Origin of the sequence: Methylobacillus caricis (assembly GCF_020532705.1) — a bacterium.
Lineage (GTDB): Bacteria > Pseudomonadota > Gammaproteobacteria > Burkholderiales > Methylophilaceae > Methylobacillus > Methylobacillus caricis.
The window spans coordinates 631,655-746,997 of record NZ_JAJAVD010000004.1 but is presented as its reverse complement, the minus strand read 5'-3'; the positions used below and the strand labels follow the sequence as shown (position 1 = coordinate 746,997).

At 53.2% G+C, this 115,343-nt stretch carries 100 protein-coding genes and 1 tRNA gene (2 of these 101 running past the window's edge); 69 read left to right on the top strand and 32 right to left on the bottom strand.

Going from position 1 to position 115,343, the window contains the following annotated elements:
* Together LG200_RS13820 and LG200_RS13815 are read left to right on the top strand one after the other, a co-directional pair.
* Window positions 1–708, top strand: partial view of a uroporphyrinogen-III C-methyltransferase gene (locus LG200_RS13820; protein WP_226758206.1) — the 3' portion only. It extends 402 nt beyond the left edge of the window; 708 of the gene's 1,110 nt are visible here — the last part of the coding sequence; its start codon lies off the left edge, out of view; the stop codon is at window positions 706–708.
* Window positions 708–1,889 (top strand): heme biosynthesis HemY N-terminal domain-containing protein, encoded by a 1,182-nt coding sequence (locus tag LG200_RS13815; RefSeq protein WP_226758205.1) that lies wholly within the window; start codon window positions 708–710, stop codon window positions 1,887–1,889. The genes LG200_RS13820 and LG200_RS13815 overlap by 1 nt, the downstream gene beginning before the upstream one ends.
* Before the next feature lie 26 nt (window positions 1,890–1,915).
* Here the strand turns inward: LG200_RS13815 and LG200_RS13810 are convergent, their stop codons facing one another.
* Both LG200_RS13810 and LG200_RS13805 read right to left on the bottom strand, forming a co-directional pair.
* A complete protein-coding gene (locus tag LG200_RS13810; RefSeq protein WP_226758204.1) occupies window positions 1,916–2,947 on the bottom strand; it encodes a CDP-6-deoxy-delta-3,4-glucoseen reductase in 1,032 nt (343 codons plus the stop codon).
* A gap of 76 nt (window positions 2,948–3,023) precedes the next feature.
* Window positions 3,024–3,470, bottom strand: a complete 447-nt coding sequence (locus tag LG200_RS13805; protein WP_226758203.1) for an FxsA family protein — start codon at window positions 3,468–3,470, stop codon at window positions 3,024–3,026.
* On the opposite strand from LG200_RS13805, the gene cutA reads away from it, so the two are divergent.
* The 9 genes from cutA to pqqA all read left to right on the top strand — a co-directional run bounded on the left by cutA (window position 3,469) and on the right by pqqA (window position 10,792).
* Entirely contained in the window at window positions 3,469–3,816 is a 348-nt protein-coding gene (cutA, locus tag LG200_RS13800; RefSeq protein WP_226758202.1) for a divalent-cation tolerance protein CutA, read from the top strand. The two genes, LG200_RS13805 and cutA, sit on opposite strands and share 2 nt — an antisense overlap.
* The gene (gene dsbD, locus LG200_RS13795; protein ID WP_226758201.1) at window positions 3,813–5,660 is read left to right on the top strand and encodes a protein-disulfide reductase DsbD; all 1,848 of its coding nucleotides are present in this window, start codon (window positions 3,813–3,815) and stop codon (window positions 5,658–5,660) included. Before cutA ends, dsbD begins: the two co-directional genes overlap by 4 nt.
* Window positions 5,653–6,219, top strand: a complete 567-nt coding sequence (locus LG200_RS13790) for a TlpA family protein disulfide reductase (RefSeq protein ID WP_226758200.1) — start codon at window positions 5,653–5,655, stop codon at window positions 6,217–6,219. Before dsbD ends, LG200_RS13790 begins: the two co-directional genes overlap by 8 nt.
* Before the next feature lie 113 nt (window positions 6,220–6,332).
* The gene (aroQ, locus tag LG200_RS13785; protein ID WP_226758199.1) at window positions 6,333–6,791 is read left to right on the top strand and encodes a type II 3-dehydroquinate dehydratase; all 459 of its coding nucleotides are present in this window, start codon (window positions 6,333–6,335) and stop codon (window positions 6,789–6,791) included.
* A 28-nt stretch (window positions 6,792–6,819) separates the two neighbouring features.
* Window positions 6,820–7,266 (top strand): acetyl-CoA carboxylase biotin carboxyl carrier protein, encoded by a 447-nt coding sequence (gene accB, locus LG200_RS13780; RefSeq protein ID WP_226758198.1) that lies wholly within the window; start codon window positions 6,820–6,822, stop codon window positions 7,264–7,266.
* Window positions 7,267–7,274: 8 nt separating this feature from the next.
* Window positions 7,275–8,624 (top strand): acetyl-CoA carboxylase biotin carboxylase subunit, encoded by a 1,350-nt coding sequence (accC, locus tag LG200_RS13775; protein ID WP_226758197.1) that lies wholly within the window; start codon window positions 7,275–7,277, stop codon window positions 8,622–8,624.
* Entirely contained in the window at window positions 8,624–9,511 is an 888-nt protein-coding gene (gene prmA / locus LG200_RS13770; RefSeq protein ID WP_226758196.1) for a 50S ribosomal protein L11 methyltransferase, read from the top strand. Before accC ends, prmA begins: the two co-directional genes overlap by 1 nt.
* Window positions 9,512–9,528: 17 nt before the next feature.
* Window positions 9,529–10,506: a zinc-ribbon and DUF3426 domain-containing protein gene (locus tag LG200_RS13765; RefSeq protein WP_319004573.1), complete on the top strand. Its 978-nt coding sequence runs from the start codon at window positions 9,529–9,531 to the stop codon at window positions 10,504–10,506.
* A gap of 214 nt (window positions 10,507–10,720) precedes the next feature.
* Window positions 10,721–10,792 (top strand): pyrroloquinoline quinone precursor peptide PqqA, encoded by a 72-nt coding sequence (pqqA, locus tag LG200_RS13760; RefSeq protein WP_081774944.1) that lies wholly within the window; start codon window positions 10,721–10,723, stop codon window positions 10,790–10,792.
* Window positions 10,793–10,870: 78 nt separating this feature from the next.
* Here the strand turns inward: pqqA and LG200_RS13755 are convergent, their stop codons facing one another.
* Window positions 10,871–11,773: a hydrogen peroxide-inducible genes activator gene (locus LG200_RS13755; RefSeq protein ID WP_226758194.1), complete on the bottom strand. Its 903-nt coding sequence runs from the start codon at window positions 11,771–11,773 to the stop codon at window positions 10,871–10,873.
* A gap of 146 nt (window positions 11,774–11,919) precedes the next feature.
* On the opposite strand from LG200_RS13755, the gene LG200_RS13750 reads away from it, so the two are divergent.
* Window positions 11,920–13,107, top strand: a complete 1,188-nt coding sequence (locus tag LG200_RS13750; RefSeq protein WP_226758193.1) for an HPP family protein — start codon at window positions 11,920–11,922, stop codon at window positions 13,105–13,107.
* A gap of 1 nt (window position 13,108) precedes the next feature.
* Here the strand turns inward: LG200_RS13750 and LG200_RS13745 are convergent, their stop codons facing one another.
* Window positions 13,109–14,353, bottom strand: a complete 1,245-nt coding sequence (locus LG200_RS13745) for a mechanosensitive ion channel family protein (RefSeq protein WP_226758192.1) — start codon at window positions 14,351–14,353, stop codon at window positions 13,109–13,111.
* 474 nt (window positions 14,354–14,827) lie between these two features.
* Between LG200_RS13745 and LG200_RS13740 the strand changes: the two genes are divergently transcribed.
* Both LG200_RS13740 and LG200_RS13735 read left to right on the top strand, forming a co-directional pair.
* Window positions 14,828–14,974 (top strand): DUF3096 domain-containing protein, encoded by a 147-nt coding sequence (locus LG200_RS13740; protein ID WP_226758191.1) that lies wholly within the window; start codon window positions 14,828–14,830, stop codon window positions 14,972–14,974.
* Between the two features lie 212 nt (window positions 14,975–15,186).
* The gene (locus LG200_RS13735) at window positions 15,187–15,459 is read left to right on the top strand and encodes an HU family DNA-binding protein (RefSeq protein ID WP_226758190.1); all 273 of its coding nucleotides are present in this window, start codon (window positions 15,187–15,189) and stop codon (window positions 15,457–15,459) included.
* Between the two features lie 82 nt (window positions 15,460–15,541).
* Here LG200_RS13735 and LG200_RS13730 read toward each other — a convergent pair whose 3' ends face one another.
* A complete protein-coding gene (locus LG200_RS13730) occupies window positions 15,542–15,955 on the bottom strand; it encodes a GNAT family N-acetyltransferase (protein WP_226758189.1) in 414 nt (137 codons plus the stop codon).
* A gap of 40 nt (window positions 15,956–15,995) precedes the next feature.
* A complete protein-coding gene (locus LG200_RS13725) occupies window positions 15,996–16,361 on the bottom strand; it encodes a hypothetical protein (RefSeq protein WP_226758188.1) in 366 nt (121 codons plus the stop codon).
* Between the two features lie 99 nt (window positions 16,362–16,460).
* Here LG200_RS13725 and msrB point away from each other — a divergent pair, with 99 nt between their 5' ends.
* The 4 genes from msrB to LG200_RS13705 all read left to right on the top strand — a co-directional run bounded on the left by msrB (window position 16,461) and on the right by LG200_RS13705 (window position 19,767).
* Complete coding sequence (msrB, locus tag LG200_RS13720) at window positions 16,461–16,853, top strand: peptide-methionine (R)-S-oxide reductase MsrB (protein ID WP_226758187.1); 393 nt, start codon at window positions 16,461–16,463, stop codon at window positions 16,851–16,853.
* Between the two features lie 3 nt (window positions 16,854–16,856).
* Complete coding sequence (locus LG200_RS13715) at window positions 16,857–17,207, top strand: DUF4186 domain-containing protein (protein WP_226758186.1); 351 nt, start codon at window positions 16,857–16,859, stop codon at window positions 17,205–17,207.
* An 81-nt stretch (window positions 17,208–17,288) separates the two neighbouring features.
* Entirely contained in the window at window positions 17,289–18,770 is a 1,482-nt protein-coding gene (gene mqo / locus LG200_RS13710) for a malate dehydrogenase (quinone) (protein WP_226758185.1), read from the top strand.
* 688 nt (window positions 18,771–19,458) lie between these two features.
* Window positions 19,459–19,767 (top strand): BON domain-containing protein, encoded by a 309-nt coding sequence (locus LG200_RS13705; protein WP_226758184.1) that lies wholly within the window; start codon window positions 19,459–19,461, stop codon window positions 19,765–19,767.
* 71 nt (window positions 19,768–19,838) lie between these two features.
* Here LG200_RS13705 and LG200_RS13700 read toward each other — a convergent pair whose 3' ends face one another.
* On the bottom strand, window positions 19,839–20,726 hold the full coding sequence (locus LG200_RS13700; protein WP_226758183.1) for an alpha/beta hydrolase family protein: 888 nt from the start codon (window positions 20,724–20,726) through the stop codon (window positions 19,839–19,841).
* A gap of 80 nt (window positions 20,727–20,806) precedes the next feature.
* Window positions 20,807–20,882 (bottom strand) — tRNA-Glu (locus LG200_RS13695).
* A 124-nt stretch (window positions 20,883–21,006) separates the two neighbouring features.
* Here LG200_RS13695 and dinB point away from each other — a divergent pair.
* On the top strand, window positions 21,007–22,158 hold the full coding sequence (dinB, locus tag LG200_RS13690) for a DNA polymerase IV (RefSeq protein ID WP_226758182.1): 1,152 nt from the start codon (window positions 21,007–21,009) through the stop codon (window positions 22,156–22,158).
* A 13-nt stretch (window positions 22,159–22,171) separates the two neighbouring features.
* Here the strand turns inward: dinB and LG200_RS13685 are convergent, their stop codons facing one another.
* Window positions 22,172–23,101 (bottom strand): LysR family transcriptional regulator, encoded by a 930-nt coding sequence (locus LG200_RS13685; protein WP_226758181.1) that lies wholly within the window; start codon window positions 23,099–23,101, stop codon window positions 22,172–22,174.
* A gap of 145 nt (window positions 23,102–23,246) precedes the next feature.
* Here LG200_RS13685 and LG200_RS13680 point away from each other — a divergent pair, with 145 nt between their 5' ends.
* The 4 genes from LG200_RS13680 (at window position 23,247) to LG200_RS13665 (ending at window position 27,027) form a co-directional block, all read left to right on the top strand.
* On the top strand, window positions 23,247–23,513 hold the full coding sequence (locus tag LG200_RS13680) for a DUF2798 domain-containing protein (protein WP_226758180.1): 267 nt from the start codon (window positions 23,247–23,249) through the stop codon (window positions 23,511–23,513).
* Between the two features lie 180 nt (window positions 23,514–23,693).
* A complete protein-coding gene (locus LG200_RS13675; protein WP_226758179.1) occupies window positions 23,694–24,176 on the top strand; it encodes an SRPBCC family protein in 483 nt (160 codons plus the stop codon).
* 175 nt (window positions 24,177–24,351) lie between these two features.
* Entirely contained in the window at window positions 24,352–26,571 is a 2,220-nt protein-coding gene (locus LG200_RS13670) for a glycoside hydrolase family 2 protein (protein WP_226758178.1), read from the top strand.
* A 111-nt stretch (window positions 26,572–26,682) separates the two neighbouring features.
* The gene (locus tag LG200_RS13665) at window positions 26,683–27,027 is read left to right on the top strand and encodes a hypothetical protein (protein WP_226758177.1); all 345 of its coding nucleotides are present in this window, start codon (window positions 26,683–26,685) and stop codon (window positions 27,025–27,027) included.
* 124 nt (window positions 27,028–27,151) lie between these two features.
* On the opposite strand, the gene LG200_RS13660 is transcribed toward LG200_RS13665, so the two are convergent.
* The 7 genes from LG200_RS13660 to dnaA form a co-directional block, all read right to left on the bottom strand.
* The gene (locus LG200_RS13660) at window positions 27,152–29,608 is read right to left on the bottom strand and encodes an EAL domain-containing protein (RefSeq protein ID WP_226758176.1); all 2,457 of its coding nucleotides are present in this window, start codon (window positions 29,606–29,608) and stop codon (window positions 27,152–27,154) included.
* A complete protein-coding gene (locus tag LG200_RS13655; protein WP_226758175.1) occupies window positions 29,605–30,054 on the bottom strand; it encodes a response regulator in 450 nt (149 codons plus the stop codon). The genes LG200_RS13660 and LG200_RS13655 overlap by 4 nt, the downstream gene beginning before the upstream one ends.
* Window positions 30,051–32,819, bottom strand: a complete 2,769-nt coding sequence (locus LG200_RS13650) for a sensor histidine kinase (protein WP_226758174.1) — start codon at window positions 32,817–32,819, stop codon at window positions 30,051–30,053. The genes LG200_RS13655 and LG200_RS13650 overlap by 4 nt, the downstream gene beginning before the upstream one ends.
* Window positions 32,820–32,839: 20 nt before the next feature.
* On the bottom strand, window positions 32,840–32,965 hold the full coding sequence (locus LG200_RS14095; protein WP_264193904.1) for a hypothetical protein: 126 nt from the start codon (window positions 32,963–32,965) through the stop codon (window positions 32,840–32,842).
* 282 nt (window positions 32,966–33,247) lie between these two features.
* Window positions 33,248–35,644 (bottom strand): DNA topoisomerase (ATP-hydrolyzing) subunit B, encoded by a 2,397-nt coding sequence (gyrB, locus tag LG200_RS13645; protein ID WP_226758173.1) that lies wholly within the window; start codon window positions 35,642–35,644, stop codon window positions 33,248–33,250.
* A gap of 51 nt (window positions 35,645–35,695) precedes the next feature.
* On the bottom strand, window positions 35,696–36,799 hold the full coding sequence (gene dnaN, locus LG200_RS13640; protein WP_226758265.1) for a DNA polymerase III subunit beta: 1,104 nt from the start codon (window positions 36,797–36,799) through the stop codon (window positions 35,696–35,698).
* A gap of 222 nt (window positions 36,800–37,021) precedes the next feature.
* The gene (dnaA, locus tag LG200_RS13635) at window positions 37,022–38,443 is read right to left on the bottom strand and encodes a chromosomal replication initiator protein DnaA (RefSeq protein WP_226758172.1); all 1,422 of its coding nucleotides are present in this window, start codon (window positions 38,441–38,443) and stop codon (window positions 37,022–37,024) included.
* Between the two features lie 276 nt (window positions 38,444–38,719).
* Here dnaA and rpmH point away from each other — a divergent pair, with 276 nt between their 5' ends.
* Genes rpmH through mnmE form a run of 5 tightly spaced genes read left to right on the top strand, consistent with a single transcriptional unit; the run spans window position 38,720 to window position 42,496 of the window.
* Window positions 38,720–38,854, top strand: a complete 135-nt coding sequence (rpmH, locus tag LG200_RS13630) for a 50S ribosomal protein L34 (protein WP_045751845.1) — start codon at window positions 38,720–38,722, stop codon at window positions 38,852–38,854.
* A gap of 34 nt (window positions 38,855–38,888) precedes the next feature.
* The gene (rnpA, locus tag LG200_RS13625; RefSeq protein ID WP_226758171.1) at window positions 38,889–39,278 is read left to right on the top strand and encodes a ribonuclease P protein component; all 390 of its coding nucleotides are present in this window, start codon (window positions 38,889–38,891) and stop codon (window positions 39,276–39,278) included.
* Window positions 39,262–39,480: a membrane protein insertion efficiency factor YidD gene (gene yidD, locus LG200_RS13620; RefSeq protein WP_226758170.1), complete on the top strand. Its 219-nt coding sequence runs from the start codon at window positions 39,262–39,264 to the stop codon at window positions 39,478–39,480. The genes rnpA and yidD overlap by 17 nt, the downstream gene beginning before the upstream one ends.
* Before the next feature lie 33 nt (window positions 39,481–39,513).
* Complete coding sequence (gene yidC, locus LG200_RS13615) at window positions 39,514–41,169, top strand: membrane protein insertase YidC (protein ID WP_226758169.1); 1,656 nt, start codon at window positions 39,514–39,516, stop codon at window positions 41,167–41,169.
* Window positions 41,156–42,496: a tRNA uridine-5-carboxymethylaminomethyl(34) synthesis GTPase MnmE gene (mnmE, locus tag LG200_RS13610; RefSeq protein WP_226758168.1), complete on the top strand. Its 1,341-nt coding sequence runs from the start codon at window positions 41,156–41,158 to the stop codon at window positions 42,494–42,496. Before yidC ends, mnmE begins: the two co-directional genes overlap by 14 nt.
* An 85-nt stretch (window positions 42,497–42,581) precedes the next feature.
* Here mnmE and LG200_RS13605 read toward each other — a convergent pair whose 3' ends face one another.
* On the bottom strand, window positions 42,582–43,604 hold the full coding sequence (locus LG200_RS13605) for a choice-of-anchor A family protein (RefSeq protein WP_226758167.1): 1,023 nt from the start codon (window positions 43,602–43,604) through the stop codon (window positions 42,582–42,584).
* A gap of 301 nt (window positions 43,605–43,905) precedes the next feature.
* Here LG200_RS13605 and mnmG point away from each other — a divergent pair, with 301 nt between their 5' ends.
* The 15 genes from mnmG (at window position 43,906) to glmS (ending at window position 58,502) form a co-directional block, all read left to right on the top strand.
* Complete coding sequence (mnmG, locus tag LG200_RS13600; protein ID WP_226758166.1) at window positions 43,906–45,810, top strand: tRNA uridine-5-carboxymethylaminomethyl(34) synthesis enzyme MnmG; 1,905 nt, start codon at window positions 43,906–43,908, stop codon at window positions 45,808–45,810.
* Complete coding sequence (gene rsmG, locus LG200_RS13595; RefSeq protein WP_226758165.1) at window positions 45,807–46,442, top strand: 16S rRNA (guanine(527)-N(7))-methyltransferase RsmG; 636 nt, start codon at window positions 45,807–45,809, stop codon at window positions 46,440–46,442. Before mnmG ends, rsmG begins: the two co-directional genes overlap by 4 nt.
* 18 nt (window positions 46,443–46,460) lie before the next feature.
* Window positions 46,461–47,249: a ParA family protein gene (locus LG200_RS13590; RefSeq protein WP_264193903.1), complete on the top strand. Its 789-nt coding sequence runs from the start codon at window positions 46,461–46,463 to the stop codon at window positions 47,247–47,249.
* Window positions 47,250–47,257: 8 nt separating this feature from the next.
* Window positions 47,258–48,112, top strand: coding sequence for a ParB/RepB/Spo0J family partition protein (locus LG200_RS13585; RefSeq protein ID WP_226758164.1), 855 nt, complete (start codon window positions 47,258–47,260; stop codon window positions 48,110–48,112).
* Between the two features lie 114 nt (window positions 48,113–48,226).
* Entirely contained in the window at window positions 48,227–48,598 is a 372-nt protein-coding gene (locus LG200_RS13580; protein ID WP_226758163.1) for an ATP synthase subunit I, read from the top strand.
* Window positions 48,599–48,609: 11 nt separating this feature from the next.
* Window positions 48,610–49,413: a F0F1 ATP synthase subunit A gene (atpB, locus tag LG200_RS13575; RefSeq protein WP_226758162.1), complete on the top strand. Its 804-nt coding sequence runs from the start codon at window positions 48,610–48,612 to the stop codon at window positions 49,411–49,413.
* Between the two features lie 44 nt (window positions 49,414–49,457).
* Window positions 49,458–49,736: a F0F1 ATP synthase subunit C gene (gene atpE, locus LG200_RS13570; RefSeq protein WP_226758161.1), complete on the top strand. Its 279-nt coding sequence runs from the start codon at window positions 49,458–49,460 to the stop codon at window positions 49,734–49,736.
* Between the two features lie 65 nt (window positions 49,737–49,801).
* Complete coding sequence (locus LG200_RS13565) at window positions 49,802–50,272, top strand: F0F1 ATP synthase subunit B (RefSeq protein ID WP_226758160.1); 471 nt, start codon at window positions 49,802–49,804, stop codon at window positions 50,270–50,272.
* 19 nt (window positions 50,273–50,291) lie between these two features.
* Window positions 50,292–50,828: a F0F1 ATP synthase subunit delta gene (locus tag LG200_RS13560; protein WP_226758159.1), complete on the top strand. Its 537-nt coding sequence runs from the start codon at window positions 50,292–50,294 to the stop codon at window positions 50,826–50,828.
* Window positions 50,829–50,837: 9 nt separating this feature from the next.
* The gene (atpA, locus tag LG200_RS13555; RefSeq protein WP_226758158.1) at window positions 50,838–52,379 is read left to right on the top strand and encodes a F0F1 ATP synthase subunit alpha; all 1,542 of its coding nucleotides are present in this window, start codon (window positions 50,838–50,840) and stop codon (window positions 52,377–52,379) included.
* 31 nt (window positions 52,380–52,410) lie between these two features.
* Complete coding sequence (atpG, locus tag LG200_RS13550) at window positions 52,411–53,286, top strand: F0F1 ATP synthase subunit gamma (protein WP_226758157.1); 876 nt, start codon at window positions 52,411–52,413, stop codon at window positions 53,284–53,286.
* Window positions 53,287–53,348: 62 nt separating this feature from the next.
* Window positions 53,349–54,746 (top strand): F0F1 ATP synthase subunit beta, encoded by a 1,398-nt coding sequence (gene atpD, locus LG200_RS13545; protein ID WP_226758156.1) that lies wholly within the window; start codon window positions 53,349–53,351, stop codon window positions 54,744–54,746.
* A gap of 28 nt (window positions 54,747–54,774) precedes the next feature.
* Window positions 54,775–55,200 (top strand): F0F1 ATP synthase subunit epsilon, encoded by a 426-nt coding sequence (locus tag LG200_RS13540; protein WP_226758155.1) that lies wholly within the window; start codon window positions 54,775–54,777, stop codon window positions 55,198–55,200.
* 157 nt (window positions 55,201–55,357) lie between these two features.
* Window positions 55,358–56,671 carry a bifunctional UDP-N-acetylglucosamine diphosphorylase/glucosamine-1-phosphate N-acetyltransferase GlmU gene (gene glmU / locus LG200_RS13535; RefSeq protein ID WP_404809814.1) on the top strand — a complete coding sequence of 438 codons (1,314 nt, stop codon included), beginning with the start codon at window positions 55,358–55,360 and terminating at the stop codon, window positions 56,669–56,671.
* A gap of 1 nt (window position 56,672) precedes the next feature.
* Window positions 56,673–58,502 carry a glutamine--fructose-6-phosphate transaminase (isomerizing) gene (gene glmS / locus LG200_RS13530; RefSeq protein ID WP_226758153.1) on the top strand — a complete coding sequence of 610 codons (1,830 nt, stop codon included), beginning with the start codon at window positions 56,673–56,675 and terminating at the stop codon, window positions 58,500–58,502.
* A gap of 283 nt (window positions 58,503–58,785) precedes the next feature.
* On the opposite strand, the gene LG200_RS13525 is transcribed toward glmS, so the two are convergent.
* The gene (locus LG200_RS13525) at window positions 58,786–59,034 is read right to left on the bottom strand and encodes a hypothetical protein (protein WP_226758152.1); all 249 of its coding nucleotides are present in this window, start codon (window positions 59,032–59,034) and stop codon (window positions 58,786–58,788) included.
* 224 nt (window positions 59,035–59,258) lie between these two features.
* Here LG200_RS13525 and LG200_RS13520 point away from each other — a divergent pair, with 224 nt between their 5' ends.
* Window positions 59,259–59,450 (top strand): hypothetical protein, encoded by a 192-nt coding sequence (locus LG200_RS13520; RefSeq protein WP_226758151.1) that lies wholly within the window; start codon window positions 59,259–59,261, stop codon window positions 59,448–59,450.
* 152 nt (window positions 59,451–59,602) lie between these two features.
* On the opposite strand, the gene LG200_RS13515 is transcribed toward LG200_RS13520, so the two are convergent.
* Window positions 59,603–59,815 carry a heavy-metal-associated domain-containing protein gene (locus tag LG200_RS13515; RefSeq protein WP_226758150.1) on the bottom strand — a complete coding sequence of 71 codons (213 nt, stop codon included), beginning with the start codon at window positions 59,813–59,815 and terminating at the stop codon, window positions 59,603–59,605.
* A gap of 39 nt (window positions 59,816–59,854) precedes the next feature.
* Between LG200_RS13515 and LG200_RS13510 the strand changes: the two genes are divergently transcribed.
* The 23 genes from LG200_RS13510 (at window position 59,855) to LG200_RS13400 (ending at window position 92,928) form a co-directional block, all read left to right on the top strand.
* Window positions 59,855–60,091, top strand: coding sequence for a hypothetical protein (locus LG200_RS13510; protein WP_226758149.1), 237 nt, complete (start codon window positions 59,855–59,857; stop codon window positions 60,089–60,091).
* Between the two features lie 659 nt (window positions 60,092–60,750).
* Window positions 60,751–61,473: a response regulator gene (locus LG200_RS13505; protein ID WP_226758148.1), complete on the top strand. Its 723-nt coding sequence runs from the start codon at window positions 60,751–60,753 to the stop codon at window positions 61,471–61,473.
* Entirely contained in the window at window positions 61,470–62,855 is a 1,386-nt protein-coding gene (locus tag LG200_RS13500) for an ATP-binding protein (protein WP_226758147.1), read from the top strand. Before LG200_RS13505 ends, LG200_RS13500 begins: the two co-directional genes overlap by 4 nt.
* A 101-nt stretch (window positions 62,856–62,956) precedes the next feature.
* Window positions 62,957–65,818, top strand: a complete 2,862-nt coding sequence (locus LG200_RS13495) for a bifunctional diguanylate cyclase/phosphodiesterase (RefSeq protein ID WP_226758146.1) — start codon at window positions 62,957–62,959, stop codon at window positions 65,816–65,818.
* Between the two features lie 72 nt (window positions 65,819–65,890).
* Window positions 65,891–66,427: a sigma-70 family RNA polymerase sigma factor gene (locus LG200_RS13490; protein ID WP_226758145.1), complete on the top strand. Its 537-nt coding sequence runs from the start codon at window positions 65,891–65,893 to the stop codon at window positions 66,425–66,427.
* A complete protein-coding gene (locus LG200_RS13485) occupies window positions 66,427–67,407 on the top strand; it encodes a FecR domain-containing protein (protein WP_226758144.1) in 981 nt (326 codons plus the stop codon). The genes LG200_RS13490 and LG200_RS13485 overlap by 1 nt, the downstream gene beginning before the upstream one ends.
* Window positions 67,408–67,525: 118 nt before the next feature.
* Window positions 67,526–69,985: a TonB-dependent siderophore receptor gene (locus LG200_RS13480; protein WP_226758143.1), complete on the top strand. Its 2,460-nt coding sequence runs from the start codon at window positions 67,526–67,528 to the stop codon at window positions 69,983–69,985.
* A gap of 633 nt (window positions 69,986–70,618) precedes the next feature.
* Window positions 70,619–76,132: a glutamate synthase-related protein gene (locus LG200_RS13475; RefSeq protein WP_226758142.1), complete on the top strand. Its 5,514-nt coding sequence runs from the start codon at window positions 70,619–70,621 to the stop codon at window positions 76,130–76,132.
* A 62-nt stretch (window positions 76,133–76,194) separates the two neighbouring features.
* Window positions 76,195–77,946, top strand: a complete 1,752-nt coding sequence (locus LG200_RS13470) for a sulfite reductase subunit alpha (RefSeq protein ID WP_226758141.1) — start codon at window positions 76,195–76,197, stop codon at window positions 77,944–77,946.
* Window positions 77,947–78,073: 127 nt separating this feature from the next.
* The gene (locus LG200_RS13465; RefSeq protein WP_226758140.1) at window positions 78,074–78,757 is read left to right on the top strand and encodes a hypothetical protein; all 684 of its coding nucleotides are present in this window, start codon (window positions 78,074–78,076) and stop codon (window positions 78,755–78,757) included.
* A complete protein-coding gene (locus LG200_RS13460; RefSeq protein WP_226758139.1) occupies window positions 78,758–79,918 on the top strand; it encodes an efflux RND transporter periplasmic adaptor subunit in 1,161 nt (386 codons plus the stop codon). It begins immediately after the preceding gene.
* Window positions 79,915–81,861, top strand: coding sequence for a MacB family efflux pump subunit (locus LG200_RS13455; protein WP_226758138.1), 1,947 nt, complete (start codon window positions 79,915–79,917; stop codon window positions 81,859–81,861). Before LG200_RS13460 ends, LG200_RS13455 begins: the two co-directional genes overlap by 4 nt.
* On the top strand, window positions 81,830–83,254 hold the full coding sequence (locus LG200_RS13450) for an efflux transporter outer membrane subunit (RefSeq protein WP_226758137.1): 1,425 nt from the start codon (window positions 81,830–81,832) through the stop codon (window positions 83,252–83,254). The genes LG200_RS13455 and LG200_RS13450 overlap by 32 nt, the downstream gene beginning before the upstream one ends.
* A gap of 119 nt (window positions 83,255–83,373) precedes the next feature.
* Complete coding sequence (locus tag LG200_RS13445; protein ID WP_226758136.1) at window positions 83,374–84,291, top strand: tetratricopeptide repeat protein; 918 nt, start codon at window positions 83,374–83,376, stop codon at window positions 84,289–84,291.
* 163 nt (window positions 84,292–84,454) lie between these two features.
* Window positions 84,455–84,751, top strand: coding sequence for a TonB-dependent receptor domain-containing protein (locus LG200_RS13440; RefSeq protein ID WP_226758135.1), 297 nt, complete (start codon window positions 84,455–84,457; stop codon window positions 84,749–84,751).
* A 450-nt stretch (window positions 84,752–85,201) separates the two neighbouring features.
* Complete coding sequence (locus tag LG200_RS13435) at window positions 85,202–85,732, top strand: sigma-70 family RNA polymerase sigma factor (protein ID WP_226758134.1); 531 nt, start codon at window positions 85,202–85,204, stop codon at window positions 85,730–85,732.
* 5 nt (window positions 85,733–85,737) lie between these two features.
* Window positions 85,738–86,706: a FecR family protein gene (locus LG200_RS13430; protein WP_226758133.1), complete on the top strand. Its 969-nt coding sequence runs from the start codon at window positions 85,738–85,740 to the stop codon at window positions 86,704–86,706.
* 80 nt (window positions 86,707–86,786) lie between these two features.
* A complete protein-coding gene (locus tag LG200_RS13425; protein ID WP_226758132.1) occupies window positions 86,787–89,195 on the top strand; it encodes a TonB-dependent siderophore receptor in 2,409 nt (802 codons plus the stop codon).
* Between the two features lie 349 nt (window positions 89,196–89,544).
* Entirely contained in the window at window positions 89,545–91,143 is a 1,599-nt protein-coding gene (locus tag LG200_RS13420; protein WP_226758131.1) for a PepSY-associated TM helix domain-containing protein, read from the top strand.
* Complete coding sequence (locus LG200_RS14225) at window positions 91,140–91,430, top strand: DUF3649 domain-containing protein (protein WP_404809813.1); 291 nt, start codon at window positions 91,140–91,142, stop codon at window positions 91,428–91,430. Before LG200_RS13420 ends, LG200_RS14225 begins: the two co-directional genes overlap by 4 nt.
* Window positions 91,427–92,230: a DUF3325 domain-containing protein gene (locus LG200_RS13410; protein ID WP_226758130.1), complete on the top strand. Its 804-nt coding sequence runs from the start codon at window positions 91,427–91,429 to the stop codon at window positions 92,228–92,230. The genes LG200_RS14225 and LG200_RS13410 overlap by 4 nt, the downstream gene beginning before the upstream one ends.
* 1 nt (window position 92,231) lies before the next feature.
* Window positions 92,232–92,567: a hypothetical protein gene (locus LG200_RS13405; RefSeq protein ID WP_226758129.1), complete on the top strand. Its 336-nt coding sequence runs from the start codon at window positions 92,232–92,234 to the stop codon at window positions 92,565–92,567.
* Window positions 92,568–92,679: 112 nt separating this feature from the next.
* Complete coding sequence (locus LG200_RS13400) at window positions 92,680–92,928, top strand: DUF2789 domain-containing protein (protein ID WP_226758128.1); 249 nt, start codon at window positions 92,680–92,682, stop codon at window positions 92,926–92,928.
* Window positions 92,929–93,278: 350 nt separating this feature from the next.
* Here LG200_RS13400 and LG200_RS13395 read toward each other — a convergent pair whose 3' ends face one another.
* From LG200_RS13395 to argS, 5 genes are all read right to left on the bottom strand, one after another.
* Window positions 93,279–94,853, bottom strand: a complete 1,575-nt coding sequence (locus LG200_RS13395) for a methyl-accepting chemotaxis protein (protein WP_226758127.1) — start codon at window positions 94,851–94,853, stop codon at window positions 93,279–93,281.
* 274 nt (window positions 94,854–95,127) lie between these two features.
* Window positions 95,128–95,928, bottom strand: a complete 801-nt coding sequence (locus LG200_RS13390) for an SDR family oxidoreductase (RefSeq protein WP_226758126.1) — start codon at window positions 95,926–95,928, stop codon at window positions 95,128–95,130.
* A gap of 23 nt (window positions 95,929–95,951) precedes the next feature.
* Entirely contained in the window at window positions 95,952–96,590 is a 639-nt protein-coding gene (locus LG200_RS13385) for a thiol:disulfide interchange protein DsbA/DsbL (RefSeq protein WP_226758125.1), read from the bottom strand.
* An 84-nt stretch (window positions 96,591–96,674) separates the two neighbouring features.
* Complete coding sequence (locus tag LG200_RS13380; RefSeq protein WP_226758124.1) at window positions 96,675–97,286, bottom strand: SPOR domain-containing protein; 612 nt, start codon at window positions 97,284–97,286, stop codon at window positions 96,675–96,677.
* 95 nt (window positions 97,287–97,381) lie between these two features.
* Window positions 97,382–99,040 (bottom strand): arginine--tRNA ligase, encoded by a 1,659-nt coding sequence (gene argS, locus LG200_RS13375; RefSeq protein WP_226758123.1) that lies wholly within the window; start codon window positions 99,038–99,040, stop codon window positions 97,382–97,384.
* 95 nt (window positions 99,041–99,135) lie between these two features.
* On the opposite strand from argS, the gene LG200_RS13370 reads away from it, so the two are divergent.
* Window positions 99,136–101,343 (top strand): primosomal protein N', encoded by a 2,208-nt coding sequence (locus tag LG200_RS13370; protein WP_226758122.1) that lies wholly within the window; start codon window positions 99,136–99,138, stop codon window positions 101,341–101,343.
* 29 nt (window positions 101,344–101,372) lie between these two features.
* On the opposite strand, the gene LG200_RS13365 is transcribed toward LG200_RS13370, so the two are convergent.
* The 8 genes from LG200_RS13365 to thiD form a co-directional block, all read right to left on the bottom strand.
* Window positions 101,373–101,660, bottom strand: a complete 288-nt coding sequence (locus LG200_RS13365) for a DUF5666 domain-containing protein (RefSeq protein ID WP_226758121.1) — start codon at window positions 101,658–101,660, stop codon at window positions 101,373–101,375.
* 180 nt (window positions 101,661–101,840) lie between these two features.
* Complete coding sequence (locus LG200_RS13360) at window positions 101,841–102,095, bottom strand: hypothetical protein (RefSeq protein WP_226758120.1); 255 nt, start codon at window positions 102,093–102,095, stop codon at window positions 101,841–101,843.
* Between the two features lie 228 nt (window positions 102,096–102,323).
* Window positions 102,324–103,388, bottom strand: coding sequence for a uroporphyrinogen decarboxylase (hemE, locus tag LG200_RS13355; protein WP_226758119.1), 1,065 nt, complete (start codon window positions 103,386–103,388; stop codon window positions 102,324–102,326).
* 117 nt (window positions 103,389–103,505) lie between these two features.
* Entirely contained in the window at window positions 103,506–104,933 is a 1,428-nt protein-coding gene (locus LG200_RS13350; RefSeq protein ID WP_226758118.1) for a glutamate synthase subunit beta, read from the bottom strand.
* Window positions 104,934–109,592, bottom strand: a complete 4,659-nt coding sequence (locus tag LG200_RS13345; protein ID WP_226758117.1) for a glutamate synthase-related protein — start codon at window positions 109,590–109,592, stop codon at window positions 104,934–104,936. It lies immediately after the preceding gene.
* A gap of 187 nt (window positions 109,593–109,779) precedes the next feature.
* Window positions 109,780–111,069 carry a glutamate-1-semialdehyde 2,1-aminomutase gene (hemL, locus tag LG200_RS13340; RefSeq protein WP_226758116.1) on the bottom strand — a complete coding sequence of 430 codons (1,290 nt, stop codon included), beginning with the start codon at window positions 111,067–111,069 and terminating at the stop codon, window positions 109,780–109,782.
* Window positions 111,066–111,710, bottom strand: a complete 645-nt coding sequence (gene thiE / locus LG200_RS13335; protein WP_226758115.1) for a thiamine phosphate synthase — start codon at window positions 111,708–111,710, stop codon at window positions 111,066–111,068. Before thiE ends, hemL begins: the two co-directional genes overlap by 4 nt.
* Entirely contained in the window at window positions 111,697–112,524 is an 828-nt protein-coding gene (gene thiD, locus LG200_RS13330) for a bifunctional hydroxymethylpyrimidine kinase/phosphomethylpyrimidine kinase (RefSeq protein WP_226758262.1), read from the bottom strand. The genes thiE and thiD overlap by 14 nt, the downstream gene beginning before the upstream one ends.
* 270 nt (window positions 112,525–112,794) lie before the next feature.
* Between thiD and LG200_RS13325 the strand changes: the two genes are divergently transcribed.
* Window positions 112,795–115,343, top strand: the 5' portion of a protein-coding gene (locus LG200_RS13325) for a cation-transporting P-type ATPase (protein ID WP_226758114.1). 169 nt of this gene lie beyond the right edge of the window; the window shows 2,549 of its 2,718 coding nt (coding positions 1–2,549); the start codon lies at window positions 112,795–112,797; its stop codon lies beyond the right edge, outside the window.

The window sequence follows — 115,343 nt, the reverse complement described above, 5'->3', positions numbered from 1 at the left end:
CTGCTCACTATCGCCAATCAGCAACTGCAATTGGCAGCCAACATCAAGCCGGCATTGCTGGCATTACAAACCGCGGATTCCCGCCTTCAACATATAAACTCCCCTTTGGCCATACAGTTGCGCAAGGCCATTGCCAAGGATATCCAGCGCTTACAGGAGCTGCCACAGGTTGATGTCATCGGCATGAGCCTCAAGCTGGAAAACCTGACTGAAAGCATTGATACCCTGCCACTGGTCAGTGACCGCCACCCCAAACCCTTGCAACCTGAGGTCAGGCTGGATGAGGAAAACCAGATACGCAAACTGGCTCGGGAAATCTGGGAAGACCTGAAGCAAATGATTCGGCTGGAACGGATTGACCGTGCCGAACCACCCCTGCTGGCTCCTGACCAGACATTCTTCTTGCGCGAGAATATCAAACTTCACCTGCTGACCGCGCGCATTGCGCTGCTGCAGCATGATGAAAATACCTATCGCGCCGACTTGGACGCCGCTGACAAATGGATCAGGGGACATTTTGACGTGCGTGAAAACGCCACCACAACCGCGCTCACAACGCTGAAACAACTGTCTGCGAGCAATATCGTGATTCAGGTGCCTGATATCAGCGAAACGCTGGGGCTGGTCAGTAAGTACAAACTGACACTTGAACGCTCCAATAACTCGGAACGCGTTTCTGATCGCGTCAATGCAGAGCGGGGCCAATAGTGCGTTTATTGATCTGGATCCTGTTTATTCTGGCCATGGCCATAGGGGTATCGCTGCTTGCAGGCAGCAATGAGGGTTATGTCCTCATTGTGCGTCCGCCTTACCGGCTTGAGCTGTCCCTAAACCTGCTGCTGATACTGGTCATACTGGCATTTGTTTCCATGCACCTGCTGCTGCGTTTCATCAACTACGCACGTGACCTGCCCGCGAATGTACGCATTTACAAGGAAAACCGGCGTATCCGCCAAGGCCATGCTGCCTTGCTTGAATCGCTGCATGCCATTGGCGAAGGTCGTTACCAGGCGGCACAGAAAGCAGCCTCAAAAGCACTGGACCTGGGCGAGGATGCCAGCCTGACTGCGCTGATTGCAGCCCGCGCATCACACAAGCTCAAGCAGAAAGGCCAACGCGACTACTATCTGGCAGAGGCAGAAAGACTGGCGCCAGATGCAGCCGTGGCACGGCTGCTGCTCAATGCCGAACTGCTGCTGGATGACAGGCAATACAGCCAGGCCCTGAACGTATTGAACAAAATAGAAAAAATTGAGCCCAAGTTCGCCCCCGCCTTGCGCCTGGAACTAAAGGTCCAGCTGCGCTTGAACAACTGGGAGCAAGTCCTGATCATTCTGCAGCATCTGGAAAAGCGTGACGGCATGGAGTCCTGGCAAGCGCGCGAAATTCGTCATCAGGCTCATCAACACCTGATCGAGCGCAATGCTGGCGACCTGAATAGCCTGATGGCCTACTGGAAAAAAGTCCCGGAAGAGGATCGCCTGAACTCCCGCATTGCTGCCATGGCAGCAGAAGCATTCATTGCGCTCAACGCCGGCAACCAAGCGGCCGAAATATTGGAAATGAGCCTGACCAAGCACTGGGATAGCACCCTTGCTGGGCTGCTGGGCGAATGTGCAACCACCAACCCCCACAAACAACTGCAACAGGCGGAACACTGGCTACTCCACCATGAAGGGGATGCCAAGCTATTGCTGGCGCTAGGCAAGATGTGCATACGCCTCAACCTGTGGGGCAAGGCCCAGAGCTATCTAGAAGCCAGCCTTAGTGTTGAACCCCATGCGAATACCCATTTAACGCTTGCTCGCTTGCTCGAGAGCCGCGGCGAAACAGAAGCTGCCAACCGCCACTACCGTCTTAGCGTGCAATTCTGCCAGGAAGACAAGTAACGGCAAACCGCGCAATGCCGTGTCGTTTAAGGCGTTGCCGCCTTGGCAACAGGATTGGAGAAGGTGAAAGCATCGGAGAAGAACTCATGCTCCGGCAGGCCATGCTCTTGAAAATCCTGGTGTGCAACTTCCACCATCTGCGGGGCACCACAACAATAAACCTGATAAGCGCTAAGATCGGCATGATCTTCCAGCACCGCATGATGCACAAGCCCGGTCCTGCCTTGCCAGCCATCCTCGGGGGCTGGGTCTGACAGGACCGGTATGTAATCAAATAACGGATGCTCTGCCTCCCATTGCAATGGCAGTGCATGCATATAAAGATCTTCTTTAGTACGCGCGCCCCAATACAAGATCATCTTGCGCTGTACCCCATGATGCAGTGCATGCTCGATGATGGCCTTGACTGGCGCAAAGCCAGTACCGCCTGCCACAAAAATCAATGGCCGCTCGCTATCCTCGCGCAAATAGAAAGTGCCAAACGGCCCTTCCAGCCGCAGTATGGTTTTTTCCTGCATCTCGCTGAATACATAATGCGTGAACTGGCCCCCAGGCACCAATCGCATATGCAGCTCCAGGAACCGATCATGATAAGGCGCATTGGCCAGTGAAAAAGCCCTGCGCCTGCCATCTTTCAGCAGAAACTCGATGTATTGCCCAGCCATGAACTGCATACGTTCATTGCTGGGTAGCTTGAGTGTCATGCACATGACGTCATGTGAGAGTTTTTCCAGTTTTTCCACCCGCACAGGCATGATGCGCGGAGGAATACCCTCACCCGCCACTTCCCGGCACTCAATCACCAGATCGGACAAAGGCTGGGCGGAACAGAACAAGGCCTTGCCGGTCTTCTTCTCGTCCTCGCTCAAGGCGCTTTCAAAATAATCACCATAACTCACATCTCCCGCCAATACTTGCCCCTTGCACGCTCCGCAAGTGCCATTACGACAGCCATACGGCAGATTGATACCAGCATCAATAGCCGCATCCAGCACTGTATCGCCAGTTTCTACCGTCAGCACTCGGTCGCTGGGCTTGATGATGACTTGATAAGACATGAAATATTCCTAATGCAAACAGGCACTGATTTCAAAGGGCAATAGTCTAGCATAGCGTAGCCATGCCCCTTGCGGCTTACTCTTCGCGACGGTATTCCCCTTCGATCACATCACCGCCATGGTTGCTTGTACCACCTCCGGCGTCTTGCTGTCGTGTTTCACGTGAAACGAAGTCGGGCTCGTTTGCAGCATCAGCAGGCACTTTGGGACCAGCAGGAATCAATAACAGAATGACCGCAATCGCATCACTGATCACGCCGGGCAATATCAACAAGATACCTGCAATCAGGTTCTTTGCACTCCCGAACAAGGCTTTGATCGGCGTGCCACCGGCCTGGATGGTTTGCGCCATACGGCCCAGCATCAGCAGCTTTTCATCTTGTATTAAGCGCCATCCCAGCACCCCGACCAACACCAGGTAAGCCAGCACCAGCCAGCCATAACGCGCAGCAAGCTCGATCAACACCCATATCTCAGCAATAGGGAAAGCGAGTAAAATCAACAAAAGGAACAGAAAACGCATGAAACCTCAATCTCCATCATTAGAAGCAACCGATACACTCCTGGTGCTGACCAATCTGCCAGACCGTGAAAGTGCTGAAAAAATTGCAGAACACCTGGTTACGCACAAGCTGGCAGCCTGCGTCAACGTGCTTGCACCCTGCACCTCCATCTACCATTGGCAGGGGAAAATCGAACATGCTCAGGAGATACCCCTGATCATCAAAACCACTACCCGCAACTATCCAGCAGTTGAACAGGCAATCCAGGCACTACATCCTTACGAACTTCCGGAAATCATCCATGTCCCAGTCACAGGCGGATTGCCAGCCTATCTCACATGGCTACACCAGGAAACCAAAGCTTGATCTCGGCATTACACCGTTTTTTTCTGCTACCAGTGCTATTGCTGGCCGGACTGCTCCCCGCCATTGCATTTCCGCAACCTGGCTCCAGCCAGCTCAGTGACTTTATCAATAAAGGACGCAGTGTCTTCGTAGGCAACAATGAAGATAATATTCTGCCTCCAGAGCAAGCTTTCAAGCTTTCGGTCGAATTTATTAATGCCGATACCCTGCAGGCGGACTTCCAGGTTGCGCCTGGGCACTATCTCTACAAAGACAAAATCAAGTTCAAGATTGAGCCGGATAACCACAAGATAGGGCCTCCGACCCTGCCTTCAGGCGACTGGAAGCAGGACCCGACCTTCGGAAAAAGCGAAGTGTTCCACCAAGACTTTGCCGCTTCAGTCAAGCTGGCCTTGGCCAAACAGGCGGATGACAAACCAAACCACGGGATCAAGATCACCGCCACCTATCAGGGCTGCAGTGAAAAAGGCCTATGCTATCCACCAATCAACAAGACGTTTGAACTTGACGCTGCACATCCGACCGCTGGCATTCCCATAGGTTCGCCAACGGAACAGGATGGATCCGCCCAGTTGCTTGCCAGCGGCAACACTTGGCTGATCATTCTGGGATTTTTCGGTTTTGGGCTACTGCTTTCTCTGACACCCTGCGTGCTTCCCATGATCCCCATCCTGTCCGCCATTATTGTCGGGAGCAAAAAAACTGGGCGGCTGCATAGTTTCAACCTTTCTCTCGCTTACACACTGGGCATGGCAGCCAGCTATACCGTTGCTGGCGTGGCTGCTGGCCTTTCCGGGCAATTGCTGAGCGCCACCTTGCAGAATGCCTGGGTACTTGGCACAAGTGCATTGATTTTTATCTTATTGGCACTTTCCATGTTCGGCTTTTATGAGATCAAATTGCCTGCGGGGTTCGAAACCCGCATGTTGAATACCAGCCAACGATTCAAGGCTGGGCACTTTCTCGGCGTGTTTGCAATGGGTGTGCTTGGAGCCCTGGTCATGAGCCCTTGTGTGGCGGCCCCACTGGCCGGAGCATTGGTATATATAGGCCAGACTCAGGATATTGTTCTGGGGGGCACGGCCCTGTTTGCCCTTTCGATCGGCATGGGAGTTCCACTACTGCTGATAGGCGCATCTGCTGGCGCTATCCTGCCCAAGGCCGGACCATGGATGAATGCGGTCAGACAGTTCTTTGGTGTCGTCATGCTGGCAGTAGCGGTATGGATTATTTCCCCATTGATCCCCACCAGTCTGCAACTATTGCTATGGGCGGCATTGCTGATAGTGCCTGCCATTTTCATGCGGGCACTGGACCGTTTGCCAGAAACTGCAAGCCGTTGGCCCAGGTTCTGGAAAGGCATTGGCATCATCATGCTGTTGCTGGGTGCCACCCTTGTGGTAGGTGCTGCCTCGGGCGCAAAATCACCATTGCGCCCCCTAGAAGGCTTGGGTGGCTTTAACCACTGGACAACTTCCCTGCCATTTCAGCGCATCAAGGATATTGCTGAATTGGATCATCAATTACAGCAAAACCAAGACAAACTGGTCATGCTGGATTTCTATGCCGACTGGTGTGTGGCCTGCAAGGAAATGGAGCAGTTCACTTTCAGTGATCCCAAGATACGCACACGCATGGAAAATATCGTCTTGTTACAGGCAGACGTCACCAAAAACGATGCCAGCGACCTGGCACTACTCAAGCGCTTTGGCCTGTATGGCCCGCCCGGCATCATTTTCTTCAATGGCAAAGGTCAGGAAATACCCAATTCCAGAGTCATTGGCTACCAGGATGCAGGCCGATTCGAACAAACTTTAATGAAAGCTCACAATAGCAATGACTAAGCGCCTTGATAGGAAACACTTCGTTTATCTCGCCCTAGGGCTGATGGCAGCAGGTTTACTGATACAGAATTTTGCCACCAAGCCAAGCCTGGCACCGCCAGTTACAGTCTATGCCTCTACCAATACATTTTTCCAGAGCAGTTTTACCGATCTTGAGCAGGCTCAACAAGCTGCCAGCCAATGGCAAGGCAAGCTTCTGGTGGTGAATTTCTGGGCAACCTGGTGCGCCCCTTGCCGTGAGGAAATGCCTGAACTTTCAGAGCTCCATGCCCAATACCAGGCCCAAGGCGTGGAAGTACTTGGCATATCCTTGGATAATACGGAAAAAATGCGTGGATTTGCTGCCAATACCCCGGTAAATTACCCATTGCTTGCAGCAGACAGCGAAGGCATGGCAATCAGCGCATCACTAGGTAATGATAAAGGCGTAGTACCCTATACCGTCATCATCGGCACTGATGGTAAAATCGTGAAAAGTTATTTCGGGCGTATCAGCAAGGCTCTGCTGGAAGAAACATTACAGCCCTTGCTCAGCAAAACACCCACATCTCCCGGCTAGCTACAACTAAACGCCAAATTCCGTAAATTTCGTCAATCCGCTAGACAAAATACCCCAAATTACGGCAAACTTGCAGCCATCAAAGTTACACTGGCTATCAAAAGCCCCCTTCAATGGCTGATCATTCTTCCAATTCCGTTCTTGTACTGCACGGCCCCAACCTGAACCTGCTGGGTCTGCGCGAACCAGAGCACTATGGCAGAGCCACTTTGGAAACTATTGATGCGTCCCTGAAACAGCAGGCGCAAAAATCCGGCATCCTGCTGGAAACTTTTCAAAGCAACCATGAAGCCGAATTAATCGGGAAAATTCATGCATTGGCGAAACATCCAGTAGATTTCCTGATCATCAACCCTGCAGCCTTTACCCATACTTCAGTGGCCCTGCGCGATGCAGTGTCAGCCGTGAAGGTTCCCTTTATTGAGGTCCATCTTTCGAATATCTACACACGCGAGACCTTTCGCCACCATTCATATTTTTCTGACATCGCTGTCGGTGTGATCAGTGGCTTGGGCGCTCAAGGATATTCATTGGCGCTCGACTACGCCATCAACACTATTACCCGCGCATAAGCGGGCAAACTATCTTTAGAGGTTAAACATGGATTTACGCAAACTGAAAAAACTGATCGACCTGGTTGAGGAATCCGGCATCTCCGAGCTGGAACTGACCGAAGGCGAAGAAAAAGTACGCATTTCACGTCACCTTGCACAGGCCCCAGTTCAATTTGCCCAGCCTTATCTTGCTGCCGCTCCTGTTGCACAGGCCGCGGCGCCAGTAGTTGCTGCCGAGCCTGTGGCGGCTGCGATTGAAGGCCATGTCGTGAAATCACCCATGGTAGGAACCTTCTACCGTGCGCCATCACCAGATGCCAAGTCTTTTGTCGATGTAGGCAGCAGTGTCAGTGCAGGTGATACCCTTTGTATCATTGAAGCCATGAAGCTGCTAAACGAGATTGAAGCCGACAAGTCCGGCGTGATCAAGGCTATTCTGGTCGAGAACGGCCAACCCGTCGAATACGGCGAACCGCTGTTCATCATAGGCTAGGGGTTTACATGTTCGATAAAGTCCTCATTGCAAACCGTGGGGAAATCGCCCTGCGTATCCAGCGCGCCTGCCGCGAACTGGGTATCAAGACTGTTGCCGTACATTCCGAAGCTGACCGCGAAGCAAAATACGTCAAGCTCGCGGATGAGTCTGTATGTATAGGCCCCGCCCCGTCCGGTCAAAGCTATCTCAACATTCCTGCTGTCATCAGTGCCGCAGAAGTCACCGATGCTGAGGCCATCCACCCTGGCTATGGTTTCCTCTCGGAAAACGCCGATTTTGCCGAACGTGTGGAACAAAGTGGTTTTGCATTCATCGGCCCACGCGCCGAGACCATTCGCCTCATGGGCGACAAGGTCAGTGCCAAAGACACCATGAAAGCAGCTGGCGTACCTTGCGTACCCGGTTCAGAAGGTGCACTGCCTGAAGACCCGGATGAAGTCTTGCGTATCGCCAAGGCCATCGGCTACCCGGTAATCATCAAGGCCGCAGGCGGCGGCGGTGGCCGGGGCATGCGTGTCGTGCATACCGAGGCTGCGCTATTGGCCTCTGTCAGCATGACCAAGGCTGAAGCCCAGGCTGCTTTTGGCAATCCCGTGGTATACATGGAGAAATTCCTGGAGCAGCCACGCCATATTGAAATCCAGGTACTGGCTGACCAGCAGGGTAATGCTGTCTATCTTGGTGAGCGCGACTGCTCGATGCAAAGACGCCACCAGAAGGTATTGGAAGAGGCGCCGGCTTTCGGCATCACCCCAAAAATGCGTGAAAAGATCGGCACCGCATGTGCCGAGGCCTGCAAACGCATCAATTATCGTGGCGCCGGTACTTTCGAGTTCCTCTATGAAAACGGTGAGTTCTACTTCATTGAAATGAATACCCGTGTTCAGGTGGAACATCCTGTGACTGAGATGATCACTGGTATTGATATCGTGCAACAGCAGATACTGATTGCAGCCAACCAGAAATTGAGCTTCAGCCAGAAAGACATCAAGCTCTCTGGACACTCAATCGAGTGCCGCATCAACGCGGAAGACCCGTTCAATTTTGTGCCATCGCCAGGTCGCATCACCACGTTCCACATGCCTGGCGGCCCTGGTATCCGGGTTGATACTCATGCCTACCAAGGTTACATGGTGCCGCCCAATTATGACTCCATGATAGGCAAGCTGATCGCCTACGGTGATACCCGCCAACAAGCGATCGCCCGCATGCAGATTGCACTGTCTGAAATGGTCATTGAAGGCATCAAGACCAATGTCGCCCTGCACAAGGAACTGCTGGCAGATGCCGCATTCCACCAAGGCGGGACCAGTATTCATTATCTGGAACACAAGCTCGGTATAGCGACCAAGTAATGGCGTGGATCTCACTTAAAATCGAGGCACATGACAATAATGCCGACCAGCTAAGTGATGCCTTGATGGAACTCGGTGCGCTTTCTGCCATTATCGAGGATGCCAATGCTGAAACACCCGATGAACAGCCGATTTTTGGTGAGCCGGGTGATCCACCACCGGGCATCTGGCAGCAAAACGTTGTCAGCGCGCTGTTTGATGAGAATGCAGATATTGCAGCTGTGCTGGAAGTCTTGCGCGGAGCTATCGGCTTACGGGACCTGAGCTATACCACGGAAAAGATTGAGGAGCAGGACTGGGTACGTGCCACGCAATCACAATTCGAGCCTATCCGCATCCGCGACGACCTGTGGATTGTCCCCTCCTGGCATGATGCTCCCAACGCCGAAGCGCTTAATATCGTGCTGGACCCAGGCCTGGCCTTCGGCACCGGTAGCCATCCCACCACTCACCTATGTCTGGCTTGGCTCGCCGATACCATACAATCTGGTGAGACCGTGCTCGACTACGGTTGCGGCTCAGGCATCCTGGCCATTGCCGCCAGCAAGCTGGGCGCAGCTAAAGTGATAGGCGTCGATATTGACGCACAGGCTATACAGTCCAGTGACTACAATGCCTCACAGAATAATGTCAGCGCTGATTTCTTTATGGCTGACAAATTGCCATCCGGACAGTTTGACGTGGTGGTAGCCAATATTCTTTCCAGCGCCTTATCCGTGCTTGCTCCTGCCTTGGCAAGTGCAAGCAGGCAAGGTGGCAGGATTGCACTTTCCGGCATCTTGCGTGAGCAGACTGAACAGGTTTCGGCCATCTATGCCGAATGGTTCAACATGAACCCACCTGTTTTCATGGATAGCTGGGTACTACTCACCGGGACGCGGAAGTAAGGCAGCATATGCGGCTAGTGACATCCTGCCCAGCGTGCGATACCAGATTTCACGTCAAGCCGGAACAACTGGCCATACATCATGGCTTGGTGCGCTGTGGGCAATGCCAGCATGTATTCACTACTGATGGCAGGCTCTATGAGCTGCTGGAAAATGCCCCTGCCAGCCCCTCCTTCTCACCAGATACTATCGAAGCACCTATCGTTCATGAATATGGCGATTCATCGGAAGACCCTGCGGCCCATCTAGAAGATGCTGCATACCATACAGACCCAAACGATCTCCAGTTTGGGCAATATGCATCTCCATATTCCATTCCCGAAGAGCTCATACCATCTGAGGAAACCGCTCCTTCTCAACAGGATGAATTCCACGTACCAGAAACAGACGATTCTGTAGAAGCACCTTTGCCAGCTGAAGATATCCTCATCAGCCCGCACCCAATTCATCAGCCCCAGCCTGCTGCTATGCCAGATACGTTTCTAAGGGAAAAGAAATCCGGTAAAGCCTCCAAATTAAAAATCCCGCTATGGCTGACTATTCCTCTCTGCATACTCTTGCTGCTGACTGCAGCAGGCCAGGCCATGTATTTCTTCCGTACCGAGCTTGCCAGTCTTTGGCCAGCATCCAAACCCTTCCTGGTTTCAAGCTGTGAATTTCTGGGCTGCGAAATCCCGCTGTCAAAAAATCCCGAACTTCTGGCCTTGGATGACTCAGACTTGCAGGAAGATATAGAACATCCTGAAGTGATCCAGCTTTCAACTACACTGATCAACAACGCCACCTTTGTCCAGGCTTACCCCATGCTGGAGCTTACCCTGACGGACGATGATGACAAACCCAAACTGCGCCGTATTTTCAAGCCCAGCGAATACTTGCCTTCTGAAACCGACATTGAAGCCGGCATCCCTGCCAATGAGGAAATCCAGATCAAGCTTTCGCTGTCCACCAGCGGGGAGACCGTTTCTGGCTACCGTGTCTTCGTAACCTATTAAGCCGCTCCGCAAACCTTCACATACCAGCCGCTGACCATCCTGCTGGCTAATCACCCATAGAATTATCCTTTCCATCTAATGAAAATCATTAGGTCCAGATCATGATGCTGCGCATGGCGTTCAATCGATGGTTCTATATGATGTAAGTCATGGATTGTGTAGATGGATAAAGCCACTACATGATTTTTTCACTAAAACTTAAAGGAGACATATCATGTGGACCAAGCCAGAAGTGACTGAAATGCGTTTCGGTTTTGAAGTAACCATGTACGTTTGCAACCGTTAAGTTTTTGTACCGTACATAAAAAAACAGGGGCCATTGGCCCCTGTTTTTATCACAGGATATGCCATTGATAACCCTGCTTCATGCCAATTTCTGCAGACAAGGAGATTGCACGCTCCTGATTGCGGATAGCATGCACTCGATCGCCTGCTCCCTGCTGTAGCCCTTGCGCCAGGCAAGCGCCATGCGCCTGGTAGGCACAGGCTCAGCAAAAGGGATTACCTTGATTAAGGGATTGCGATACCTCTCAACAGCAGCACTGCAAGGCAATACCGTAATGCCCAGGTTGGAAGCTACCATGTTGCGTATGGTTTCCAGCGAATTACCTTGCAGCACTTCCCCATGACGTGACAACTCCGGACACGCCAGCACCACTTGGTTGCTGAAACAGTGGCCGCTATTCAGCAGCAATACCTTTTCATCTGCCAGTTCCTCGGCAAGGATAGACTTACGGCTGGCCCATGGATGAATGTCCGGAACGGCCACCACAAAACTTTCATCATAGAGCGGTTCATAACATACTCCCGGCACATCAAACGGCAGGGCAATAATGGCGGCGTCCAGCACACGGTTGCGCAACTGCGTTTCAAGATTGGCTGTCAGGTTCTCCTCTACCTCAAGCGGCATTTCAGGAGCCAGCTGCCTTAAGGCGGGAATGATCTCTGGTAACAAATAAGGACCGGTGGAGTAAATGACACCAAGCTTGAAGGCCCCCGCCAGCTGGTTATTACCCTGTCGAGCAATTTCCTTGACGCGGTTTGCCTCCTCCAGCGTCCTGGTTGCCTGTTGCACAATCTGCTCGCCAATAGGCGTCATTGCAACATCTTTATGACTACGTTCGAAAATAGTCACTCCCAGCTCTTCTTCCAACTTTTTCACGGCAAGGCTCAATGCCGGCTGGCTGACAAATGTTTTTTCCGCAGCGCGCCGGAAATTGCGCTCTTTCGCCACTGCAACGATAAATCTCAACTCACTCAATGTCATGTTAGTCTCTTGCCCATCGATAAATAATGCATATCAAAGTTTACCAATTAATAATCTGCAAATATAGGTTATCAAAAAAACCCATGACTTCATCTGCACCAGATTTGTGCGATAAATGGTAAATTGCCGGATTGTTTTTTCAGGACATGCGTGTGGATGCTGTTTTACACTGGCTGAAAGGCTTTACGCCCCAACAAACCTCGGTCAACCACAGGGAAAAGGCACGAGCGTGTCTGGGCGGCCTGCTTGGTATTTTATGCACAGGATACATGAGCTATTGGCTACTGGGCCCTCATAGCCTGCCATTCCTCATTGCTCCCATGGGAGCCTCTGCCGTTTTACTATATGCCGTCCCCGCAAGCCCATTGGCACAACCTTGGTCCATTGTTGGCGGAAATATCGTCTCCGCGATTGTTGGCCTGATATGCAGCCACTGGATTGCCGACCCTGTCGTCGCCTGCGCGCTGGCAATTGCTGGTGCAATCGGCCTGATGTTTGCCCTGCGCTGCCTGCACCCGCCTGGCGGCGCTGTCGCATTAACCGCCATCCTGGCTGGCCCCGTTATTCAAGATCATAGCGCCTACTTTTTACTGCTGGTCACTGTAAACTCAGTCATCCTCCTGTTGGTGGCCTTGTTCTTCAATAATGCCACCCGCCGCCATTACCCCCATCAGCCCAATCCTGACCACAGCAATCGCGCTCATCTGACCAATGACCTGCGCCCAAGTGACCGTATAGGATTCACTGCCAGCGACCTTGATGCTGTACTTAAGCAATACAACCAAGTGTTGGACGTGGCCCGGGACGACCTTGAGAACCTCTTCCTGCAAACAGAAATGCAGGCCTACAAACGCCGCTTTGGTGCTATCACCTGTGGCGACATCATGTCGCGCGATGTGATCACTGTAGAGTACGGCACCCTCCTGGAGGAAGCCTGGCCCTTGCTCTTGAAACACCATATCAAGGCGTTGCCTGTGCTAGACCGTGCACGGCGCGTTATCGGCATACTCACACGCTTTGATTTCATGAAGCATGCCAATCTTGAGGTGTATCAGGGATTTGACGAAAAACTCCGGCAATTTGTCCGCCGTACCCTGCTGGTGGAAACCGACAAACCCGAGGTTGCCGGCCAGATCATGACCAGCAAGGTACTCACTACCACGGTGGATACCCATATTGTGCACTTGGTGCCATTGCTCTCAGAACATGGCATCCATCACGTGCCAGTGCTTGATCACGAACGCCGCCTGGTCGGCATTGTGACGCAATCTGACTTGATTGCCGCCCTATATCGCGGACGGCTTGAGGAAACCAGCACATCGAGTGCCGATTAAATCATTGTGGCTTTGCTGCCGGTGGTCGCAAGGCCTGGAAATCAACACCGCTAGGGTTCTGGAACACGCGCAAACCAAACTCAGGCAGGATTGCCAGCAAATGATCAAAGATATCTGACTGAATGGCTTCGTACTGTACCCATACCGTGGTATTGGTAAAGCACCATATTTCGAGCGGAATACCTTCAGCAGAAAGATTCTGCTGACGCACAACCATCGTCATTTTCTGGTTCACGCGCGGGTGATTTTTCAGATATTGCTCCACATAGGCACGGAACGTCCCGATATTAGTCACCCTGCGTGCATTGATAGGCTTTTGACCATTACTGATCAACTTCTTGTTCCATTCCTCCAGCTCCTCATGCTTTTTCTTCAGGTAATCGTCGAGCAAACTGAAGTCCTGTAAATGCTCCAGCTCTTCCGGTGTAAGAAAATGGATGCTGTTCTGGTCGATAAAGATACTACGCTTGATCCGGCGACCACCGGACTCAAACATTCCGCGCCAGTTCTTGAAAGAGTCTGTGATAAAACGCTTGGTGGGAATGGTAGTAATGGTTTTGTCCCAGTTCTGGATCTTGACCGTATGCAATGCGATATCAATCACATCACCATCAGCATTGAGCTGCGGCATCTCCACCCAGTCGCCGACACGGATAATGTCGTTGGAGGTGATCTGCACACTAGCCACCAGTGACAACAGGGTATCCTGGAAAATCAGCATCAGCACAGCGGCCATTGCACCAATACCGGAAAGCAGGATCAATGGGGAACGGTCAATCAGGGTAGCCACCACCAGAATGGTCGCGATGATGTAGATGGCGAGCTTGACCACCTGCACATAGCCCTTGATGGGCCGGCGATGCGCATCTGGCCGTAATTGCCATACCTCATTGACGATATCGAGCACAGCCGCAATCGCGAGGCCAATGGTCAGCACGATAAAGCCATGGGCCACATTCCTCACTACTGCGACCAAAGCTTCCGGCAGGTCCGGGATCCATGCAATACCAATAGAAATAATCAATGCGGGCACGATATTGGCAAGCCGTGACACAGCACGGCTTCTGGCAATAGCCTGTCCGAAGGAAGCGGAGCGCAGCATCTTGTGCAAACCACGTACCAGAATATGCTTGACCAGCCAATTGGCCACCCATGCACAGAACATCAGCAGTAATACGCACAACAAGCTGAATACTTCCTCATGGCCTTGCAACCACCCTATTAATTGATTCCAGTCTTCTGTCATTATTCTCTTTCCCGCCTGTTACAACACATGTGACTAGTACGTAGCTAGTCATTTCGGATATTCCCAACACACCGAAGCAAAACACCGGAAGCCCTGGCAATCAGGCATCTGTGACATATTGATGAGTTTGGGAGCAGCCTGTTAGTACCCGGCAGGCTGGATAGGTTCATAAAAACCCATTATCAAAATCTCGCAATTCATGGAGCACCTCATTGCCATGATTGGGCTGGGCCCTAGAGGTTGTCTGGAATTGTCCTACATCAGGATCAGCATCAGCCTGATGCAATATAGTGCTGGTTTTGGCTATGATGGACCTTCAATTTTGAAGGAGAAATATAATGAAATTCCTGATCAAAGCCGCTGTATTGACTTATGTAGTGAAAAGAATCGCCAAATCCTATATCAACAAGGATTAAGCCTTTCAGGGAGCAGATGCTCCCTTTTTCTTGACCCCACTCCCGCTAAGGAAAACTTATGAACCTTCATTTAAGCTTGGCACCCTTGGTCTCATTGATTGCAGGCATTCTCATTTTGGTGATGCCTCGCTTGTTGAATTACATTGTTGCGATCTATCTCATCATCATTGGCATAATCGGCTTGGCAGGAGTCAATCACCTTTAACCACGTATAAAAAGTGGTCAAATTTGTCTCTAAACAGCGTCAATACAGGCTTTTATTAGAAAAATTTGCTGGGTTCTTGCCAAAAAGGGGTTTATTTGAGCGCAGGTTGTGATATTTTCTCCCCTGTTACTATTCATTCTGGTAACGGGGCGAAATATCCGCCTTACCAAAATTGCTTGATAACCCAATAAACACAAGGACTGGACATACATATGAACAAGACAGAACTGATCGAAGAAATCGCCAAGGAAGCTGGTATTTCCAAAGCTGCTGCTGGTAAAGCTGTTGATGCATTCACTGCATCCGTTACTACAGCCCTGAAGGGTGGCGATACAGTGACACTGATCGGCTTCGGTACTTTTGGCGTTTCCGCACGTGCTGCCCGCACTGGCCGCAACCCTCAAACTGGCAAGGAAATCAAGATTGCCGCCCGCAAGGCTCCTAGTTTCAAGGCCGGTAAGGCACTTAAGGATGCTTTGAACTAAGAATCTGCAAGAGAATGGTTCAATCAAACGCCAGCATCAAGCTGGCGTTTTTATTTGCAATGCCCGCAGGCAATAGGCAACTCTAGCCCAGGGATTTCTCAAAGCAGCGGCTGACAGGATTACCGATATAAGGGCCAAATGGCGCAATCTCGCGATATGCCATGCGTAAATAAAGTGCGATGGCGGCCGGTTGCAGCTTGCCAGTTTCCACCAGCATGCGCGTATAGCCTTTTGCTATTGCATGCTCCTCAATGGCAAGCAGCAAATGGCGGGCAATACCACGTTCCCTGGCAGAGGGTATGACATAGAGGCGCTTGATCTCGGCCTCCTGCGGGGAGTAGCCCTGCATGGCAACACATCCGAGGAGCCTGCCATTGAGCTCTGCCACCAGCATGGATGGCTGCCACAATTCAGTGGCTGCCGGCATGTCCGGATAAATCTGCAACAGCTCATGGTCCAGCCGGGCTATCAACTGTTGTACCAGAGGGTCATGCATTTCCCTTGGGGTAATATTGAGCCTGGCCCTGTTAAGGAATTTACTCCTCATCTTGGTCTGGGGAATGGTACTCAATGTCCTCGTAGACTGATTCAGCTATCGGCAACAGTTCAGCATGCAAAGCCTGCTCGGTGAGTGCACTGTATTGATTTTTTGCTGTCAGAACCTGATCTGGCTCAAGTGCCTGCAGCAGGGTTTCATAATCATCGCCTGACACGGAAAAATGGTCATCTACCTGCACAGGCCTGCTATAACTGATGGAATAGAGCTTCTGATACAACTCTATATCGAATCTGATATTAAAATGTAACGCTGCGCCGCTGTCTTCGCGAGATTCGCCGTAATCCATATCCACGATGACAGCGTTAATGCCCTGAATGCTGATCGCTTTACCATGTTGCGTCACTGGATGTTCCTTGATGGCTGAAGAACGCCATTTTACTAGGTTTGCATGCGGCTGGCATTCTATAAAAATAGTGATTTTAAAAAGGAAAAGGAGAAGGAAATGGCCAAGTTTTTCAAGACGGATGAAGAGTGGCAACAACAGCTCACTCCTTTGCAATATGAAGTAACCAGGCACGCCGCGACCGAACGCGCCGGGACGGGCGAATACGCCTATCACTTTGAGCATGGCATCTATCACTGTGTATGCTGCGATACCCCACTCTTTGAATCCGACACCAAGTTTGATGCCGGATGCGGCTGGCCTAGCTATTTCAGGGCCCTCGACCCGGATAATGTACGTGAAGAGGTGGATACCTCTCATGGCATGATACGTACAGAAGTGATCTGCAATGTTTGTGACGCCCATCTGGGCCATGTATTCCCGGATGGTCCCGCACCTACTGGCCTGAGGTACTGTATCAATTCAGCCTCACTCAGTTTTGAGCCCCTTTAAGATATGCGCGAGCTGGATGAACTGTTCTCGGCGCTGGCCAGGTCAAAATTCCGCAGTTCGTTCAAACTTGCCAGCAAAGATAGGGACTACCTGCACGCCAAAGGCCTGCCCGTGGTCTCGGACCATGCACGCGACTTTATTGCCAAAAGACTGGCGCCTGCAGAAATTCCAAACGATGGCAAGCAGACTCCCTTTCGCGGTCATCCAGTATTTGTGGCCCAGCATGCCACGGCCTGCTGTTGCCGCGGGTGCCTGGAAAAATGGCACCAGATTTCCCAGGGACGTGCACTCAATGCCATCGAACAGGAATATATCGTGAACGTCATCACACACTGGCTGGAACGCACTTATTAATCCTGATACTGCCTGGATTTTACAGAATCCCGCGGTATGCATATCATGGCGTCCCAAGCGGAAGATTAATTAGACCAGACCATGACCCAAGCTCTTCAGACCGATATATTGCTAATAGGTGGCGGCATCATGAGCGCCACGCTGGGCACCATGCTACAGAAGCTGGATCCATCACTCAAGATCGTCATGGTCGAACAGCTGGACAAGGTAGCCAGTGAAAGCAGCGATGGCTGGAACAATGCCGGGACTGGCCATGCCGGCTATTGTGAGCTCAACTACACCCCTGAATCAGGTAGCAGCATCCAGATCAACCGGGCCCTGAACATCAATGCGGCGTTTGAGGAGTCCTTGCAGTTCTGGTCCTGGCTGGTAGAACAAAAAGCCCTGCCTTCACCAGAAAATTTCATTAATGCCACTCCTCACGCCAGCTTTGTCTGGGGCGAAAAGGATGTCGCCTTCCTTCGCAAGCGCCACCAGGCCCTGAGTGCCCACCACCTGTTTGCCGACATGGAATACAGCGAAGACAAGGCAACCTTGGCTGAATGGATGCCCCTGGTCATGCAACATAGAGACAATCAATCCCCCGTTGCGGCGACTCGGGTAAGATATGGCACAGACGTCGATTTTGGCGCGCTCACGCGGTTATTGATAGATAACCTGCAACAAGGTACCAACTTCACATTGCACACGCGTCAGGCGGCCTGTGGCCTCAAACAGCAGAAAAACAAACGCTGGCAGGTGGAAGTCCGCGATAAAACTAGCGGACGCAGGAAAATCATTGATGCCGGATTTGTGTTCCTGGGTGCAGGTGGAGGGGCATTATCCCTGTTACAAAAAGCCGGTATCGCCGAGAGCAGAGGATATGGCGGCTTCCCGGTAAGTGGTCAATGGCTGGTATGCAACAACCGGAAAGTGGTAGAACAGCATTATGCGAAAGTGTATGGCAAAGCTCCTATCGGTGCCCCGCCAATGTCCGTCCCCCATCTGGATACCCGCATTATTGATGGCAAACCAGCCCTGCTTTTCGGGCCTTATGCGGGCTTTACCACCAAATTCCTCAAACAAGGCTCATTTCTTGACCTGTTGCGCTCGGTCAAACGCAGCAACTTGAGATCCATGCTGGGAGCAGGCGGCAACAACCTTGATCTCACTCGCTACCTGATAGGCGAAGTATTCCAGACTCATAAGCAACGTATGGCAGCGTTGCGTAAATTCTTCCCGGATGCCAAGGAAAGTGAATGGTCGCTATCCTATGCAGGCCAACGGGTTCAAATCATCAAGCAATGCGATGAAAAAGGCGGAAAACTGGAATTTGGTACAGAGATCGTTGCAGCCGAGGATGGCAGTCTGGCTGCGCTCCTGGGTGCGTCGCCTGGGGCTTCCACCTCGGTGCCAGCCATGATCCAGGTATTGGAGCGCTGCTTTAGTGCCCAATTGAAGACCAAGGACTGGCAAGAGAACATGCAAGAAATGGTGAGTTCCTATGGCCTGTCCCTAGTGGAAGATGCCGCCCTGTTACGCCGAGTCAGAACAAGAACCCTGCGTACCTTGAAGCTTGTCTGAACCCCATTGAACAGGCACTTATGAGGGAAGCATTTGCAACGATCCTATTCGGTCCAGATCTGCCTGGGATTTCCGCTTGTCCTACAAGCAAATCGGATTTTTCCAGATAAACATTCCTTCTCCAATCGCTTACATTAGCCCCACTGTCTTTTCTACAAAAGGAATAACATCATGAATGCGCTGATGAATCTTATGCTGGTCACCGTCATGTTTGGCCCGATTGCCTTGGGCTTCTTCTTCGGTTAGCAATAAGCAAGACCTGTGGCCAGATCGCAAGTATGGGTTGTAGTGGTGGCTTATAGCCATCTGGCTACAGGTTTTATTGATTTTCTATGTCCCGCGGTTTTCCCTATAGAAAAAAGTAATTGATTACACAATTTTCTACTCACATCGTCAGCATCCCAGCTTGTTCTAAGTAACTGCTCCAAGCACTCTTATCGCCCAACCCTGCCCTTACACGACATAAAGAACCGTGGGCCACATTCCTCTCTTTCCCGTTATTTGTGCGAGCCTCCGCTCGAATAATTTTCTACTCCGCGAGATATTTGAGCTAGCTCGGCAATGTATGGGCAGTGGTAAGCTGATTCCTACAGCTGATTCAGCGACATACCGATTAAGGTTTCACCATAGGCTGCTTAGAATGGACTCGTCTTTTAGATCAATACTAAATACAACGAAGGAGTCATACATGAAAGCCAATTTTAAAAGCCTAGTTCTGATCAGCGCCTTGTTAATGCCTGTTGCCACTTTTGCTGCAGATGGCGACCCTATCGAAACCAAGCTGAGCGATTCCGTGGTGACCACCAAGGTGAAAGCCGCCTTTGCAAAGGACAAGCTGGTTAGTGCCACTGATATCAAGGTTGAAACTGACAGCGCTGGCCTGGTCCAGCTCTCAGGCACAGCCAAGAGCAAGAAAGAGGCTGAACATGCCGTTAAGCTGGCAAAGGGCATCAAGGGCGTGACTGCTGTCAAAGATGACATCGTAGTGGCCGAATAATTGATCAATTTTTCGCCAAGATAAAAAATGGGGCATTTATGCCCCATTTTTTATGCCCTGTTTTGCCCCAGCTAGCTGGTTTTCAAATTGACGTTCAAGTAAACCAGTACTTCCATTTTCAGCTGGTCATGAAATTTTTCGCGGTCAAATCCATCAGGATCTGCGGTTGGTAATGATCCGCCATTTTTGATCTTGGCTGGAAAGGGGCTCAGGAAAGAAAAATGCCCAGCATTTTTCACCTCACGGAATGTCACTTTGTTTGCATCAGCTACACCATTGAGCACGATATCGGCATGCCAGCGCGGCGTATAAGGGTCATGCTCAGCAGTGAGCATGAGTATGGGAACGCCCACCCGCTTCAGCGACCCCTCCGGCATGTACCAGGCTGTAGCAGGCGCCAGCAATACCAGGACGCGCACCCTCGCATCATGCTCTACTTCCACACGTTGCGCCGTATGCAATTGCTCGTGCTGCAATTGTTCTGGCGGATACCAGGGCTGCCCGCCAGCAATGGCCAGCGCCGTGTACCCTCCCATTGAATGTCCAATCACCGCCATATTCTCATGTTGAACATGACGATTGAAGCCGGGCTCGGCCAAGATAGCGTCTATCGTCAATTTGACATGCCGCGGCCGATATTGCAGGTTTTCAATCAGTCCCTTGAATTGATTGTCCAGCCGGTTATTGCCAGCATGCTCAAGCATAGCCACCACATAACCATTCCTGGCCAGGTGCATGGTGATGCTGCGATATAACAGATGCGACCCGCCACTGCCGTGAGACACGATTACCAAGGGATAAGAACCTTGGGCCACAGGTGAATCTGGGCTCACATCCATGAGATATGGCCCGAAAGCGGTTGAAACAGGAGATTGCTGCGTGGGGTACATCACAAGAACGGGGAACGAAATTCCTGCCTGCTGATCAATGATCTGTAAATACCGGGTACCAACGAACATCACTATCCTCTTTTATCAAGGACTTAACATTCAAAAGACAAAATAAAAGCAGAGCACCTAAGTGTCTGCTTTTATAAAATTGGCGTCCCCACGGGGATTCGAACCCCGGTTACCGCCGTGAAAGGGCGATGTCCTAGGCCTCTAGACGATGGGGACAAAGAAACTTAACGTTTCTAGAGGGTGCGAATTCTAACTAAAAACATTGAATTGCGCCAGCAAATTTTTAAATTTCTACAGGAAATTGATAGGATAGCTACCCGACATCCTTGAATCATGCGCCTTGAATCCATTTTCTTCCCGCCGTATCGCCCATCTGGACATGGACATGTTCTTTGCCGGCGTAGAGTTATTACGTTATCCAGAACTACGTGGACAACCCGTAGTGGTCGGCGGCCGTTCAGCCCATCAACCGCAAAAATTGCCGGATGGCAGCCATCGATTTTTTAAACTGAGAGATTATAGCGGTCGTGGCGTGGTCACCACATCCACCTATGAGGCAAGGGTATTAGGCGTATTTTCTGCCATGGGCCTGATGAAATCAGCCCAGCTTGCGCCGGATGCCATCCTGCTGCCTACCGATTTTGAGTCTTATCGTCATTTTTCCCGCCTGTTCAAGCAAGCAGTGGCTGATATTGCCCCACTGATAGAAAATCGCGGCATTGACGAGATTTATATTGATCTCACTGACCATGCCGAAGACACTCGCACCCTGGCCCAGCGTATCAAGCATGCGGTTAGTGCCGCCACTGGCCTTTCATGCTCTATCGGCATAGCCCCCAACAAATTGTTGGCAAAAATCGCCTCGGATCTTGATAAGCCCAATGGGCTGACCATTATTGATAGCGAGAGTTTTGTTGAGCGCATCTGGCCACTCAAGGCCAGCAAGATCAATGGCATAGGTCCCAAGGCTGCCAAAAAGCTGGTATCCCTCAACATCAACACCATCGCAGACCTTGCGCAAGCAGATGCATCAATGCTGCAGGCAAACTTTGGCTTGAGTTATGCCAACTGGCTGGTGGAAGTAGCCAATGGCCGTGACGACCGCCCAGTGGTGACATTTTCCATTCCTAAGTCAATGAGCCGGGAAACCACATTTGAACGCGACATGCATGCGCGCAACGACAGGGCCAGGCTGACAGAAGCTTTTTCCTCACTATGCGCACGGGTAGCGGAAGATTTACAGCAAAAAGGCTATATAGGGCGCACGGTGAGCATCAAGATCAAATACCACGACTTCCGTATCGCAACGCGTGACCTGTCATTGCCGGATTATACCAACGACAGCACAGCCATACGTCGCGCGGCTGGCGAATGCCTGAAACGAGTGTCGCTGAATGAGAAATTCCGTCTGCTTGGAGTAAAAGTCAGCAACCTGGTCCGCGAAGAGGATGCAGCGGCAGGTCAGCCCTTGCAAGCCACCTTGTTTAACTGATCAATACGCCATGTCAGACGCGCCACGCCGACGGCACATTGGCCACCAGATAATCCAGAAACAACCTCACCTTGCCACCAGCTGAAGGCCGGTCACGGTAACAGGCATAGAAGTCCAGCGGCTCAATATCCGCTGTTGCACTGTGGTTGATATTGCCATTTGACAAGAACAAGGGCTGGAGCTTGCCCTGTTCAATCAGCTCATCAGAAAGGAAGGCTCCAATCCGCGCGATCCCGGCGCCCTCCACTGCCAGCTTGGCAAGCGAGTCTATGTCATTACTAATAATGACTGGATTGAGCTCGGCCTCAAACCTCACACCTGCCCGCACAAACACCCAACCCAGCAACCTGCCGTCATAAGGCAAACGAAACACCAAGCATTGGTGTTCACGCAACTGGTCAGGATCTTGCGGCATGCCATATTTCTGCAAGTAGGCCGGTGATGCACAAAATCTCAACGGAACCTGGGCAATCTTGCGTGCCACCAGCCCCGGTTCCAGCTGTTGGGGAAAGCGGATACTGATATCGATATCCTCCCTGACGTGGTCCACGTTATGATCAGTAAGGATCAGCTCTACCGCCACCCTGGGATAATGTCGGGCAAAAGCAGGCACCAGAGGGGAAAGGACATGGCGCCCAAATGCACCCGATGACGCAATACGCAATTTTCCCTGCGGTTGACCATGCAACTCACCAACCTCGGCTTTGGCCTGCTCCAGATCCCTGGTCACCTGCTTGACTCGCTGGTAATAAACCTGCCCGCTCTCCGTCAAGGCTATGCTGCGTGTTGTACGGGTCAGTAAGCGTGTATCCAGCTGTTGTTCCAGCCTGGCGATATTCTGGCTTGCCGCCGCGGCAGAAATCCCCAGCCTGCGGGCTCCCGCGGCGATGCTGCCCTCCTCCACCGCCCTGACAAAACTCTCCACACCTTTGAGGGTACCCATCGCTCGTTCCGGCAGTTCAAAAAATTAATGAATCAGCAAATTCAATCGTAAGTTTATCTTGAATATGTACTTAGTGGTAGCCAGCTACACTGGCGCATGCAAGACACTTAAAGTGATGGCTCATTCATCATTTTTGAAGCCAATCATGAACAATCGCCAATGTCCCGATTTCCACTATTCCAATTTACGCATCCCATCCCGCTATGCTCCCGTGGTATTTGCCTTTTTCATGTCGACCATCATGGCCATGCTGATGTGCATTGTGATTGTCGGCGCCAACAGCGGAATCAGTACAGGATATGTGAGCCGGGTATTATTGGCCTACAAGCTGGCGATGCCTGTTGCATTTATCTGTGTGATGGCTGTCCGGCCTGTTGTCATGAAATTGGTGGCTATCTCTGTCAGGCCCTGAGCAGGTTTGCATTCACTTTGTCCGACAGCCATATAGGATGCCTGCTGATGTAGGGCGATCTACTCAAATGATAGGATTTCCAACAGGTAGCGCTGTTGTTGCATGTCTGAAAAATCACTTTCAGATATCTCTCCAGCGGAACTGTTATGACAAATCAGTATCCATTCAAAGGAGGACTAAATGTCAGTCATAGAGAAATCGATAGAAGTGAATGTGCCGACCAATATTGCCTATAATCAATGGACCCAGTTTGAGGACTTCCCTCAATTCATGGAAGGAGTCACTGAGGTGACTCAGTTGGATGATACGCATCTCCACTGGTGTGCCAATGTAGCTGGCAAACGCAAGGAATGGGATGCGGAAATCACCGAGCAAATCCCGGACAAGCGCATTGCCTGGCACAGCCTCTCTGGTGCGAGGAATGCAGGAGTCGTGACATTCCACTACATTGATGACGCGAAAACCCGCATCATGTTGCAGATGGATTATGCTACCGAGGGCGTAGTGGAAACCACCGGCGATGCATTGGGCATACTCACTCATCGGGTAGAAGGCGACCTCAAGCGCTTCAAGGGCTTTCTTGAGTCTCGTGGCAGGGAAACCGGTGCATGGCGAGGCAAGGTCGAGCAGGGTTCGCAAAATTCTCGCAATTCCAACCATTAACTGAACGGAGCATCCTCATGAAACTACTGCTTAAAACCCTGATCGCAGGCTATATCGCCAAGCGCATTACGCACTATCTGCTGAATAGCAACAAAAAACCTGCTCAGCAGAATTAGGAAACAGGCCGGGTAATTACCCGGCCTATTTTTGTCTACACTCATGACAGGTTGTTACATTGTTCCGTCCCTTGCCTATTCTCAAGCTCATATTCATGCTCGGCCTGCTTTGCAGCGCCATTAATGTCTATGCCCAATCCCGCGCTGGATCCAACCTTGTGCTAGGCGGTTCCTGGCAGTTCCTGCCCACGGAACGTGTGCCGGTCACCCCCCAACTTCAGCCTCCTGCCAAAGGCTGGCAAAGTATCAAGGTTCCGGGCAACTGGTATCGCCAGGGGAAAGATATCAGTGGGCAAGCCTGGTACCAGAAAGAGTTCATGCTTGATCGCAGGCAATCGGGACGCCATGCACAGCTGGTATTCAATGGCGTGGATTACAAAGCGGATGTCTGGCTGAACGGACACTACCTGGGCCAACATATTGGCTATTTTCAGGTATTTGAGTTTGATGTGTCTAAACACCTGGTTGAAGGCAAGAACACCCTCACGGTATTAGTGGATAGCCCTTTGGAAGCCCCCCAGGACTGGTCGTTACATAAGCGCCTGATCAAGGGCATCTTCAGCCACCACGATACCCGGCCAGGTGGCGCATGGTCAGAACGAGGGCAAGAACAGAACACTGGAGGCATATGGGCGCCAGTCGCCATTGAATTTTCAGATGACGCCGCCCTGAGAGAGTTCACAGTCACTCCACGCAAAAGCAAGGGCAGCAAGCTTGCTGAACAATGGAATATCCAGGCTATTGGCACTGTCAGCAGCGATGTTCCACATGAAACATCCGTGACTGTAGAAGCAGAAATCACTCCGGAAAACTTCAAGGGCAAGGCCTACAAGTTCAAACAAACCCAGAAGCTACAACCAGGCCAGAACAGCCTGGCAATTAGCCTACCTGTAGACAAACCAGAGCTGTGGTGGCCCGCAGAATACGGTAAGCCCAACCTATACCGCCTGCAACTCACCCTGAAGGATGAGGCTAAAACCAGCCGTGTCCTGGACCAACAGGACAAGGTGTTTGGTATTCGTGAAGTGCACGTGGATGATCGCCTGCAATGGTTTATCAATGGGCACCGCATATTCTTGCGCGGCACCAATTATATTGCCAGCCAATGGTTGGCGGAAATGTCGCCGGAACGGTTCAAGCAAGACCTGACCATGATGCGGAAGGCCAATATCAACGCCATCCGTGTGCATGCCCATGTCAGCGCCCCTGCGTTTTACGATCTATGTGACCGGATGGGCATCCTGCTGACGCAGGACTTCCCCTTGCTCTGGGGATATAGCGATGATGCGTCATTCAGCATAGAGGCCAGGTCACAAGCCAAGGACATGGTACAAGGCCTCAACCACCATCCTTCCATCATTTCCTGGACCATGCACAACGAACCGCCATGGGATTCTCCCTGGATGGCGCAGAAATACCCCGCCTACACCCCTGATATCAATCGGAAACTGGATGAACTGCTCTATGCCGATGTGAAACAGCTGGACGACTTGCGCGTAGTGCGCAAGGAATCCGGGATCAAGGAACATGAATGGATGGGCTGGTATTTTGACTCATGGCACTCGTTTGCACGCCCTGCCCCCAATCCTTGGAGCACCGAGTTTGGTGCCCAGGCATTGCCCGGCCTGAACAGCCTCAAGCGCATGTTCAGTCCCGATGAACTATGGCCGGATACCGAGGAAAAATGGAAGAAATGGGAATTCCACAACTTCCAGCGCAAGGAAACCTTTGAGTTGGCGCATGTACCACAGGGTAAAAACATAGAAGAATTCATCCACAACACCCAGCATTACCAGGCCAGGCTGATCCAGTTTGCCGTGGAAAACTATAGGCGCCAACGCTATGCACCAATTTCTGCCGTGTTCCAGTTCATGTTCGTAGAAAACTGGCCGTCCATCAACTGGGGTGTCGTCGACTACTGGCGCCAGCCCAAGGCAGGTTATGAAGCACTGCGTATTGCCTACCAGCCCATCCTCCCCAGCCTGGAATGGAAGCAGGACGAATACAAGGCCGGCGATACTCCAAATATAGGCCTCTGGGCCATCAACGATACCTGGCAAGGCCATGAGCACGCCACATATACCGTCACTCTCCACAAGGACGGCAAACAGATAGACCAGCTCAAACTGCCGCTGGAAATGCTGCCCGACTCGGGTCATAAGCTGCGCGATTATCCTTTGGCACCCCTGCAGCCCGGCCAATATGAACTCAAGGCGCAAATTGCGGATCACAATGGCAAGCTGATGGGAAGCAATAGCTACCGGTTTGAGGCTAAATAAACAATTCCTTGTTCTAGTGAGCAATACAAAAGTGCGGGGATCAATCGGGGAGAACTAAGCCGGCTTAATCCCACTCATTACCGTATAAGGTTCCGCAGGAGCAGCAAGCGTATGACAACGAACTGGAATGTTTACAAGATTTCCCCGATCGACCACGGCTGGCCCTATCTCAAAACCGTGAGCGAAACAGCCCGCATGATAGGCGGCAACTGGGCAGAGGCAGAAATCAATAGCCTGGTAGCGGACCAGCCAAGCGTAGAAGAATTCCTGGAGTCATACCATGTTGCCCTTGAAGCCGCCGTTGCCGCTGGCTACGATGGCATCAAACGCAACGATCCGGTGGTGTTCTGGCTGCCCGATACACTTATGTTCAGCTATGGTTTTGTGTTCAAGTCGGACCATGGCGGCGTGACCTACGTAGTGACGCCCAATTCCTTGCCCTGGCTGAATGCGTAGGTACAAAAGGAATAAACCCTTGAGTTTTTCCAGCACAGCTATCCGGGAACATGGCTGTGCAAAGCCGGTCAATTCCAGCATCCTGGTGGTTGGCACAACTGCAACAAGACAGTGAATCCAGCATTCAAGCCAGTTGCTTGCCGCTGTACAACATCGTCTCGAATTCCTCTGCAGCTGCGGGTCGGCTGAAGTAATATCCCTGGATCTCGTCGCAGTGGTTCAATCGCAAAAAATGGCAATCCTGCTCGGTTTCAACACCTTCGGCAATTACCTTGAACCCGAGATTGTGGGCAAGGGAGATGATCGCCAGCACAATCGTCGCATCTTCCATCTCGGCCAGCATGTTATGCACGAAGGACCTGTCTATCTTCAAGGTATCCACGCGGAAACGTTTCAGGTAGCTAAGGCTTGAATATCCAGTCCCGAAATCATCGATGGACAGCTTCACGCCGATATCCTTGAGCTGGTGGATGGTGTCAGTCACTTTCTCAATATCCTGGGCAATCAGGCTCTCGGTCAGCTCAAGTTCCAGCCACTCTGGCGGTAAGCCTGCCTCCTGCAGCGTGCGCCGTACCCAGGCCACCACATCCTGCTGCAGGAATTGGCGTACGGAGAGGTTCACCGCAACGCAGACTGGCGGCAAGCCGGCATCCATCCAGCGCCTTGCCTGCGCACACGCGTTGCGCAACACCCAGTCGCCGATCGGCACGATCAGGCCTGAGTCTTCTGCGATCGGGATAAAATCGCAAGGAGATACAATACCCAGTTCAGGATGGTGCCAGCGCAACAGCGCTTCGCAACCGATGATGCGGCCATTCTCCAGGTTCACCTTGGGCTGGTATACGAGATGCAATTGCCCTGCCGCAGCCGCACCCCGCAGCTTGGTTTCGAGGTCGACGCGGTGCTGCGTTTCCCGGCTCATCTCACGAGTAAAGAATTGGTAGGTGTTGCGGCCAAGTTCCTTGGCCCGGTACATGGCCATGTCGGCATTGTCGATCAAGACATCGGCAGTTTCTCCGTCATGGGGAAACATGCTTATGCCAATGCTGCCGGAGAGGTAAATTTCTCGGCCCTCTACCATAATCGGGCAATCCAGGCTCTCGACTATCTTGCGGGCCACAATATCGGCATCAGCTGGCTGGTCCAAATCGGCCAGCAGGATCAGGAACTCGTCGCCGCCAAGACGGGCTACGGTATCCTCTTCGCGCACCAGCTTGACCAGGCGCTCACCGGAAATCTTCAATACCGCATCGCCGAACAAGTGGCCGTAGCCATCATTGACGACCTTGAAACGATCCAGGTCGAGGTAAAGCAATGCAAGCAAGCAGCCGGTACGGCGCGTATGCGCGATGGTCTGCACAATGCGGTCCTGGATCAGGTTGCGGTTCGGCAAACCGGTCAAATCATCGTACATGGCAAGATAGCGGATGCGCTGCTCCGCTTGTTTGCGATCGGTAATATCGTGACATAGCTCCAGCAGGCCCGGCAATTCATCATTCGGGCTATAGAAGGGTGCCTTGATGATATCGAAGGTCCGGTTATTGCCTTTGGCGTCGGGAATATCCTCCTCGGAATAATGCAACTGACCCGAAGCGAGTACCTTCTGGTCCTGGATGCGGTAATACTTTGCCAATTCCTCGGGCATGATATCGAATTCTGTCTTGCCGATGAGCCGGCTTTCTGTAATACCGAGATATTGCTCGGCAGCCCGGTTGCAACCGAGAAAGTTAAAATTCCTGTCCTTGAAAAAAATCAGGTCGGGAATACTGTCGATAAGCGCACGCAGCAGGGCACGCTCGCGGTGGATGTTTTCTTCACCAAGGCGTAGCGCCTCTTCCATTTGCTTGCGCTCGGTAATGTCGTGTCCAATGCCGACAACCACGCCATCATCCTTGGAAAACGCAGCCGACCAAAGCAGGTAAACAACCTCGCCCGACTTGCAGATGCAGCGTTTCTCAAAATCCCGAGAGGGATGGCCAAGCAGCACCTTGCTGAATTCTTCCCTGAGACGGACCAAGTCGTCCGGATGCACCAGTTGCTCGAAATGCAACCCTGCCAGCTCGGCCGGTTTGTAGCCCAGCATGCTCTTCGATGCAGCACTGACCTCCAAAAAATGCCCTTTCTGGTCGAATATGCAAATCAGGTCCGGCGAACTATCGAGGATGATTGTCTTCATGCGTTCGAGTCTGTGTCGCTGGCGGTGGCTCTCGGCCGCATTGAGAGCATGTTGTACCGCCGGAACGAGACGGATCAGGTTCTGCTTAAGCAGGTAATCGTCGGCACCGTGCTTGATGGTCTCGACAGCAACATCCTCCCCCACTGTCCCTGAGACAACAATCGCGGGGATGTCACAGCCGGTTTCCCTGAGCACCCTGAGCGTCCCCTCGGCATTGAAGGATGGCAGGCAATAGTCGGCCAGGACGATGTCCCAGGTCCCGTCCCCCAACGCCTGGCGCAGGCTTGCCTCGGTCTCGACGCGCAGGTAGTGCACCTCAAAACCGCCCCGTTCCAAGGTTTCCAGGATGAGGATGGCATCATCCTCGGAATCCTCGACCATGAGGACACGGAGGGTGGCGGTCATGGCGCGCGGCCTCCCGAAGGCATTTCGTTGAGAAGGAGCCAGTACAAACCGAGCTGGCGCACTGCTTCGAGAAACTCGGCGAAATTGACCGGCTTGCGCACGTAGCTGTTACAACCCAGGCTGTAGCTGTCAATCAGGTCCTGCTCCTCACGCGAGGAAGTCAGGATCACGACCGGAAGAAACTTCGTGCGCGCATTGCCGCGAATACGACGCAGCACTTCCAGACCGTCTATCCTGGGCAGCTTGAGGTCGAGCAGGACGATTGAAGGATCGACACTTCCCCCTTGGTTGTCAGGGCCGAACAGCAGGTCGAGCGCTTCGACGCCGTCCCGCGCCACGGTGATGGTGTTGAATATGTTGTTCTGCTCGAAGGCGAGAAGCGTCAGTTCCTCGTCATCCGGGTTGTCCTCAACGAGAAGAATGGTCTTGTTGGTCTTGGTATTCATGATGAAGGCTGCTCGAAGGAAAATTGAAAAACCGCGCCCTTGCCTGGCTCGGCATGCGCCCAAATCCGCCCGCCATGCCGGTTGATGATACGCTTCACGGTAGCCAGGCCAATCCCGGTGCCGGGAAATTCCGTTTCGCGGTGCAACCGCTGGAAAGGACTGAAAAGTTTATTTGCATAGCGCATGTCGAAACCCGCGCCGTTGTCGCTGATGGAAAAGACGGGAGCGCCATCCTTTCCCTTCACTTTAGCGAAAACGATACGGGCATCGTCTGTCTTGGAAGTAAATTTCCATGCATTGCCGAGAAGGTTCTCGAGCATGATGCGCAGCAACCTGGAATCACCTTTGACACTCAGGCCCTCCTCGACGACGACCTCTACCTGGCGTTCCGGCGCGCCGTCCCGGAAACCGGCTAGGATGTCGTTGGCGATCTCGCTGAGGTTGACTGTCTGATAGTTCATTTCGTCCCGGGAGATGCGCGAAAGCTGAAGCAGGTCGTCAATCAATTCCCCCATGCGATGCGTAGCCGCCAGTACGCGGCCCAGGTAGTTCCTGGCTTTGTCGTCAAGGTTGTCAGCATGCTGCTGGACAAGGATTTCGGCAAAGCCAGCAATGCCACGCAAGGGTGCCCGCAAATCGTGGGAAACGGAATGACAGAACGAATCCAGCTCTTGATTGATAGCGAGGAGTTCTGCGGTGCGGTCGGAGACCCGCTGCTCCAGTTCGGCATTGAAGGCAAGCAACCTGGCCTGGGCTTGCTTGCGCTCGGTAATATCCTGCATGGCGCCAACCATGCGCACGCCACGCCCTGAAGCATCGCGCAGCACCTGGCCGCGGTCGAACAGATCGGCGTAGGTGCCATCCTTGCGGCGAAAGCGGTATTCGTCCGCCCAGGTATCCTTGGTTCCGTCGATAATCGCATGGATATGAGCCTCCACCCGGCCGCGATCCTCGGGGTGGATGCGGCTGGCCCATGAGGCAATCGTGGGCTCGATCTCCTCTACAGTGTAACCAAACAGGATCTGGAAGTTCTCGTTCCACCAGATATGGTTCGTGGCTAGGTTCCAGTCCCATATCACATCCCCGGTAGCACAAGCGACAGCATGGAAACGCGCCAGGCTGTCCCGCAAGGCAGCGTCTGCCCGGTTGCGTTCGGAAATATCGTTGAGAACCAGGGTATGGATGTCACGGCCGTCCTGCGTGAAGGCCACGAGCCGTAGTTCCGCGTCGAATGCCCCATGTGCTCCGGTGAATTGAAATATACCGCTACCTTTCGTAGCCAGAATCGCTTCCCAGTCGGCAGAACCGTCAGGGGCCAACACAACCTCGCTGACTGCCCGGCCGAGCGCCTTGTCCCGCGCCAGGCCGAACAATCGTTCTGCGGCCATATTCCATTCGATCACGGTCAACTGGCGGTTGAGGCTGAATATCGCTGCAGAGGTGAAGTCGAAGATAGCCCCTTTGAGTGCAAGCGAAGCCACTTGCTGCTCCTTGGCCAGCACTTGCTGGCCGACCGCCACGGCCATACGATCCAGCGCCTCGCTTAGAAGCTGGGTCTCCCGGAATTCGCCAGTGGTAGAAACGCCATTTGCACCCGATATGTCCAGCTTGTTTTGCCCGATGCGGGCAACCCGCTGCTCCAATTCGGCAAGCGGCCTGCCGAAACGACGCGTCATGAGTACCAATACCAGCACCAGCCCTGCGGCAATCGCCAGCCCCATGCCAAGCAGTTGGTATAACTGGTTCCGCAGGGAATTCTCGATAAAGGGAGCATGACGCGATGCAACGACCAACCAAGAGAGGCCTCCCTGTAGATCAATACGACGGGCTGCGACCCATTGATGCTCTCCTGCCACCGCCATCCGCTGTATAAAAACATCGCCGGAGAATCCAGTGAAGGGAACAAGCTCCATGGGAACCGGAAGCGGCTCCCGCCCGACTTCAGGCGCACCAATCAAGCGAGGCGTTGGCCCCAACTCCACGATTTGCAGTTGCGCACGGTATTGCACGGCGAGTGAATTAAGGAAACTGTTAAGCGCAGGCATGTCAAAGTCGGTGTCAAGCACACTCATCAGCCGCCCGGAACCGTCACGGAGCGCCTTCACATAGCTGAATCCCCAGAGGGGTTCACTTTCAGAGGCATGGACGATCCACTGGTATGCGGGCATCCAAGTGCCATCGGCTGGACCGTTCAATGCTGCCTGGTAGAATGGCCGCTTGCGCGGATCATAGCCGTCGCTAGGATACGTCTCGCGTAGGGCAAACCCCTGATCGGTCAGGATAAAATTCCTTGTCACAGGATCATGGCGACGCTCGCCAGGGAAAAGCCGGAGCCAGATTGTACCGGTCGCAGTCCGTTCCAGGTTTCCGTATTCGCCGGTCTCAGGCAGGACAATGCCAAGATAGCTCAGTTCCGGCCGCTGTTCGAACGCGGCCAACGAACTTTCCAACGTCGGGCGTAATTCGATCCCATTGACTTCGGATGCACGCGCAACGCGTTCGGCCGATTCCGCTGTCATCTCTGCAGCATGGATAAGAAGCTGCAAGCGTCCCACTGCCAGATTGAGTGTTTCGTTGATTTCTTGCCGGGCTTGCTTTTCAGTACTGGCAATGGCTTGCCAGACCATTGCTCCCAGCAAAATCAACCCGAGGATGACAACCAGCCCTGCGACATTGAAAATCAGGACGCGGGTAAATGAAGGTGCCAATCGCTCCCCGACGTTCTGCGCGTGGATTACGCCCTGAATGTCGCGGTTGAATGCCATCAACACCAGTCCAATTCAGCTTACAAAGCTAAGGCCAACGTGCTATCAGGCCCATCCCGGCGATCTGTCAGAGTGCCACTGGCGCTATTCATTTCCAATACGCGCAAACTTACATCCACATGCCATGGCAGCATTGTCCTGATCATGTTGCAGTCCCCCCGAATAATGAAGCTATACTAGCTCACTGACAGTACTGCAAGCAAGAAACGTTACTACTTACATATTGATCGCACAGGAAAAATGGCGCGAATGAGTGCACTGGAATAAAAGGGGACTGAAAACAGATCGTCGGAGTTACTAGGCTGGCTTGAAGAAGCAACTATTTTTTATTGCCCAAGCGCATGATGCAGAGGAAGACAACTTGAGAAAATATTGCCGGCAGATACCCACTGCCGGCAATATTTTCCTTGAATGTGCGAATTTACATCCTACACATCCAGATTGTTTACTCCTAGCGCATTGCCTTCAATGAAAGCACGGCGTGGTTCTACCTGATCGCCCATCAAGGTAGTGAAGATTTCATCCGCGGCAATGGCATCGTCGATCTGTACCCTGAGCAAGCGACGCACCGTAGGATCCATGGTAGTTTCCCACAATTGCTCGGGATTCATTTCACCCAGGCCTTTATAGCGCTGGATATTGAGACCATGCTTGGCTTCACCCATGAGCCAGTCCAGGGCTGCCTTGAAGTTATCCACAGCCTGTTCTTTTTCGCCACGTTTGATGATGGCACCCGGGCCGACAACGCCTTCCAACAATTGGGAGGCCTTGTAAATCTGGCGGTAATCTCCGCTGGCAAGGAAATCAGGGTCGATCACGCAGGATTGCAGGTTGCCATGCACGTACTTGTTGATTTCCAGGCGATAGTTGGCTGTTTCCTGGTTGAATGACACTACGACCTGGCTACCCGTATGGCCCAGCAAGGGGCGCAGCTTTTCAGCCGCAGTTTCGGCATTGGCCTCATTGCTGAGATCCAGCGCACCGAGCTCTTGCAGTGCACGCAGTATGCTCTCGTCATACAGTGGGCTCAGGCGGCGGATAACAGCTTCGGTCAATACCAGTTGCTTGGCAATTTCACCAAAGGCATCGCCAGCAAGGGTTTCGCCACCTTCCTTGGTCAGCAGTTCTGCGCCCTTGAGGGCGGATTGCAGCAGGTATTGGTCAAGTTCCTGTTCATCCTTGAGATAACGTTCATCGCGGCCTTGCTTGACCTTGTACAAAGGCGGCTGGGCGATATATATGTGCCCGCGTTCCACCAGATTGGCCATTTGGCGGTAGAAGAAGGTCAGCAGCAAGGTACGGATATGCGCGCCGTCAACGTCGGCATCCGTCATTATGATGATGCGGTGGTAACGCAGTTTTTCCGGATTAAAGTCATCCTTGCCTATGCCGGTGCCCAGGGCTGTAATCAGTGTGGCAATTTCCTGGGATGACAGCAATTTGTCAAAACGCGCTTTTTCCACGTTAAGAATCTTGCCCTTCAGGGGAAGGATGGCCTGGAACTTACGATCCCGGCCCTGCTTGGCGGAGCCCCCCGCAGAGTCACCCTCGACCAGGTAGATTTCGCATAGGGAAGGGTCTTTTTCCTGACAATCCGCCAGTTTACCAGGCAGGCCCATGGTATCCATTGCGCCCTTGCGACGTGTCATTTCACGCGCCTTGCGCGCTGCGTCACGGGCACGAGCTGCTTCAATGATCTTGTTGCAAATCATTTTGGCTTCAGTCGGGTTTTCCAGCAGGAATTCGGCCAGCTTGGCGGATACCACCTCCTGTACTACTGGCTGGACTTCTCCCGAAACAAGCTTGTCCTTGGTTTGCGATGAGAACTTTGGTTCTGGCACCTTCACTGAAAGCACGCAGGTCAAGCCTTCACGCATGTCGTCACCACTGGTATCGATCTTGGCTTTCTTGGCCAGTTCGTTCTGCTCGATGTAGTTGTTAAGCGTGCGCGTCATGGCTGTCCGTAAGCCTGTGAGGTGGGTACCGCCATCGCGCTGTGGAATATTGTTGGTAAAACACTGTACGGTTTCGCTATAGGAATCGTTCCATTGCATGGAAACCTCTATGGTCATACCGTCTTTCTCGCCCACGGCGTAGAAAGGTTTTGGGTGCAATACGGTCTTGCTGCGGTTCATGTATTCCACGAAACCGCGGACGCCACCAGAATGGGCAAAATTCTCGCTCTTGCCGTTCCGCTGGTCTATAAGCTCAATTTTGACACCATTATTCAAAAATGATAGTTCGCGGATACGCTTGGCCAGGATTTCAAAATGGAACTCAACCAAGCCAAAGGTTTCTATGGATGCAAGAAAATGGACTTCTGTACCGCGTCGTTCAGTCGTGCCTGTCATGGACAAGGGTGAAACTGCCACGCCCCGGTTGAACTCCATCTGATGTACTGTTCCGTTACGGCAAATGCGCAGACGCAGCCAGTCTGACAGCGCATTCACCACCGATACGCCAACCCCGTGTAATCCGCCAGAAACCTTGTAAGAGTTCTGGTCGAATTTTCCGCCGGCATGCAGCTCGGTCATGACGATTTCAGCTGCAGAACGCTTAGGCTCGTGCTTGTCGTCTTCCTTGACGTCAGTAGGAATACCACGGCCATTATCAGAAATGCTAATGGAATTATCCGGATGGATAATTACCTTGATGTCGTCACAGTGACCTGCAAGGGCTTCGTCAATCGCGTTATCCAGTACTTCGAACACCATGTGGTGCAAACCGCTGCCATCAGAGGTGTCGCCAATATACATGCCAGGGCGCTTACGTACTGCATCCAGGCCTTCAAGGATTTTAATACTGTCGGAATTGTAATCAGTCATAGTCCTAGGGTTTCACGTGAAACAATCAATTTAATTCAATAAAACAATGCCTTAAATTCGCATTGGCATTACTACGTATTTGTAGTTGTTGTCATTTTCAACAGTGACCAAGCAACTGCTGTTGGCATCTGCAAAAGAAAATACGACATTTTCACTGTCGACGTTATTCAGTACATCAATCATGTAGGTCACATTAAAGCCTATGTCCAGCGCACTACCTGCATAGTTGATTTCGAGTTCCTCTTCGGCCTCTTCCTGCTCACTGTTTGTACTGATCAGTTTCAAACTGTTTTCAGTCAATACCATGCGGATTCCACGATATTTTTCATTGGAAAGAATCGAGGCACGCTGCATGGAAAGCAGGATCATCATCCGATCCACAGTGAAACTGTTTTGATGACCGCTCGGAATAACACGTGTGTAATCTGGAAATTTTCCGTCAATTACCTTTGAAATCAACCTGATATCACCAAATGCAAAGTTAGCTTGACCACTGGCAACCTCTATTGTGACTTCTTCCTCGCTTTCGTCCAACAACTTTATCAATTCAATCACGGTTTTACGTGGAAGAATGATTTCCTGTTTTTCGTAGCTGCTGCCAAGTTCAGTTGAGGTAAAGCTCAGTCTGTGTCCATCAGTGCCTACCACATTAAGGCGATTGCCATTCACCTCGAATAGCAAACCATTGAGGTAATAACGGATGTCTTGTTGAGCCATGGCAAATTCAACTTGCTTTAGCAGGCGCTTGAGTGATTTCTGGCCGATCTTGATGACAGTGTTGGTTGCTCCCGCTGCTTTTGTCATGACCGGATAGTCATTGGCAGGCAGAGTTTGCAGGTTGAAACGGCTCTTGCCAGTCTTAACCTGGATTTTACTTTCCTGGGTTGCCATCGTGATTTCGGCGTTTTCAGGCAGGGACCTACAAATATCCAGCAATTTCTTCGCAGAGATTGTTGTTGATAATTCACCACCTACAGCTGTTTCTACAGAAAGTGAGATTTGCATTTCCAGATCTGTGGCAGTCAAGACAATTTTATCTTGTTTGGCTTCCAGTAACAGGTTGGAAAGGATAGGCAAGGTATGACGTCTTTCAACAATGCCGCTTACAGATGAAAGAGGTTTTAGCAGCGTATCGCGATTGATTTTGATATTCATATCTTTAAAACCTAAATAGAAAATATAAATTGATAATAACAATAATGTTAGAAACTTCTGTTGATAACTCTATTTTTTCTTTTTAATTCAACTTGCTAACTTCAATTCAACTATCTTGACACTGTTATAAACTATTGTGGATAGAATGTTGGCTATTTTAACGCTTTCTGAAAATTGCGCCTAAACCGCATTTCTATTCACAGGCTATCCATAGCTTAACTTTTAATCCCTGATGACTTGTATCAATACTGATATATCGCGTCCAACATTGGGATCGTTCTGACGTAACTGCTCGATTTCATCGCAAGCATGCATCACGGTAGTGTGATGGCGGCTGCCAAAAGCCTCGCCAATTTCCGGAAAGCTGTGATTTGTCAGCTCACGTGCCAAAGCCATGGCAATCTGCCTGGGACGGGCAAAATTGCGTGAACGCTTTTTGCTGTACATCTCCGCAACCTTGATCTTGTAATAATCAGCGACTGTTTTCTGGATATTCTCAATGGTAATTTGCCGGCCCCGCACTGCAATCAGGTCTTTCAATGCTTCCTTGGCCAGGCTCACGTCTATTGCATGGCCGGTGAAATTGGCCATGGCAATGATGCGGTTCAGGGCACCTTCCAGCTCACGGACACTTGAGCGGACTTGCTTGGCAATGAAGAAGGCAACGTCTTCATGCAGGTCGACGCGGGCAACCTCGGCTTTTTTCAGCAGGATGGCCACGCGCATTTCCAGTTCAGGTGGCTCAACAGCGACTGTCAGGCCCCAACTGAAACGGGTACGCAGGCGCTCGTCTACATCCGCAATTTCCTTGGGATAGGTATCACAAGTGATGATGATTTGTTTTTTGGCTTCAATCAGGGAGTTGAAGGCATAGAAAAATTCTTCCTGGGTACGGCTCTTCTTGGCAAAAAACTGGATATCGTCAATCAATAGCAAATCGAGGGAATGGTATTGGCGCTTGAATTCGTCAAATGCCTTGTGCTCGTAAGCTTTGACAACATCGGAAACATAACGCTCTGCATGGAGATAGCGGATTTTTGCATCCGGGCGTTGCTGCTTAAGGTGATTGCCGATCGCCTGCAAGACATGAGTCTTGCCCAGTCCTACTCCTCCATAGATGAATAAGGGGTTGTAAGCAGTACCAGGATTTTCTGCTACCTGAATGGCGGCGGCGCGTGCCAATTGATTGGCCTTGCCGGTAACGAAGTTCTCAAAAGTAAAAGAAGGATTCAGCCCACTGGTTTCAACGGCGGGCTTGGCTTTTTTCACGACATTGGCTGCACGAGCCGGGCTTGCACTCTTGGTTGCCTTGGCAATTTCAGATTCAACTGTAAGCGCTGCTGGCTCAGTGCGTGGGCTTTCAGGCTTTTTTGAGGTTGAAGCTGCTGGCGCCAGCTTTTTGTCGGTGGCATCGTATAACGCCAACTCAATCTGGACGGCACCGGGATAGACTTCTTCCGCAAGCGTTTCTATTTTCTGCAGGAAGCGGTCTTTCACCCATTGCTGAACAAAACGGTTAGGGGCAAGCAAGCGTAAAATCCCATTGCCAGCCTCAAACCTCAATGGTTTGATCCAAGTGTTGAATTGCTGCGCTGATAATTCTTCTTCGAAGCGACCGAGACAAATAGACCAAAAATTTTCCATCGGTTGCCCGAAACTCCCGCAGTGACTGATTTAGGATTAATTCAGAATGAATACTTCCGGCTCTTATTGATTGACCGGGTTGATGCCGGATGATCAAGGTTTTGCCCTGAACCGGATGGATGATTCTAGCTTGTTTACCACAACTTATCCACAGGCAAGCCACAATCATTTTCACAAGCTGATGTATTTCCTAAATAAACATTGACATAACCCTGTGTAATCAGGTTAAATTACGCCCTTTTGATTAGTAACGCATAGAAGTCATCGGAGATTCTCATGAAACGCACATATCAGCCTTCGAAAGTTCGTCGCGCTCGCACCCACGGTTTCCTGGTGCGTATGAAGACCCGTGGTGGCCGCGCTGTGATCGCTGCGCGCCGTGCCAAGGGCCGTGCTCGCCTGGCTGTTTAATTCAGCCGTTCGCCGTCAAGGCGATTAGCCATACATGGTTTTGCCTTCATACGCTTTTACACGTCGGGCAAAATTATTAAAAACGGATGAATTTTCATCCGTTTTTAATTTCCGCAAGCGGGTTTCCGGGCGTTATATTGTTCTACATTATCAGCCCAACAACTTGGGTCATGCTCGCCTGGGGCTTATAGTGGGTAAGAAAGTCGCTCGTCGGGCAGTGGATCGTAATTACATGAAGCGCGTACTACGGGAACTGTTCAGGGTAAGGCAAGACCAATTGCAGGGATTGGATATTGTGGCCAGGCCTCAAAAGCTGTTTTCTGCAAAGAATTTTGCGGAGCTTCAGCTGGAGTTTGTTGAGCTGGCTGAAAATTTACAGCGCAAGCTGATCAAGCATAATGGCGGAAATGAAACTGTTCTCTAGTGTATTGATTGTCCTGATCAGGATATATCAATGGACATTGAGTCCATTCATTGGCCAGAGCTGCAGATTTTCCCCAACCTGCTCGCAATATGCAATTGAAGCCATACAAAAGCATGGCGCCCTGCGCGGTGCTTTTTATACGATACGCCGGTTGTCCAGATGCCATCCTTGGCATGCAGGCGGACATGATCCAGTGCCATGATGTTGATGGCCTTAATTACTAGATAAGAGATTTATGGATACCAAACGCCTGATTCTGTTTGTCATTTTTTCCTTTTCCATATTGATGCTCTGGGATTCCTGGCAGCGCGACCATAAGCCTGTCTCCACTACGGCCAGCCAGGTCCAACCGGCAGAAGATGGCAGTATTCCTCAAGCAGCAAAATCGGCCAGCCAGCCAGCCAGTCAGGCGGGATTGCCTATTGAAAACGGTTTCCACCTGCAAACCGCTGGACGTATCAATGTTGAAACTGACTTGTACAAGGCAGGCATCGATACCATTGGAGGCGACCTGCGCCGCCTGGAGTTGCGTGAGCACAAGGAAGATGATGATCTGAACAAGGACTTCATCCTCATGGATGACAAGGCCTCCCCTGCCCTTTATGTGGCGCAGACTGGCCTGATCGGTAATGAGTTGCCTACCCATAAAGCGACATTTACCGCTGATGCAGGTAATTACAAGCTGGCACCTGGTGCCAATACATTGGATGTGCGCTTGACCTGGAAAGGTGAAAATGGTGTTGAAGTCGACAAGATTTATACCTTCCATCGTGACAGTTACGCCATTGACGTGAACTATCAGATCCGCAACAACGGCACTGCCGCGATTGATCCTTCCATCTATTACCAGATTGTGCACGATAGCGAATCCCGCCAGGGTTCGCGCATGATGCCTACATTCACTGGTGGCGCTTATTTCACGGAAGCTGACAAGTACAAGAAGCTCAGCTTCTCTGACATGTCCAAGACCAATCTGTCCAAGAACACCAGTGATGGATGGGTTGGGTTGGTACAACATTATTTTGTCAGTGCCTGGATTCCGCAGGATGGTTTGGCACGCGAGTTTTACTCCAAGAAGTTGGCCGACAAAATTTACTCTATCGGGAGCGTGAGCCATGTGGGCAACATTGAGCCAGGCAAGACTGTGGATGTAAAAGCAAGGCTCTACGCTGGTCCGCAAACGCAGAGCGACCTCAAGAGTGTGGCTCCTGGCCTGGAATACACTGTAGATTATGGTTGGCTGACCGTGATTGCTTCCCCCCTCTTCTGGGTGTTGTCTTCCATACAGAAGCTGGTACATAACTGGGGTGTGGCAATCATCCTGTTGACCGTGCTGATCAAGCTGGCGTTCTACCCATTGTCTGCAGCAAGTTACCGCTCCATGGCTAATATGCGCGAGCTGGCACCGCGTTTGCAACGCCTGAAAGAGCAATATGGCGATGACAAGCAGAAGATGCATCAGGCCATGATGGAAATGTACAAGACCGAGAAGATCAACCCTATGGGCGGTTGTTTGCCTATCCTGGTACAGATCCCGGTATTCATTTCCTTGTACTGGGTGTTGCTTGGCAGCGTAGAAATGCGTCATGCGCCGTTCATGTTGTGGATACAGGATTTGTCCGCGATCGATCCATACTATGTGCTGCCTATCCTCATGGGCGCTACCATGATCATCCAGACCAAGTTGAATCCGAAGCCAGCTGATCCTGTGCAAGCCAAGGTCATGGCCATCATGCCTATCGTGTTCAGTGTGTTCTTCTTCTTCTTCCCGGCTGGTCTGGTACTTTACTGGTTGGTGAACAACATCCTTTCTATTGCACAGCAGTGGCATATCAATCGTTCGACTGAACGTGCAGCGGCTGCCAAGAAGAAGGGAAATGCACGCCGTTGATACCATTGCCGCCATTGCCACTGCCACCGGTTCCGGTGGTATTGGCGTGGTGCGGGTTTCAGGCCCTTCAAGTCGGTTGATTGCGGAGGCAGTGCTGGGACATTGCCCTCCTCCACGCCACGCGGCTTACCTTCCTTTTCGTGACACCGACCAGGTCCTGATTGACCAGGGCATCGCCATTTATTACCCCGGTCCGAATTCCTATACTGGTGAAGATGTTCTTGAATTGCAGGCCCATGGCGGTGCTGCACTCATGCAGATATTGCTCAAGCGTTGCATTGCTCTGGGTGCACGCCAGGCTGAGCCTGGTGAGTTTACGCGCCGTGCCTATCTCAACGATAAATTAGACTTGGCCCAGGCTGAAGCTGTTGCTGACGTGATCAATGCTGCGACCGAAGCGGCTGCACGTAGCGCCGTCAAATCCTTATCAGGGGAATTCTCTTCCCGTATCCATGCCTTGCTGCAACAACTGATAGACCTGCGACTATATGTAGAGGCTTGCCTGGATTTTCCGGAAGAGGATATAGACTTTATTTCCCAAGGGCGGGTTGCAGAAAAACTCGCTCAGGTCGCTTCAGATTTGGAGGCCGTGTTCAGGGGAGCCCAACAGGGAAATTTGCTGCGTGAGGGAATGCAGGTTGTACTGGTTGGTCAGCCGAATGTTGGTAAATCCAGCCTGATGAACCAATTGGCTGGTGAAGAAGTGGCGATTGTAACCCCAGTGGCTGGCACTACAAGAGACACGATAAAAAACTCCATACAAATCAATGGAGTACCACTGCATATTATCGATACGGCTGGCTTGCGAGAGACTGATGATGAAGTGGAACAGCATGGAATCACCCGTACATGGCGAGCTCTAGAAAACGCCAGCGTTGCATTATTATTGCTTGATGCAGCTCATGGTATTGGAAACGTGGAAAAATCGATTGTGGGGCGATTACCGCAGTTTTTGCCAAAAATATGGATACACAACAAGATTGATCTTGACTCTGCTACTCCCAAGTCCGAAGAAATTGAGGGTCAGTCGCACATCTATCTCTCGGCCAAGACTGGTGATGGTATAGAACTCTTAAGACAGCGTTTGCTGGAAATTGCAGGATGGCAACCCAGCGGTGAAGGCGTTTTCATGGCCAGGGGCCGTCATCTTGTGGCACTGGAGCAGGTGCGTAATTATCTAGACACTGCAGGCCAATTGTTATTGCAGCCAGAATTGTTTGCAGAAGAATTGAGACTTGCCCAGGAGGCGCTTAATACCATTACTGGTGAATTTACTCCTGATGATCTCTTGGGTGAAATTTTCAGTCGTTTCTGTATTGGCAAATAACTTTTGTGTTTTTGATATTCCAGTTAACAATGTCTAATAAAAAAGCCCGGAGATCCGGGCTTTTTTATTAGTTGCTTAAACTGATTTACATGCGGCGACGCATCGTAAGTGCAATCAGGCCAAGCCCGAGCAAAAGCATGGCATAGCTTGATGGTTCAGGGACTGCGGTAATTATATTGCCAGTGAAGGGCTGCAAGTGGATCTCGCCGTTCTGGGTTAGGTTTTTTACAAATACACCACCTTCAATATTTTGGTTATTGGTCAGGTCTGCATTCAGTGCCAATACCGACCCGCCAAATTCATTATTCAGCGTGACAGTGGTCGCATTGTAAAAATTCCAGATGACTGAACTCCCGATTTGGTGGGCAGAGCCGTTAATGAAATTGGCGCTAATCGTAATGTCTGTTAATGCAACATTGATTACCACGGTGGATGCGCCATTCAGTGTGAAATCAAACTCGGCAAGACTGAAAATCGACCCTGCTTCAATGTCGGTAAGATTGAAGACAGCCAAACCGGTACTATCTGCACTTGCGCTGAAGGTAGCGCGATTGCCATTTTGAATGACGGAACTGGTGCTATCCAACTGACGCAGTTGACTGGAGGTGTTGCTGAGCACACTGTAGAAATTTGTGGAATCCACAGCATCTAGATATCCCTGCATCAGGGAATTGGGACTGGAAAGCTTGCCACCATTAAAGTTGCTGCCGCTATCGCTGCCTGCGACATATGCTGGGCCATCATTGAGGTTGGTATTGCTTACAGAACCTAGAATTACATTGCTGCCCTTGTTCATAGCGGAATTACTTAAATTCCCTCCAATGGCTGAGCCATAACCATTCACTTTAATGTTATTGGCGTTGCCCTTGACCGTGAGGCCTGCATATCCAGAAGCTGGAGTGTCATTTGGGTGACCAACATATTCACCTCCATTAACATTGCCGCCAACCCAAGTGCGGCCGTCTATATGTGAAGAAGAGTTAATGTTGCCAAATACAATTGCGTTGAATTGATTGAGAGTTTGGTTGGCATCCAGTGCAGCTTCTGCGCCAGCATTGAAGAGCATGGCGGCAGCAAATGCTGACAGCATGAAAGAACGTAATAACATGATTATTCCCCCGAAAGTTAAGTGAGTCACTCCATTGCCCGCTGTACTCTTGTTATTTGTAATACATCAGCTGGTTAACATAAAATAACACAATATTAGGGAGCAAACATATAGTCCGAATGGGTGGTTTTATACGTGAGAATTCTATTTTTTAAATTGTTCCACGTGAAACATCCAGTGAAATGAATAGCAAGGTGATTAATGGAATTGCTGATGTTTCACGTGGAACAAAGGCCATAATCACTGACAGGCTAGGCATGAATGCAGTATCATTCAGGGTAATTCTAATTGAGTGATTTTGATGCAATATCCTGATAAATTTGATGTGATCGTAGTGGGAGGCGGCCATGCTGGAACAGAAGCGGCGCTAGCAAGTGCTCGCATGGGCCAGAAAACCCTGCTATTGACACACAATATCGAAACTCTGGGACAAATGTCCTGCAATCCTTCCATTGGCGGGATAGGCAAGGGCCATCTGGTAAAGGAGATTGATGCTCTGGGTGGGGCAATGGCCGCTGCTACCGATGAGGGCGGTATCCAATTCCGCATCCTTAATTCCAGCAAGGGCCCCGCAGTCAGGGCAACTCGCGCCCAGGCGGACCGTGTGCTTTATAAGGCGGCGATACGTCGGCGCCTGGAAAACCAGTCTAATCTGTGGCTGTTTCAACAGGCCGTAGATGACATTATTCTTGATGGTGAAAGAGCGGCTGGTGTGGTAACTCAGCTTGGATTGCGTTTTGAGTCAAAGGCTGTGGTGCTGACCGCAGGTACTTTTCTTGCTGGTCTGATTCATGTCGGGCTAGCGAATTATCAGGCGGGCCGTGCAGGCGACCCGCCAGCAGTATCCCTGGCTGCTAGATTGCGCGAAATTGGTTTGCCCGCGGGACGATTGAAAACGGGTACGCCACCTCGTATTGATGGGCGGACCATCGATTACAGCGTGATGATGGAACAGCCCGGCGATGACCCTGTGCCTGTGTTCTCCTTTCTCGGTAGCGTAGCCCAACACCCTGCCCAGCTCCCTTGCTGGATTACCTTCACCAATGAAAGAACGCACGACATCATACGCAGTGGCCTGGATCGTTCCCCTATGTATACCGGAGTGATCGAAGGTGTTGGGCCGCGCTATTGCCCTTCTGTTGAAGATAAGATTCACCGTTTTGCCGATAAGGAATCGCACCAGATTTTCCTTGAGCCTGAGGGCCTGACTACCAACGAGATTTACCCGAATGGTATTTCCACAAGTTTGCCATTTGATATCCAGTATCAATTGGTGCGCTCCATCAAGGGGCTGGAAAATGCCCATATCCTGCGCCCTGGCTATGCCATTGAGTATGATTATTATGATCCACGCGGCTTGAAAAGCTCGCTTGAAACCAAAGCGGTGCATGGATTGTTCTTTGCCGGACAGATCAACGGGACCACCGGATATGAGGAGGCCGCAGCGCAGGGCTTGTTGGCAGGTGCCAATGCTGCATTGTATGCCCAGGATAAGGAATCCTGGTGCCCAACTCGCGACCAGGCTTACCTGGGTGTGCTGGTTGATGACCTGATCACCAGTGGTGTAAGTGAACCCTACCGTATGTTCACCAGCCGTGCGGAGTACCGGTTAATGTTACGCGAGGATAATGCTGATATCAGGCTGACTGAAGCCGGCCGCAAGATTGGTCTTGTGGATGATGTGCGTTGGGAAGCATTCTCGCGCAAGCAGGAAGCTATCCAGCGAGAACAGGAGCGCCTGAAGAAAACCTTTGTTCATCCTCAACATGTGCCTGATGATGATTTGCAGCGTGTTTTTGGTAAGGTGCTCGAACGAGAATATTCCTTGTTTGAGTTATTGCGGCGACCTGAAGTCAACTACGAGGCCCTTCTCAGCTTGCCAAATGCTGGCGAGGGCGAGAGTGATGAGCAGGTGCGGCAACAATTGGAAATTGCGGCCAAGTACCAAGGATATATAGATCGCCAGACAGAAGAGGTGGCACGCCTCAAGAGTAGTGAAAGCAACAGGCTGCCTTCCGACTTGGATTACAGCGAGGTACATGGCTTATCCATAGAGGTGCAGCAAAAACTCAATAAACAAAAACCGGAGACCATAGGCCAGGCCGGCCGCATTTCAGGAGTGACACCGGCTGCCATATCCTTGTTGCTGGTACATTTGAAGCGGAAATCCCGCAAACACATCAATGCTGCGGATCAGGTGGCATGAGCCTGCAATTGAAGCTGGAAGCCGGTCTGCGGGAACTCGATATACAGCTTTCGGCAGAGACCGTGAAAAAGCTGTTGGATTACCTAATACTGCTGCAAAAGTGGAACAAGGTCCATAATCTCACGGCTGTGCGTGATCCGGATGAAATGGTGACATTGCATTTGCTGGATAGCCTATCCGTTTTGAAGCATATCCCGCCCGGGCGGTTGCTGGATGTCGGGAGTGGTGCTGGATTACCGGGCATTGTGCTCGCTATTTGCCTGCCTGAATTGCAGGTGACTACCATTGACGCGGTGCAGAAAAAAGCGAGTTTTATGCGCCAGGCCAAGGCGGAATTGCAGATAGGCAACCTCACAGTTGTAAGTGGCCGTGTTGAGCAGTTCAAGCCGGAGCATTTGTTCAATGCCGTCATTTCGCGCGCTTTCTCCGAGCTGTCATTGTTTATCAAACTTACACGCCATCTGATTGTGGACGATGGGTGCTGGTTAGCCATGAAAGGGGTTAATCCAGTGGAGGAGTTAGCTGCGGTAGATTTACAGCCTTCCCGGATAGAAATCCTGCATGTACCCGGGTTGGATGCGCAAAGACACCTGGTTTTCCTTCCGGTTAACCAGAACGAACTAATTCAATAAAGTGGGATGGCTTAAATCATGAGGATTCTGGCAATTACCAATCAAAAAGGCGGTGTGGGGAAAACGACGACATGCGTTAATCTTGCCGCCAGTCTTGCAGCGACCAAGCGTAAAGTGCTGCTGATTGACCTTGATCCGCAAGGCAATGCCACTACTGGTAGCGGCATAGACAAATCCAGCATGAAGCACACCATCTACCATGTACTGCTCGGCGACAAGACTTTGCGGGAAGTAACACAGCGCTCGGAAAAAGGCCGTTTTGACGTGGTACCGGCAAATCGCGAGCTGGCAGGTGCCGAAGTTGAGCTGGTCAACGAGTTCGCGCGCGAAACCCGCTTGAAAAATGCACTGGCGGAGCTGGGGGATGAGTATGACTACATCCTCATTGATTGCCCCCCTGCCCTCAATCTGACGACGGTGAATGCCCTGACCGCTGCACATGCAGTAATGATACCCATGCAATGCGAATACTATGCGCTTGAAGGTTTGTCTGATCTGGTCAATACCATCAAGAAAGTGCGGGCGCATCTCAATCCCAGCCTGGAGATTGAAGGCTTGCTGCGCACGCTGTTTGATAATCGCAATACGTTGGCACAGCAAGTGTCGGCGGAATTGGCGCAGCATTTTGGCGACAAGGTCTACCGTACGGTGATTCCGCGTAATATCCGGCTGGCTGAAGCGCCCAGTTATGGTGTGCCAGTATTGTTCCATGACGGTGCTTCGAAGGGTGCCAAGGCCTATTTGGCGCTGGCAGGTGAAATCATCAACCGGCATCTCATTGCCAGTCGACAAGTGACAGCAAGCTAGGAGTTTCAATGGTTAAATTAAAGGGGTTGGGGCGTGGTTTGGATGCCCTGCTGGCAGGCGATGCCGATAGTGTAAGTGCCAACGATACACCGCACACATTAAGAGTAGATCAACTGCAACCTGGTAAATATCAACCACGTACCCAGATGGACCAGGAGTCACTCGAGAGCCTGGCCGCCTCGATCAAGGCGCAAGGGATCATGCAGCCTATTCTGGTGCGGGAGGTGGCGACTGGGCGCTATGAAATTATTGCTGGTGAGCGGCGCTGGCGTGCCTCGCAATTGGCGGGGTTGCAGGAAGTACCCGTCCTTGTGCGCGAGATTCCAGATGAATCTGCACTGGCAATGGCGCTGATTGAAAATATTCAGCGCGAAAACCTCAATCCCCTTGAGGAGGCGCTGGGCATCCAGCGTCTTATCAACGAATTCAATATGACCCACCAGGCAGCAGCTGATGCAGTAGGCCGCTCGCGTAGCGTGATTACCAATCTGCTCAGATTGCAGAATTTGCATGCTAATGTGCAGAATATGCTGATGCAGGGCAAATTGGACATGGGGCATGCCAGGGCGTTGCTTTCATTGCCTGATGCTAAACAGATTGTGGCTGCGGAGCAGATCAGTCAAAAATCTCTCTCTGTGAGAGAAGCAGAAAGCTTGGTCAGGCAGTTGCTTGCAGAGCCTAAGCAGAAACCGCTCAGGGCGCCCGACCGAGATGTGTTGCGGCTCCAGGAGGACCTTTCAGAACTCTTGGGCGCATCAGTTGAAATTCGGGCCGGTAGCAAGGGGGCGGGCCAGGTGAAGATTCACTATACCAATCTGGATCAACTGGATGAGCTAATTCAAAGGTTTAAAGGCGGAAAATAGCAATTTCAGCTTGACTTGATCCTGATTTGACAACAGAATCTCGGGTTTTCACGGTTTGGGCAAAAGCCTGGCTCGGGTTTTGCCCGCAATTTGTGAATCAGGGAAATTCAAGGCATGGATGAGCTACTGGCAAAAATGATCAAGCGGCAGGTTTTAGCGACCGCAGTAGTTGCTCTGATTGCCTTTTTCGTACTGGGTCTGCATGGCGCCTTTTCTGCATTGGCAGGGGGCGGATCTGCAGTACTGGGTGGTTTGGCTGCCAAGTTGAAGCTGCAAAATAAGACAGTGGCAACAGGGGCCGGTTCCGTGCTGGTAAATATTTTGATTGCTGAAGCCATCAAGATCGCAGTGATTGCAATATCGCTGCTCTTGGTGTTCAAGTTTTACGGACATTTGATTCCGCTTGCTCTGCTGGGTGGTTTGGCAGCAGCAGCCATCATGTCCGGCGCAGCAATTTTTGCAATTAACGAAAAAAACAACGCTTAGGGTTTGATGTTATGGCGACAGGTCACTTAACTCCATCTGAATATATCGGTCATCACCTTTCCTTCAATCAAAAGGTTATCGGTGATACAGGATTCTGGGTGCTCCATATGGATACCTTGATCACTTCAGCCTTGCTGGGAATTGTTGTGTTCGGCCTGCTTTGGTGGGTGGTGCGCGGTGCAACCTCCGGCGTGCCGACCAAGCGCCAGGCATTTGTTGAGTTGCTAGTCGAGTTTGTAGATAACCAAGTCAAGAGCATATTCCACGGCAATCGCCATGCATTCATCGCCCCACTGGCCCTGACGGTATTCGTCTGGGTGCTGGTCATGAACGCGATGGACTTCCTGCCTATCGACATCATGGCAATTGTTTATGGCTGGTTGGGTCTGCATGAATGGCGCAGTGTTCCTACTTCCGATATCAACGCAACTTTTGCACTTGCATTGGCCGTGTGGTTACTGATGATTTTCTTCAGCATCAAGGTCAAGGGCCTGGGTGGCTGGATTCATGAGCTGTTCTGTTCCCCGTTTGGTACCAATCCCCTGGTTTGGCCTGCCAACTTTGCATTCAACCTCATCGAGTACATCTCCAAGCCCCTTTCGCACTCTCTGCGTCTGTTTGGCAATATGTACGCCGGTGAAATCATTTTCTTGCTGCTGGGTATGTGGGCGGCGACTGGTCTGGCAGGCACCTTCTTCGGTGCATTGCTGGGAGCTGGCTGGGCGATCTTCCATATTCTGATCGTTTGTCTGCAGGCATTCATTTTCATGATGCTGACAGTTGTCTACCTGTCGATGGCGCACGAAAGTCACTAAATTATTTTTATCGTTAACACTCTCTAAAGCCGAAAGGAAATTAAATGGAGAATTTGCAATTGTTGGCCATGATTCAAGCTTACACCGGTGTTGGTATCGGTTTGATCATTGGTTTGGGTGCTGCTGGTGCCTGTATCGGTATCGGTATTATGTGTGCGAGCTTCCTGGATGGCGCTGCACGCCAGCCAGAGATGATCCCTGCACTGCAAGGTAAGGTATTCCTGCTGCTGGGTCTGATCGATGCTTCCTTCATTATCGGTGTTGGTCTGGCCATGATGTTCGCATTTGCAAACCCATTGCTGAGCGTTGTTGCAGCAGGTTAATCAGCTAGTTTTGATTTGAGTGATTGAAACTTAAAGCTGACTAGATTAACGGCTCGGGAGCAAATATGAATATCAACCTGACACTAATTGCGCAGGCTATCTCATTTGCCATTCTGATCTGGTTTACAACAAAGTTTGTATGGCCATATCTCCTGAATGCAATTGAGACCCGCCAGAAAACCATTGCGGATGGTCTGGCTGCGGCTGAGCGCGGTAAGCAGGAGCTTGAAGTTGCAACTCAGCGTTCAGCTGAAGTTGTTAACGATGCCAAGCAGAAAGCAACTTCCATCATTACGCAGGCCGAAAAGCGTGCCAGTGAAATCGTGGAAGAAGCCAAGGCAAATGCCAAGGCGGAAGGTGATCGTATCATCACCGGCGCCAAGGCTGAAATTGATCAGGAAGTAAATCGCGCAAAAGAAGGCTTGCGTCAGCAAGTATCCGCGCTGGCAGTTGCCGGCGCTGAAAAGATTCTGCGCAAAGAGATTGATGCCAAAGCCCATGCTGACTTGTTGACCAGCATCGCAAACGAGCTCTAGGAAGGATAAGGGGCACGATATGGCTGAAGCGATAACCATTGCAAGACCTTATGCAGTAGCGGTTTACCGTCTGGCTAAGGAAAAAAATGCACTGGCGGACTGGTCACAAATGCTTAATCTGGCCGCGACCATCGCGGCGGATGAGCAAATGCGGGCTTTGATCGACAACCCCAAGGTTGTCGCAGCCGATTTGGAACGTGTATTTCTCTCCGTAAGCGGAGACAAGCTGAATGAAGCAGGGAATAATCTGGTCAAGCTGCTGGGGGAATACGGTCGGTTGTCCATCTTGCCGGAAATTGCAGCTGCATTTGAAGATCTGAAGGCACAGGATGAAGGTGTGCTGGAAGCAGAGATTACAGCCGCTGCCCAACCTAGCGATGCAGAAGTTACAGCAGTCGTGAAGCGTTTGGAAGCCAAGTTCGGCAAAAAGGTTGAAGCAAGCGTTAAAGTGGATCCAGAAATTATTGGCGGGATCAAAATTGTAGTCGGCGATACGGTCATTGACGCTTCGGTCCGTGGCCAATTGCAAGAGATGGCCTACACGCTGAAAGGTTAGGAAAAAGTAATGCAATTATCCACATCAGAAATCAGTGAACTGATTAAGAGTAGATTAGAGAATTTCTCCACCAGTGCTGAAGCGCGTACTCAAGGTACCGTGATTTCAGTGACTGATGGTATTGTTCGTATTCATGGCCTGTCCAATGTGATGGCCGGTGAAATGATCGAGTTCCCAGGTAATGTATACGGCTTGGCACTTAACCTGGAGCGTGACTCCGTGGGCGCCGTGATTTTGGGCGACTACGAGAATATCACCGAAGGTGACACCGTCAAATGCACTGGCAAGATCCTGGAAGTGCCTGTCGGTCCTGAGCTGGTTGGCCGCGTGGTCAATGCGCTGGGTCAACCCATTGATGGCAAGGGTCCAGTCAATGCCAAGCTGACAGACAAGATTGAAAAGGTTGCTCCTGGCGTTATCGCCCGTAAGTCGGTTTCCCAGCCTGTGCAAACAGGGATCAAGGCGATTGATTCCATGGTGCCGGTTGGCCGTGGTCAACGTGAATTGATCATTGGTGACCGTCAGACCGGCAAGACTGCTGTTGCTGTCGATGCGATCATCAACCAGAAAGGTCAGAACATGACCTGTATCTACGTTGCGATCGGCCAGAAGGCATCAACTGTCGCCAACGTGGTGCGCAAGCTGGAAGAGCATGGTGCGCTGGAGTACACCATTGTTGTTGCTGCGACTGCTTCAGATCCTGCTGCGCTGCAATTCCTGGCTCCTTACGCTGGTTGCACCATGGGTGAATACTTCCGCGACCGCGGTCAAGATGCATTGATCGTCTATGATGATTTGACCAAGCAGGCTTGGGCTTACCGCCAGATTTCCCTGCTGCTGCGTCGTCCACCAGGCCGTGAGGCTTACCCAGGTGACGTGTTCTACATTCACTCCCGCCTGCTTGAGCGTGCTGCTCGTGTAAACGAAGAGTATGTTGAGAAGTTCACCAATGGTGAAGTGAAGGGCAAGACAGGTTCCTTGACCGCATTGCCGATTATTGAAACCGCTGCAGGTGACGTTTCCGCTTTCGTTCCAACCAACGTGATTTCGATCACTGACGGTCAGATCTTCCTGGAAACTGACTTGTTCAACGCTGGTATCCGTCCTGCGATCAACGCCGGTATTTCGGTATCACGTGTTGGTGGCGCAGCTCAGACCAAGGTGATCAAGAAACTGGGCGGCGGTGTCCGTCTGGCACTGGCCCAATATCGTGAACTGGCTGCGTTTGCTCAGTTTGCGTCCGATCTGGACGAAGTGACCCGCAAGCAGCTGGATCGCGGCCGCCTGGTGACTGAACTGATGAAGCAAGCCCAGTATGCGCCTCTGTCTACCTCCGATATGGCGGTGACATTGCTGGCAGCGAACAAGGGTTATTTCGATGACGTTCCTGTTGCCCGTGCTTTGGCCTTTGAATCTGCCCTGCACTCCTTCCTCAAGTCCAAGTACAAAAACCTGTTGGACAAGATCGACAGCACCAATGACCTTGGTGGTGACGACGAGAAGGCTGTAGAAGCAGCTATTCAGGACTTCAAGGCAACCAACGCTTACTAAGCTCAAGTTGAACAGACAGGCAGACTAGACAATGGCCGGTAGCAAAGAAATACGTACCAAGATCAAGAGTGTGGAAAACACACGCAAGATCACCAAGGCGATGGAAATGGTCGCTGCATCCAAAATGCGCAAGGCGCAGGAACGGATGCGGATGGCCAGGCCCTATGCGGAGAAAATTCGTAATGTGACAGCCCACTTGTCACAAGCCAATTCTGAATACAAGCACCCCTTTATCGTCAAGCGCGAGAAGGTATCAAACGTAGGTTTGATCGTGGTGAGTTCGGACAAGGGTTTGTGCGGTGGCCTTAACACTAATGTGCTCCGCTTGTCGCTGAATCAGATGAAGGAATGGGAAAGCGAAGGCAAGAAGATTGCCGTGAGCGCCATTGGTAACAAGGGGTTCAGTTATATGAACCGTGTTGGTGCCGATGTGAAGTCCCATGTGACTGGTTTAGGTGATACCCCGCATTTGGAGAAGCTGATCGGTACAATCAAGGTGATGCTCGATGCTTATGTGGCAGGTGAGATTGATCAACTGTTCATTTGCTACACCCGTTTCATCAATACGATGAAGCAAGCACCGATCATGGAACAATTGCTCCCATTGTCCAGTGAACACCTGGATACAACAGCCACGACAGCAAAAGGCCATTGGGACTACATTTATGAGCCTGATGCCAATGTCGTCATTGATGAACTGATGACTCGTTATATTGAGTCCATTATTTATCACGCCGTTGCCGAGAACATGGCTTCTGAGCAAAGCGCCCGTATGGTGGCCATGAAGGCTGCTTCGGATAACGCGAAGACTGTGATTGGTGAATTGAAGCTGGTGTACAACAAGGCGCGCCAGGCTGCAATTACCAAGGAAATTTCAGAGATTGTCGGTGGCGCGGCGGCTGTCTAGTCGTGCTGAAATGTAGCTTAGATAAAGCTCGAAGAATTTAAGTATAGATTGAGGATACCAAGATGAGTCAAGGTAAGGTTGTTCAATGTATTGGTGCCGTGGTTGACGTTGAGTTCCCACGTGATCAGATGCCAAAGGTATATGACGCGCTGATCCTGGATGAAGAAACATCCACTGCAGAAGCTGGTTTGACACTGGAAGTGCAACAGCAACTGGGCGACGGTGTAGTGCGCGCGATTGCAATGGGTTCCAGCGATGGTCTTTCCCGTGGCATGAAAGTCAAAAACACTGGTAACCAGATTCAGGTTCCAGTTGGTCATGGTACTTTGGGCCGTATCATGGACGTGCTGGGCCGTCCTATCGATGACGCTGGTCCGATTGAGGCTGATGAGTATCGCTCGATTCACCAAAAGGCTCCCACCTTTGAAGAGCTCTCCCCTTCCGTTGACTTGTTGGAAACCGGTATCAAGGTGATCGACCTTGTCTGTCCGTTTGCCAAGGGCGGTAAGGTTGGCCTGTTCGGTGGTGCCGGTGTGGGCAAGACCGTGAACATGATGGAGCTGATCAACAACATTGCCAAGCAACACGCTGGCTTGTCCGTATTCGCTGGTGTAGGTGAGCGTACCCGTGAAGGTAACGATTTCTACCACGAAATGAAGGACTCCAACGTTCTGGACAAGGTAGGCATGGTATTCGGTCAGATGAACGAACCACCAGGCAACCGTCTGCGCGTGGCATTATCCGGTCTGACCATGGCCGAGAAGTTCCGTGACGAAGGTCGTGATATCCTGTTCTTCGTGGATAACATTTACCGTTACACACTGGCTGGTACTGAAGTATCTGCATTGCTGGGCCGTATGCCTTCTGCTGTGGGTTATCAGCCTACATTGGCTGAAGAAATGGGCCGCTTGCAAGAGCGTATTACCTCCACCAAGACTGGTTCGATTACTTCCATCCAGGCCGTCTACGTGCCTGCGGATGACTTGACCGATCCATCCCCAGCTACCACCTTCCTGCACTTGGATTCTACCGTTGTGTTGTCGCGTGACATCGCATCGCTGGGTATCTACCCTGCGGTTGATCCACTGGATTCTACTTCCCGTCAGCTGGATCCACTGGTGGTTGGTGAAGAGCACTACAGTGTTGCACGTGCTGTGCAATCCACACTGCAGCGCTATAAGGAACTGCGTGACATCATCGCGATTCTGGGTATGGATGAACTTTCTCCAGAAGACAAGCTGGCTGTAGCCCGCGCGCGTAAGATCCAGCGCTTCCTGTCCCAGCCTTTCCACGTTGCCGAAGTGTTTACCGGCGCGCCTGGCAAGTACGTGACCCTGAAGGACACCATCAAGGGCTTTAAGGCTATTGTTAACGGTGAATACGATCACCTGCCAGAACAAGCATTCTACATGGTGGGCGCAATCGAAGAAGCTGTTGAAAAGGCAAAGACCCTTAACTAAACCCTGTCACAAGTAAGGATAGGACGATATGGCATCAACAATACACTTGGACGTGGTGAGCGCAGAAGAGTCCATTTTCTCAGGCGAGGCAGAATTTGTTGCAGCGCCTGCGAAATTGGGTGAGGTAGGTATTTATCCCAACCATGCGCCATTGATCACGACAATCAAGCCAGGCGTACTGCGCATCAAGGTTGCCAACAGCGGTGAAGAACAGGCTATCTACATTTCTGGCGGCTTGCTGGAAGTGCAGCCTGGCGCCATTACCGTGTTGGCGGATACTGCGATCCGTGGTCATGACCTGGATGAAGTCAAAGCAATTGAAGCCAAGCGCGCTGCTGAAGAAGCATTGAAGAACAAAGCCTCTGGCGTGGATTATGCGCGCGCTCAGGCTGAGTTGTCAGAAGCACTGGCACAGTTGCAGACAATTGAGCAATTACGCAAGACTACGCATTAATCCTGCAAGTTTTGCTTGAGAAGGCAGCCAAATGGCTGCCTTTTTTATTTATACTTGAACATTTACTGATCAGCATAAACCGGATTCGATTTTGTCCTCCTCACACGCCAGTTCCAGACTTAATATCGTGATTCTTGCCGCTGGTAAAGGCACGCGCATGCACTCCAGCAAGCCCAAAGTGCTGCATGCACTAGCCGGTAAGCCCATATTGCAACACGTGATTGATGCTGCGAAATCATTGCAGCCTAGCAAGATTATTGTGATCTACGGATTTGGCGGCGAGGCTGTCCCACAGGCAATCTCTCATGAGGACATAGTCTGGGTCAAACAGACGGAGCAACTTGGGACAGGTCATGCCATGCAACAAGCCCTGCCCTATTTGGACCATGATGCCAGGACGCTGATCTTACTGGGTGATGTGCCTTTGCTTAGCGCCCAAACTTGCCAGCAACTCCTGACACAGCCACACCCACTTGCCTTGCTCACTGTAATCAAGGGTAATCCCAATGGCTATGGTCGGATTGTGCGAGCCGGCGGCCAGGTGCGTGCGATAGTCGAACACAAGGATGCGAATGAACAGCAGCGCACTATCCGTGAGGTGAACACCGGTATCATGGCTGCAGAAAACCGTTTGCTGGCCCAATGGCTGCAACGCCTCAACAACGATAATGCCCAGAAGGAGTACTACCTGACAGATATCGTGGCGATGGCAGTGGAGGATGGCGAGCAAGTCACTGCCGTGGCAGGGGATGATGAGTGGCAGGTTGCTGGCGTTAACTCAAAGCAGGATCTCGCAGCGCTGGAGCGTGTCTATCAGCATCGTTATGCCGGGCACTTGCTGGCTCAAGGAGTAACGCTGGCTGACCCCGCGCGTATTGACGTACGCGGAGAGTTGAATGTGGGGAGCGATGTGGAAATTGATGTGGGTTGTGTGTTTGAGGGCAAAATCACGCTGGCTGACAATGTGCGCATAGGCCCCTATTGCGTCATCCGGAACGCTTCCATTGGTGCTGGGACGGTCATTGCTGCTTACACCCACATAGAGGATGCCCAACTGGCAGAAAGCTGCAAAATAGGCCCGTATGCGCGTTTGAGGCCAGGTACAGTGCTGGCAAACGACACGCATATAGGTAATTTTGTCGAACTGAAAAATGCCCAGGTGGATGTTGGCAGCAAGATCAACCATTTAAGCTATGTCGGCGATACTACTGTGGGCAAAAAGGTGAACATCGGGGCTGGTACGATTACCTGCAATTACGATGGCGTGAACAAGTTCCGTACCATCATTGAAGATCATGCCTTTATCGGTTCAGATTCCCAGCTGGTCGCTCCTATTACCATAGGTGCTGGCGCCACCATTGCCGCTGGTTCTACCATCACCCAGGATGCCCCTGCGGACAAACTCACGATGTCGCGCGGCAAGCAATTCACTATAGAACACTGGAAACGCCCTGAGAAAGTGAAGAAATAACATGTGTGGCATTGTAGGCGCCGTTGGTGCACGTAATATTGTTCCTGTTTTGATCGAAGGCTTGAGTCGCCTGGAATACAGAGGTTATGACTCAGCTGGTATCGCAGTGCTTGGTGATGGCATACGCCGTGTGCGTGCGGTGGGCCGTGTGGCAGAAATGCAAGGCAAGGTGGCAGCAGAAAATCTCACAGGCCAAGTAGGGATAGGCCATACACGCTGGGCCACCCACGGCGGGGTGACAGAGTCCAACGCCCATCCGCATGTGTCACGTGGTGAAATTGCAGTAGTGCATAACGGCATTATCGAGAATCACGATGAGCAGCGCGAACGTCTGCAAGGACTAGGTTATCAGTTTGAATCCCAAACAGATACTGAAGTGATTGCTCACTTAATCCATTATTATTTGAACCAGCAACATAGTTTATTGAGTGCTGTTCAGCATGCTGTGACAGAGCTGACCGGCGCTTTCGCCATCAGTGTAGTCTCCATTAAATTCCCGGATATCATGATTTGCGCACGCCAGGGGTGCCCTTTGCTGATTGGTCTGGGAGAGGACGAAAACTTCATTGCTTCAGATGTCTCTGCAGTGTTGTCCGTAACACGTAATGTGATTTATCTGGAGGATGGGGATGTAGGAGAGATCCGCCGCGATGGCGTAACCATTTATGATACGGCAGGCAATGTGGTGGAGCGTACGATACACCGTAGCGATGTATCACTGGCTTCACTGGAATTGGGCCCTTACTCCCATTTCATGCAGAAGGAAATTTACGAGCAACCGCGCGCCCTGACCGATACCCTGGAAGCGATTATTGATGACAACGCTTTCAGTGCGGAATTGTTTGGCACGGATGCCCATGAGGTGTTCGCGCAGATAGACAGTGTGCTGATTATTGCTGCCGGTACCAGCTACTATGCGGGCCTGACTGCCAAATACTGGCTGGAAAGCATAGCCCAGCTGCCGACCTCGGTGGAAATTGCCAGTGAATACCGCTACCGCAAGTCGGTGCCAAATGCCAAGCAGCTGATTGTGACCATTTCCCAATCCGGTGAAACCTTGGACACCATGGAAGCGCTCAAGCATGCTAAAGCCTTGGGTCAGAACCTGACCCTGGCAATTTGTAATGTGCAGGAAAGCGCAATTCCGCGCGCCTCACGGTTGGTGCTGTATACGCGTGCCGGCGCTGAAATCGGCGTGGCCTCAACCAAGGCTTTCACTACTCAACTGGTTGCCCTCTTCACCCTTGCCGCGACTTTGGCCAAGCAACGTAATCTGCTTAATGCAGAACAGGAACAGGTTTATATCGATGGGCTGCGTCGTCTTCCTGGCAGCGTGCAGTATGCGCTTAACCTTGAGCCGCAAATCCGCGAGTGGGCTAAGGCTTTCAGCAACAAGTTCCATGCCCTCTTCCTGGGACGCGGCATGCATTACCCCATTGCCCTAGAAGGCGCCCTCAAGCTCAAGGAGATTTCCTATATCCATGCGGAAGCTTACCCTGCCGGTGAGCTCAAGCATGGTCCCCTGGCGCTTGTGGATCGCAATATGCCCGTAGTTGTGATTGCCCCTAATGATGCATTGCTGGAAAAGGTGAAGTCCAATATGCAGGAGGTCAGCGCGCGTGGTGGCGAGTTGTTTGTATTTGCCGATGCCGACAGCAATTTTACCGAAAGTGAAGGCGTGCACGTAATCCGTACCCCGCGCCACGTAGGTGTGCTATCTCCTATTTTGCACACCATACCTGTGCAATTGCTGGCCTACCACGCTGCCTTGCTAAAGGGCACGGATGTAGATAAGCCGCGCAACTTGGCCAAGTCGGTGACAGTGGAGTAAGCAAGCGAAGCAATCCACTGACTAGAGCGAATAAAGTGAGTCGGGTTTGAATAAAGTTGGTCGAATATTATAAAAAACTAATAAAGTCTGTCGAGACAATGTAAAAAAGCTCGCTTATGCGAGCTTTTTTATGTTTTGAATCTGGGATAACCGCTCTAATGTATCTCATCGCTTAAGTTAGGCCATTCCTCGGGTACAAGAGCAGGTGATTACCGCCAAGCCTCTTAACAGTGTGAGTACACTATTTGAAATAGCTAAACATTGATCGTGTCAATAAAGCCCGTCAGTCATAAAACCATTTGGTAGCATAAATCACTAGTACGGCTACAGTAACAAGAAGAACTGGGAGGGCTATCATCATTGCCAACTTTTTCATGAAACTTGGTTCAACAAATACCACGCCTTGTGCTTCCTTCACCCTCCTCTCTTCATCAAAATGCCATTTAATTGCAAAATAGGCTCCAATACCTAAAACAATAAGCTTAAAAGCTCCAGCAAAGTATGGAAAGATGTCAGTCCAACTGCCGTCCATTATCTATCTCCATCAAGTTCAATATCGATTTTGCGGCAGCATAATCAAAGGTTCATGTTTAGTGCGCACCGAAAGTCAGGCGTTCTAGCAAGCGCAAGTCTACTTCTCGCGCTAGCTGTCCACAACTCTCTTTGCAATACCTGTAGTTATGGTGGTTTGCTAAATTAGCAAAAGCATTGGCACATTTATGGCCAAAACTGAGTTACAACCAATATGATACTTTAATGCTCAGTTGTAGCTCGTTCAAACTTGGTAGTAGCAATATGTGGCGGGTGGTAAAGCATGTGTTTGAGCAGGAGTTTGGCCGCTTGTTGCCTATTCGTATGGAAGATATTGATCTGCATGATGATCATGGCAGGGAGGCGGGTTGGCTGGATCTGTTCGAGTCCCACTACCCTTCTAGGAGCAGGCAGTGAGAATTTCCATCCTGGGATCGAGCTATCGAATAACATCATTGATTTCATCGCAGCCCGACCAACTTTGATGTGCAACAGTGTTTACGATAGATCAATAGGTTAGGTCCGAGCCGTCCGACTAACATTATTTGTTCCAGTCAATTCACGCTGGTTCAAACGGCTTGCGCACCAAACCCGACATGACTGACAGCGGAAACCAGCTGTTCAGAGGAGGTTTGGTGTTCATCATATTGCACCGTGGCGTGGGCTTCCTCTAATTCTACTTGCACATCGTTAACGCCATTAACAGCCTGCAAAGCTCCTTTGACAGTGTTGGCGCAAGCGCCGCAACTCATGCCGATGACGCGTAGATGGGTGGTTTGCATGATGGTTCCTTTCTCAAGGCTAAAGAGGAATTCTGGTTAGTGAGCGACAGCCTGCAGGCAACTGTCAAGGCAGTTCTGGCAAGCCTGGGCGCATTGCTGACAGTGATCAGCTTGATGTCCTGCACATTCTTCGCCGCAAGCACGGCAGATTTCAGCACAGTCTTCTACTACCAGGTCAGCAAGCTCGCTTCCACGTTGCAGAAAATTCAGAGTCAGTTTGCAGAATTCGGCACAGTCTGTATCAAGGCTGATGCAACGCTGCATATGCAGGGGTGACCCTTCGCTTCTGCATGCGGCAGCACAATGTTCACAGGCTTCAATACAGGATTTCAGTGCTTCTATACAAGGCTGGTAGTTATTCTGCATTGGTTTTCCTTTGAACTAAGACGGGGCGAAAGCCTATTCTAGGTCTGAAGCGTGTTTGGGCTTTATACGGTAGCGTCCTATGCGGACGTCAGAAAAACTTAATCATCAACTTTTCTCACCCAGTTTATTAAAGATACTGGCAGTTCAAGTAGCAGACGATTAGAAGCAATAGCCTGCAAGTCAAGAATGGTGCTGGCTTTCCCGATCAATGTTACTCTCAGCATGGTTTTACCCATGATTGCCATGTCTTTAAGAATTCTGGATAAACTAACCATTATGCCGATGTGTAATTTTCTTGGTTGGTTCTATAGGAAAGATGCAATCATCATGCAAATTGGGCTTGAGTTCCTTGTCCATCTATAACCATGCGGTGAGTATGAGCAGAAAGAGTGATTACCTCATGAGAAATTATGATGATGTATTCACTAAAATGATGTTGTAACATTATTGTTAATGATAATAATTATTAAAATAAAATCACCGATGGATAAGCTTCTGGATGTAATTCGTCGCGAGTTTGCGAACCTGCCTTATAATATTTTTGCTGCAATTGCTTAGAATCCAATGAAATGAATAATCAGGACCATATCCTTGTCGTTGATGACGACCATGAAATTCGGGAATTGCTGACGGAGTACCTGCGCGATTCTGGATTTACTGTTTCCGAGGCAGCAAATGGCCGTGAGATGTGGCGGCTGGTCAATAAGGAGCAGATAGACCTTATAGTGCTGGACCTGATGCTGCCCGAGGAAGATGGCTTGAGCCTATGCCGTGAATTGCGCGCGCAGGATGATACGCCAGTGATCATGCTGACGGCCAAGGGCACACTGATAGACCGCATTGTCGGACTGGAGGTCGGTGCCGATGATTATCTGCCCAAGCCATTTGATCCGCGTGAATTGCTTGCACGAATTAAGGTGATATTGCGTCGCATACGTCCCAGTCGGGAAAAGGCCGGTGCTGACGAATATGCCTATATCAGTTTTCAAGGGTGGCGCCTGGATACCCAGGCACGACAAATGTTTTCGCCTGAGGGGGTAATCGTTTCACTGGGCAGTTCTGACTATATGGTGCTGCGGGCATTACTGGAGCATCCCAATCGCCCTTTAAGCCGCGAGTTTTTGATTGAACACGTTTACGGCAAGGACAGCCAGGCTTTTGACCGTTCAATCGATGTCTGTATTAGCCGGCTGCGCCAACATATGGAGAGCGATACGCGTAATCCGACCATCATTCGTACTGTGCGTAATGCTGGTTATATGCTGGTCAGCCAGGTCCAGCACGAAAAATGAAGCGGCTCTGGCCAGCCTCATTATTTGGCCGTCTTGTAATCGTCCTGGTGGCCGGCACAATGACGGCGCAGATTCTGACAGGGTTTATCTGGTATGACATGAATTATGGCAAGGCGCTGGAGATTCCTACCCGTGTGCTTGCAGCCAAGCTTTCAGACAGCATCAGCCTGGTTGAAATCAGTAAGGTGGAAGATGAGCGCCTGCTGATCAAGAAGCTGAGCAATCCCTTGTATCAACTCACGCCGGTCGACGCTCCTCCACGCCCCAATGCCCTGAAAACCCGTGATCGCGCGATTGAGCTCCTGTTCAAGCGGGTATTCGAGCAGGAGTTCGGCCGCTTGTTGCCCATGCGGCTTTACGATATTGATCTGCATGATGATCAGGGCAAGGAGGCAGGCTGGCTGGACCTATTCGAATCCTATTATCCTTCGGCGCATTTTGTCCTGTATGTACAGCTGGATAGTGGACAATGGTTGAAGCTGGATGCTTACGAAGGTCAGGCAGGCATGAGTTTGGCGCCCTTGATGGATTTGTTTGACTATCTATTCCGCATTTACTTTGTGCGTATCGTCATTATTATCGGTATTGCATTGTTTGCCGTGAGGCAGATCATGCGGCCTTTGAATCGGCTTGCGGCTGCTGCAGAGCGGCTGGGACGCAATATATACAGTCCTCAACTGGATGAGACAGGGCCGACGGAGGTCAGGCGTTCGGCCAAGGCATTCAATTTGATGCAGCAGCGCCTGATTGATACGGTGACGGAGAAAACCCGCTTCTTGGCTGCTGTTTCTCACGATTTACGTTCCCCCATCACCCGTTTGCGCTTGCGCACCGAATCTATTGAGAATCCCGTATTAAAGGAGAAATTCAGGCATGACCTGGAAGGCATGGAAAGCCTGATTTCTTCAACGCTGGATTTCATGCGGGGGGTTGAGGTGCATGAGAACCGGCATATCATCAATATCAACGCAATGCTGCAAAGCTTGCAGGTCGATGCCCAGGAAACCGGTGCTGAAGTATTGCTACATGGAGAAGCCCAGCCTTTTGAGGGCTACGCAATCAGTCTTAAACGCTGCCTGCAGAATTTGCTGGAAAACGCGATACGCTATGGGAAATCCGCCCATATCGAAGTCATTGATAGCGAATCACGCCTGCGAATTGCAATACGCGATCATGGTCCCGGGATTCCTGAGGAGCTGCTCAAGCAGGTATTCGAGCCGTTTTACCGTGTAGAGACATCCAGAAACGCCACGACAGGTGGGTCGGGCTTGGGCTTGAGCATTGCCAAAACAATTGTGGAAGCGCATGACGGAGAAATACACTTAAGGAATCTGGCAAGTGGCGGTTTGGAAGTGATGATTGATTTTCCGCGGAAAAATTGAACATCGCCTATATATAAAAATAATGCTGCAATGTTAAGAATCCACTACAGCTCTATGGTTTAATCTTGTTGAAATCATAAAAATATCTCTCGGTGACATTAATGAGCAATACGGACGTCGATGACCAGCTATTAAGTGCAGGAGATCAGCTGAAGGTATTAAGCTTTGCTATCAGTAGAATAAGCGAAGCAATATTCTTGTGTGATGAAAAGGCCAGGATCCGGTTTGTAAACGCCGAAAGCTGTAAGCACCTTGGATACACTGAAGCCGAGTTGTTGCAAATGACTATACTGGACATCGACCCGGATGTTTCGGTTGAGCGTTGGCCCGCTCTTTGGCAAGAGCTGAAGGAACATGGGGTTGTGACGCATGAAAGTCGGCACCAGGCAAAAAATGGCCAAATTATCCCGGTAGAGATCAAAAGCAACTATCTAGATGATGCAGGCACACCATATTGTGTTTCCTTGGTCCGTAATATTACGCCACGTATTGCCCTCCGTAGCAAACTGCGCGAACAAGAGCTGCAATACCGCCAGCTTGTCAAAAACTCTCCCGATATCTTTATTCGTTATGATCAGGATTGCCGTCGAATTTTCTTAAGTGACGGATATGAAAAGGTATTTGGTATTCCTGCCGCATTGGCGCTCGGTAAAACTCCGACCGAGCTTTGGGGCAGGCCCACAATGCAGCCTTCGCTTTACGAGCAAAGGCTGCGGCAAGTCATGCTTTCTGGCATCGCCCAGCATATCGAGCTGGAATGGGAAGAGGATGGCAAGTATGTCTGCCAGTCCTTACATGCAGTGCCTGACCGCAATATTGATGGAGACATTACTGGAATATTGACCATTACCCGTGATATTTCAGACATCCGGCGTGCAGAGCAGAAACTCAAGCAACGTGATCAATACCAGAACGCGCTGATTGAGAATTTCCCGTTTGTTGTCTGGTTCAAGGATCTTGAGAGCCGCTTGCTGTCGGCTAATAGTGCCTACGCCAGAATGGCCGGGGTCGAGTCCAAAGATGTCCTGGCCGGCAAGACGGATTTCGACTTTTTCCCGCCGGATCTGGCAGCCGCGTATATCGCGAGTGATAAGCGGGTACTTGAAAGCGGCCTGCCTTGTTTTGTGGTCGATATGTTTGAAACTCCCTCTGGTGAACGCGGTTGGATAGAGACGTATAAATCGCCAGTGGTCGTGGGTGACCAGATGATTGGCACTGTCGGTTTTGCACGTGATGTGACTGAGGCCAAGCTGAATGAAGATAAACTGATCCAGCGCGAACGCGAGTTGCAATCCTTGATTGATAACACGCCGGATACCATTACCCGTTATGATTTGCAGGCTCGCAGGCGCTATGTCAATACCCCTTGGCTAAAGCGCCTGGGAGTGGCCACTGAGACAATTATAGGCACCTCCCCTGCCGAGTTTCCTGGCGGCGATATCTACCTGAAATATGAAGAAAAGATCAAGGCAGTCATTGCCAGTGCAACACCAGACTTTCTTGAGCTAAGGGGTGAAAACGAAGATGGCTCCGCCTGGTTTATCCATGTGCGCATTGTTCCCGAGTTTGACGACAATCGCCAGGTCAGTGGCGTGCTGGCGGTGGAACGCGATATTACCGAACTTATGGAGTATCGCGAGCGGATTCACTACTTGGCTTATTACGATGCATTAACCAGTATGCCGAACCGGACCTTGTTCTCCGACCGGGTTAACCAGGTGCTGGCTGATGCAAGCTGGCACGGCAACCAGTTCGGCTTGATGATGCTTGACCTGGACCGGTTCAAGGAAGTGAATGATAGCCTGGGGCACCAAGCTGGCGATGCATTGTTGGTGGCGGTGGCAAAGCGCCTGCAGGCATCAGTGCGTGCGTATGACACTACGGCCCGGCTCAGTGGCGATGAATTTGCCATATTGCTCCCTGAGTTACGCAATGCGGATGACTTGGCCACGATTGCGAAAAAGATCAATGAAGAGATCGCCAAGCCATTTATCATTCAGGATAAAGAGCTGTTCATTTCCACCAGTATCGGTATTGCCATTTACCCAAATGACGGCAAGGACAGCGCCAAGCTGTTCAAGAGTGCAGATGTGGCGATGTACCATGCCAAGAACTACGGACGCAATAACTACCAGTTTTATTCGCAGGAGCTGGGGTCCAAGGCTTCTGAATACATACTGCTGGGCGCTTCTTTGCGCCAAGCCCTCAAGAATGACGAGTTTGAGCTGTTTTATCAGCCCCAGGTGGACCTGATCAGCGGGCAGATTATCGGAGCTGAAGCCCTGTTGCGCTGGCGCAACCCGCAACTTGGCGTGATCATGCCCGATCGTTTCATCAAGGTCGCCGAAGAGAGCGGGCTGATTGTCGACATTGGTGAATGGGTGTTGCGCCAGGCCTGCGAAGCCGTGGTTTGCCTGAACCGGGAACGTACTGCTGCTCCATTGAGTATGGCGGTCAACCTGTCCTCGCGACAGTTTCTTTACAACGACCTCCTCTCCTCGGTGCAGAGTATCCTGCTTAAGACTGGCTGCAAGCCCGAGTGGCTCAAGCTGGAAATTACCGAAAGCCTGTTGCTTGAAGATAGCAGCCACATCATAGAAACCCTCAGTGCATTCAAGAACATGGGCATTACAATTTCCATTGATGATTTCTGCACGGGTTATTCTGCAATGAGCTATCTTGGCCAATTCCCGATTAGCCAGGTCAAGATTGACCGTTCTTTTGTACGGGATATTGCGATCAAGCAGGATAAACTCGAGCTGATCACCGCCATCATAAGGATTGCACATGCATTGCGTCTTGAGTTGGTAGCCGAAGGGGTTGAGAGCAAACAACAGGCGAATCTGCTCAAGATACAGGGCTGCAGCATTGCGCAGGGCTATTATTTTGGCAAGCCAATGAGGTTAAGCCATTTGAAACTGGTCATCGCTGATGGCGAGGACCTCATGAGTAATAGTTTGTAATCTCAGTCATCGGATGAGCGGAGTTGCCGGAACCTCAGATTCCAGTATAATGAGATTTATTCTCATTAATGGATGCTGGTTTCTCCGGCAATTTTCCCTGCTGTGTCGCTTCCATCATCACCTGCAAACGCTTTCAAAACGCTCTATTCTGACCATCACAGCTGGCTCAATCATTGGCTACGCAAGAAATTAGGCAATAGTTTTGATGCAGCTGACCTGACCCATGATACTTTCATGCGGGTTCTAACTAGCACAGATACTGCGACTTTGCGGGAACCACGTGCTTTTCTGACTACGGTAGCCAGTGGCCTGCTTTCCAATTTCTACCGACGCCGGAAAATTGAGCAGTCATATCTGGATGCCCTGTCGATATTGCCGGATCAAGATATCCCCTCCCCAGAGGTCCGGATGATGGTTCTTGAAACCTTGATCGAGATTGACGGTCTTCTAGATGGTTTACCTGGTGATGTACGCAAGGCATTTCTGTGGTCACAGCTTGATGGCCTTGGCCAGGCAGAGATTGCGCGGCAACTGGGAGTTTCAGTTTCCACGGTTAAACGCTATATCGTGCGCGCTGTGCAGCAATGTTGTTTTGGGGAGGGTAGTTAATGGTGTCCATGGAGCCGCAATCAATACCTGCGGAAACCAGCCGCCAGGCGGCAGAATGGCTGGTTGAGCTGCAATCAGACCATGTCACTCAGGAGATTCGTAACCAATGGCAGAGGTGGCGAGAGGCGCATCCGGACAATGAACGTGCATGGCAGCATATAGAACGTCTGGGAGAAAAGCTGAGCGGGCTTTCTTCGCCGCTTGCGCATGCAACACTCGCCCCAAGAGGTTCGATCAAGCGCCGCCGGGCGATCAAGATGCTGGCAACACTCCTGTTTGCCGGCAGCTCAGCCTTTGTGGCCCAGGAAAAACTGCCCTGGTGGCAACTCAATGCCGACCATAGCACTGGCGTGGGTGAGCGCTGCCGGGTGGCGCTGGATGACGGCACGGAGGTAGAGCTCAATTCTTCAAGTGCTATCAATATCGCTTATACACAGCATCAACGCATCGTCATGCTGGTGCATGGCGAAATCCTGGTGACGACAGCACCGGACAGGCAGGCCCCCCCGCGCCCATTCCTGGTGGCCACGGATCAGGGAAGCATACGCGCGCTTGGTACCCGCTTCATGGTGCGTCAATTGACCAATGAGAAAGATGGTCCGATCAGGGTCGGCGTATGGGGAGGCGCAGTTGAAGTCGTGCCTTCCGAGATGGGCATACGTGTACGTATGGACAAGGGCGAGCAGCTGGCATTTACCAAGCACATGGTGACACCAATTGAGATTGTGAACGATAACGATACTGCCTGGGTCGAGCATATGATCGTAGCGGATGACATGCGTCTTGAAGAGTTTCTTGCTGAACTCAATCGCCACCGGCAAGGGAGCCTGAGCTGCGATCAAAGCATTGCTGCCCTCAAAGTATCAGGTACTTATCCATTGGATGACACAGACAAGGTAATTGATATGTTGTGCAATACATTGCAACTCAAGGTGAAGTCACTGACCAAGTTCTGGGTGAGGCTGTTTCCTGCAAGCTAGCATACCTGAGCATGGCATCATTTAAACGAGATTAATTCATATTCACTGAGCTGTTTTTGATTTTTGTGTGGCATAGGAAATAGGGGAACCTGTTTTCAATGGCCAATAAGGGAAATCAATGCAGCAACAGCAAGCTCATAGAAGCATCACACATCAATATTTCAAGCGTCGCGCGGCAGGGTTTGTTATAGCGCATGCCTTGGCCACCATGCCTTTCATGGCATTGCCTATGTTGGCCGCCAGCAGTGTTCAGGCTGCCGAAGAGGATACCAAGCGTTATCACATTCCTGCCGGTTCATTGAAAGAAGTATTGAACCGATTCGGCCGCGAAGCCGGAATCATGATCTCTTTCACCAATGAAATAGTATCCGGTTTGCAGAGCAACGGCCTTGATAGCAATTATTCCGTGCGAGACGGGCTCAGCATGCTATTGCTGGGAACCGGTCTTGAAGCGTCAAGACAGGATAATGGCGGTTACACCCTGCGCAAGGCCGGCATGGCTACTTCACAGGCAGGCCCTGCTTCTACTCTGGAAGAAGTAAAGGTAAGCGCCAGCAAGGATCCGACTTCGGAAAATACTGGTTCCTATACCACTAGCTCAAGTACGGCATCCGCAAAACTGGCATTGTCCCTGCGCCATACGCCGCAATCTGTCAGCGTGATCACTCGCCAACGCATGGACGACCAAAACCTGACCCAATTGCAGGAAGTGCTGGAGCAGACGGTAGGCATCAGCGTCGTACAGAGCGGCTATGTAGGCGCGAACTGGAATACATTCCAATCGCGGGGATTCAATATCAACAATTACCTGGTGGATGGTTTGCCGCTGGGCAGCAGTTTTGAGCTGATGACCAACGATATGGCTTTTTACGACCGTATCGAAGTGTTGCGTGGCTCTTCAGGGTTGATGTTTGGAATCGGCTCTCCAGGCGGGAGCATCAACTATATTCGCAAGAGGCCGACAAAGGAATTCCAGGCAACCGTAACCGGCCAGTTCGGTTCCTGGGACAACTATCGCGGCATGCTCGATATCTCCACTCCACTCAATGCGGATGGTAGCGTGAGGAGCCGCATTGTGGCGGTCAAGCAGGATAGCGGATCCCATATAGACCGCTATGGCTTGGAGCGTGATTTGTTTTATGGGGTGTTGGAGGCCGACCTGACGCCATCCACTCTATTCACGGCCGGCATGGAATACCAGAACCATGAAACGCATGATTCGCCGGAAGCCGGTTTTCCTCTGTTCTATAGTGATGGCAGCCATACGCAATGGAAACGTTCCAAGAATCCAGGGGCACGATGGGCTTACAGTGAGAACGAGAAATTTGCCTTTTTCACCTCGCTGGAGCATTTTTTCGACAATGACTGGCGTGCCAAAGTGCAATTCAACCACTCGCGCAACCGTTACGACAGCGTGATCGGCTCTGGTGGTTCCGGTAGCCTAGATAGGGCCACTGGCAGCGGAGTGGAGCTATGGGGCGGACGCTGGCAGGCCAAGCCGGTGCAGAATGGCGTGGATATCTATGCCACCGGGCCGTTCTCATTCGGAGGACGCCAGCATGAGCTGGTATTTGGCTTGAACTACTCGCATACCGAATATAACCAACCCACCTATTATCTCTGGCATTACTTGCCGGTGGACAATTACCTCGGATGGGACGGCGATATCACCAAGCCTGACATGTCGTCAACCGGCCGCAGTGATTATCGTGCGCGCCAATTCGGCGGCTATATGACGGCCCGGTTTAAGCCTACGGACCAGTTGGCGATCCTGGCGGGCGCCAGGGTAATACACTGGCATCGGTCTGTTGAAACGTTGCCCTATGCAAGTGCTTCTAGCTTGGCGAGCCGTTCCGAGACCGGCGTGCTGACGCCGTATGTCGCGGTGACATATGACTTCACGGATACCGCCACGCTGTATGCAAGTTATACAGCCATATTCAATCCCCAGACTAGGATGGACCGCAACAGGAATTATCTTGATCCCGAGGAAGGGGACAGCTACGAGGCAGGCATCAAGCATGCCTTGTATAGCGGTAGGCTGAATACCAGCCTGGCATTGTTCCGCGTTGAGCAGGATAACCTGGCTGTTGCGGATCAGACTCCTGGGGCTCCTGCTGGCAGTTATCGTGCCATACAAGGCACGGTCACCAAGGGGTTTGAAGCGGAGGCTAGCGGTGAGTTGGCGCCTGGCTGGCAAGTCAGTGGCGGTTACACTTTCCGTATATCGGAAGATGCCAATGGCAACAAAGTTCAAACCGTAGTGCCGCAAAACCTGTTCAAGCTGTTCACTACCTATACCCTGCCCGGTGCCTGGAACAAACTCACCATAGGCGGGGGTGCAAACTGGCAGAGCCGTATCTATACCAACGATACCGGTCCCAACAAGGAACGCTTCAACCAGGGAAGCTACGTGGTAGCCAATCTCATGGCGCGTTACCAGTTCGATGAGCATTTCTCTGCGGCGCTGAATGTGAACAACCTGTTCGATAAATTTTATTACACCAATACCGCAGCAGGGATGGGCTTCTATGGCACGCCGCGCAACGCCATGCTGACCTTGAAATACCAGTTCTAACGATCTATTAAAAAGGCCCCATCTCCATAGGGGCTTTTTATTAGTTTGCACTTAATTGGTGCAATTGTGAACGTGCATTTTTATGGCAGGTCAGGGTATTAAGTAAATAAATAATTGTTTTTAAATTGAAAATTAATTTAAGTTAAGAGCGAGGGGAGGAAGTTTCATTCAAGGATTATTGTATGGATGATGAAAGCTGCTCAGTTGAATATTGACAAATATTATTTAATATCAATAACTTAATAAAAATTATTGAATGAAGATAATTGAAGCCGCACATAATGTGTGCATAAATTAAGAATGCGATTATTTTTGGTGCAGAAATGGCATTGAAAAATCCACGATTTAATTCCCATTTATAAAAAATGATAAGAATTAAATTGCTTAAATTTCACAGCCTTATGAGCGTAATGACAACGATATTGGAGGAATAATCAATATCGTTTCCTAATGGTATAAGTCTTGCTTACGGTGAAAGCCCGACAAAAAATCGGGTGCGTTTGAATCGCGAGGCAAAGCCAACAATACACTATGTTTTAGTGAACTCATAGTGCCGCTTTCTCTTCTAAAAGCTATGCCATATTCGTGATCAGCGTTCTGTCAGAATTTAACGAAATTGCTGGAGAAGTTCATTTGAGCACTATCGATAGTCCTTTGGGCGAAAACACTTTTGGTCTGTACGACAGTTCCCTGGAAAAGGATAACTGTGGTGTCGGTTTTATTACGCGTAAAGATGGCGTGCAGACTCATGATGTGTTGGTCAAGGGGCATGAAGCCTTGTGTACCATTCCTCACCGCGGCGGTATGTCTGCCGAAGGCGTGGGTGATGGTGCGGGTGTATCCATTGATTTGTCTCTTCCCTTCTTCCGAAAGCTGACTGGACAGGCGCTGGATGCTGGCCGTTTTGGCGTGGGCAATTTTTTCCTGCCGAATGAGATTGCTGCCCATCCACTTGCTGAAAAGGTGATCCAAGAGGCCTTGAGTGCCAAGGGCTTGGATATATTGCTCAAGCGGGATGTTCCCGTTGATAACACGGCAATCCGTCCTGCAGCCGTGCGTTACCAGTTGCCTATCCAGCAATGGGTGTTTGTTGCTCCGAAAGAGATTGATGCTGCTGAGTTTGATCGCCGTATCTACCAAGCTTTATTGGTTATTGAGGAGCAGGCTTATACCGAAGATGAGCTGGGTGGCTTGTACCCCTTGTCCATGTCCGCACACACCCAGGTGCTCAAAGGGCGTTTGAACTCCAACGAAGTGATCCCCTATTTCCATGACTTGATGGAAGAAGATCATGCCGTACATACCATGTATTTCCATACGCGGTTCTCCACCAACACTGATCCCCATCCGAGCATGGCGCAGCCATTCCGTATGATGGCGCACAATGGCGAATTGAATACAGACCGTAAAAACCGCATTGCGGAAGCCGCCTTGGCCCGTGCGCGCAATGGCAGGATTTTCCGCCCCAAGGGGCAATCAGACAGCTCGCGTCTGGACCAGGCCCTGAACAGCCGCTTGATGGACGATGGCCTGGACTTGGTAACGGCTGTGGTATCCATGATGCCGCCAGCCTGGGAAAATGACGAAACCCTGCCGGAAAATATCAAGGCAATGCTGGAGTACTTCTCTCTTTACGAAGAGAAGAACGATGGCCCTGCGGCCCTGATATTCGGCAATGGCACGGTAGTGGGCGCTCGCCTTGACCGTTTGGGATTGCGCCCGTTGCGCAGCGTGGAAACTGCAGAGTACCTGTGTGTCATGTCAGAGGCCGGCCAGATCAATTTCCCGCCTGAGAGTGTATTGCGCCGTGGCCGTATTGAAGCGGGCGGCATGCTTTATTTCGACCATGCCCAGCAACGCTCTTTTGGCACGCTTGAAACACTGGAAATGCTTGCAGCCAAGCGCGACTACAAGGAATTGCTGACAAGGGCCCGCGCCAGCCTGGGCGAGCTGCCCGAGGTGGCCCCTGAGGCAGCAGGTTCGCCACAGCGCTACCACGGCAACCTTGAGCGTTACCAGCGTTTTGTGGCCTATTACTACAACCAGGAAAGCTTCAAGTTCATGATGGACCCTATGCTGGCAACCGGCGCAGAGAAAATCTCTGCCATGGGTTACGGCAATGCCATCAATGCGCTCACCGACCATGAAGGCGGCGTTGCGCATTACTTCTCTCAGCGCTTTGCCCAGGTGACCAACCCGCCGCTGGATTCAATTCGTGAAGCCGATGGCATGACCTTGCGCGTGGCGCTGGGTGCCAAGCCAAATATGAGTAAGGGACGTGGTCGCCAGATTGTGATCAATTCTCCTATCCTGAGTCATCTGGATATGCTCAAGCTGCGCGATCAGCAGGAAACACCATACCGTTGTTTCGAAATGCTCTACGCGCCGATTGTCGGTGATGCCAAGGCAAATGCCACAGTGTTGGAAAAGGCCATAGACGAACTGGCCAACGCCGTGGTGGCATTTGCACGTGAAGAAGGTGGTATTGCGGTCATTTCTGATCGCCATGTTTCATCCTCCCTGGCAGCCATGCCTTTGCTGGTGGTGGTTTCTGCCATTAACCAGCGCCTGATCGACGAAGGCTTGCGCCTGGACGTGTCAATTGTGGCTGAAAGCGGCCAGGTCGTGTCATCACACCATATCGCCGCTGCACTGGGTTTTGGCGCTTCCGGCGTATATCCGCTGGGTGTACAGATCCGTGCTGAAGAAAAATATGGCACAGATGCCGACAAGGCCTTCAAGCGCTATGCCAAGGCTGCAGAAAAAGCCTTGATGAAGACCATGGGCAAGGTGGGCCTGTGTACCGTGGAAAGCTATATCGGTGGTGAATTCTTTGAACCGAATTTCCTTAATACCAATGATCGCGTACTGAAGAAATACTTCCCCAACTTGAAAAACACCGTGGGCGGGGCGGATTTTGCCGTGATTGCACAAATGGTGGTGGACTGGCACCAGCGCGCGCTGATTGTGACCGATGAAAACAGTGTGCCATTGCTCGGCCTGTTCAAGGAGCGCTCCGAAGGCGCTGGCCACTCTTATGGCACCATCGCTGTTCGCGGTTTTGTAGATATGACGGAAGAGAAAATCCATTTCGACAAACTGGAAAAGCGTCCGGAAGATGAATTCCTGCGCTTGATGACGCTTTCACGCCTGGAAGATGCCTTCGCACTGAAGAAGGAAGATGCCTTCAACAACGGCAGCTTTGACCGCCTTAGCGATGCGACGATTAACCAGTTTGAAGTGACCAGCAGCTATCGCAGCTTTTCACACATGATGGCGGAAGAGCGCGAGAAGCGCCCCGCTGCCTTGCGCGACGTGCTCGAGTTCCCTGCTGACGTAAGCAAACTCAAGACCGAGGCGGAATTCCGCAAAGTGCTGGGGCGGTTTGCCATTGTCGGCAATAACAGCGTGGTGATTCGGGGATTGCAGAGCGTGGCACTGGACAACGGGCGTTTCAGCCTGCACCTCACCGGTCCTCTTTCATCGGACATTACCCGTCTTTCCACCTTGGGCCAGGCCCTGGTGGCGCATTTTGGCCAGGATATCAGTGGCCACTGGATGGAAAGTGATGCCCTGACGGTAGAGGCTAGCGGCAAGGCCGCTGATTACCTCAAGCTGTTGCGTGTGGCGCCGGAAAGCCTGCCGCTGGCAGACGTCCAGCCAGCCAGTGAGATTACCCGTAGCTTTGCTTCCGGCGCCATGAGCCATGGCGCGCTGGTGGCACCTGCCCATGAGGCGGTGGCACACGGTACCAATATGGTGGGCGGCATGTCCAATTCCGGCGAGGGTGGCGAGCATATGACGCGTTACGGCACTATCCGTGCCTCGCGCATCAAGCAATTGGCTTCAGGCCGTTTCGGTGTATGGGCCGGCTATTTGGCCGACCCTATGCTGGAAGAACTGGAAATCAAGATTGGCCAAGGTGCCAAGCCAGGTGAAGGTGGTCAGCTGCCGGCACCCAAGGTGACTGTGGAAATTGCCGCAGCGCGGGGCGGTACGCCAGGTGTGGAGCTTGTTTCGCCACCGCCGCACCATGATACTTATTCGATTGAAGATCTGGCGCAATTGATTCATGACTGCAAGGCCGCGCGCGTCCGCGTGATTGTCAAGCTGGTGTCTTCCGAAGGCATAGGCACGATTGCCGTTGGCGTAGCCAAGGCTGGTGCCGACGTGATCAACGTGGCCGGTAATACTGGCGGCACCGGTGCTGCTTCTGTGACCAGCTTGAAATACACTGGCCGTGCCGCGGAAATCGGCATTGCTGAAGTGCACCAGGCGTTGTGCGCCAATGGCCTGCGCGACAAGGTGATCCTGCGCTGCTCCGGCGCGCACCAGACTGCCAGCGATGTGGTGAAGTCGGCCATGCTGGGCGGTGACAGCTTTGAGTTCGGTACCACTGCATTAATGATGTTGAAGTGCGTGATGGCCAAGAACTGTAATGTGAAATGCCCGGCTGGCCTTACCACCAATGCGGAAGTGTTTGACGGCGACCCGCGTGCCCTGGCGCAATACCTATTGAACGTGGCACACGAGACTCGCGAGATTCTCGCTGCTATCGGCCTGCATTCACTGGCAGATGCACGTGGCCGTTCCGACCTGCTGCAATTGCTGGATCATCCCTCCAGCGTTGGTCAGCTGGACTTGCGTGCCATGCTGACAGTAGTGCCCGAAGTGAAGATTGAAAATCCGGTCTACATGGAAAAAGACTACACGCTGGATGATGCCTTTATCGACCAATTGCGCGCAGCGCTGGTGGATGGCAAGGCACTGGAAGTCAATCTGGGCGAAGGCCGCAGGCTGAATAACTGTAACAAGAGTGTAGGTGGTCAACTGGCGATTGATATTGAGCGCATGCTCAACCATGAGATGGACGCACAGCAGGCATTGAGCCTGCCAGCTGCCGCCATGGATAAACGTGGTCGCCGTTACCTTAAGCCAGGTAGTGTGGTGATCAGTACCAGCGGTTCTGCCGGCCAGTCTTATGGTGCATTCTGCAACGATGGCATGATCATGCGTCACAACGGAACCTGCAACGATGGTGTGGGCAAGGGCCAGTGCGGTGGCTCCATCATAGTCACTTCTCCTGGCGGTGGTTCAGAGCAAGCTGGTGGCAATGTGCTGGTGGGTAACTTTGCCTTGTTTGGCGCCACCGGTGGCCGCCTGTTTGTCGAAGGCCAGGCCGGTGACCGTTTTGCCGTGCGTAATTCGGGCACTACAGCCGTAGTTGAAGGCGTGGGCGACTTTGCTTGTGAATACATGACTAACGGTGCGGTACTGAACCTGGGTGCATTCGGCAAGGGTTTTGGCAACGGCATGAGCGGTGGTTTTGCTTACCAGTATGACCCTTACGGTGAACTGGCAGGCAATGCGGCAGCGGATTCCGTCCTGCTGGGCTCGATCACCGACGGGACGGAAATGGCGCGGGTGCACAGCCAGGCCGTACAGCAATTGCTGCAATGGCACCTGGAAGCCACTGGTTCCAAACGCGCGGCCTGGCTGCTGGAGAACTGGGAAGCTGAGCAACACAATTTTGCCTATGTCATGCCACGTGCCCTGTTGCTATATCAGGACAGCACGGAAATCCTCAAGGCCAAGCCGCGCAAGGACTTGCTGGAAGAGCTTTCAACAGCACTGGCCTCATTCCAGGTACGCAAGTTCAAGCTGGCTTACCGTGATGGCAAGCCTGTGGCAGGGGGCAAGGTGCCTGCTTACGGCGAAACCGATACCCAGGACATGTTCGAGTTGCTGAACAATTACACCGTGCTCAACATGGCGCAGCAAGTTGCCCTGGCCAAGGTGCCCCAGGCCCAGGATGCCTCTGATCCGGCAGTACAGAAGGCAGTGCGCAATTTGCTGCTGACAGAAGACTTTGTGTTGATGCAGAAACTGCAGCGCTATGCCCGTGAGGCCATCGAGACTTACAGTGATGAAGAGCTGGCAGTGCTCATTGCAGACAAGCGCCTCTCAGACTATAAATCAGCATTGAGCCAGCGCAACATTCTCTCCATGGATAGTCCAGGCACTTATGGCTGGATCATTCACCAGAGTTTCAAAAACCGTGGCCTGATTGGTGCATTACCCAGCCTGGAAGAACTGTTTGCCAAGTCTTCCATGCTCGAGCTTGCCACTGCCCTTAAGTCCAACTGATATCAATATGCCTGATTTCATGCCGTGCATGCAGCACGGCATGAACTGCTAACGACTGAATAATGAAGATTCCATACATTCCCGAAGACTCACCTTTCAATACAGACCAGAAAGCCTGGCTGGCCGGATTCATGGCTGGCATGAACTCCCGCTTATTAGCCAGTGATCCTGCTGCTGGCACTGCCCGTGCCAAACCGCCTGTGTATATCCTCTATGGATCACAGACCGGTAATGCAGAAGGGCTTGCCCGCACTGCTGCTGCCACTGCCAAGAGCCACGGTTTGGAGCCAGTGGTGAAATCACTGGATGAGGTTGAGCTGGAAGCATTTGCCGCCATGCGCCGCGTCATGATCGTGACCTCCACTTACGGCGAAGGTGAAATGCCTGATAACGCCGAACTGTTCTGGGAGGAGATCTCATCTCCAACCGTGGCGCGGATGGAAGAGATGACATTTGGTGTGCTGGCGATAGGCGATACCGGTTACGACGGATTTTGTGAAGCCGGCAAGCTGATTGACATGCGCCTTGAGCAACTGGGTGCCAAGCGTTTGCTGGCCCGCGTCGACTGTGATGTGGATTTTGAAGAACCCGCCACTGGCTGGATAGACGCTGCAATGCCCCTGTTTGCGGAAGTGGAAGGCGGCCCTGACGAAGTGGCTGCTGCGCCCGCTGCAGAAGAGGCTGCTCCTGTTGTTTCTGCATATAACCGCAAGAATCCTTATGCCTCTACCCTGGCAGTGAACCGCCGCCTTTCTGGCAACGATTCAGCCAAGGAAATCCGCCATTATGAATTTGACCTTGGTGATAGCGGACTCATTTATGAAGCCGGAGATGCGCTCAATGTTGTGCCGGAGAATGATCCTGCACTGGTCGGACTGATCCTGAACCATCTTGGTGTTGCCGCGGATAAGGCGGTTGCCAGACAGGACAAGCCATTGGGAGAGTTGTTGACCCGCTCATTCGAAATTTCCACGCCCTCCCGCGAGCTGATTGCTGCGGTTGAGCAACACGCTGGCAATGAAGACTTGAGCAATATCGTCCGCAGCGGTGATAAAGAAGCCCTGGAAAACTGGCTGTGGGGCAAGGATACGCTGGACCTGCTGCAACTCAATCCAGGGCTGGCGCTGGAAGTGGACGACTTCGTCAGCCTGCTGAAACCGCTGCAACACCGTGCATATTCGATCTCCTCCAGTGCTTTGGCCAATCCGGGTCGCGTACACCTGACTGTTGCCAGCGTGCGTTATCGCTCCGGCGAGCGCCTGCGTGGAGGGGTGTGTTCAACCTACCTGGCAGATCGTGTTGCTGAAGGTGATCAGGCCGGTATTTTCGTCACGACCAACAAGTCATTCCGTGTCCCGGCTGACAAGAGTGTCCCTGTCATCATGGTGGGTCCTGGCACCGGGATTGCCCCGTTCCGCGCTTTCCTGCAGGAGCGCCGTGAATCAGGGGCAAATGGGCGCAACTGGCTGTTCTTTGGTGACCAAAAGCGTGCCAGCGATTTCATCTATGAAGATGAGCTGACCGGCATGATGAAGGAGGGCGTATTGAGCCGCCTGGATCTGGCGTTTTCACGCGATCAGGCTGAGAAAATCTATGTGCAGACGCGCATGAAGGAAAATGGCAAGGAGCTGTTTGCCTGGTTGCAGGAAGGCGGTCATTTCTATGTGTGTGGCGATGCCAGCCGCATGGCCAAGGATGTAGACCAGGCGCTACATGACGTGATTGCCAAACATGGTGGCCTGGACGCAGAGGCGGCAGTCAATTACGTTAACCAGCTTAAACGCGAAAAACGCTATCTGCGCGATGTCTATTAAGCATAGACGCTTTTAGCATGCAAAATGAACGGGGCTTCGGGCCCCGTTTTTTTATGGCGCTCAACAATGCTTTTCATCCCAATTTCATGAAATTTGCTATTCAAGGGTGTCCTTTTTTCATTCTCGCGTGTCATTACTAGTGAGAGCGCATTTTTACTCACGCAATAACGAGAATGGAAAACACATGAGAACAAGACAATCCCTGGCTGCCCGCTGGACCATCGCTGCGATAGCATTGCTCACGAGCTTCAGTGCGGGTGCAAATTATCTCTGGCTGGAACCGGACGAGGGCGGCGCGAAAGCCTACCTGGGGCTTTACGAGTCCGCGCGGCTCGATCCTGCCGGCTTGACCGCCCTTCGGGGGCTGCTGGCTGACGGCAAGGAGCTGGCAGCCAAGGTTGAGGCCGATCGCGTGCAGGTGATGGCACCGGCCAGTGGCGATATCAGGCTGACGGCGCAAGCGGTGGGCCAGGACAAGGTGCTGCATTTCTACCAGGCAAAATTCGGTCGCAGTGAAACCAAGGCCGTGAATGACCTCGAGCTGGTGCCGACCGAAGCCAACGGCAACACCTTCAGGCTGGTATGGAAGGGAAACGCGGTCGCGGCCTCGCAGGTCAATGTCAGCACCAGCGAGGGCTGGATCCGCACCCTCAATCCGTCGGAAGATGGCACGGTGACGATCACCACCCCGTTCCAGGGCATCTATATCCTTGAAGTCACTGCGCGCGTCAATGGCAGCATGACCTACCAGGGCACCAAGTATGATGATGTACGGCATACTGCGACATTGAGCTTCGAGGTCGAGCGCTAGATGAGCCGGGGGAGGATCGCACTGCTGGCTGTCGTGCTGGCGGTGGTTGGCGCAGTCTGGCTGGCACGCGGCCAGGACCCGGCTGATGCTTTCGAGATCGAGCTGGTCAAACGCGGGGATATCGAGCACAACGTCACGGCCATCGGCACCTTGCAGCCGCTCAGTTATGTCGATGTCGGCGCGCAGGTATCCGGCCAGATCCTGGCCTTGCATGTGCAGCCTGGCGATACGGTCGAGAAAGGCCAGCTATTGGCCGAGATCGATCCGCGCGTGCCGCAGGCGACCGTCGATGCCGGGCGTGCCGCCCTGGCCGGATTGCAGGCCCAGCTGCAGGAGCAGGAGGCGCAATACGTGCTGGCCAGCCAGCAGCATGAGCGCCAGCAGCAGATGCAGGCGGACGGCTCGACGCGTACCGAGGAGGTGCAGCAGGCGCAGGCTGCCCTGAAAACCGCGGCGGCGAGGGTCAACAACCTCAAGGCGCAGATAGACCAGACCCAATCGACCCTGCAGGGGAATGAAGCCCTGCTCGGCTTCACCAAGATTTATGCCCCCATGTCTGGAACGGTGGTATCCATCGAGGCCAAGACCGGGCAGACCCTCAATGCCACCTACCAGACCCCTACCCTGCTGCGGATTGCCGATCTGTCCACCATGACCGTATGGACAGACGTTTCCGAAGCCGATGTGCGGCATGTCAAGCCTGGCATGCAAGTCTATTTCAAGACCCTGGGCGGGGACGAGCGCCGCTGGAGCAGCAGGGTGCGCCAGGTGCTACCGGCGCCGCCCAAACCAGAGGGGGCGAGCGCTACCGCCACGCAAATGCCGAGCAGCAACAAGGTCGTGCTCTACACCGTGCTGTTCGATGTTGACAACAGCGATGGCGAGCTGATGCCGCAGATGACCGCGCAAACCTCTTTCGTGGTGGCAGCGGCCAGACAGGTTCTCACCGTGCCGGTCGTGGCGCTCACGGAAGTCGATGCCAAGGCTGGCAAGCACAAGGTGCGCGTGCTGAGCGGGGACGGCAAGGTGGTGTGGCATGGCGTCACGACAGGCGTACGCACGCGATTGCGCGCCGAAGTGCTGTCCGGCCTCTCGGAGGGCGAGCGATTGATCACGGCGGACAAGGCGCCCAAGCCCAGCCCCTGGAGATTCCAGTTTTGAGTGACCGCCAGCCCCTGATCTCGCTGGTGGACATCCGCAAGCACTACGGCGGCGGGGACAAGCCCCGGGTGGATATCCTGCACGGCATTTCACTGGATATCCATGCGGGCGAGTTCGTGGCGATCGTCGGCGCTTCCGGCTCTGGCAAGTCTACCCTCATGAATATCCTGGGCTGCCTGGATAAGCCCAGCTCGGGCCAGCACCGTTTTTCCGGGCGCAATGTGGCGGAGATGGACGCGGACGAGCTGGCATGGCTGCGCCGGGAAGCCTTTGGCTTCGTCTTCCAGGGCTACCACCTGATCGCGACCGAGACCGCGCAGGAAAACGTGGAAATCCCGGCGCTCTATGCCGGCATGCCGGAACACGAGCGGGCGGAGCGTGCCCGGGCATTGCTTGGCCGCCTGGGGCTGGCGGAGCGGCTGCACTATCGCCCCAAGCAACTGTCCGGCGGCCAGCAGCAGCGCGTGTCGATTGCGCGGGCGCTCATGAACGGCGGCCGCATTATCCTGGCCGATGAGCCGACCGGCGCGCTCGACTCGCGCAGCGGCGAGGAAGTCATGCGCCTGCTCAACGAGCTGGCAGATGCAGGCCATACCATCATCCTCATTACCCATGACCGCGACGTGGCAGCCAATGCGCGGCGCGTCATAGAGATCCGCGATGGCCACGTCATCAGCGATACCGGGTCCGTGCAACGTGCCGCGGGTGATGCGGCGCCTGAGTTCAGGCTGGAAGCGGATGCCGGCCAGGTGCAGTGGCGCGGCGACATCCTGGAGGCATGCCGGGCGGCCTGGCGCGTGATGTGGGTCAATCGCTTTCGCACGGCGCTGACCTTGCTCGGCATCATCATCGGCGTGGCCTCGGTGATCGTGATGATGGCAGTGGGCATGGGTACCAAGGAGCGCGTGGTGGCGGAATTGGGCGCCTTTGGCACCAATCATATCTACGTGAACTCCAAGCCTGAAAGTTCGCGCGTGCCGGGCCGCGGCATCAACACTGCCGACCTTGAAGCGCTGGGCGAGCTACCGCAGATCACCTATGTATTGCCCAACCTCTCCGGCAGCAAGGTCGTACGCTATGGCAACGAGGATGTGCAGACCCGCATCAAGGGGTCGGGCGCGGCCATGTCGCGCATGTTGAACTGGCCGGTGGTCAATGGGTCTTTCTTTACCGAAGAGGATGACCAGCGCATGGCGACGGTGGCGGTCATCGGCCCGCGCCTGGCGCAGAACCTGATGCCGGACGTGGAAAACCCGGTGGGCGGGACTATCCTGATCGGCAACGTGCCGTTCCAGGTGATCGGGGTGCTGGGTTCAAAAGGCGCCGTGACGGGCGACCAGAGCGACGACGACTTGGTTGTCATTCCCTATTCCACCGCCAGCATGCGGGTGTTTGGCGAGCGCGACCCTTCCTATGTCACCCTGGAAGTGGGCGACATGAAGCAGGTGGATGCAGCGGCAAAAGCCGTGGATGATTTACTATTTTCCCGGCACCAAGTCCGGGATTACGGCCTGCAGAACGCGGCTGCCTGGATTGCCGCCCAGGCCAAGACACAGGACAGCATGAGCATGATGCTGGCCCTGATTGCCGTCATTTCGCTAGGTGTCGGCGGCATAGGCGTGATGAACGTGATGCTGATGACAGTGCGGGAGCGCACGCGCGAGATCGGCATCCGCATGGCGACCGGCGCGCGCCAGCGCGACATCCTGCAGCAATTCCTCACCGAGGCGGTGCTGGTCACCACGGTAGGAGGCGTCACCGGGGTGGTGTTCGGCCTGGCGATAGGCATCATCCTGGTGTTCTGGGGCATGCCCGTGATCTTTTCCCTGAGCGCCATCATCGGTGCTTTCTTCTGTTCCGTGGTTACCGGGCTGGTCTTTGGTTTCATGCCTGCGCGCCAGGCCGCCAAGCTTGACCCGGTGGTCGCCCTTGCCAGTGAGTGACATGAAAGTCCTGCGTTTATTCCTGCTGTTGCTATTGCCTGCCTGTACCCATGTCAAACCGCCGCAATTGCAGGCGCAGGACGGCCTGCGCAACCTGCCAGCGCAATGGCGCAATAACGCGTCCAGCATTGAGCTTGAAGCGGCCCAGGCGCGGGATGGCGACTGGTGGCAGTCATTCGGCAGCAATGCGCTTGCGGGCATGGTGCAGCAGGCGCAACTGGACAGCTACGATATTGCGGCTGCCGTTGCGCGTGTCGAGCAGGCCCAGCATTTGACCGTGGTGGCCGGGGCGCCCCTGCTGCCGGAAGTCTCCACCGCAGGCAATATCGGCCGCCAGCAGCGGCTGGGGGGAAGCAGCGATGCCAACCGCCTGAGCGCCTATTCCGCAGGTTTGCTCGCGAGTTACGAAATCGACTTCTGGGGCAAGAACCGCGCCGCCTACCAGGGAGCGTTGAGCAATCTCCGCGCCACCGAGTTCGATCGCGACAGCATACGGGTGACGCTAGGCGCCAACGTCGCCATGACCTGGGTGGAGGCAGTCGGCCTGGCCGAAAGAGTGGGCATTGCCAGGCGCAACCTGGAGAACGCCGAGCGGGTATTGGCCCTGGTCGAGTCGCGCTACCGTGCAGGGGCCGCTACCGCTATCGAGCAGGCCCAGCAGCAGGGCCTGGTGGCAAGCCAGCGCCGTACCGTGGCCTTGCTGCGGCAACAGCAAGGCAATGCCGAGGCTGCCCTGGCAACCTTGGCGTCAATGCCAGTGGGAGAGTTGCAGCTCATGGAGAACAGCGTGCGCCAATTGCAACTGCCGGTGGTTGACGCAGGCGTGCCCTCCGAACTATTGGTCCGCCGGCCGGACATCGCCTTGGCCGAGGCCATGCTGCTCGCCGCCGATGCCGACATCCAGGTGGCGCGCGCCGCCATGCTGCCCAGCATCCGCCTGACGGGCGGGTTCTCCAGCCATAGTGAGCACTTGCGTGACTTCTTCGATGCGCCGTTGTACAACCTGGCGGCCGGGCTGACGGCTCCCATCTTCAATGCCGGCCGTTTGGCGGCACAACGCGACTTTGCGATTGCGCGCCGCAAGGAGCTGCTGGCGAATTACCGCCAAGCCATCATTGCCGCGCTGGGCGACGTCGAGGCGGCGCTCAACCGGATTGCCGGGCTGGAACAACAGGCCACCGCACAAACCCTGGCGCTGGAGAATGCCGAGCGTGCCTTTGCCCTCGCCCAGTCTCGTTACCAGGCGGGCGCGGAAACCATGCTGACCATGCTCGATACGCAACGCACCTTGTTCACGGCACAGGACCTGGATCTGCAGCTGCGCCAGCAACGCCTGCAAGCCGCGGTCGATCTTTACCGCGCCTTGGGCGGAGGCTGGCAACGCTCGCAATAGGAAACCGTTCAATGTCAAGAGCTGTAACACAGGGCGTGCGTGTTGACGGCATTGGACAGGATCGTTGGGCAGGATTTGGTGTATAGTCACCTCCTGATTAATTCCTGTTCTCACTCAGCATGTCTGCCAGCAGCGCCCAATCCATTACCCCTGAACACCTGAACAACATCAGTGCGGAAGAGCTGAAGCGCCGTCTCGCGGGCGATCCGCGCGAGGCCGTGCAATGGATACGGGCGTTGGCTGAACAAGGGGAGCCAGAGGCGCAGGCGCTGCTCGGGCAGGCTTATCTTGACGGGCATGGCCTGGAGCCAGACCCCAGGCAGGCCAGAATCTGGTTCCGCAAGGCCGCGGAAGCAGGCCATCTGCTCGGAATGAACATGCTCGGGCGCGCCTACGACCAGGGCTGGGGCGGTCCGGTGGATCACGCTTGCGCTGTGTACTGGTTCCGCATGTCAGCCAACCAGGGGCTGGATTGGGGCATGTACAACTATGCCAACCTATTGTTGCATGGGTTGGGCGTGGAGAAAAATGAGCAGCAGGCGTTCGACTGGTATCACAAAGCTGCCGAATTGGGGCACGCCAAGTCGCTGGGCGTGGTCGGCAGGTTCTTCGAGGAAGGCTGGCTGGGAGCGCAGGACCAGGAAAAAGCCTTTGACTATTACCGCCGTTCGGCCGAGGCAGGCGATTTCCGCGGGCAATACAACTATGCCCTCATGCTGGCGGAGCGCGGCCAGGCGGAAAATGCACGCCATTGGATGCGAGAAGCGCTTGAAAATGCGCACCTGGCATTTTCCCGTACCATGGCGGCCAACTTGCTCAAGCACCCTCACCCGGCTTTGCGCCAAGTGGGCATGGAAGCCTTGCACAAATGCGCGCAACAGGGCGATGAGCATGATGCCTATGCATACGCCGGGCTCCTATTGGGCCAGGGAGACATCGCCAGCCTCTCCGTGGGACGCTGGTGGCTGCGCTGCGCGGCACACCGGGGCCATGTGCAGGCACAACAGGAAGCTTCTCTTTATATCAGCCTGAGTTGAGTATCCCTGTTCAAGCAGTCGAGTGTCTATTCCACCGAGATCGTCCGGGCTTGGTCAGGCTCAAGTGATCACTATGGCTGACTATTTGCCGGGCTGGCAAGTTTCGCAGGCTATACCTTCAATTCAGCCAAATATGTCACAGCGGGTGATAGCAGCCGCGCGCTTGAATGGGGACCATAACAATACTTACAGGCTGCCGGGCGAGCTGGAGCGCGTATCGATTGGCGAGGGGGTGGTATCGCAGAGTGAAACTTCATTTACAACAACGCCAGATAATGTCAGGCGTAAGCAGAGTGGATATGCGGTCTGGAGTGCGCAGGCGAGTTACAGGATAGATGAGCACTGGTCGGCAGCGTTGAATATCAACAATCTCTTCGACAAGCGTTACTATCTTGACGCATTGCAAACCTTTTATGGCGAACCGCAAAGCGTCATGCTGACACTGCGCGGCAATTTCTAACCTGCTGCCAAGTAAGAAGGCCCTGTTTGAACAGGGCCTGGTAGCGGGAGTGATCTTTAGCCTTCGGGGGGAATGTTGATATAACCCACGCTACTTGGTGCCATTTTGCAATGGGAACATGACATTTTTATTGTGACCAAATGATGATTTGGTGACTACGCAGAGATATGAAGTCAACATTGTTGCGAATAATGTTGACAATGATTCTTATTTAACACACGATAGCGGTTATACATTCTTGGCACTCTTACTTTCTCCGCCAATAATGTCATTCCAGAGGCTGGCATTGATTGCTGGCCTTCTTTTTGCTGGTCAGGGCATACTAAATATTAAATCAGCCATGGCCTACCATCCTACATAGAATGAGATGGCAGTTTTTCTATTGCTTAAGATATGTTTCATAGAATAAAATGAGAACTATTACTATTTACTGATTGTAGTTTCGCTGCTATGTCTTCAGCAAATCTTCCTTCCCAGACAGAACTGCTGCGCAACCTCTATCTCGACCATCAAGGCTGGTTGCAGAACTGGTTGCGCCACAAATTGGGTTGCCATTTCCAGGCGGCTGATTTGACACAGGAGACGTTCTGCCGCCTGCTGTCGGCATCGCGCGTGGATCTTGCTGCGTTGAGGACGCCGCGTGCTTATCTGACAACAACGGCAACCCGGCTGATCATCGACCAGGTGCGACGGCAGAAGGTTGAACAAGCTTATATCGAAGCCTTGGCACTGGCTCAGGACGGAGTCCATGCCATCTCGCCCGAGCAGCATCTCACTATTGTGGAAACCCTAACCCTGGTTGCAACCATGCTCGAAAGCATGCCTGAGAAACCGCGCCAGGCGTTTATGCTGAGCCGTTTCGAAAATCTCACTTATCCTGAGATCGGCGAGGTGCTCGGGGTGTCTGGCAGCATGGTCAAGCAATATATCGCCGCGGCAATGGTGCATTGCCATGACATTGCCTATGCCGAGGGTGCCTGAACATCATGCAGGATTCCGCTTCCCATCTTCCTTCCAGCATCATCGAGCAGGCTGCCAATTGGCATGCACATATCCACTCTGGTGATGCCAATGAGGCAGAGCATAAAGAGTTTGAACAATGGCGCCAGGCAGATGCGAGCCATGCAGCAGCCTATGCCCGTATGGAAAAGCTCTGGTCGGGTTTTGACGAGGTGCAGGATGGGCCAGGCAAGACTGTGCTGGAGGCAGTGCTCAGGCCGGCGCGTCGCAAACGTATGAAAACGGCCATCAGGATATTGTCATTGCTGGTAGTCATTCTGGCGGCTGGCCTGGCGTCGCAGACCCAGCCTGCCCGCGTCATGAGGGCGGATTACAACACCGGCATCGGCGAGCAGCGCGTGATCCGGTTGGCGGACAGCAGCCGGGTGACGCTGGATACCCACAGTGCGGTGAATGTGGATTTCAGTCACGGGCAGCGCCGGATAGAATTGCTGCAAGGCAAGATACTGGTGGAAGTGGCCAAGGACAAGCAGCGGCCGTTCATCGTCGAAACCGCAGAAGGAGCGGCGCGGGCGCTGGGCACGCAATATGCCGTCAGGCGGCAGAAGAAAGTGACGCAGGTCACTGTCATCGAGTCCAGTGTCGAGGCCTGCGGCTTGCAGTCAGAGTGCGTGACCCTGCAGCCTGGCGAGTCGGCCCGCCTGCAACGCGGCCTGGCGCTCACCAAGGCCCAGGTCGACATCCAGGCCGAAACCGCCTGGACGCGCTTCAAGCTGGTGGCGGACGACATGCCGCTGCCATTGTTGCTGAAGGAGTTGCAGCGCTACCATCGCGGGCATCTCTACTTCAACGACGAGGCAATTGGCAACGTCCATGTTTCCGGCGTATTCGCGCTGGATGATACCGCCCATACCCTCAAGGTGCTCGCAGATACAACCCCCGTTGTCATGATGCAATACACGCCTTGGCTGACCGTCGTCAAACCTGCGAAGTAAAAATATCCGGGATTCACTGTCCCTCTTCCTGACTGGTGCGTCATCGATAGTGAATACAACATTCAGGGAGCCTTATTTCAATGCAGTCATTCCACCTCAAGCAGAAGCCTTTGGCCATCGCCTTGCGCATGCTGCTGGCATTTTCATCCGTCACGTTTTTTTACATACCGCAATCGGCGAAGGCCGACACCGGCAGCCAAGCGGAAAGCCAACATGCATACGATATTCCCGCCGGTTCACTGACCAGCGTACTCAACAATTTCGCCCAGGCTGCCGGCGTCGTGCTTTCATTTGACCCAGCGCTGACCGCAGGCAAGACCAGCAACGGTCTCAAGGGCAGCTATACCATCAAACAAGGGTTCGACGCCTTGCTGCGTGATACAGGCCTGCAAGCGATTCCTGCCGCAGATGGCGGATATACATTGAAGAAGGTCACCTTGACCAGCGTGCAGAGGGATGCTGATGTTTTGCCGGAAGTGGCTGTGACCACAAGAAATGAAGCGGATATTACGACCGAAAACAGCAGATCCTATACATCCAACCGGGTTGCCATTGGCAAGGGAGCACAGCGCCTGCGTGATATTCCCCAATCCATCAGTATTGTCACGCGCCAACGGATTGAGGATCAAAACATGACCACTGTAGCGGAAGCCATGGAGCAGACGTCTGGCGTGACGGTAGTGAGTTATGGCAGCGGCACCAATGCCTTCATGATGCGTGGCTATCAAATCCAGGCATTGCAGGTGGATGGCATCGCGGTCAACACAGACCAGGGGACGTGGGGTAACAGCAGTTATGATCTTGCCACCTATGACCGAGTCGAGGTGTTGCGCGGTGCGGCAGGCTTACTGCAAGGGGCTGGAGAACCAGGAGGTACGATTAACCTGGTGCGGAAACGGGCATTGTCTAATTTTGCAATCAAGACAAATTTTCTGGCTGGCTCCTGGGATACCTACCGCGGCGAGTTTGACATCACAGGCGCGCTGGATGGCGAAGGCAGGTTGCGAGGGAGGCTGGTGGCTGCTTATGATGATCGTGGATCGTTCATTGATCATGTCAATTCGCGCAAACCCTTGCTCTACGGCACCCTGGAGTATGACTTGGCACCCAATACCACTGTGTCGGCAGGTGTGACGATCCAAAACATGGATGTCGTGCCTACCATCGGGTTGCCAACATACCCAGATGGAGGCTTGCCTGATATCAGCCGCTCGACCTTTATCGGTGCCCGCTGGGACAACAAGACCGAACACAGTAAAAGTTACTTTGTGGAACTTGAGCGTAAATTCGAAACCGGCGGGGAAGCCAAGCTCAGGTTGAGCGCCCTGGACAGAGACATGGATGTGGAGTTCATCAATGGCAATGGATACATCGACCGTACTACTGGCAATTTTGCCACCCGCTCTTTGAGTGCCAAGACGCGTGCTCATGATTATGGCATGGATGCCTACGTCAGCAAGCCGTTGGAGCTGATGGGCAGCGAGCATCAATTCATGCTGGGCATCAACTCGCGTATTTACCGGTTCTCAACCAACTATGCATACGCCGGCGGGCCGACACAGAACATTTTCGACCCCGATAACGATATTGCCAAGCCTGATTTCGTTTTTGATGACCCCAGTATCACCAAGACTACCCAGACCGGCATTTATGGACGCGCAATCCTGCAAGTGCTGGAGAACACCAAGCTGGTGTTGGGCGGCAGGCTCAGCAACTGGAAGACGGAAGACAAGAACAACCCGCTTGCCCACGACAATATCACGCAGAAATTCACGCCCTATACCGGCCTGATTGTCGATGTGAACCAGCAGTTCTCGGTTTATGGCAGTTACAGCGACATATTCGTACCGCAAACTGCACAGAAAGCGGATTTCAGCATATTGAAACCCCGGGTCGGCAAGCAAGCAGAGCTAGGCATCAAAGGCGAGTTCGATGAGGGGCGCCTGAACATGCACGCCGCCATATTCCGCATCATTGATGAAAACCGTCCCGTCAGCGATCCGAGTAACCCGGATTTCTCGCTGGCCTCCGGCAAAGTCCGCAGCCAGGGTTTTGAAAGCGAGATCAGCGGACGCGTGATGCCGAAGTTGGATTTGATGGCAGGTTATGCTTATACCGACACAAAATACCTCGATGCAGAAGAAACGCTGCAAGGAGCCAGATTTGCCCCCAACAATCCCAAACATCTGTTCAAACTATGGAGCAAGTACAAGCTCAGTGGGGATACCGCCCAGGGATGGAGCATAGGGGGCGGGCTCAATATCAATAGTGGCGTCTATGCGGTCGATGGCGACACAACCTGGAAACAAGGCGGTTATACGCTGGCATCCCTGCAAGTGGCGTACCACATCAATCCGCATTGGGACCTTAGCCTGACTGGCAATAACCTGTTCGACAAGAAGTATTTCTCCAAGGTCGAAGGGTGGACAAGACAGACTTACTTTGGCGAGCCGCGTAACTTCATGCTGACCTTGCGCGGTAGTTTCTAAGCCTATCATCTTCAAGCATCTCTCATCCCTCATCCCTCGCGAGCACTATTTAATTCTCAGGGATGAGGGATGTTGTCATCAAGGAAGAATTCCAATCCTTTATGCCCCGCCATCAAGTGGCAGTTGCCTAAAGGATGGGCGCAGACCGCCCGCCAAAAATAATTTTGCATGTCAGGGTGTCCTTTTTTGATTCTCAAGTGTCATTACTAATAGAGGGGGATTGTTTAGCGCATCCTCGGTGCAGGTAGTTGGTGTGAATGATATACAATCTCATCAATTTTCTATTATTGAAGGCGGACATGGCCTAGTGCCCTATCCGCCTTTTGATTGAATCGAGCAAGGATTTGTCGTGAAAGAAGGTTTTCGCCAGAGCATGGCCTGGCTGCACACCTGGGTTGGCCTGCTGGTCGGCTGGGTGTTGTTTTTCGTATTCGTGACCGGGACGACAGGCTATGTGAATGCCGAAATTACGCGCTGGATGCAGCCGGAACTGCCCTTGCCCAAGAAAGTGGTCGAGGTGCCGCCGGCGCAAGTGCTGGACCTGGCCTTCGGCCGGCTCGAGCAGGTGGCGCCCGATGCCAGGATGTGGAGCATCACCTTGCCGCATCGCGGGCTGGCCGAACGCACGGACCGCGAAGCCGGTATCGCCTGGGAAGACATGCCCCGCCCGGGGCTGGAGCGCGGACGGCGCGGCAACGAGAATTTCGACCCGGTGACCGGCGTGCCGGACCAGCCTGTGGAAGGCCGTGAAACAGGCGGCGGCTGGGAGCTGTACGAAATGCACTACGCATTGCATTACATCGATTACGACGTGGCGTTCCGTATTGTCGGCGTATGCACCATGTTCATGCTGCTGGCGATCATCAGCGGCGTGATCACGCACAAGAAGATTTTCACGGACTTCTTCACCTTCCGCCCGGGCAAGGGCCAGCGCAGCTGGCTGGACGCGCACAACCTGGTGAGCGTCATGGCATTGCCGTTCTTCCTCATGATCACCTACAGCGGATTGGTGTTTTACACCTTCCAATACATGCCGGTCGTCAAGAATGTCGTCTACGGCTCTTCAGAAAAACATTTGCGGCAGCTGTACGATGAATTGTTCAAGCGCGACCCGGTGGATAAAGTCTTTGAACCGGTGAAGCGTCCTGCCGCTTCCGTGGAGGACATGATCGCGACGGCCCAGGCGGCATGGGGCAAGGTGCCCGTCGCCACGGTGATGTTGCGCCACCCGGCCGCCGAAGGGCCGTATGTGGACATCATCGGCGATTACTCCACCACGCTCAACCGCGGCTTTCCGCCCAAGCTACGCTTCAGCGCGGTGACGGGCGAGCCGGTGGAATTCGACAATGAGACCAATGCCTCCATGCTGACGCGCAACGTCATGCTGGCCTTGCATGAAGGACATTTTGCCGGGTGGTGGCTGCGCTGGCTGTATTTCCTCTCCGGCGTGCTCGGCTGCGCGATGATAGGCACCGGCCTCGTGTTGTGGACGGTGAAGCGCCGCAACAACTACCTTGGCAAGCACGGCGTCACGCCGGGCTTGGGCCACCGTCTGGTGGAAGTGCTCAACGTCGGCACCATCGTCGGCCTGCCGGTGGCCGTGGCCGCCTACTTTTGGGCCAACCGCCTGCTGCCGATAGAAATGGCGGACCGCGGCGAATGGGAAATGCATTGCCTGTTTGCCGCCTGGGGCTGGATGTTCATCTATGCCGGCCTGCGCCCGCTCAAGCGTTCCTGGCTGGAAAGCCTATATATCGCCGTGGCGGCGTTCGGCCTGATCCCCGTGCTGAATTTCCTCACCACCGACAAGCACCTGGGCGTCACCCTGCCCCATGGCGACTGGGTGCTGGCGGGCTTCGACCTGACCATGCTGGCGTTTGCCGCCGCCTTCGCCTATATTGCCCATAAACTCAAGAAGAGGTGGCTCACGCAGGAGGGCAAGGCATGAGCGAAACGGCGCGTTACCGCCTGGCGGTCGCCTCGCGCATAGCAGCCGCGGTCGTCGCTGGCTATGCCCTGGCTTCCGCGGTATCCATATTGTTCGCGCTGTTGCTGCCGGTCCCCAGGGCCGAGGCAGTGCTGGCTTCCACCATGTTGAGCTTTGCCGTCTACGCGGGCATCGTCATCTGGGTGTTTCATGCACGCAGTGCGACGCGGGCCTGGATCGGCCTGCTGGTTCCCCTGGCCGTGATTTCGCTGGCTTGCTGGCTATTGATGCCGGGAGGCGCCGCATGACCGCATACCATGTCGCCGTGCTGCTGTTCGCCCTGGCAGGCTTTGCCGCGCTGGCCGCCAGCATGGAGAAGCACGGCAGGGAGCTGACCGGGCGCGCACTGACCGCAGGGCAGCGCAAGCGGGTGTACTGGCTGGGCTGGAGCCTGCTGGCAACCGCATTGGCATGCGGCGTGGCAGGATGGCACTGGAATATCGGCCCGGTCGTGCTGCTCGGCTGGCTGAGCGTGGCGGGCGTATTGATCGCGTTCATGCTGCCCTGGTGGCCTTTGCAGCCAAGGCATGCGCCGCGCAAGGAAAAGCCGCTGCCGCCATTGCGGGATACAGTCCTGCCCTTGCCTTTGCGGGCCTTGCTGGTCCTGGCGTTGATTGCCCTGCCGGCATGGGTGGCGTTCAACGCCTGGAAAATGTCGGAGCAGGCCGTGCTGCGCGAGGACGCCATCCATGGCAAGATCGGCCCCTGGACGTTCGTGATCGCCGAGGAAAACCAGGATGGCCCGGAGTTTTTTGCCGGCAAGACGCCGGTCAAGGAATTCCATCTGCGCTTCTGCGAAGCCTGCGATGGCGAAATCCGCGCCGCCTATCTCAAGATACGCAAGCCGCGTTCCCTGCGCGCTGCAGGCCTGGCGTTCCAGGGTGCAAGGTGGACAAGGGAAGTGGCCATTTACATTCCTCCCGCTGCCACGCTGGAAGACCAGATCTGGCTGACGGTGGAAAGCAAGAACGGCGAGGTGTATCACCAGGCGTTCGATATCGAGCGGCTATCTCCCGCTACGGCAATGTTCATCAAGGGGAAGAGATAGCATGCAAGTTGTCAACACCTTCATTTCCCGTGTCATCATGCTGCTGGCACTGTTCGGTAGTTCAGCAGCATGGGCGCACGGCGTGCATATCCCAATAGGCAAATGCTGGACGGAAGCCAGGGAAATCGTCTGCGAGGGCGGCGAATCCGATGGCCATCCGCTGCTGAACGCGCTGGTGGAAGTGATCGACTACGATGAAAACATGCAGTTTTCCGGCAAGCTGGACGACCATTCCCGCATCCGCTTCAAGCGTCCTCAAGGCGAGTTCTACATCCTGATCGATGCGGGGCCGGGGCAAGTCATAGAAATCGACTGGAAAGACATCAAGGGGATTTGATCAAGGCACACAGTTCACGCCATGTTGTTGAATGGTATTGCGGGCTGTGCTTAAATGGCCTAGTCCTTGATCTTCTGTGCAATTTGCACATCTTCCAGAGTAGGAGCCAGTCATGAGCCAGACCTTTCACCGCTTCTCCGAGCTGTTTGCCCAGCTTGGCCTGCCTGCTGACGAACAAGGTATCAGCCATTTCCTGGCGACGCATTCTCCATTGCCACATGATGTTGCCTTGCCTGACGCACCTTTCTGGACAACCGCCCAGGCAACCTTCTTGCGTGAAGAATTGTTGAAGGATGCAGACTGGGCAGAAATGATTGACCAACTGAATATTGCCTTGCGGTCTGCCGACTCGGCGGATTGAGCGCGTCTTGCCCATCTGACAGGTGTTTGCTTCCGCTTCTGGCAAGAGGTCGGGGAAGCAGGCTGACTAGCAAATGCTAAAGTAAATCTTGTCTTTGCTCGTATCCGAGTGTAGCAGTCAGCGCTTTTAACGCTCTTTCCTCTGTTCTGCCAGACATCCAATCCATGGATTAAATTGGCAAAAATATCCGCCGGTTTTTTCTGTCCATGCTCACTCCCGGCCTGCCCTTGCCGATGCAGAGCAATATCAACCTAAATGGAGTATTACGCCGCACTCGATTATTTCAAAGATCACAATATCCGGCCTCCGATACCTCGCTCTGTTGCTTTCGTTCGGCAACGGCGTATGCGCTATGCGATGCGTCGATCCAGTTTGAAAACGCTTACCACCTCGGACAGGTGAGCTGCCTGCTCCTTGAGGCTGTCTGCTGCCATCGCACTCTGCTCGGCCAGCGAGGCATTTTGTTGCGTGGACTGGTCCAGGTGAGCGATGGCATCGCCTACTTGCGCAATGCCGTCGGTTTGCTCGATGGTGGCAGTGCTGATCTCGTTGATGAGGCTGGCTACGCGTTGCACCTGCGTCATGATATCGGTCATGGTTGTACCCGCATCTCCCACGAGGCGTGAACCTTCCTCAACCTTCGATACACTGCTGTCAATCAACGTCTTGATCTCCTTCGCCGCGACCGCACTGCGTTGTGCCAGGTTACGCACTTCGCTCGCCACTACGGCGAATCCCCGGCCCTGTTCTCCGGCTCGTGCTGCTTCCACTGCGGCATTCAATGCCAGGATATTGGTCTGGAACGCGATGCCGTCAATGACGCTGATAATGTCGGCAATCTTGCGTGAACTATCGGTGATATCGTTCATGGTGGTGACGACTTGGCCGACTACTACGCCCCCTTTTTCTGCTGCAGTGCTGGCGGATGCTGCCAATTGTGTTGCTTGCCGTGCGGAATCGGCATTGTTCTTGACGGTGTCGGTCATCTGTTCCATTGAAGACCTGGTCTGTTGCAGATTGGCAGCCTGCTCCTCGGTACGTTGCAGCAGGCCTGAATTGCCGTTGGCAATTTCCATTGAACCTGTTGTCATGATATCGGAAGCCCGGCGTACTTTATCTACCACGGTGGCCAGGCTTGCCTGCATCGCGCCCAGCGATGCAAGCACGCTACCGGATTTCGCCCGGCTTGAACCCGGTACGGGACTCAGGTCACCGTTAGCCACATGGCCTGCCACTTCGGCAAGTGCATTCGGCTCAGCACCCAGCTGGTCCAGTATGCTCCGTGACACCAACCAGGCCACCATGCCGCTCAGCAGCAATGCCAGGACCAGTGCTGTCAGCATCACGGTCAGGAAGCCTGCCGCCTGTTCAAGGGCGGTCTTGTTCTCCGCCTGGATACGCGCTTCCTCGAAGTCGATCAGCTTGTTGATGGCTGCCAGCCATTGCACATATTGAGGCTTGGCCAGGGTCCATAATGATTCGCCTGCAGAGGCATCTCCGGCCTCTGCCAGCGCTATGATGGATTGCGTTGTGGCCACCGCCTGGGCTTCGATCTGGCGGATATCGTCATAGAGCTTGACCAGTTCGGGGGCGGCGCCGCGTGATGCGATGAGTTTCTCCAATGGGGTTGCTGCTTCCGCATAGAAAGCGGCCAGAGCATTGATGGTCGAGATTTCCTTTTGGCGCTCGGCAGGTGTCTTGCTCAGCACGACATCGCGTACGGCGATCGAACGGTCATGCGCCGAGCCACGGAAGTTGATGGCATAACGCTGTATCAATACATGCTGGTCGCTATTCGCCCGCAATGCGCTATTGATAATGCTGGCCTTCACGATGGCGATACCCGTCACCACGACCAATACCAGCAGGATCAGGCCAAACCCTACATATAGGCGTCTTGCTACTGTCAGGCGGGAAAACGACATTGAAAATCTCCTTCTTATTATTTGCTTAAGCAATTTATTCTTATGTCGGCAACACCGATGCGGGAGGTCGAGAGCGACATGAGGTTATGTTGCAAGAAAATGTGTTTTTATTAATTGGACTGCCAATACCTGCACTGCTGCTTGCGTCTGTAGGACGATGCCTACATTACATTAACGGCAGTAGGAAACTGATAATTGAGAGTGTATGGATGAATTTTTGATGCGGCGGCAACATATGTGTAATGCAGTGATGCATCAACATGTCTGGCGGGTTTTAACTGATAGTTCTGGGCTTGCGCGGGGCATTGCGGGTAAGCCTGTCCCACAGCCAGCGCGGAATGATGCGCAATATGCGCGCCACCCAGCCCATTTGCCAGGGAATGATCATAAAGCGCTTGCGCTTGGCGATGGCGTCGGCAAACCTGGCTGCAGCGATTTCCACATCCATCAGGAAAGGCATGCGGTAATTATTTACATCCGTCATGGGAGTTCGGATGTATCCGGGAGCGATGGTGGTGACGGCAATGCCGTAATGCTGCATTTCGGTGCGCAGGCTTTCGAGATAGGTAATCGCGGCCGACTTGGAGGCGCTGTAGGCGCCGGCGCCAGGCAACCCACGTATACCTGCCACACTGGCAATGCCTACCAGTTGGCCGGGCGTACCTGATCCGCGCATGACAGCAATAAACGGTTGGAAGGTATGCACCATGCCGAAGACGTTGATTTCGAACACGGTATGGAAAGCTGCAATATCTTCTGCTTCGGCGGTCAGCGTGCCGCAGCTTACGCCTGCATTGGCGATGACGATATGCGGCACACCTACTGTCTGAATAAAAGCCTGTGCACTGGCTTGCATGGCTTTGGCGTCACGCACATCCGCTTGGTAAATGGAGCACTGCTTGGCAGGAAACTCGGCAGCCAGCGCTTCCAATGGTGCCAGCCTGCGTCCCGTAATGCCCACGGTTGCACCCTGCCTGAGGTAATGGCGTGCCAGCGCCAGGCCGATGCCGCTGGAAGCGCCAGTAATAAAAACCCGCTGGTTGGCAGCGGGTTTTCTTGTTTGCTGATTCAGCATTAAAGGGAGAGTTTGAACCAGGCTTATTTAGCAGTGCCGCCGGTTTTTTCCCTGCGTACATTCTCAATCAGGTAGTCAGCCACTTTCAACACGGCCTGATTGCCGCCAGCCATTGAGCTGGAAGTGATGTAACGGCCATCGATAATAAGTGCCGGTACGCCAGTCGCACCTGAGTCACGGAAGGTGTTCATGGCCTTGACCACATTGTTATTGGTGGAGAATGAGTTGAAGGCTTCTTCCACCTTCTTGCGATCCAGGCCACCCTTCTGGCTGATCCAATCAATCAGTGGAGCATCAACGGTTGGGTTGAGGGTGCGTGCCTTGTGGATAGCGTCAAACAATTGCGTATGCAGTTTGTTGGTGAGGCCCAGGGCTTCCAGGGCATAAAATGCCTTGGCTGCTGGCGCCCAATCAGGACGTGGCACACCGGGTACACGCTTGAAGTAGACATCAGCCGGCAGCTTTTTCACCCACGGTTCCAGGATGGGTTCCAGATGGTAGCAATGGGGGCAGCCATACCAGAAAATCTCCAGCACTTCGATTTTGGCTGGCGTATCCGTCTTGATGGTTTTTGCTGTCTGGTTGAATTCGTTGCCAAGTTGCGGTTCGGCCATTACCGTCGCAGAAGCCAGCAGCATCAGGGCGGCGAGAAACTTTTTCATGGTTGGTCCTTATTGGTTTGTTTATGTTGTGTTGATTCCGGCTTGTTATAACGCACACAAGCCTGATTTTGCATACAGCTTACTTTATTGGCCCGGGCTGTTCACCTTGATCAAATCTGCCTTGAAACCATTTTGTGCCAACTCAGACTTGGCATTGTTGATTTGGTCCAGATCGGTGAACGGGCCTACGCGCACACGGTGCCATACCCCTTTGTCGGGAATGGTCGCGGTTTGTACAATCGCTTCAAGTCCCAGCAATGCCAGCTTGGCCTTCATGTTATCGGCTTCCTGCTCAGTCTGAAAAGCGCCTACCTGCAGGAAATAACTTTCCTGGGTCTGTGCAGGAGCTGCATCGGACTCCTTCTGCTTGATTTCCTGCTCCGTTACCTGGCTTTCACTGCCTGGCAGGATGGTATAGAAATCAAAACGTGGCTTTTCGCTGGCGCCTTGCTGGTTGTCGGCATTCTGTTTGTTGCTGGTGTCAGGCTCAGCCTTGGGCAGTTCAAGCTGGCCATCTTCTTTATTGTTCTTGCCCACCTTGTTGACAAAGGGGCTGCTGCTGCCCATGACCAGTACGGCTACGACAACGGAAATGCCAACACCCAGCAACAGGCCGACCAGCAGGCCTGTAAAGAAGGGGCTGCCCTTGCTGTTGGTACTGGCTTTACGCTGTGCTGGCTTGTAATCTCGACTCACGATAATTCCTCTTTAAACAGGTTGCGCCGGCTGGTGATTCCAGATGCTGACTAGAGACAACCGGTAGGCTTTAATAATTTCGCATATTGACCGCGTTACATCTTGTCTGGCGCGCTGACACCCAGCAAATACAGGCCGTTCTTCAACACCTGCTGGGTGGCGCTGACCAGCGCCATCCGGGCAGTGGTCAGTGTGGCATCTTCTACCAGGAACTTGTGTGCGTTGTAATAGCTGTGCAGATCGCTTGCCAGCTCCTTCAGGTAATTGGCAATGATATGCGGCGCCAGTTCTGCAGCGGCATTTTCAACAGTTTCGGGAAACTCGCCCAGGCGCTGCATCAGTGCGGCTTCATGTTCGGTGCTCAAAGGAGCCAGGTCAGCTTGCGCTAGGCTGGTAGCCTCACCGCCCCATTCGTTCAACACACTGTTGATGCGTGCATGGGCATACTGGATGTAATACACCGGGTTGTCGTTGCTTTGTGCACGTGCGAGGTCGATATCGAACACCAGCTGCGAGTCGGCACGGCGTGCGGCCAGGAAGTAGCGCGTGGCATCGCAGCCGACTTCCTCAATCAGGTCACGCAGGGTGACATAGCTGCCGGCACGCTTGGAAATCTTTACTTCCTCGCCGCCGCGCATCACGGTTACCATCTGGTGCAGCACATAATCCGGCCAGTTTTGTGGAATGCCGACGTTCAGCGCCTGCAAGCCTGCACGCACACGGGTGATGGTGCTGTGGTGGTCCGCGCCCTGCTCGTTGATGACGCGCTCAAAGCCGCGCTGCCATTTATCCAGGTGGTAGGCCACGTCAGGCACGAAGTAGGTGTAGCCCCCTTCACGCTTGCGCATCACGCGGTCCTTGTCATCGCCGAAATCCGTGGTGCGTAGCCATAGCGCATCATCTTGCTCATAGGTATGGCCGCTCTTGATGAGGTTCTGTACGGCTGCTTCTACCTTGCCGTCACTGTATAGCGCGGATTCCAGGGAAAACACGTCAAAATTGATCTGGAAAGCTTTCAGGTCCAGATCCTGTTCGTGACGCAAGTAAGCCACGGCAAACTGGCGTATGGCTTCAGCATTGTCCGCGTCGCCAACCCCTGTGACTTCCTGGTCATCGGCCGTTACAGTTTGCCTGGCCATGTAGGCTGCAGCGACATCGGCAATGTAATCGCCACGGTAGCCTGCCTCCGGCCATTCTGCATGGTCGGGATGTATGCCCTTGCAACGGGATTGCACGGAAACCGTCAGGTTATCGATCTGGGCGCCTGCATCGTTATAGTAAAACTCGCGAGTGACATCCCAACCGTTGGCATCCAGCAACCGCGCCAGACAGTCGCCGACCGCTGCCCCACGGCCATGGCCGACATGCAATGGTCCGGTGGGGTTGGCGGAGACAAATTCTACCTGTACCTTGCGGGCTTTGCCGTGCGCATTGCGGCCAAAGGCGGGACCTTGCTTCTGGATTTCCTTGACCACAGCCTGCTTGGCAGCGGGGCTCAGGAAGAAGTTGATGAAACCGGCGCCAGCAATTTCCACTTTGTTGACATATTGCGAGGCGGGCAAGGCCTTGATCAGGCTTTCGGCAATCGCGCGCGGGTTTTGGCGCAAGGGCTTGGCCAGCATCATGGCCAGGTTGGTGGAAAAGTCGCCATGTTGGGCGGTCTTGGGGCGTTCCAGCTGGATGGAGAGCGTTCCAGCATCAGATGCAAGGCTGTTTGCGGCCGCATGCAGTAATTCGGTAAGATGTGCTTTCAAGGCGAGCTACAATTAAGAACGTGAATAAAAAAGCTATTTTAACCTACTGGACGCTTGCACTGATATGCAATTATCGAAGTTCCTGAGTAATGCCCATGACTGAAACCATGGGTGAAATCCTCAGGGTCGCCCTGGATGTCCCGGTTGACGGCGTGTTTGACTACCGTGGCAATGGTTCCGGTGTTGCGGTTGGCCAGCGTGTGGTGGTGCCGTTCGGACCGCGCAAACAGGTGGGCATTGTGCTGGAAGTCACCGGTAGCACCGATGTTCCTGCCGCAAAACTCAAATCCATCCTGCAATCATTTGAAGACGAGCCCCCGCTGGATAGCGAGATATTTGCGCTGCTTAAATTTTGTGCAGATTATTATCAATATCCTTACGGACAGGCCTTGCTTTCGGCCCTGCCGGGCCGCTTGCGCCAGACTGAGCCTGCCACCACTCGGAAGCAATTTTCCTATGCGCTGACTCCAGCGGGGATGGTTGCAGGGGTCGATGCCATTCCTGCACGGCAGGCAGTCCAGCGACGCGTGTATGCTGCCTTGCTGGAGCATTGCAGCCTGAACGAGAGCGCCCTGGCCGAGGTCAGCTCCTGTTGGCGCAAGGCGATCAACGCCTTGCTGGAAAACGGCTGGGTAAAGGCAGAAGAAACCTTTGCTGGCTTGCGCCAGAGCCTGACGGCATCATCAGTGCAGCCCGAGCTCAACCAGGAGCAGACGCATGCGGTGAATGCTATCCTCGCCGAGTCTGGCAGCTTCAAGCCCTGGTTGCTGCACGGCATTACCGGCAGCGGCAAGACCGAGGTTTACATCCGCTTGCTGCAGGCAATGCTGGCTGATAACGACGGTCAGGCATTGGTGCTGGTGCCCGAAATAAACCTGACGCCGCAACTGGAAGCGCGTTTCCGCAGTCGCTTGCCGGAATTTCCTTTGGTCTCGCTGCATAGCAATCTTGGCGAGAGTGAGCGCTTGCAAAATTGGCGTTTGGCCCAATCGGGAGCGGCAAGGATTATCATCGGCACCCGTCTTTCCGTCTTCACGCCATTGCCAAGGCTTAGGCTGGTGATTGTGGATGAGGAACACGACACCTCATACAAGCAGCAGGACAGCATGCGCTATCACGCCCGTGACGTCGCGCTGGTGCGGGCGCAGCGGCGTAACATCCCCATCCTGTTGGGGTCAGCCACGCCTGCGCTGGAGACCTGGCACAATGCCCAGAGTGGACGCTATGGCCTGCTGTCCATGCATGAGCGCGCGGTCAGCCAGTCGCAATTGCCCAAAGTGGTATGTGTGGATGTATCCAAGGTGGAATTACGGGATGGCCTTTCTCCCCATTTGATCAAAGCCATGCGGGAGCGGCTGGACCGGGGCGAGCAAAGCCTGCTGTTCATCAACCGGCGCGGTTATTCACCCGTCCTGTTATGTACTGCCTGCCAATGGATAGCACCTTGCATGCGGTGCAGCAGCAGGCTGGTGGTACATTTGCGCCAAGGCTTCCTGCGTTGCCACCATTGTGGGCATGAGCAGAAGATCGTGCGGCAGTGCCCGAGTTGCGGAAATCCAGACCTGCATCCTACCGGCCATGGCACTCAGAGACTGGAAGAAACCCTGGCCAAGCTATTGCCGGAGGCGCGCGTCTTGCGCGTGGACCGGGATAGTACGCGGCGCAAGAACGCCCTGAGCGATATGCTGGTGGCTGTACATGCGGGCGAGGTAGATATCCTGGTGGGGACGCAGATGTTGGCCAAGGGGCATGATTTTCCCAATCTCACGTTGGTCGGCGTGCTGGATACTGACAGCGCGCTGTTCAGCCCGGATTTCCGGGCTGCAGAACGCCTGTTTGCGCAACTGATGCAGGTGGCAGGACGAGCCGGGCGTGCTGATAAGCCGGGAGAAGTGCTGATCCAGACCACCTTTCCAGAACATAGCCTGTTCAATGCCTTACGCAGGCAAGATTTTCCAGCCTATGCGGTGAGCTTGCTGCATGAACGTGAAACCGCCCAATTCCCGCCTTATGAGTTTCTTGCGCTGGTCAAGGCTGAGGCGAATGATTACAGCCCGGTACATCGCTTCCTGCAATACGCCAGCGATACGGCGCGCGAATTGGGCAATGAGGTATTGGTATATGACCCGGTGAGGCCGCAAATGGAGCGATTAAAGGGCATGGAGCGTGGACAGCTCCTGTTCCAGGCAAACAATCGCCAAGTGCTACAAGTGGTCTTGCGGCAATTGGTGCCATTGCTGCGAGCCCATCCACTCAGCAATAAAATACGCTGGGCATTGGATGTGGACCCGCAGGAGTTCTAGGCAGGGTAACTAAGAACTACGCGGGATATTTACTTACCGCATTTTTCTGGCTTGATGGTTTCAATTTCTGACGCCACGCCCTTTTTATGTTCCACTTCTACACAGGCGCCAACCACTAGAGGGCCTTGGTCGGGATCAATATCTGTTTTCTCGGTAACTTCCACCTGCTGGCCGCTGATTGTCCAAATGCCCAGGTTGCCCGCAGGGCGTGAATCTATGCGGCCCTTGAATTCGGAACCAGCCAGTACGGGATTGCTCATGAGCAAGGTGCTGGCAGTCAGGAATGAAAGGGTGCTGAATAATGTGCGGATTTTCATTTTGTTATCCTCATTTATTGATGAGGATAGTGTATGAGCCGGATACATAAAGGATTATCGGTAACCTGCTGATCCTGGTGTAGGAATCAGGCTACCCTGACGTATATCCAAATTGCAGGTCTTCGAAAAGATAAAGGCCATCATGGGATGGCCTTCTTGCTTTGTTATTTATCAGGGGGATTAGTCGGCAGCGTCCCTTTTTTCCTCTGCATGCTCGGCAGCATCTTCTACTTTATCAGTAGCTTCTTCAGCCTTGTGTTCCGCATGTTCAGCGGCTTCCTCGGCTTTATGCTCGGCATGTTCAGCGGCATCTTTTGCTTCTTCAACCGCTTGGGCGGCAGCGGCCTCCACATTTTCTTCTTCTTTACTACTGCATGCACTGAGTGCAAGGCTGGCAAGGAATAAGGCTAGAACGGACTTTGAAACCAGTTTCATATGAGTCTCCTGTTGGTTTTATTGACGGGACACAGGGCCCCAGATTGGTGGGCAATCCGGCCAGCCTGGCATTTGCCAGGCCTAATCATCTTGCGGGATGGCATGGCTATCATACTCTTATTGAAGCGAGAGGCGGATTGCACATGCTTGTGCCGTTACGACCAGTGTAAGCGCTAATAGTTTTATCCTGAATTCCAACCATGGCTATTCCGGCCCCGGGTTGAGCAGTTATAAATGGTATTTGCTGCTGATCGCATGAACGGCTTTGATCATGGCTTCTGCGTTTTCTGGCGGGGTGAATTGGGTGATGCCGTGGCCCAGGTTGAACACATGGCCATTGCCGATGCCGTAATCAGCCAGGATGCGCGCCACTTCCTTTTCCACTGCCTCTGGTGTGGAAAGCAGGATAGCTGGGTCCATATTGCCTTGCAGGGCAACTTTGTTGCCTACCCGTTTCCTGGCTTCGCCCAGTGATATGGTCCAGTCCAGTCCCAGGGCATCGGCACCCGTGTCCGCCTGGGCTTCCAGCCATAGCCCACCGCCTTTGGTAAACACGATACTTGGCACGGTGCGCCCTGCGTTTTCCTTGGTGAGGCCACTGACAATCTGTTTCATGTATTGCAGCGAGAATTCCTGATAGGCATGGTGCGAAAGCGCCCCGCCCCATGAATCAAAAATCATGACAGCCTGGGCACCTGCTGCAATCTGTGCATTGAGATATGCCGTCACGGTTTGTGCAGTGATACTGAGAATGTGATGCAGCAAGTCCGGACGGGCATAGGCCATCTGCTTGATAGTGAGGAAGTCAGTGCCACCCTTGCCTTCTACCATGTAGGTCGCGAGAGTCCATGGGCTGCCGGAAAAGCCGATCAAGGGAACGCGACCATCCAGAGCCTTGTAAATCTGGCTGACGGCATCAGTGACATATTTGAGATCTGTGCCTATGTCAGGGACCGCCAGCTTGAGAATGTCGCTTTCCTCGCGCAATGTCCGCTCAAACTTAGGGCCTTCGCCCTCTTCAAAATACAGTCCCAGCCCCATGGCGTCGGGAATGGTCAGGATATCGGAAAAGAGAATGGCGGCGTCCAGTGGATACCTGTCCAGCGGTTGCAAGGTGACTTCAGTGGCAAAGTCCGGGCTCTGGCAGAGGCTCATGAAACTACCGGCATTCTTGCGGCTGGCACGGTATTCAGGCAGGTAGCGGCCTGCCTGGCGCATCATCCAGACTGGGGTGTATTCGGTGCGCTGGCGTTGCAGTGCGCGCAGAAAGGTATCGTTTTTCAATGAAGTCATTGCAGCTGGTTCCGTATGTGAGGCTATATTCTATGGCGGTGAAATGAAAAGGGCCACCTGGAATATCGGTAGCCCTGGATTAGTAACAGGCAGCTCTTGATAGTGGCAAATCCCGGATTATCTTGGCAGGGTGCTGCTTCCCATGAGGAACTCATCCACCGAACGGGCGCACTGGCGGCCTTCGCGGATCGCCCATACCACCAGCGACTGGCCTCGGCGCATGTCTCCTGCGGTAAATACCTTGGGTTGCGATGTGGCATAGCTGTGGTTGCCTTCAGTTGTGGCCTTGGCATTGCCGCGGTTGTCCTTTTCCACGCCAAACGCATCCAGCACTTTCTGCATGGGGCTGACAAAGCCCATGGCCAGCAGTACCAGGTCTGCCTTGAGGGTAAATTCCGAGCCGGGCACTTCAATCATCTTCCCGTCTTTCCACTCCACCCGCACGGCCTTGAGGCCAGTCACTTTGCCATTCTCGCCAATCAGTTCCTTGGTGAGCACCGACCAGTCACGTTCGCAGCCTTCCTCATGGGAACTGGAGCTGCGCATCTTGATCGGCCAGTTGGGCCAGACCAGCTCCTTGTTTTCCCTGGCTGGTGGCTGTGGCATCAATTCGAACTGGGTGATGGAGGCTGCGCCGTGGCGATTGGATGTGCCTACGCAGTCAGACCCTGTGTCGCCCCCGCCAATCACGACTACGTGCTTGCCGGTGGCCATGATCTGGTTGGGAATATTGTCCCCTGCGACGACCTTGTTTTGTGCGACCAGGAAATCCATGGCGAAATGCACGCCATCAAGTTCACGGCCGGGGATAGGAAGGTCGCGCGGGTACTCGGCGCCGCCAGCCAGGATCACGGCGTCATAATCCTCAACCAGTTCGTCTGCATCCACGTTTTCCCCTACATGCTGGTTGACGCGGAATTCCACCCCTTCCGCCTGCATTTGCTCCATGCGGCGGTCTATCTGGCTTTTCTCAAGCTTGAAATCGGGAATGCCATAACGCAATAGCCCGCCGATGCGGCTTTCTTTTTCCAGCACCACTACATTATGCCCGGCCCGCCCCAGTTGTTGGGCGGCCGCCAGCCCGGCAGGGCCAGAGCCGACCACGGCTATTTTCCTACCGGTTTTATCGGCAGCAGGTTGTGCTTGCACCCAGTCGTTATCCCAGGCCTTGTCGATGATTGCGTGCTCAATTGACTTGATGCCCACGGCATCGGCATTGATGTTGAGGGTACAGGCGGCTTCACAGGGTGCGGGACAAATGCGGCCGGTAAATTCGGGAAAGTTGTTGGTGGAGTGCAGGACTGTAATAGCTTGGTGCCAGTCCTGCTGGTAGACCAGGTCATTCCAGTCAGGAATGATATTGTTGACGGGACAGCCGGTGATGCAGAACGGGATGCCGCAATCCATGCAGCGTGCACCTTGAATACCGGCTTCTGCATCACTCAGGTGAAGTACAAACTCACGATAGTTTTTCACACGATCCATGACCGGCAGGTTGGCCTCGGACAGGCGTTCAAATTCAAGAAATCCAGTGACCTTGCCCATCTATGCTGCTTCCTTATGTGGTGCTGCGGCCATTTCAGTGAGGGCGCGCTTGTATTCGTCAGGCATGACCTTGATGAACCTGGGGCGATAAGTATCCCAGTGTTGCAAGATGGCCTGTGCTTTTTCACTACCGCTGTAGCGAGCATGTTTTTCTATCAGCGACTTCAATATAGTCTCGTCATCCAGTCCCAGATGGTTGGCTTTGCCAGCCTCTGGGCTGCTCGCCTCAACCTTTTCCAGGCTGACCATGCTCATGTTGCAGCGCCTATGGAACAAGTCGTCCTCATCCAGCACATAAGCCACGCCGCCTGACATGCCTGCGGCAAAGTTGAGGCCAGTGCTGCCCAGCACGACTACTGTGCCGCCTGTCATGTATTCACAACCATGGTTGCCAACGCCCTCGACTACTGCCGAGGCACCAGAATTGCGTACACAGAAACGTTCACCGGCAACACCGCGGAAGTAGCTTTCGCCTGAGGTGGCACCATACATGACGGTATTGCCGACGATGATGTTGTTTTCGGCAATACCGTGGAAAGCAAGAGGCGGCTTGATGACGATGCGGCCACCACACAGGCCTTTGCCCACGTAATCGTTGCCTTCACCGCTGAGCTCCAGGGTGATGCCCCTGGTAAGAAATGCAGCGAAGCTCTGGCCTGCAGTCCCAGTGAGCTTGATGGTGATGCTATCGTCCGGCAATCCGGCACGCCCATAGCGGCGGGCAACTTCGTAGGACAGCATGGTTCCCACGCTACGATTGGTGTTGACTATGGGGCTTTCGATCACAGTTTTCTCGCCGTTATCCAAAGCATTGCCCACCTTGGCGATGAGTTTCTTATCCAGTGCCTTGTCCAGGCCATGGTCCTGTGTTTCGGTATGGCGGCGGGATACAGTATCGTCAACCACGGGCTGGTGGAATACGCGGGTAAAGTCCAAGCCGCGTGCTTTCCAGTGGGCGATGCCTTCTTGTACGTCCAGGAGGTCCGAGCGGCCCACCAGCTCATCAAACTTGCGCAGGCCCATGTGTGCCATCAGTTCACGCACTTCCTCTGCAACAAAAAAGAAGTAGTTCACAACGTGTTCAGGCTGTCCGGTAAAGCGTTGGCGTAATATGGGATCTTGGGTTGCCACGCCTACCGGACAAGTGTTGAGGTGGCACTTGCGCATCATGATGCAGCCCTCCACCACCAGCGGAGCGGTGGCAAAGCCAAATTCGTCCGCGCCTAACAAGGCTCCAATCACCACATCGCGCCCGGTCTTGATCTGGCCATCCACCTGCAGGACGATGCGTCCACGCAACTGGTTCAGCACCAGTGTCTGCTGGGTTTCAGCCAGGCCCAGCTCCCATGGCGTGCCTGCATGCTTGATGGAGGAAATGGGTGAGGCACCGGTGCCGCCATCATGCCCGGCTACCACGATGTGGTCCGCCTTGGCCTTGGCGACGCCTGCCGCCACCGTGCCTATGCCGGTTTCAGATACCAGCTTGACCGAGATTGCCGCCTTGGGATTGGCATTTTTTGCATCATGGATCAGTTGCGCCAGGTCTTCGATAGAGTAGATGTCATGGTGGGGTGGTGGCGAAATCAGGCCCACGCCAGGCACGGAATGGCGCAGCTGGGCAATATAGGGGCTGACCTTATGGCCGGGTAGCTGGCCACCTTCGCCTGGCTTGGCCCCCTGTGCCATTTTCAGCTGGATCTGGTCGGCATTGGCCAGGTAATCCGCGGTGACGCCAAAGCGGCCGGATGCAATCTGCTTGATGCTGGAGCGCAGGGAGTCGCCCGCCTTCAAAGGGGTATCTTTTGCGATATTGTTGGCGCCGATCACGGCTGCCATGCTGCTGTCCTCTGTCAGTGTGACAAAGCGTTTGGGGTCTTCCCCGCCTTCGCCCGTGTTGGAACGGCCACCTATGCGGTTCATTGCTACTGCCAGGGTAGCGTGGGCTTCGGTCGAAATGGAGCCGAGTGACATGGCGCCGGTGGCAAAGCGCTTGACGATCTCGCTGGCTGGCTCCACTTCACTCAATGGGATTGGGGAGCCGACCGGCTTGATCTGAAACAGGCCGCGCAGCGTCATGTGGCGCCGCGTCTGGTCGTTGATCAGTTGCGCGTATTCCTTGTAGGTACTGGATTCGTTGGTACGTGTGGCATGTTGCAGCTTGGCTACCGATTCAGGTGTCCACAAATGCTCTTCGCCGCGGACGCGGAAGGCATATTCGCCACCGGCCTCCAGCGCATTGGCCAGCACGGGATCATCGCTATAGGCGCTTTGATGCAGGCGCAGGTTTTCCTCGGCCATTTCAGCCAGGCCGATGCCTTCTATAGTTGTGGCAGTGCCGATGAAGTATTTCTGGATGAATTCCGAATTAAGCCCGATGGCCTCGAAAATCTGGGCACCGCAATAGGACTGGTAGGTGGAAATCCCCATCTTGGACATTACTTTATGCAGGCCCTTGTTGATGGCTTTGATGAATTTCTTGTAACTGGCGGCTGGGTCAGTGCCTGCTGGCAGCATATGGGCAATGGTTTCATAGGCAAGCCAAGGGCAGACAGCTTCTGCCCCATAGCCACCCAGCAGGGCAAAATGGTGTACCTCGCGTGCTGAGCCCGTGTCTATCACCAGGCCGGTGCTGGTGCGCAGGCCTGCACGCACCAGGCCTTGATGCGTGGCCGAGCAGGCCAGCAACGCGGGGATCGCCAGGCGGTTGGCACTGGCATTGCGGTCAGACAGGATCAACAGGTTGAACCCGGCGTTGACGGCATCCCTGGCGGATTTGCTCAAGGCTTCCACTGCAGGCGACATGCCCTGCGCACCAAGGCTGACAGGATATGTGATATCCAGCACCAGGGCGCGATAACGGCCGTCAGTGGCACTGTCTATGGTCTTCAGCTGTTCAAGCTCTTCGAGCGTCAGTACAGGCTGGCTGGCTTCCAGCCGCAGCGGCGGGTTGGCATCATCTGCGCCAAACAGGTTGGGCTTGGGGCCTATGAAGGTGACCAGCGACATCACCAGTTCTTCCCGTATCGGGTCTATGGGCGGGTTGGTCACCTGAGCGAACAGCTGCTTGAAGTAGGAGTAAAGCTGTTTCGGCTTGTTGGAAAGCACTGGCAACGCGCTGTCGTTGCCCATGGAGCCTGCGCCTTCCTCGCCATTCTGAATCATGGGTTGCAGGATGAACTTGATGTCTTCCTGTGAGTAGCCAAAAGCCTGTTGCAGATCCAGCAATGGTTCCTGGAGCCTGCTCCGGAATTTGGTTCTGGGAAGATTGCCGACGAAGACACGGGACTTTTCAATCCAGTCGCGATAGGGTTTGGCCTGTGCCAGGCTGTTCTTGATTTCCGCATCATCAATAATGCGGCCCTGCTCCATGTCTATCAGGAACATCTTGCCAGGTTCCAACCGCCACTTCTTGATGATGCGTTCTTCCGGAAAAGTCAGTACGCCCATTTCCGATGCCAGCATGACGTGGTCATCATCGGTTATCAGGTAGCGTGCAGGCCGCAGGCCATTGCGATCCAGCGTGGCGCCTATCATGCGTCCATCCGTGAAAGCTACGGCAGCTGGGCCGTCCCATGGCTCCATAAGGGCGGCATGATACTCATAGAAGGCCCGACGGTCTTCATCCATGAGTGGATTGCCCGACCATGCCTCAGGAATCAGCATCATCATTGCATGAGGCAATGAGTAACCCCCTGCCACCAGGAGTTCCAGTGCATTGTCGAATGCGGCCGAGTCGGACTGGCCTTCCACAATGAGAGGCCACAGTTTTTCCAGGTCTTCCCCAATCAGGGCGGAGCGCATGGTTTCATGCCGGGCCGCCATCCAGTTGACGTTGCCCTGCATGGTGTTGATCTCGCCATTGTGGGCGATCATGCGGAACGGATGGGCAAGATCCCAGGCTGGGAAGGTATTGGTGGAAAATCGCTGGTGTACTAGCGCCAACGCCGACACCATGGTTTCATCCTGCAAGTCCTGGTAGTAAACGCCAACTTCATTGGCCAGCAGCATGCCTTTGTAGACGATGGTGCGGCTGGAAAGCGAAGGAATATAGAACTGCGCCATGTCATCCAGCTTGAGCGCGCGCACGGCGTGTTCCACGCGTTTGCGGATTACAAACAGCTTGCGTTCAAAAGCCGCTTGGTCCGCCACGGTGGAGCCTTGCTGTATGAACACCTGGCGCATGACAGGCTCTACGGCACGCGCGGCATCCGCAATGTTGCTGTTGTCGCGCGGCACATCTCGCCAGCCGAGGAATTGCTGGGCCTCTTCATGGATGATGCGGGTGATGATGGATTCACAGGCCAGGCGGCCATTGCTGGATTGCGGCAGGAAGATCGTCCCGCAGGCATACTGGCCTTCGGCAGGCAAGTGTATGCCAAGCTTGATGGTTTCCTTGCGCATGAAGGCATCTGGCATCTGCATGAGAATGCCTGCGCCATCACCGAGCTTGGGGTCATAACCAGTGGCGCCGCGATGGGTCAGGTTTGCCAGGATACGCAAGCCATTACGCACGATCTGATGGCTTTTTATACCCTTGATGTTGGCAATAAACCCCACGCCACAGGCATCATGTTCTTGCCTGGGATCGTACATCCCCTGTTTGCCTGGATTCAGGCGGGTACTAGCCGCTGGATTTTGCGACGACCTGCTGGAACTCATTGTGGTTACCCTCTTGCATATCTGTGGCCAACGGCACTTTCGCCCACGTTTGAACCGGCTACGCGGGCGATGCCTGGAAAGCCTTTAACCTTAGTATTACTGCGGTTAAATTGCAAGAAGGGACAGCAATAAATTTTTCAGTAAATGATAATTATTTCAATAAGATACGGCAGAGGAAGAGAAGGGGTCAGCTGTTTTTGCCCATGTGTTTGAAGGCGTTTCGTGCTGCGTCTATCGTCTGGTCAATGTCTGCCTGGCTATGCGCAATTGATACAAAGCCGGCTTCAAAGGCGGACGGGGCAAGATAAACGCCAGCTTCCAACATGGCGTGGAAGAAGCGGTTGAAGGCCGGCTTGTCGGCTTGCATGACCTCTTCAAAGCTGGTTGGGCACTCTTCGCTGAAATAAATGCCGAACATGCCACCCACGCTTTGTGCACTGAAGGCCAGGCCTGCTTCATGCGCTGCCTGGCTCAGCCCCTCAGTCAGCAGTCTTGTGCTGGCAGACAGCTCAGCGTGGAATCCGGGGCGTTGCAATAGCTTGAGAGTGGCTAGCCCTGCAGCAACGGCGACCGGATTGCCCGATAGCGTGCCGGCCTGGTAGACCGGGCCAAGCGGCGCAAGATACGCCATGACATCGCCCCGCCCGCCAAATGCGCCCACGGGTAAGCCGCCGCCGATGACCTTGCCCAGCGTGGTCAGGTCGGGCTTGATGTTGAACAATTGTTGTGCGCCGCCCAGAGCCACGCGAAAACCTGTCATGACCTCGTCAAATATCAGTAGGGCGCCAGATTGGGTACATAACTCGCGCAGGGTTTTGAGGAATTCAGGTTTGGGTCTGATCAGGTTCATATTGCCTGCCACTGGCTCCAGGATGACACAGGCAATTTCGTGACCTACCTGGCTGAACAATTGATCCAGCGCAGCGCTATCGTTATATGGCAGGGTCAGGGTATGGGCGGCCAGCTCTGGCGGCACGCCAGCCGAGCTGGGTTGGCCAAAAGTCAATGCACCGGAGCCTGCCTTGACCAGCAGGGAATCTGCATGGCCATGGTAGCAACCTTCAAACTTGATTATCTTGGAGCGACCGGTAAAACCACGCGCCAGGCGGATGGCGCTCATGGTGGCTTCAGTCCCCGAACTCACCAGGCGAACCTGTTCCATGCTGGGCACCAGTTGCGTGAGCAGCTCCGCCATTTCTAGTTCCAGTGCTGTCGGCGCACCGAAAGACAGGCTGTTGGCAGCTGCTTGCTGCACTGCGGCAATGACATCAGGTTGGGCATGGCCGAGAATCATCGGCCCCCATGAGCCCACATAGTCTATGTATTCCTTGCCATCTTCATCCCACAACCTGGAACCCAGGCCGCGCTTGAAAAATACAGGGGTGCCGCCGACTGATCCGAATGCACGCACCGGTGAATTTACGCCTCCAGGAATCAGGGTTCTGGATTTTTCAAATAATTGCTGGTTTCTGCTCATTGAGGTGACTCTGTACAAAGTTGGGTAAATTGTTCAGCGGTATTGCTTATGTCCGGCGTATTCCACAGGGCGCCGATTACAGCAATGGCATGGGCACCTGCATTGATGATCGTACTGGCGTTTTCCAGGGTGATGCCGCCGATGGCTGTCACAGGCAAGCCGAGAACAGCCGCCTGTTGAAAAAGCGCAAGGTCTGCCCGCGGGGCATTGGGTTTTGTCGATGAAGGGAAACATGCGCCAAAGGCTACATAATCCGCGCTTAGGTGTTTGGCATGCTGGGCGAGCGCCAGATTGTTGTAACACGATGCCCCAATTATCTTGCCGGTTCCCAGGCGCACTCGTGCCTGAGCGATGTCGCCATCATCTATGCCCAGGTGTACGCCATCAGCATCCAGTTCTGCAGCCAGGCCGACATCATCGTTGACGATGAAGGGTACCTGGTAACGCCGGCATAAAGCCAGCAGCGCCTGTGCCTGCTCTTTTGCCGCTGACCCGTGCACACGCTTGTTGCGATATTGCAGGATCGAGGCGCCTCCTGCGAGCGCAGCCTCGGAATTTTTCAGCAAGCGTTTAAGGTCGGTTTCATCTGGCGTAATCGCATAGAGTCCGCGAATACGCAGGGTGGAATTATTCTGCGCCATCTTCTTCACGTGCCCAGAACAAGCGGTCCGGGATGTACTGTCCCATGCCGGGACGAAAGGCATGCTTGAGCGACTGCCAGGTGTATTCCTGCGCTTCTGCTATGGCCTCTTCCATACCCAGGCCATGCGCAATGCATGCCGCAATCGCGGAGGTCAGCGTGCAGCCAGAACCGTGGTAGCTGCCCGGTAGGCGTTCACAAGGGTAGGAACGCAAGAGCTTCTGTGAACCGTATAGATTGTTGATGACCTGGGGCGAGCGTTCATGCGTGCCTGTCACCAATACATATTCAGGGCCAAGTGCCAGTAGCCTCTCAACCACGTCGTCCAGCGAGGCATTTTCCATGTCGTCGTTATCATCAATGGCGTAGGCCAAGCGGCGGGCTTCCAGGCTATTGGGCGTAATTAGCGTGGCTTGCGGAAACAGCAGGTCTATCATGGCTTCCTGCATGGCATCATTGGCAAGTTCATCGCCACGGCCTGACGAAAGCACCGGGTCTATCAGCAAGGGTACATCGGGATAGTCGGCGACAATTTCTGCAATCACGGCAATATTTTCCACACTGCCCAGCATACCCAGCTTGAATGCGGAAACCTGCATATCCTCAAGCAGTGTACGCGCTTGCTCGTTGACCAGGTCGGCATCCAGTGCGACTACATTTTCCACCCCTACCGTGTCCTGTACAGTAATGGCGGTGACTACCGACAAGGGATGACATCCTATGCTCGCCAGCGCCAGCAGGTCAGCCTGCAAGCCAGCGCCACTGCTGGGGTCGCTGGCAGCAAAAGTCAATACGGTTGGGGGCATCAGGTTCATTATATCCATGGCTGCTAGGTTGTCCTGTAAATGCGGCAGCGGCCGATCAGGGATTATCCGATGCTTGGCCGCGCACAAATGCAATCGAGAAAGGTATTTTAGCCTAATCGTTCTTTAACATCATTGAAAATGCAGAAAACTGTTGTGAGGCTGAACTATCATGGCTAGTTAATGGTCAGGAAAATATTCCATTTTTATAAAATGGTTTTACCTCTTCCATACAAAACTGCACAATAAAAAGAATCACCATCCTTGAAAGGCCATTGCCCCATGCAGCAATCCAGCCAGAATGATTCCAGCCAGCCCCGTGAATGGTATGCCCTTGGGGAGCATGAAGTTCTTGACCATTTGCAATCCAGCAGACATGGGCTATCAACGGCAGAAGCAGAAAAGCGCCTGCAGAAGCATGGGCCGAATGAGTTGCCTGCCCCCAGGAAGCAGCACCCGTTCATGCGTTTTCTCTCGCAGTTTAACAATGCATTGATTTACTTCATGCTGAGCGCTGCCGTAGTGGCTGCATTCCTCAATCACGTTGTGGATGCTTCAGTGATTGTAGCTGTGGTGCTGATCAATGCCATTGTTGGTTATATCCAGGAAGGCAAGGCAGAGCAGGCGCTGGATGCCATACGGAACATGATGGTGCCGCATGTGACAGTGATGCGCGACGGTCATCGGCAACAGCTTGAGATTGCGGCCCTGGTGCCCGGCGACGTGATAGTGCTGGAAGCAGGTGACAGCGTGCCTGCCGATGCCCGTTTGCTGAAGGCAAAACACCTATTGCTGGAAGAAGCCATACTTACCGGCGAGTCCGTGCCTGTGCACAAGCAGGAACAGCAGGTAAACAAAGACGCTGCGCTTGGTGACAGGCTCTCCATGGTCTACTCCGGTACGATTGTGGCAGCTGGCCAGGGACGGGCCGTGGTGGTGGAGACGGGTGCCGCTACGGAGATAGGCCGCATCAGCACCATGATCTCGCAGGTGCAGGCATTGGAAACCCCCTTGTTGCAGCAGATCAACAAGTTTGGCCGGATCTTCACCTGGTTTGCGCTGGGTCTGGCTGCCACCTTGCTGGCGTTTGCAAAGTTGGTACAGGGTTACAGCTGGATAGACGGTTTCATGGTGGTGGTGGCGATTTCTGTCGGCTTGGTGCCTGAAGGCCTGCCTGCCGTGATTACCATCACACTTGCCATCGGTGTACAACGCATGGCCAGACACAATGCGATTGTGCGCAGGTTGCCGGCAGTGGAAACACTGGGGGCGACTTCGGTGATTTGTTCTGATAAGACCGGGACACTGACACGCAATGAAATGACGGTAAAGAGGATGGTGTCTGGTGAGCAGGAGTATCTGGTGGAAGGGACAGGCTACCAGCCCGAAGGCGATATAGTTCCGCAACAGCAGGATTCGGATGAAGCCATGCGAGACCGCCTGATACTGGCTGGATTGCTCTGCAATGACGCCAAGGTCAAACAGGAGGAAAAGCACTGGCAGGTGCTGGGGGACCCCATGGAAGGCGCGCTGGTGGCATTGGCCATGAAGGCTGGCTGGACAACGGAGGAAGTGCGTAATGACTGGCAGCGCCTGGATGAAATTCCCTTTGATACCCGGCACAAATTCATGGCGACGCTTCACCGCCATGCCCAGCACGGCACCTGGATATTCATGAAGGGAGCGCCGGAAAGCGTGCTGGAAAAATGCGCTTTGCAATCAGGTTTATCCGGCCAGCCGGATAGTGATTACTGGAGCCAGCGAATTGCCGAAGCAGCAGGCCAGGGAGAGCGCGTGTTGGGGTTTGCGGCACTCAAGTGCAAAGATGATGGGCAGCATAGCCTGAGTAACCACGAGGTGGAGCATGGGCTGGAATTTCTTGGCGTCATGGGATTTATAGATCCGCCGCGGGACGAGGTGTTGCAGTCCATTGCCAGCTGTCGCTCGGCAGGCATATCCGTCAAGATGATCACGGGTGATCATGCAGCCACAGCCACGGCGATTGCCAAACAACTCAAGCTGGCAGACCAGCCCGGCGTGATAACAGGCGCAGAGCTGGAGCAGGTGTCGGATGAGGATTTGCGGCATGTTGTGCAAAAAACCAGCGTGTTTGCACGGACCAGCCCTGAACACAAGCTGCGGATTGTGCGTGCCTTACAGGAAAACGGCGAGGTAGTGGCAATGACCGGGGATGGCGTCAATGATGCGCCCTCCCTCAAACAGGCGGATGTCGGAATTGCCATGGGCCTCAAGGGAACAGAGGCCGCCAAGCAGGCTTCTGAAATGGTGCTGGCGGATGACAACTTTGCCACTATCGTGTCTGCGGTGCATGCTGGCAGAACGGTGTATGACAACGTACGCAAGGTAATTGCCTGGACGTTGCCCACCAACGGTGGTGAGGCACTGGCCGTGATTGTGGCATTGATGCTGGGCATGTCCCTGCCGATGACGCCAGCGCAGATTCTTTGGATTAATATGATACTTACCGTGACACTGGGCCTGGTGCTGGCTTTCGAGCCTGCCGAACGGGATGTGATGGAGCGTCCGCCACGCTCGCGCAATGCGCCGTTGCTTTCCAGGTTTTTGTTATGGCGTGTCGGGTTTGTGTCGGTACTGTTCACCATCGGGGTATTCATCATTTTTGAATACGCCATGCAGCGTGCGCTGGGAGAAGACGTTGCGCGTACCATGGTGGTGAACACGCTGGTGGTCATGGAAATTTTCTATCTGTTCAATGTACGGTATATCAATACGCGTTCATTCAGTTGGCGCGGCATGCTGGGCACGCCAGTGCTACTGATTGCGCTGGCAGTGGTGGTTGTCGCCCAATT

Bases quoted from the DNA above. Each gene is read 5' to 3' on its own strand.
- LG200_RS14095 (WP_264193904.1), bottom strand. From the start codon at position 32,965: ATGATCAGGACAATGCTGCCATGGCATGTGGATGTAAGTTTGCGCGTA.
- LG200_RS14225 (WP_404809813.1), top strand. From the start codon at position 91,140: ATGAGCGAAACGGCGCGTTACCGCCTGGCGGTCGCCTCGCGCATAGCA.
- msrB (WP_226758187.1), top strand. From the start codon at position 16,461: ATGGCCAAGTTTTTCAAGACGGATGAAGAGTGGCAACAACAGCTCACT.
- LG200_RS13350 (WP_226758118.1), bottom strand. From the start codon at position 104,933: ATGGGCAAGGTCACTGGATTTCTTGAATTTGAACGCCTGTCCGAGGCC.
- LG200_RS13345 (WP_226758117.1), bottom strand. From the start codon at position 109,592: ATGAGTTCCAGCAGGTCGTCGCAAAATCCAGCGGCTAGTACCCGCCTG.
- glmS (WP_226758153.1), top strand. From the start codon at position 56,673: ATGTGTGGCATTGTAGGCGCCGTTGGTGCACGTAATATTGTTCCTGTT.
- LG200_RS13750 (WP_226758193.1), top strand. From the start codon at position 11,920: ATGCGTGTGGATGCTGTTTTACACTGGCTGAAAGGCTTTACGCCCCAA.
- LG200_RS13580 (WP_226758163.1), top strand. From the start codon at position 48,227: ATGGATGAGCTACTGGCAAAAATGATCAAGCGGCAGGTTTTAGCGACC.
- glmU (WP_404809814.1), top strand. From the start codon at position 55,358: ATGCACTCCAGCAAGCCCAAAGTGCTGCATGCACTAGCCGGTAAGCCC.
- LG200_RS13435 (WP_226758134.1), top strand. From the start codon at position 85,202: ATGTCTTCAGCAAATCTTCCTTCCCAGACAGAACTGCTGCGCAACCTC.
- LG200_RS13400 (WP_226758128.1), top strand. From the start codon at position 92,680: ATGAGCCAGACCTTTCACCGCTTCTCCGAGCTGTTTGCCCAGCTTGGC.
- hemL (WP_226758116.1), bottom strand. From the start codon at position 111,069: ATGAGCAGAAACCAGCAATTATTTGAAAAATCCAGAACCCTGATTCCT.
- LG200_RS13425 (WP_226758132.1), top strand. From the start codon at position 86,787: ATGCAGTCATTCCACCTCAAGCAGAAGCCTTTGGCCATCGCCTTGCGC.
- LG200_RS13565 (WP_226758160.1), top strand. From the start codon at position 49,802: ATGAATATCAACCTGACACTAATTGCGCAGGCTATCTCATTTGCCATT.
- LG200_RS13360 (WP_226758120.1), bottom strand. From the start codon at position 102,095: ATGAAACTGGTTTCAAAGTCCGTTCTAGCCTTATTCCTTGCCAGCCTT.
- LG200_RS13385 (WP_226758125.1), bottom strand. From the start codon at position 96,590: ATGAAAAAGTTTCTCGCCGCCCTGATGCTGCTGGCTTCTGCGACGGTA.
- mnmE (WP_226758168.1), top strand. From the start codon at position 41,156: ATGCACGCCGTTGATACCATTGCCGCCATTGCCACTGCCACCGGTTCC.
- yidC (WP_226758169.1), top strand. From the start codon at position 39,514: ATGGATACCAAACGCCTGATTCTGTTTGTCATTTTTTCCTTTTCCATA.
- LG200_RS13755 (WP_226758194.1), bottom strand. From the start codon at position 11,773: ATGACATTGAGTGAGTTGAGATTTATCGTTGCAGTGGCGAAAGAGCGC.
- LG200_RS13730 (WP_226758189.1), bottom strand. From the start codon at position 15,955: ATGCATGACCCTCTGGTACAACAGTTGATAGCCCGGCTGGACCATGAG.
- LG200_RS13650 (WP_226758174.1), bottom strand. From the start codon at position 32,819: ATGGCATTCAACCGCGACATTCAGGGCGTAATCCACGCGCAGAACGTC.
- LG200_RS13705 (WP_226758184.1), top strand. From the start codon at position 19,459: ATGAAAGCCAATTTTAAAAGCCTAGTTCTGATCAGCGCCTTGTTAATG.
- LG200_RS13490 (WP_226758145.1), top strand. From the start codon at position 65,891: ATGCTGGTTTCTCCGGCAATTTTCCCTGCTGTGTCGCTTCCATCATCA.
- LG200_RS13460 (WP_226758139.1), top strand. From the start codon at position 78,758: ATGAGCCGGGGGAGGATCGCACTGCTGGCTGTCGTGCTGGCGGTGGTT.
- yidD (WP_226758170.1), top strand. From the start codon at position 39,262: ATGAAACTGTTCTCTAGTGTATTGATTGTCCTGATCAGGATATATCAA.
- thiE (WP_226758115.1), bottom strand. From the start codon at position 111,710: ATGGCGCAGAATAATTCCACCCTGCGTATTCGCGGACTCTATGCGATT.
- LG200_RS13675 (WP_226758179.1), top strand. From the start codon at position 23,694: ATGTCAGTCATAGAGAAATCGATAGAAGTGAATGTGCCGACCAATATT.
- hemE (WP_226758119.1), bottom strand. From the start codon at position 103,388: ATGACTTCATTGAAAAACGATACCTTTCTGCGCGCACTGCAACGCCAG.
- LG200_RS13515 (WP_226758150.1), bottom strand. From the start codon at position 59,815: ATGCAAACCACCCATCTACGCGTCATCGGCATGAGTTGCGGCGCTTGC.
- mqo (WP_226758185.1), top strand. From the start codon at position 17,289: ATGACCCAAGCTCTTCAGACCGATATATTGCTAATAGGTGGCGGCATC.
- atpA (WP_226758158.1), top strand. From the start codon at position 50,838: ATGCAATTATCCACATCAGAAATCAGTGAACTGATTAAGAGTAGATTA.
- LG200_RS13365 (WP_226758121.1), bottom strand. From the start codon at position 101,660: ATGAAAATCCGCACATTATTCAGCACCCTTTCATTCCTGACTGCCAGC.
- LG200_RS13495 (WP_226758146.1), top strand. From the start codon at position 62,957: ATGAGCAATACGGACGTCGATGACCAGCTATTAAGTGCAGGAGATCAG.
- LG200_RS13480 (WP_226758143.1), top strand. From the start codon at position 67,526: ATGCAGCAACAGCAAGCTCATAGAAGCATCACACATCAATATTTCAAG.
- atpG (WP_226758157.1), top strand. From the start codon at position 52,411: ATGGCCGGTAGCAAAGAAATACGTACCAAGATCAAGAGTGTGGAAAAC.
- LG200_RS13660 (WP_226758176.1), bottom strand. From the start codon at position 29,608: ATGACCGCCACCCTCCGTGTCCTCATGGTCGAGGATTCCGAGGATGAT.
- accC (WP_226758197.1), top strand. From the start codon at position 7,275: ATGTTCGATAAAGTCCTCATTGCAAACCGTGGGGAAATCGCCCTGCGT.
- thiD (WP_226758262.1), bottom strand. From the start codon at position 112,524: ATGAACCTGATGCCCCCAACCGTATTGACTTTTGCTGCCAGCGACCCC.
- LG200_RS13500 (WP_226758147.1), top strand. From the start codon at position 61,470: ATGAAGCGGCTCTGGCCAGCCTCATTATTTGGCCGTCTTGTAATCGTC.
- LG200_RS13590 (WP_264193903.1), top strand. From the start codon at position 46,461: ATGAGGATTCTGGCAATTACCAATCAAAAAGGCGGTGTGGGGAAAACG.
- LG200_RS13405 (WP_226758129.1), top strand. From the start codon at position 92,232: ATGCAAGTTGTCAACACCTTCATTTCCCGTGTCATCATGCTGCTGGCA.
- dnaN (WP_226758265.1), bottom strand. From the start codon at position 36,799: ATGAATATCAAAATCAATCGCGATACGCTGCTAAAACCTCTTTCATCT.
- prmA (WP_226758196.1), top strand. From the start codon at position 8,624: ATGGCGTGGATCTCACTTAAAATCGAGGCACATGACAATAATGCCGAC.
- LG200_RS13680 (WP_226758180.1), top strand. From the start codon at position 23,247: ATGAACAATCGCCAATGTCCCGATTTCCACTATTCCAATTTACGCATC.
- LG200_RS13805 (WP_226758203.1), bottom strand. From the start codon at position 3,470: ATGCGTTTTCTGTTCCTTTTGTTGATTTTACTCGCTTTCCCTATTGCT.
- accB (WP_226758198.1), top strand. From the start codon at position 6,820: ATGGATTTACGCAAACTGAAAAAACTGATCGACCTGGTTGAGGAATCC.
- LG200_RS13525 (WP_226758152.1), bottom strand. From the start codon at position 59,034: ATGGACGGCAGTTGGACTGACATCTTTCCATACTTTGCTGGAGCTTTT.
- dnaA (WP_226758172.1), bottom strand. From the start codon at position 38,443: ATGGAAAATTTTTGGTCTATTTGTCTCGGTCGCTTCGAAGAAGAATTA.
- cutA (WP_226758202.1), top strand. From the start codon at position 3,469: ATGAAACCTCAATCTCCATCATTAGAAGCAACCGATACACTCCTGGTG.
- LG200_RS13505 (WP_226758148.1), top strand. From the start codon at position 60,751: ATGAATAATCAGGACCATATCCTTGTCGTTGATGACGACCATGAAATT.
- LG200_RS13685 (WP_226758181.1), bottom strand. From the start codon at position 23,101: ATGGGTACCCTCAAAGGTGTGGAGAGTTTTGTCAGGGCGGTGGAGGAG.
- LG200_RS13370 (WP_226758122.1), top strand. From the start codon at position 99,136: ATGACTGAAACCATGGGTGAAATCCTCAGGGTCGCCCTGGATGTCCCG.
- atpE (WP_226758161.1), top strand. From the start codon at position 49,458: ATGGAGAATTTGCAATTGTTGGCCATGATTCAAGCTTACACCGGTGTT.
- LG200_RS13540 (WP_226758155.1), top strand. From the start codon at position 54,775: ATGGCATCAACAATACACTTGGACGTGGTGAGCGCAGAAGAGTCCATT.
- atpD (WP_226758156.1), top strand. From the start codon at position 53,349: ATGAGTCAAGGTAAGGTTGTTCAATGTATTGGTGCCGTGGTTGACGTT.
- LG200_RS13395 (WP_226758127.1), bottom strand. From the start codon at position 94,853: ATGTCGTTTTCCCGCCTGACAGTAGCAAGACGCCTATATGTAGGGTTT.
- rpmH (WP_045751845.1), top strand. From the start codon at position 38,720: ATGAAACGCACATATCAGCCTTCGAAAGTTCGTCGCGCTCGCACCCAC.
- LG200_RS13520 (WP_226758151.1), top strand. From the start codon at position 59,259: ATGCTCAGTTGTAGCTCGTTCAAACTTGGTAGTAGCAATATGTGGCGG.
- LG200_RS13700 (WP_226758183.1), bottom strand. From the start codon at position 20,726: ATGTTCGTTGGTACCCGGTATTTACAGATCATTGATCAGCAGGCAGGA.
- LG200_RS13445 (WP_226758136.1), top strand. From the start codon at position 83,374: ATGTCTGCCAGCAGCGCCCAATCCATTACCCCTGAACACCTGAACAAC.
- LG200_RS13605 (WP_226758167.1), bottom strand. From the start codon at position 43,604: ATGTTATTACGTTCTTTCATGCTGTCAGCATTTGCTGCCGCCATGCTC.
- LG200_RS13470 (WP_226758141.1), top strand. From the start codon at position 76,195: ATGAAGATTCCATACATTCCCGAAGACTCACCTTTCAATACAGACCAG.
- LG200_RS13390 (WP_226758126.1), bottom strand. From the start codon at position 95,928: ATGCTGAATCAGCAAACAAGAAAACCCGCTGCCAACCAGCGGGTTTTT.
- LG200_RS13665 (WP_226758177.1), top strand. From the start codon at position 26,683: ATGACAACGAACTGGAATGTTTACAAGATTTCCCCGATCGACCACGGC.
- gyrB (WP_226758173.1), bottom strand. From the start codon at position 35,644: ATGACTGATTACAATTCCGACAGTATTAAAATCCTTGAAGGCCTGGAT.
- LG200_RS13790 (WP_226758200.1), top strand. From the start codon at position 5,653: ATGACTAAGCGCCTTGATAGGAAACACTTCGTTTATCTCGCCCTAGGG.
- rnpA (WP_226758171.1), top strand. From the start codon at position 38,889: ATGGTTTTGCCTTCATACGCTTTTACACGTCGGGCAAAATTATTAAAA.
- LG200_RS13430 (WP_226758133.1), top strand. From the start codon at position 85,738: ATGCAGGATTCCGCTTCCCATCTTCCTTCCAGCATCATCGAGCAGGCT.
- LG200_RS13810 (WP_226758204.1), bottom strand. From the start codon at position 2,947: ATGTCTTATCAAGTCATCATCAAGCCCAGCGACCGAGTGCTGACGGTA.
- LG200_RS13715 (WP_226758186.1), top strand. From the start codon at position 16,857: ATGCGCGAGCTGGATGAACTGTTCTCGGCGCTGGCCAGGTCAAAATTC.
- LG200_RS13585 (WP_226758164.1), top strand. From the start codon at position 47,258: ATGGTTAAATTAAAGGGGTTGGGGCGTGGTTTGGATGCCCTGCTGGCA.
- LG200_RS13410 (WP_226758130.1), top strand. From the start codon at position 91,427: ATGACCGCATACCATGTCGCCGTGCTGCTGTTCGCCCTGGCAGGCTTT.
- LG200_RS13745 (WP_226758192.1), bottom strand. From the start codon at position 14,353: ATGACAGAAGACTGGAATCAATTAATAGGGTGGTTGCAAGGCCATGAG.
- LG200_RS13740 (WP_226758191.1), top strand. From the start codon at position 14,828: ATGAACCTTCATTTAAGCTTGGCACCCTTGGTCTCATTGATTGCAGGC.
- LG200_RS13735 (WP_226758190.1), top strand. From the start codon at position 15,187: ATGAACAAGACAGAACTGATCGAAGAAATCGCCAAGGAAGCTGGTATT.
- LG200_RS13485 (WP_226758144.1), top strand. From the start codon at position 66,427: ATGGTGTCCATGGAGCCGCAATCAATACCTGCGGAAACCAGCCGCCAG.
- atpB (WP_226758162.1), top strand. From the start codon at position 48,610: ATGGCGACAGGTCACTTAACTCCATCTGAATATATCGGTCATCACCTT.
- LG200_RS13655 (WP_226758175.1), bottom strand. From the start codon at position 30,054: ATGAATACCAAGACCAACAAGACCATTCTTCTCGTTGAGGACAACCCG.
- aroQ (WP_226758199.1), top strand. From the start codon at position 6,333: ATGGCTGATCATTCTTCCAATTCCGTTCTTGTACTGCACGGCCCCAAC.
- LG200_RS13560 (WP_226758159.1), top strand. From the start codon at position 50,292: ATGGCTGAAGCGATAACCATTGCAAGACCTTATGCAGTAGCGGTTTAC.
- rsmG (WP_226758165.1), top strand. From the start codon at position 45,807: ATGAGCCTGCAATTGAAGCTGGAAGCCGGTCTGCGGGAACTCGATATA.
- mnmG (WP_226758166.1), top strand. From the start codon at position 43,906: ATGCAATATCCTGATAAATTTGATGTGATCGTAGTGGGAGGCGGCCAT.